We start from the raw sequence: 113,404 nt of genomic DNA on the forward strand, positions 1-113,404 counted from the left end.
GTTCGGCCGCGATCCCGGGGCCTTCATCGATCACATCGACGATTCGCTCGCTTCCGACCGAGATGGTGATCGTGCCGCGCCGGCCGCCATGCTGAATGGCGTTCTGCACCAAATTGACGAGCGCCCGCTCGAGCCCCGCAGCGTCTCCGATGACGTCAACCTGCTCGGCCTCGGTATCGAAGGCGAGCGCGTAGCCGGCGTTGATGGCGAGCGGCGCAAGATCGCTGGCGACGCGCCGGCCGATCGCGACGAGGTCCAGCCTGACGAAGGCGTTGGGAGCGCGTTCCAACCGCTGCAGGTCGAGCAACTGCTCGGCCATCACGGCGAGCCGGGCGATATCCTCAAGCAGCCGGCCGCGCTGGGCCGAGCCCGGCAACGTCTCCAGCCGTGTCTGCAGGATCGCGATCGGCGTCCGCAGCTCGTGAGCAGCGTCGGCGAGGAAGCGTTTTCGCCGGGAATGCCCCTCGTCCAGCCGTCGCAGGGCACGATTGACCGCATCGACGAGCGGCGTGACTTCAGTCGGCGTCAGCACCGTCGGCAGGCGAGTGCCTTGGCGGTCGATGTCGATCCGCTCCGCCTCCGCAGCAACGGTTCCAAGCCCGTTCAGTGCCCGACTGACCACCATGGGCGTTGCGATCAGGGTCGCCAGGGCCATGACGACTAGCGTGGGCAACACGAAGCTCGCGAAGACGACGAGAATACTCTGGATCAGCCAGCGGAGCGGCGCCTCGCCTCCTGGACCGGTCACGACCTGGATGTCGCCCGCTGCGCTCCCGACCCAGCGCATCTGAGCGTTCGCGCGCGGCGGGTCCCCCAGGTTCCAACCCAGGCGGGCATTGCCGATGTCATCCAGCGCATCGCCGATGTGCGCGAAATGAGACGGCGGAGATCCCTCGACGAGCTGGCGCCCCTGCCGGTCTCGCACGATGTACCAGAGGTCGGGCACCTCGGCGCGCAGCTTGATCAGTTCCGGTGTCTCGCGGATCGCCAGGCTGCCAGTGGCGTCGCGCAACACTGCGTCCTTCAGTGCGTCGATCGTAATGTCTTCGGATTCGAAGTTGAGGAGATGGCCGCCGAGATAGAGCGCGGCGATGATCGACAGGACCAGCAGGGAGAGCAGCGCAGCTTGCAGCGCGAGCAGCCGGCGCACCAGCCGCCACTTCAGCGAATGGGCACGCGGTGCCTGGAAGGTCATGCCGCCTGCTTCAGCAGATAGCCGATACCCCTGATTCCGTGAATTTCGAGCTCCGCCCCGGCATGGCTCAGCCTCCGGCGCAGGCGAGAGACATGCATGTCGAGCGCGTTCGACTGGATTTCGTCGTCGAAGCCGTAGACTGCTTCTTCCAATGTCGTGCGCTGGACGGCGCGGCCATGACGGCGCAGCAGGCTCTCCAGCACCAGCAGCTCTCGCCGCGGCAGATCGAGGACCTGCCCATCCACGCTTGCGCTGCGATTGCGCCAGTCGAATTCGAAACGGCCGATGCGCAGGAGGTCCGGCGCCAGCTCCGCCGATCGGCGCAGCACGGCGCGCAGCCGCGCGAGGAGCTCATCGATCACGAAAGGCTTGGCAAGGTAGTCGTCGGCGCCCGTATCGAGCCCCTCGACCCGCTCTTCGATGTCGCCACGGGCGGTCAGCACGATGACGGGAACGAGCAGCTTCCGGGCGCGTATGCGGGGAAGCAGATCGAGCCCGTCACCATCCGGCAGATTGCGATCGAGCAGCACCGCGCCATGAACGCCGGCCGCGATCGCTTCCTCGCCTTCGGCCAGCGTGGTGACATGGTCGACGACCATGTCGCGTTGCCCGAGCGCCGTGCGCAATGCGCTGGCCATCTCCGGTTCGTCTTCGACCAGAAGAATGCGCATGCCGGGTACTCAGTGGCCGCGCATGAGCGAGGTACCCACGTTCGGCCCGCGGGCGGTGGAAGGCGCTGACGGCTGCAGCATGACGGGGGCTTTGGGCGGGGTTGGGCTTTGGCCGATATCGCCCCCCATGCTTGCCGCAACATTGCCGGGCAAGGTGTCTCCGGACCGCTTGCGAACCGGCGATCCCTAGTAGACGTCGGCCTGGTAGCGCCCCGCCTTCCGCAAAGAGGCGACATAGGAGATGGCTTCCTCGCTGGAACGAGCGCCATGTTCGGCGACGACATCGACCAGAGCGCGCTCGACATCCTTGGCCATCCGCTTGGCATCGCCGCAGACGTAGAAATGTGCGCCTTGTTCGAGCCAGGCCCAGAGCTCGCTGCCGCGCTCGCGCATGCGGTCCTGCACATAGACTTTCTCGCCATCGCGGGACCAGGCCAGCGTCAGATTGGTGAGGAAGCCCGAATCCTTCATCGCCTGCAGCTCGTCTTCGTAGAAGAAATCGCAAGCGCGGCGCTGGTGGCCGAAGAACAGCCAGTTCCGGCCCGGCGCCTTCGTCGCCAGCCGGTCGTGCAGGAAGGCGCGGAAGGGTGCGACGCCCGTGCCCGGGCCGCACATGATCACTGGCGTTGCCGGATCGGCCGGCAGGCCGAAGCCATGGGCGCGCTGGACATAGACCGGCACCTTGTCGCCGGGCTGGACCCGTTCGCCGAGGAAGGTCGAGGCGACGCCCCAGCGCGGCCGGGTGCCGACCTTGTAACGGACAGTATCGACGGTCAGCGTGATGCGGCCGGGCGTGGCGTTGTGCGACGAGGAGATCGAGTAGAGCCGCGGTTGGAGCGGATCGAGCGCCTCGACGAAGGCCTCGGCCGAGAGCCGCGCCTGCGAGAACTTGTGCAGCGTTCCGAGTACGTCGAGCCGGTCGAGGTCTCCATCGGGGTCTTCACCGGCGGCAAGGCGTCTGGCCTTGGCGCGGGCTTCGCCCCCCGTGACGTAGGAGATGAGCTGAAACAATGCGTCAGGCGCCGGGCCGAGCGCGCAATCGGCCACGAGCTTGTCCCGCAGGGACTTGCCGCCGATCTCTGCATCCGGTCGCGCGCCCAGCAGCGCGATCACGGCATCGACGAGGCGCGGGTCGTTCTGTGCGACGATGCCGAAGGCGTCGCCGACGACATAGTCGAGGCCGGATTCGGAGAGGTCGAATTCGACGTGCCAGGTCTCCTTTTCGGAGCCCTGGCCATTGAGCTTGCGGCGCGAGAGAAAGGTCGCGAGCGCGGGGTTCTCACGGCAGCGCCCCTTTGGCCCCGGTTCCGCAGCCGGAGCGGTCTCGGTGGGAGTGCCCGCGGCGGAAGCGCCGGGCTCCTCCATCAGGGTCTTGATCTGGCGCAGCGTCTCCTTGCCGCCGGGCGCGCAGAGATTGAGCCGCCCCTCCGCTCGTGAGGCGATGGCGGCGGAATAGGTTTCGCAGACATAGCCGCATTGCCCGCAATCCTGCTGCGCCATGGCGGCGTAGAGCCGGCGGGGCAGGGGCTTGCCTTCGGCCAGCTGCATGCGCTCGGCCATCTCCAGCGACGGATCGTGCCAGGGCGCCCCGTCCTCGGCCTCGGCCATGACGGCGGCGTTCTCGGCCGGCGAGAGTGCGGTTACGCCGGCATTGTCGAGCGAGAGCAGCCCGGCGAAGAAGCCGTTCAGCCAGGAGCGCTGCTCCTGGCTGAACCGCGATGCGTCTGCCAGCTGCGCAGGATCGCCTCGACCAGGGCCGGTGCGTCCTCCGCCTTCACATTGGTCCGGAATTCGCGGCCGATGCCGCCTTCGACGCCGAAGCCGCCGCCGACAAAGACGTGGTAGCCGGGAACGGTGTCGCCATCGTCATTGATCGGGACCTTGGCGCCGATCAGCCCGAGATCGCCGATATAGTGCTGGGCGCAGGAGTTGTGACAGCCGGTCAGGTGGATGTTGACCGGTGTGTCGAGCGTGATGCGCGGCTCGCAATGGGCGGCGATGGCAAGCGCGTCCTCCTTGGTATGGGCGCCGGCGAATTTGCAGCCGGTCGCGCCGGTGCAGGCGATCAGCCCCGCGCGCAGGATCGAGGTCTCGGCGGAGAGGCCGACGGCCTGCAGATTGGCCAGCACGTCCTCGATCTTCGCGTCGGGCACGCCGGAGATCAGCAGGTTCTGCCAGACGGTGAGGCGGATATCGCCGTCGCCGCAGCTCTGGGCGATCGAGGCGATGACGCGCATCTGCTGGGCCGTGAGCTTGCCGACCGGCAGCGCCACGCCGATCCAGTTCAGGCCGGGCTGTGCTTGGCCGTGGACGCCGATATGGGCGAGCCGGTCATAGACCGGGCGCGGCTTGACGAAGGCGTTGTCGAGCCGGATCAGCCCGCGGCCGAGCTTCTCCTCGACGGCGGCGAGGAACTTGTCGAAACCCCAGGCGTCGAGCACGTATTTGAGCCGCGACCTGTTGCGGTCGGTGCGGTCCCCGTTGGCGATGAAGACGCGCACGATCGCATCGGCGACCGCAATCGCGTCGGACGGGGTGACGATCACGCCGGTGTCGCGGGCAAGGTCCCTATGGCCGGTGATGCCGCCGAGTGCGAGGCGATACCAGATCCCGGGCTCAACCGGCTGCCCCTCGAAGGTGGCGCCTTCCGCGACCTCGATAGCCTGGAAGCCGATGTCGTTGGTGTCCTCGAGCGTCGCGACGGAGCCGGCGCCGTCGAAGGCGACGTTGAACTTGCGCGGTAGCCCGTAGAGCGAGCGGTCGTTCAGGATGTGATGATGCCAGGCGCGGGCATGCGGGCGGGTGTCGATGAGTTCGAGCGGATCGATACCGGCGGTCGCCGATCCCGTGACGTTGCGGATGTTGTCGGCGCCCGAGCCCTTCGCGGTGAGGCCGAGATCGGCGAGGCCTTCGAGCAGAAGGGGCGCATGCTCGGCGGCGATCTCGCGTATCTGGAGATTGGCCCGGGTGGTGACGTGGCTGTAGCCGCCGCCGAAGCTCTCGGCGATGTCGGCGACACCCGCGAACTGCCAGGCCCTGAGGATGCCGTTTGGAATGCGCAGCCGGCACATATAGCTGTTCTGCGCGGGCGCCACGTAGAACAGGCCGTGATAGCGCCAGCGGAAATTGTCCTCCGGCTTGGGATAGATGCCGGCCTGGGCCTGTTCCTTGAAGCGGGCATAGGCGTCGAAGGGGTGCTCGGCGGCTTTCCACTTCTCCTGATCGACGAGCTTGCCGCCGGCGGCAACCGTCCGCGCCTGCGCCTCGGCATGCTCCTTGTCGGGCCCGGACGGTGCGGCCTTGGCCGCGCCCGGCGCACCGCCGAGCGGACCAAGGCCGCGCGCGGTGCGAGCCGACTGCATGCCGCTCACGAAGCCTTCGAGGTAGCGCTTCTGATCAGGGGTGAAATCGTCGCTCATGATACTTTTCTTCCTCAGCCTCATCCTGAGGAGCGCCGCAGGCGCGTCTCGAAGGATGCTCCAGCGCCCTCTGGACCATCCTTCGAGACGGTCGCTTGCACGGCCTCCTCAGGATGAGGGCTAGGGGCGGTGTTCGGGTCACGCCGCCTCGACGAAGCGATGGCGCTCGTAGAGGAACTTCAGCACCGCCTCGCGCGCGGCGATGTAGGTGCGGTCGGAGACCAGTTCGAGCCGCTTGCGCGGGCGCGCGAAGCACACGTCCAGCACCTCGCCGATGCGGGCAGAGGGGCCGTTGGTCAGCATCACGATCCGGTCGGAGAGCAGCACGGCCTCGTCGACGTCGTGGGTGATCATGATCATGGTGTTGCCGAGCGCGGCGTGGATCTGCATCACCGAGTCCTGCAGATGCGCGCGGGTCAACGCGTCGAGCGCGCCGAACGGTTCGTCGAGCAGCAGGATCTTCGGCTCCATCGCGAGGCCGCGGGCGATGCCGACCCGCTGCTTCATGCCGCCGGAGATCTCGCCGGGGCGCTTGTCCCTGGCATGGGCTATCTGGACGAGGTCGAGATTGTGCATGATCCAGCCATGCCGCTCGGCCTTGCTCTTTCTGCCGCCGAAGATCTTGTTCACGGCGAGCGCGACGTTGTCGTAGACGGTGAGCCAGGGCAGCAGCGAGTGGTTCTGGAAGACCACGGCGCGGTCCGGGCCGGGCGCGTTGACCTCCCTGCCTTCCAACAGGATGCCGCCGGTCGTCGCAGGCGTCAGCCCTGCGATGATGTTGAGCAGGGTCGACTTGCCGCAGCCGGAATGACCGATGATCGAGACGAACTCGCCCTTGTCGATGACGAGGCTGACGTCCTTGAGCACTTCCGTGGTGGCGGCGCCGCGCTGGAAGCGTTTGTCGACGTGGTCGATCTTCAGATAGCTCATCGTTCCGCCCTCAGTTGGTCGCGGTGCCGCGGGTGACGACATGGCCGACGAAAGCGACGAGGCGGTCGAGCAGGAAGCCGACCACGCCGATATAGACCAGCGCCACGATGATGTCGGAGAGGCGCGAGGAGTTCCACGCATCCCAGATGAAGAAGCCGATGCCGACGCCGCCGGTCAGCATCTCCGCCGCGACGATGGCGAGCCAGGACAGGCCGACGCCGATCCTCAGGCCCGTGAAGATGTAGGGCGCGGCCGAGGGCACCATGATCTTGTAGAAGAACTCGATCTGGTTCAGCCGCAGCACCTTGGCGACGTTGCGGTAGTCCTGCGGGATGTTGCGGATGCCGACGGCCGTGTTGATGATGACCGGCCAGATCGCCGTGATGAAGATCACGAAGATCGCCGAGGGCTGGCTGTCTCGGAAGGCGGCGAGCGACAGCGGCAGCCAGGCGAGCGGCGGCACCGTGCGCAGCACCTGGAAGACCGGGTCTAGCCCGCGCATCGCCCAGATGGATTGGCCGACGAGCGCACCGAGCAGCACGCCGACGACGGCTGCCAGGCTGAAGCCGATGGCGACGCGCTGCAGCGAGACGAGGATGCGCCAGCCCAGCCCGATATCCTGCGAGCCCGTCCAGTAGAACGGCTCGACGATCAGGTCCTTCGCCTCGTCCCAGATCCTGGTCGGTGGCGGCAAGGAGGATTGAGGTCCGGAAGCCGCGATCTGCCAGAACAGCAGGATCAGCGCGACCGTGATCAGCGGCGGCAGCAGGTTGATGAGGACGCTTTTCGCGATGGGAGCGAGCTTTCCCACGAAGGGCTTCGCACGCCCGGCCGGCAAGGGCAGGACTGCGGACGGCTTGCCCGAGAGCGGGACGACCGTCGCGCCCGCGATCGTGCCTTTCAAGACAGGCTGACCCATGTTCCAGTCTCTCCTCTGACCGAGCTCATCCGTCGCATTCGTCATGCCGCCTCGCTCGCGCGTGCCTGCGCGCCGATGCGGCGGATTTCGGGAAGGCAGGAGCCGCAATTGGTCCCGGCCTTGAGCTGAAGGCCGATCGCTTCGGCCGTCGTCGCGCCGGCCTCGAAGGCGGCGCGGATGGCGTTCAGCCCGACGCCGAAGCAGGCGCAGACGGTCGGTCCGGGATCGGCGCCGCCCGGGTTCCGTCCCGAGAGCAGGGCAAGTCGGCTTTCCACGGTCGCTGCCGGATCGGCGAAGAGGGCCTTGACCGTGTCCCAGAGCGGCGCGCGGCCCGCAGGAGCGAGGAAGAGGGCGGCCTGGAGCCGGCCTTCCCGGAGCACGGCACAACGATAGCTGCCGCCGTCGCGGTCGATCAGCTCGGTCAGCTCTCCCGCGCCGAAACGCTCGCGCATCAGAGCAGTCAGGTCATCGACGGACGCGTCGGTGGCGAAGAGCCGGCCCTCGCCGCCCTGCACAGCAAGACGCGCCCACCAGCTCTGCTCCGGCAGGGCGAAGGGCTCGCGCGACAGGACGAAGCCTTCGAAACGATAAGCGACCGGCGCGATCGAAACCGGCGTCGCCTTCATCTCGGGCTGGCCGGAAAAGGGATCGCAGAGCGGCTGCGTCAGGGCGCCGATGCGCGCGTCGGAAGCGGTCTCGCCGGACCAGTGGATGGGCGCAAAGAGCGATCCCTCGGCCACGCCTTCGTCGGCCGCGACCCTGAGCGCCGCGCCGCCATGGGCGTTGACCAGACGGGCAAAGCCGCCCGCGACCAGCCGGAAGCGCGAAATGTCGACCGGATTCACGTAAATCGAAGGCTCGGCGACATGCGCGCTGAGCCGCGGGCTGAGGCCGGTGCGGGTCATGGTGTGCCAGTGGTCGCGCACGCGGCCCGTGTTGAGCAGCAGCGGGAAGGCCTCGCTCGTGACCGAGGCCAGCTTCGGCGTGGCGAGCCGGCGCATCTGTGCGCGGCGCGCGGGACCGAAGAAGTTTCCATCGCCGAAGAGCCGCGCGGTGCCATGCGGCCGGGATGCCGGCACGGGCCATTGCACCGGCCGAAGCCCGTCATAGCCGGCGCGGTCGAGGCCGGCATGGGCGCCGATGTCGAAATCGCGCGTGCCGTCGTTCTCGAAGGCCGAAAGGGCCGCATGTTCGGCATAGATCGCGTGCGGGCCGGCATAGGCGAAGGCCTCGCCGAAGCCGAGACGCTTCGCGACCTCGCAGACGATCCCCCAGTCCGGCTTCACCTCGCCCGGCAGGGGCAGGAAGGCGCGCTGGCGCGAAATCCGCCGCTCGGAATTGGTGACCGTGCCATCCTTCTCGCCCCAGGTGGCAGCCGGCAGGATGTAGTGCGGCCCGGCCGCGAGCGTGTCGTTCGAGAGCACGTTCTCGGAGACGATGAAGAGGTCGAGTCCGGCGAGCGCGGCGCTGACCTTGTCGGCCTCCGGGAGGGAGACGGCCGGGTTCGTCGCCATCACCCACATCGCACGGATGCGGCGCTCAGTGACCGCATCCAGCATCTGGACGGCCTTCAGACCCTCCCGCCGGGCCATGTTCGGCGCCTGCCAGAAGCGGCGTACGCGGTCGACCTCTTCCACACCATAGCCCATATGGGCGGCGAGCATGTTGGCGAGCCCGCCGACCTCGCGTCCGCCCATGGCGTTGGGCTGGCCGGTGAGCGAGAAGGGGCCGCAGCCGGGCCGTCCGATCCGGCCAGTGGCGAGATGGCAATTCAGGATTGCGGCGACCTTGTCGGTTCCCTGTGCCGACTGATTGACGCCCTGGCTCCAGGCCGTGACGACATGCGGCGTGCTGGCCCAGAGTTCATAGAACGCGACGATCTGTTCCTCTGGCAGGCCGGTCGCGGCGGAAACCGAGGTCACGTCGGGCGCGATCTCGCACGCATTGGCGAGCGTTTCGTCGAAGCCTGCGACATGGCGCGCGACATAGCTGCGGTCGACGAGGCCGCGATTGGCCAGATGGACGAGCAGGCCCACGAAGAGCGCGGCGTCGGAGCCGGGCTTCAGCGTCAGCACCATATCGGCGTCTTCCGCCGTGGCGGTGACGCGGGGATCGAGGACGACGAGGCGCGCACCGCGCTCGTGCCAGTTGTCCTGCATCCGCCGGAACAGGATCGGGTGGCACCAGGCCGTGTTGGAGCCGACGAGGACGATCAGGTCGGCGCTGTCGAAATCCTCATAGGCGCCGGGCACCGTATCCGAGCCGAAGGTCCGGCGCTGCGCAGCGACCGTCGAGGACATGCACAGGCGCGAATTGGTGTCGACATTGGGCGAGCCGATGAAGCCTTTGGCCAGCTTGTTGGCGACGTAGTAATCCTCGGTCAGGAGCTGGCCGGACAGGTAGAAGGCGATCGCCTCGGGCCCGTGCTCCGCCGCGATGGTCCGCAGACCGTTGGCGACGGCATCAAGCGCCTCGTCCCAGCCGATCCTGTCATAGCTTCCGGCGGCATTGCGCTTCAGCGGGTGCAGCACCCTGCTGCCCAGTCCCAGCGTTTCGCCGAGCGCAGAGCCCTTGGAGCAGAGCCGCCCGCGATTGGCCGGATGGTCCGCATCGCCCGCGATGGCGGCGCCTCCCAGCCCGTCCGGCGTTGCCAGAACGCCGCAGCCGACCCCGCAATAGGGGCAGGTCGTGCGCGTCGCAGTCGGGGCGAGGGGGGCGTCATGGCGCATCAGGCGGCTTCCCCGATGCAATAGCTCTCGCCAAAAGGCAGGTCGGCGCGGATCGCGCTGATGTCCTGGCCCGAGCGGATCAGCCCGAGATAGAACAGGGCGCCCTGCGTATCGCCGACGAGAACACAGCCGGCGAGGCGGCCGTCACGCAGCACGAACTTGCGGTAGATGCCGGCAGCGGGATCGCGCAGCACGACCGTCTCGGCACCGTCGCCGGCCTCGAACTCGCCAGCCGAGAAGACGCCGACGCCGGAGACCTTGAGATTGGTCGCGAGCAGCGAGCCCCGATAGGCGGCTTCGCGGCCGGCAAGCAGCGCGGCCAGCACGCGCGCCTGTTCATAGGCCGGCTCGACCAGCCCATAAGCGAGGCCGCGATGCTCCGCGCATTCGCCGATGGCGAAAATCGCGGGATCGTCGGTTGCGAGGCCGTCATCGACGAGGATGCCGCGCCCCACGCCGAGGCCGGCTGCTCGCGCGAGCCCGACATTCGGGCGCACGCCGATGGCGATGACCGCGAGATCGGCGGGAATCTCGGTGCCGTCCGTCAGCTCGACGGCCTCGACATGTCCCTTGCCGCGGAAGCCCCTGGTTTCGGCGCAAAGGCGCACATCGATCCCACGCGTGGCCATGGCGGCGGCAAGCAGGGCTGCACCCTCATGGTCGAGCTGGCGTTCCATCAGGCGGTCGACGAGATGCAGCAGCGTCACTTCGGCGCCGGCCCGGGCAAGGCCATAAGCGGCCTCGAGCCCGAGCAGCCCGCCGCCGATCACGACGATGCGGGCGCCGCGCTCGGCATAGGCCCGCATCGTGCCGACATCGGCGGTGTCGCGGAAGGTCGCCACGCCGGCAAGATCGCTGCCGGGAAAGGGCGGCCGCAGCGGCGCCGAGCCGGTTGCGAGCACGAGCTTGCCATAGGGCAGCGTCGGGCCTCCGCTGAGCGTCACCGTCCGCGCCGAGCGGTCGATGCTCTCGACGGAGCGGCCGTAGAAGGTCGAGATGCCGCGCGCGCGCCACCATGCGGCGGGCTTGAGCTCGATCTCGCCTTCGCTGATCTCGCCCGCGAGCAGCGGCGAGAGCAGCACGCGGTTATAGGCGAGCCGCGGCTCCTCTCCGATCACCGCCACGGAATAGCGCCCGAGCGCGCGCTGGCAGAGTTCGTCAGCCAGCCGCGTCGCGGCCATGCCGTTGCCGACGATGATCAGGGGCTCGGCCATGGCGTCAGGCCACCCGCTTGATCTTCAGTGACTTGAGATAGTCCATCGGCGCCGAGGGGTCGAACTTCATGCCGTCGAAGAAGGTCTCGACACCGCGGGAATCGGCCGTCGGGGCGCCGGCGACGCCGAGCGTCCTGGCAGCCTCGCGCCAGAGATCGGCGCGGTTGGTCTTGTCGACCAGCGCCTTGATGTCGATGGTCGGCTCGAACTTGCCCCAGCGGATGTTCTCGGTGACGAACCAGGTGTCGAGGCTCTTCCAGGGATAGGAGGTCGAGCCCCCTTCGCCCCAGAACTTCATGTAGAGATTGGTGCCCTTCGCCTCGCGGCCGTTGCCGTAGTTGATGTCGCCGAGCAGGCGCTTGTTGATGTCGCCGGTGGGGACGTTGAACCACTGCCGCCGGCCGACGATCTCGGCGAGTTCCTGGCGGTTCTCCATCTTGTCCGCCCACATCTGGGCCTCCATGACCGCCATCAGGATGGCCTGCGTCGCCCGCGGATTGGCGTCGACGAAATCGGCGCGCATGCCGAGGATCTTCTCGGGGTGGCGGAACCAGAGCTCGCCGGTGGTCAGCGCGGTGTAGCCGATGTTCTGGTTGACGAGCTGCTCGTTCCAGGGCTCGCCGACGCAGAAGCAGTCCATCGTGCCGACCTTCATGTTCGCCACCATCTGCGGAGGCGGCACGGTGATGACCTTGATGTCGGTGTCGGGGTCGATGCCGCCGGCGGCGAGCCAGTAGCGGATCCAGAGGTCGTGGGTGCCGCCCGGGAAGGTCATGGCGGCGGTCAGTTCCTTGCCCGCTGCCTTCTTGCGCTCGAAGGCCTGCTTCAGAGGCGAGGCGTCTTTCTGGACATTGAGATCCCTGTACTCGTTCGAGACCGAGATCGCCTGTCCGTCCTCGTTGAGGTTGAGCAGCGTGTACATCGGCAGCGGCTGTCCGTTCTGCATGACCTTGCCGGTCGAATAGAGATGCGTCTTCGGCCGCAGGATGTGGCCGCCGTCGATGCCGTTGGCCTTGAAGCCGAGCGCCATGTTGTCGCGCGTGGCGCCCCAGGAGGCCTGCTTGGCGATGTCCATGTCGGGCAGGCCGTGCTTGGCGAAGAGGCCCTTCTCCTTGGCGATGATCAGCGGCGAGGCGTCGGTGAGCGCGATGTAGCCGAGGCGCGTGCCCTTGACTTCGGGGCCGGCGCCTTGAGCGAAGGCGCCGGAGGGCAGGGCGGCCTTCGCTGCCGCGAGCAGTGCGGCCGTGCCGGACAGTCGCAGGACGTCACGGCGGCTTGCGCCGGCCTCCAGGGATGCGGCCGTCCTGATCGGTGTCTTGGAGCTGTGGGTCATCGATGGCCTCTCGATTGCCGGAAAGTCGTTCGCCTTGAGCCAGCCCCGAACGCGAAAAACGCCGCGCGAAAGACGCCTTGTCAGGCGCATTCGACAGCGGCGTTGCTGTGTCTTCCGGATCGGGGATGGCGCGGGCAGCGTTGGCCGCGTCGCATCAGACTCTACAAGGATCGTGCCAACCGCTCGGCGGCGCTGCGATCCTTGAATTGCAATAACTTGCGAACTCGCGAGCTGGCGGGCGATGGGCTCAATCGCTTTGCAGCGCCGCACAAGAGAGGCGCATTGGCCTAATGTTTAGGCATAATGGGATGGTTGGCGAAAATGCCCTCGAAATAGGCCGGCAGGAAAACGCCCCGGGCAATGTCGCGCATCTGCGGCGTCGCGACGATCTGGCCGGCCTGTTCCATTCCGGCCAGAACCCAGCCGGCATCGTCCGGATCGGGGCGCAGCGCCTCCCGGTCGAACCGGATGAAGCGCTCGATATGCCTCGGCGGGCGGTCGGCGCCCTGAATCAGCTCTCCGTGCAGGATGCGCTCGATAAGTGGCGCCGGGAGCGCCAGCCGGTCTGCGGCCGAGAGATGATGCGCCATGCGCGCGAAGTTCTCGGGGCGGCAGGCCCATGCGCTGGCATTGAGGATCGCGGCGCCGAGTTTCGAGACGGCCGCCGGGCGCCTCTGCACGTCATCGGCGCGCCAGGCAAGGACCTTGTCGTGACAATTGCGCCGCAGGTCGACGCTGGCATGTACCATCGCGCCGACGCCGGCCGCTACGGCGGCCGAATTCCAGGGCGCGCCAGCGCAGAAACCGTCGATCCGCCCGCTGGCGAGCGCCTCGACGGTCTGCGGAGGCGGCACCACCTCGAAGCGTACGTCCTCGCCGAGCTTGAGCCCGCCCTTCTCCAGCCATTCGCAGAGCAGATAGATGTGCATCGAGAAGCCGAATACGGCGGCGAAGGTGAGCGCCGGCAGGCCGGAGGCCTTGCGGTGCGCGACCATGGCGGCAAGCGCGCGGGCCGAGACGGCCGTATCGGCCACGTCACCCTCGGCCAGGCGCGACAGCTCCTCGAAGCGCCGAAGCGAAAGGGTAATCGCGGCGCCGTCGCGATTAAGCGCCAGCGGCGCTGCCATCGGGGCCTTGACCCCGCCGATGCCCAGCGTCGCGGCGATGGCGGCCGGGCCGAGCATATGGGCGGCGTCGAACAGGCGCACATTCAGCTTGTCGCGCAGGTTCGACCACGACACCTCGCGAACCAGCTCGAGATCGAGCCCTTCGGCTTCGGCGAAACCCTCGTCCTTCGCCAGCACGACCAGCGCGCAATCGACCAGCGGCATGAAGCCGACCCGCAGGTGCAGCGTCGTCATTTCAGCATCTCCGCAGCGGTGATGAGGGAGCGGGCGATGTCGACGAGCTTGCGCTTCTCGTTCATCGCGGTGCGGCGCATCAGCGCGTAGGCTTCGTCTTCGGAGAGGCCCTTCAAGCGCATGACGATGCGCTTGGCCTGGTCGACCGTCTTGCGGTCCTCAATCTGGGAACGGGCCTCGTCCAGCTCCTCGCGCAGCTTGCGGAACGCATTGAAGCGGCTGATGCAGGTCTGCAGGATCGGCTGCATCCGCTCCTTCTTCAGCCCGTCGACGATGTAGGCGGAGACGCCGGCCTCCACCGCTGCCTCGATCGAGGCCGAATCTGACTGGTCGACGAACATGGTGATCGGCCGGCGGATATGCCGGCTGACGAGGAACATGTCGGCCAGCGCGTCGCGGCTGGGGTCCTCGAGGTCGATCACCACGACATCGGGATCATGGGCCTCGATGGCGGCGATCAGCCCGGTCGTCGCGGACACGCGGATCAACTGCCGGTAGCCCGCTTCCCGCAGGCCTTCCTCGATGATCGCGGCCCTGACCTGGTTCGCGTCGACGATGAGGATTCGCAGATTTGGCGCCATGCCTTTCAGCCGTTCCTTTGGGACGGTTCGCGGTGTGCCAATCAGGAATCGTGCCACCATGGCCAGCGCGGCCGTCCGAACGTTCGGCGACAAGGCGATTCAACGGGCCGAGGCCTGCGGCTCTTGCCGCGGGCTTCGTCCGTGCAGGCCGTGGACTGACGCGATGCGAGCCTGTAGCGAAAGCTTCCCCGATAACGATGTCGCTGCATGGGCAGGTCCGGCAATGTCAGCGTTCGGGCACCCGATGGAGATCGCACCATGCCCAAGCTCTGCAAGTTCACCTCGCCGAAGGACGGCGAGTCCGTCTACGTCAATCCCGATCAGGTCAGCGTGGTCTACACCTTCAAGGGCGAGCCGCCGGATACGATCATCGCCTTCCGCAAGGATTTTCTGCTCGGTGTGAAGGAGAGCCTCGACGAGGTGGTGAGCACGCTCGAAAGGGCCGCCACAGAACCGACCAGCGGCGCCTGACGCGGAAGGCCGCGGCGGAGGAGGCGCGCCAGCGTTGGATTTTCGCCCGGCGCGCCCCATATCCTCTTGGCAGGGAGGTGTCAGGATGGCCAGCGGTTGGGCTCCCGACGGAGCCGTTCAGGATCAGATCGACGATTCCATCAATGATGCGGTCCGGCTGGCGCGGTCACGGCTGCCGGCGGGGCCGGGCGAGATTGATTGCCAGGAATGCGGCGAGGAAATCCCCGAGGCGCGCCGTCGCGCCATGCCGGGCGCGCGTCTGTGCGTGCACTGCCAGTCGGGCCATGATCGGCCGGCGGCGTCCTCCGCCTATAACCGGCGCGGCAGCAAGGACAGCCAGCTGAGGTAGGGGGCCGCGCTGCTGAACACGCCGATCCGGAGTGCCGCAGGCGCCGGGATGTTCAGCGCGCAGGGGTCTTTGGTTCTCGCCCCGCTCCAGGCTCATAGGCCGCGCGATCGATGCCGTGCCTTGCGAGCTTGTCGTAGAAGGTCTTGCGCGGGATGCGCAGCTTCTCCAGCGCGGCGCGGACATCGCCGTGCGCTTCTTCCAACGTCTCCCTGATCAGCGTCGCTTCGACCGCGTTGAGCCGTTCGGGCAGGCTCAGCAGCTCGGCGTCCTCCGCCTTTCGGACCGGCAGCAGGTTCTCCGGCAGCCCGAGTGCGACACGCTCTGCGAAATGGACGAGTTCCCTTACATTGCCCGGCCAGTCGCTATCGACGAGGTGCCGTTCGACGGCGCGGTCGAGGGGCGGCACCTCCCGGCGGTACTTTTCCGCAGCCCGCGACAGGAAGCGCGAAAACAGCAGCGGGATATCGCGGCGGCGCTCGCGCAGCGGCGGGATGTGCAGCGTCACCACATTGAGGCGGTAATAGAGATCCTCGCGAAAATCGCGCCGCCGCACGGAGTCGCCCAGGTCGGCCTTGGTCGCGGCCACGACCCGGAGGTCGACGCGGCGCAGGTCGTTCGAGCCGAGCGGCGCGATCTCACGCATTTCGAGGACGCGCAGCAGCTTGACCTGCGCGGCAAGCGGCATGCTCTCGAGTTCGTCGAGGAAGAGCGTGCCGCCGCTCGAATGCTCGATACGGCCGATCCGGCGCTTCTGCGCACCGGTGAAGGCCCCGGGCTCGTAACCGAAGAGCTCGCTCTCGATGACGCTGTCCGGCAGAGCGCCGCAATTCAGCGCGACGAAGGGCTTGTCGCGCCGCCGCCCGAGGCGATGCAGCAGGTTCGCGACGACCTCCTTGCCCGTTCCCGTCTCACCCTGAACCATCACGTCGACATCGACATCGGCGAGTTCGCGGATGGTCTGGCGCAGGCGCATGATCGCGGGTGTCTCGCCGATCAGGGTGGTTTCCTCCTCGCCGCGCGTCGCCAATGCCCGCAGGCGGCGATTCTCGAGGACGAGCGCGCGCTTCTCGGCGGCTCGATGCAAGGTCTCGACGAGGCGCTCACCGGAATAGGGCTTGGCGATGAAGTCGTAGGCGCCTTCGCTCATCGCCCCCACCGCCGTCTCGATATCAGCATGGCCCGAAATCATGATCACCGGAATGTCGGGATCGAGCGCCCGCAGCCGCCGGAACAATTCGATGCCGTCCATGCCGGGCATGCGGATATCGGTGACGACGATGCCGGCATAGTCCGGCCCGATCCGCTGGAGCGCCGCCTGGCCGGAGGGCAATGCCACCGCCGGAAAGCCGGCCAGGCGCAGTGCCTGAACATTCGCGTCGCGCAGATCGAGGTCGTCGTCGACGAAGGCGACCTCGATCGCAGCGATGGAAGCGCCGGAATTGCTCATGCGGCTGCCCTCTCCAGATCGATGATGAAGCTGGCACCTTCGCCCGGCCGGCTTGTCGCGGTCAGCGTGCCCCCGAAGGAAGTGATCATGTCCTGCGAAATGACCAAGCCAAGGCCGAGCCCCTTGGGCTTGGTCGTGCTGAACGGCGTGAAGAGCTGCGCCAGCGCGTCGGCGGACAGGCCCGGACCGCGATCCGTGATCGCGATCGCGACGCGGTCGCCATGCGGCGTGACCGTGATGGCGAGCGCCGGCTCTCCCCCATCGCCGCCGTCGAGCAGGGCCTCGATCGCGTTGCGCAGGAGATTGACCAGAACCTGCTCGAGTTCGATAGGGCGGGCGGTGACGAGGACCGGCTCCGGCGGAGCGGTGACGACGGGCGTCACGCCGGCCTGACGCAACGGCCCTTCAAGCAAGGTCAGGGCGCCTTCGATGACGGTCGCCACCGGGACGGGCACGGGCGGCCCCTTGCCGCGGCGCGCGAAGCCGCGCAGAGCCTCGGTGATCGCCCCGATCCGATCGGTAAGCGAGACGATCCTCGCCAGTGCGCCGTCGGCTTCGAGCGCGTCGGATCGCTTGAGGAAGGCGCGGGCGTTCTCGGCATAGGTGCGCAGCGCCGCGAGCGGCTGATTGACCTCATGGGCGACGCCGGCGGTGACCTGCCCGAGCGTGGCCAGGCGGTTGGCCTTGGCGAGCTCTTCCCGGAGATTGGACAGCCGTTCCTGGGCCAGGGTCCGCTTCGCCATTTCGGCGACGAGCATCTGATTGGCGCCGGCCAGCTCGGCGGTGCGCTCGGCGACGCGGTCCTCGAGCTCGGCCTTCGCGCGCGCGTCTGCGTCGCGCCGGGCGAGATGGTGCTGGCGCCGGCGCAGGGCGAAGGCGGCGAGAGCGGTGCCCGGCATCAGCACGAGCGCGACCAGCGCCTGGGATTGCGAACGGCCCGCGGTGATTGCGGCATCGACAGGCAGAAGCACCTCCAGCGCCCAATCCGTCGTCGGCACGGGCTGGCGTATCTGGACATAGCGGCCGGTGAGCGGGCTCGTCCCCTGGACGAGCTCCCCCTGCTGCACCAGCGGCAGAGAAGTCAGAGGGGCGGCGCCGAACTGGAGCGAGTCCCGGATCGCCGCGGCTGTCGCCTGGTCAAGCGGTGCTTCGACCCGGAAGCGCCAGTCCTCGACCGTCGCGAGCAGCACGACGCCACGTTGGTCGACGACATAGCTCTGGCCGCCCAGCGCCCGCCAATCGGCCTCGACCCGGTCGAATTCGACCTTGACGACGATCACGCCGAGGCTCTGGCCGGCGTCCTCGATCCGCCGGGTGATATAGAGACCGGGCCGCTGGCTGACCGTGCCGAGCGCGAATTGCTCGGCGCCGCCGGAGGCGACGGCACCTCTGAAATAGTCGCGGAAGCTGTAGTCGCTGCCGACGAAGCTCGTCGGCTCGCTCCAGTTGCTGGCTGCGATTGCGACGCCGTCCAGGCCGAGCAGATAGATCACGGCGGTGCGGGCCTCGCGCGCGATGGCTTCCAGCTTGAGGTCGAGTCCGTGGCGRCTGCCGCCCGTCAATGCCAGCCGCACATCGGGGTCGCGGGCCAGGATGACCGGCAGCGCGCGCTGCTTCTCAAGCTCGCCGCGCAGGATCGCGAGCGCCAGCGTTCCGGCATCCCCGGCGCGCGATTGCGTGCCGGCGATGGCCCGGCTGCGGCCGAATTCTCCGGCGGCGAAGAGCGAGGCGATGGCAATCGCCGCGACGACCAGCCCGAAGACCAGCCAGCGCAGCTTGGCCCTGCCTTTCCGCGGATCGAGCAAGGGATGGCTCATGTTCTGTCGTCGTGCGGATTTCCGCACAAATCAAGAGGGTTGTGTGCGGCCTATCGCCAGATGACATCGATCGAAGCCGCTCTGCGTCTTTCTAGCTCGTTGTTTTATAACGTTTTTGTTGACGCTTCGTGGTTGGCACGCCGATTGCGCGAGGGGCGTAGCGGTTTCGAACAAGAGCAAGAACACCGCCGACCCAAGGAGCACATCATGGCGACCACGCTCGACCTCGCGTCCGCTCAGCCGGCGCGCCCGAAGAAGTTCTACCAGCACCTCTATGTCCAGGTCCTGTTCGCCATCGCGGCGGGCATCCTGCTCGGCCATTTCTGGCCCGAGCAGGGCGCGGCCATGAAGCCGCTCGGCGACGCCTTCATCAAGCTGGTGAAGATGATCATCGCGCCGGTGATCTTCCTGACGGTCTCGACGGGGATCGCGGGCATGACCGACATGCAGAAGGTCGGCCGCGTCGCCGGCAAGGCGATGATCTATTTTCTCGTCTTCTCGACCCTGGCGCTGATCGTCGGCCTCATCGTCGGCAACGTCATCCAGCCCGGCACCGGGCTGCACATCAACCCGGCCAGCCTCGATGCCAAGGCCGTGCAGAGCTATGCGGCCAAGGCGCATGATTCCAGCGTCGTCGGCTTCCTGCAGAACATCATTCCGGACACGATCGTCGGCGCCTTCGCCTCCGGCGACATCCTGCAGGTGCTGTTCTTCTCGGTGCTGTTCGGCCTTTCGCTCTCGATGGTGGGCGAGCGCGGCAAGCCGGTGCTCGACTTCCTGCAGGCGCTCTCGGCCCCGATCTTCAAGCTGGTGGCGATCCTGATGAAGGCCGCCCCGCTCGGCGCCTTCGGCGCGATGGCATTCACCATCGGCCGCTACGGCATCGGCTCGGTCGCCAACCTCGCGATGCTGATCCTGACCTTCTACCTGACGGCGGGTATTTTCGTGCTGGTCGTGCTCGGTGCCGTTGCCCGCTACAACGGCTTCTCGATCTTCGCCCTCATCCGCTACATCAAGGAGGAGATCCTCCTCGTCATCGGCACCAGCTCTTCGGAGGCGGCGTTGCCGAGCCTGATGGAGAAGATGGAGGCTGCCGGCTGCAAGCGCTCCGTCGTCGGGCTGGTGATCCCGACCGGCTATTCCTTCAATCTCGACGGCACCAACATCTACATGACGCTGGCGGCGCTGTTCATCGGGCAGGCCATGGACATCCACCTGCCGCTCGGCGACCAGATCCTGCTGCTGCTCGTCGCCATGCTGAGCTCGAAGGGCGCGGCCGGCATCACGGGGGCGGGCTTCATCACGCTGGCTGCAACGCTCTCGGTCGTTCCCGCCGTCCCGGTCGCCGGCATGGCGCTGATCCTGGGCATCGACCGCTTCATGTCGGAATGCCGCGCGGTGACCAACTTCATCGGCAATGCGGTGGCGACGATCGTGGTGGCGCGCTGGGAAGGCGAGCTCGATCAGGACCAGTTGCAGGCCGCGCTGAGCGGTCATTCCCCGCTGGTGGTCGACGGCGAGGTTCTGTCGGTCCCGGCCGAGTAAGCCAAGCTGCCAGGCTCGGAACACCGATCTTGCGCGGTGCTCCGGGCCGCCATCACGCCTGCATTCGCAGAGACATCGGATATGCCGGCCCGCCCCGTTTGAATGCCGGCGAGGGCATCTGAACGGCTAGTATCTGTTGCGCTGGGTCACGTCGCGGATCGCAGTCAGCCCAGACAGCGCGTCGGGTGACTTGTTCGCCTTGTAGAGGGCCTGGAAGACCTGGCTCGCGTCGTCATAGCGGCCGAGATTGAAATAGGACCAGCCGCGCATCAGCATCAGGTCGGTCGTCTCGGGAGCGTAGCGTGCCCGTGCGGATAGCGTGACGAGTGCGCCGTTGTAATCCTTGGCATCGTATTGCGCGAAGAAGCGCTCGGACATGAGCAGGGCCGAAAGCTCGTTGCGCCGCGCGGGAGGCAGAGCCGCACTGCCGGCCGCGACGCTGGCTTCCGTCGTCAGGCCCTGCTGGATCTTGGCATAGGCCAGGCCGGCAGAAGCATCCGACACGACCTGGGCGTTGCCGGTGCGCCGCGCCGCTTCGAAGGCTTCCGCTGCCGCGACCGGGCGCTTGAGATTGAGAAGGCACCAGCCGCGCTGCAGGGCCGCAGCGCCGGATGAGCCGGCGCCGCAGCTGCCGCCGCTCGGGCGGGCGGTGCTCGACCGGGGCGGTGCCGCGGCGACTATCGCGTCGTCACGTTCCACGGGACGAGAGCGCAGCGCGGCTATCGCGGGCCGAGGCGCGCGCTCCAGCGGTTCCAAGGCAGGTTCCACCCGCGTGCTCTGGCGCGTCTCGGCAATGAGAGGCTGATCGACACGGGCTTGGGTCGGGGACTGCGGCCGCCTGCGCGCTGGGTTGAGAATATCGGCGATCCGCTGGGAACGGCCGCCCCATTCGGACATCAACGCGCGCAGCCCAGCTTGGTCGCGCAGACGCTGGCGCACGAGTGCCAGCCCATAGGCTGCCGGCTCATAGCCGCGGTCCCAGGACAGCGCAGTCTCGAACCAGGTGGCGGCCGGCGCAGTTTGCCCTGAGTTGTAGGCGTACCAGCCGAGGGCCCCGGCACCGGGGGCGTACCGATCCGTGCCCACCGTCTTGGCGATGCGCTCGATCACGGCACGGTCGAGGCGCGGCGGCGGCTCCTGGGTGAGCAGCGCCGTGATCACGTCGAGATAGGCCTTGCGATTGGCGGCGCCAGCTTCCAGCCACTGCGCGCCGAGCGTTTCGGCCTCCTGATATTTCCGCGTCGCGCCGAGTGCGAGCACCGCACCTTCCGCCGCCTTCGCCCCGCCCTTGCGCGCGAGCGCGGTCTGGAACCAGGTCACGGCCTTTGCCGGGTCGTTATGGTGGAGAGCGTAGAAGCCGAGAAGGATGGGGTCGTCGGCCGTCGTGGCCGCGTTGGCGAGGGCTTCGATGCGCCGGAGATCCTCGGGCGTGGCTGTCTGCGCCGGATCGTCGGCAGCCTTGCCGATGCGACGCCGTGCGAGCTCGTCGCGAATGCTGGCAAACTCGGTCTGCCGCTCCTGCGCCAGCAGCGGCTCGACCAGATTTTCGGGCAAAGTCGCGAGCGCCTTCTGCATCGTGCCGACCCGCTCGGCCGGGTTGGTGCAGTTGGTCAGCACATAGGCGAAGGCGTCACGCGCACGATCCGGCTTGCCAGTCTGGACGAAAGCCTCGGCGACGCGCCAGAGCGCATCGACATTGGCGCAGGTCAGCATGGCCGGCGTCTCGGTGCCCAGGCGGATGACCTGCTCCCATTGCCGGGCGTTCGAGGCGTTGACGAGGCGCTGGCGCGCCTCGGCCGTGTCGAGCTGCGCCACGAGATCGGCAGGTGCGCGCCAGTTCGGATCGGCGCTGCCGCGCTGGGCGATCGCGGCGCGCGCCTCGCCGTACTTGCCCTCGGCGAAGAGCTTCCACATCCGCTCGAGCTCAGGGTCGCCGACCTGCCCCTGCGAGGTCAGATCGGTCGGCGGCTTCCACTCGGGGTAGAGCGCCCGCAGCCGCGCGAGTTCGGCTTCGAAGCGGCGAACGTCCCCTTGCGCCGCGAAATAGCGCAGCGCGGTTTCATCGACCTTCTGCGGAGGCTGCTGCGTTTGGGGCTGAGCCACTGACGGGGGCGTCCCGGGGCGCGCGGGCGCGTTCGTGGCCTGCGCCAATTCGAGCGCCGCCTCGTTGCCCGGCGTGGCCTGCTGCGCCTCGCCCTGAGCCTGCGCCGACCGGATCACGGGTTGCGATCCCGGCCATTTGGCGTCCTGACCACCGTAGCGGCCAAGGGCATAGAAGGCGGCGCTCGAGGCCGCGGCGACGATAAGGACCGATCTCACATGCATTGCGGATACCTCTCGCTCAGCATCGAGAGGGACAGAAGATGGAGCGTCGACGGGTAGTACAGCGTTGGCTGGAAGGCCTTCAGCTCCGCCGGAATCGGCGTTTTATCGAGCGCGCAGGCCATCGCTGCGGCCAGGATGCGATAACCCGCATCGGGCAGAGGCTCGACGGGCTTGCCGCTGCGGACGTCGACGACCGCCGTGCCGCTGGCCCAGGCCTGGCGGAAGGGCTCAAGCCGCGCCTTCTCGCCAAGCCCGGCGCGCAGCAGATAGAGGGGGATGCGGAGCGCATTGTAGCCGAACTGGGCCGGGAAGCCTTCGGCCGGCCTCGGCTCGGCCTTGATCGACAGCCATTCCGGCGCAAGCATCTTCCGCTTCGCCAGCTCGTCGAGCAGCTTGAGCCCGCTGGCCTGGACATGCGTCCAGACCGGGTCGCCGGTCAGCTGGGTCATGACGGGGAAGGCTTCGAACACCCAGTAGGACGGGTTGATCACCGGGCCGTCGGCTCGTTCCTTCTCGGAGAAGCCGACCGCGGCCGGCATCAGCCAGACCTCGCTTCCGCGCTTCAGCAGCGCGACCTTCGCAAGGGAGCGAGCGATCTGGCGGGCGGCGGCCGTATAGGCCGGCATGTTCCAGCGGCTGCCGGCGCAGGCGAGGGCGTGGGCGATCAGGAGATCGCCGTCGCTGGCGTTGTTAATGTCGGTGACGCGGGGGCTCGCCTTGGGATCCCAGCGCCAGGCCGCGAGCCCGTCGTCGCGGATGAGCAGTTCCGTGCGCGTGAAGGCGAAGATGCTCGCGAAGGTGCTGCGGTCACCTGCCAGGCAGGCCAGCAGGAGCCCGTAGCCCTGGCTCTCGCTATGGCTGATCCCGCCATTCGCGTCGTCGACGACGCGGCCCTCGGCGGTGACGAATTTCTGCCGGTACAGCGCCCAGGCATCGGCGGGCACGGCCGCTTGCGCATTCGGAAGGAAGCCGAGGAGAGCAGCAGCCAGCATGGCGAGAACGCGGATCATGATCGACGCCCCAACCGCCGGAGCATCAGCGAGGTTCCGATGCCGAGGCCGATGCAGGCCGTGAGCAGCGCCAATGCATAGACGCCGATATTGCTCGACATCCAGTTGGCGAAGACCAGGCGCATGTTCGTGAGGCTGAAAGGCCGCGTCATCACGAAGGAGGTGCTGTCGGCAGAGATGATGTGCGCCTCCTGGGCGCCTCGGAAAGCGGTGATCTTGCCGGCCATGCCCGCCCAGTTCCCGGGCGAGACGACCCTGTCCACCGTGCTTTCCAGCGCCTCTTCACGGCGGGCGATAAACGCGGTCCAGACCTGCCTCGTCTCCGGATCGGCCACCTGCGCGGCAATCAGATCGGTACCTTCGGCGGGCTCGTACAGTGTCGGTGCGCGGGAGGGCGCGCGCAGCTGTGCGAAGGACAGATCGAAGGTTCGCTGGAGCCATTGGTCGATGGCGATGAAATAGCGGGCAAGAGGGCCGCCCAGCGAGCCGCGCCAGCGGTCGCGGACGGCCTCCGTTGTCGGAGCCGCACCGCCCGAGGCTTCGGGCGTCGCCTGCCGGCCTTGCAACCGGTTGATCACGGCGTCGAAGACAGCGGCGCCCTCCGCGTCCGGTGTCACCACCACGGCGTCCGAGCGCAGCGGCCAGGTCGCGCGGACATTGTCGGCGATCCCGACACGCGGGAGCAGCCCGGCCGGCATTTGGCCGGCGGCGCCGACGATGAGCACCGGCCGGTCCCCGACTGCAGCAGGCCCCGACAGCACATCGACGGTTAGCGGCCTGCTGGCCCGCTGGGCGATGCGCGCCAGCAGCGTCGTCGCGGCGCTGAGGTTGGTGGCGTCCTGCCGGCCCATGATCAGGGCGACCTGCGATGCGACCGAATAGGGAAAGCCGGTGCCGGCAGCCGCCGCGAGATTGGGGCTGACGCCGATCTTCGCGAAGTTCGGGACGGCCAGCACGGTGGTGTCGAACAGCGCGAAGCGGCTTTTGCCGGGCAACGTCGCGCCAGGCCCGCAGCTCAGGTCCGATTTGGCCACGGTGACGGCCTCGAACCAGATCTCGTTGACGCCGGGCCGGAAGTGCCGAAGCGGCACGGTGATGGGGAATTGCTGGAAGAGACCGCCCGTCACCGCATTGAGCTGCAGGGTCGCCGCGACGTTGCCGTTGACGAAGATCTCAATATGGCTGTCGCCCGGAAGGACCTCGTCCGAATAGGCGCCGTCCAGATAGAGCGTCGCCTCGCCATAGGCGTTGGCGTAGAAATCGCCGGGCATCGCGACGACGGCGCGCACCCGCATGCGCCGGCCGGACGATTCCTGCGTGGAGATGCCGAGCTCGGAGAACCGTACCACCTGACGGTCCGCAATGAAGGGCGCATCCGGCACGTGCCAGCTCGCCGTATCCATGATCTTGCGATTGATGTTGGCCGGCCTGGAGACGGGTGCGGTCAGAAGCTTGCCGACGATCGTGTCGATGTCCGACCAGTTCTCGCCGGTCACGAGCAGCATGTCGGCACTCTTCTTCGGGCTCGGTACGAAGCCGAGGAAACTGCGGCCGCCGGCTTCGGCCGGCAGTGCGCCGAGCAAGGCGCGCACCTCCTCGTTCGTGCCGAGCGCGACGGTCAACGTGCCCGGCCGCGCGCGGTCGGGCAGACGCTCGGACACCTTCACCGCGACCTGGCCATATCGTCCGCGCAGGGCGAGCGCCTGGGCCACGGCGAAAATGCTGTTCGCGGCAATGGCGCTCGCTGCGCCGGGAGCGACGATAACGATCGTGGTCTGGCCGCCCTCGTCGGCGCCCACCGCCGGCAGATCGTCGAGGCTGCGCAGCCGGAACTGCTGCGCGCCCGGTCCCTTGAACGTCAGCCTGGTGCCCGCGCCGTCGATGCGGGTCCACAGCTCATAGGTCGAGGCCACCGTGCAATCCGTCCGATGGCGCTGCAGAGCCTCGAAGCCGATCGTATTCCGGCCCGGCCTGAGCAGGCCTTTGCGAACCGCGACCGAGGTCTGCTTCAGGCGATCGGACGAGGCGATCGGCATCTCGATCACCCGTTCGCCATTGAGGCGGACCGCCAGCCGGGAAACCTCCGGCATCACGACCAGCGCATTCTGGAAAGCGATGTCGAGATTGGGATCGGCAGCTGCTTCGTCCTGCGTCAGGTAGAAGGCCCAATTGCGGGCATCGCTCTCGCCTTCGAGCATGACGCGCGGGGCCGGCAGCAGCGGCTTGAAGGCGAAGGCCGGAACCTGCGATGGCGCCACCGGCTCCCGCGCCGGAGGCGGGGCAGGGTTGGCCGCGGGCGGCGGTTCTGCCAGCTGCGGGCTCGGCGGCGCGATCATGAAGGGGGCCGGGCCGGGCGCAGTCGCTGGCGCCTCCTGTGCCGAAAGCCGCGGGAGGAGGCCCTGCGCCAGTGTGGCAATCGCGACTGTGAGGAGGGTGAGCGGGAGCCGTCTCATTCCGCCGCCCCGGTGCGCGTGGACGACCGTGAAAACCGGTAGAGGCCGAAGAAGTAGGACAGGCCGCGGCTCGTCTGAAAGGCCGCCATCCGCAGGAAGCGGATCGTGCCGTAGATCACCCCCATGTTCTGCCGCCGCGACTTCTGGAACTGGCTCCAGTTCTCGGCGTCGGAGAAAGCGAGATCGGCGATGATGCGGCTGTGCAGCGGCTCGCTCGGCTTGTAGCTGCAGCCGAGCAGAAGCCCCTTGTCGTCGGGGGCTACGCGCATGATCCGCAGGGGCAGGGACCCGCGCGGCATGTCGATGGTCGTTTCGAACGACACCTGCCCCACGCTGCCGATCGGCACCTTGTCGAAGTCCCTGGACAGCACCCGGATGGCGATGCCGTCGACGGATACGTTCTCCGTCACGACCGGGGCGGTGCGTCCGTCGATCGTGATCTCACCCCGCCGCTTCACCGCGAAGCGTCGTGCGGCGCGCCCTTCCGGCCGCTCCGAGACGACGCCGAGCGCGCAGCCCGCCATCAGCAGGTTGAGGACGTTCCACAACCCCACGACCAGGGTCGTGTCGGCATTGTAGGGTTCGGCGATCATCCGCCAGTAGGTCGCGATGACGCCGAGGAACAGCACGGCGAAGATGATGAAGAACGGCTTGCCGAGCTCCGAGACGCGCCGCTGCTCCAGGGATTCGTTCTTGGCCGTCACCTTGAAGGTCGGCTTGGTCGGCCTGAGCAGCACCGAGATCACGGCCGGCAGCAGATAGACCGACTGGATGAATTCGTAGAGCTCGGAGATCCATGGCCAGCGATAGCGGCCATAGAGATAGTTTTGCATCATCAGGTTCACTGCCATGTAGCTGAGCACATAGGCGATGAACTCGGCGCCCGAGGCAGTGAAGATCTCCAGGCCGAAGAACAGGTAGAACAACGGCGCGATCAGGAAGGTCAGCCGCGCGAAGGGGAAGAGCCAGAACAAGGCGGAGGACGAATAGCAGAGGCGCTGCGGCAGGGAGAGGCCGCGCTTGAACATCGGGCGGTGGAACAGAAGGATCTGCATCATGCCCTGGGCCCAGCGCGAGCGCTGGCCGATAAAGCTCGTGAACGTCGCCGGCTGCAGCCCTGCGATCAGCGGCTTGTCGACATAGACGCTGTGCCAGCCGGTGGCGTGCAGCGTGATCGCCGTTTCGGCGTCCTCCGTGATGCTCCTTCCCGAGAAGCCGTTCGTCGTCTGCAGGGCCGTGCGCCGTAAGACCGCGGCCGAACCGCAGAAGAAGGAGGCGTCCCACTTGTCGAGGCCGCGCTGGATGATGCCGTAGAACATCTCGTTCTCGGACGGCATCGTCTTGAACGTCTTGAGGTTGCGCTCCAGCGGATCGGGATTGATGAAGAAGTGCGGGGTCTGGACCAGGAACAGCTTCGGGTCCTGGCCGAAATAGCCGACTGTCTCGGTCAGGAAGCTGCGCGCCGGGGCGTGGTCCGCGTCGAAGACGACGATCAGTTCGCCCTCGGAATGGGCGATGCCGTTGTTGAGGTTGCCGGCCTTGGCGCTGATGTTGCGCTCGCGCGTCAGATAGGAGACGCCAAGCCCGTCGCAGAGCTTCTGCAGCGTCGCACGGCGCTCCTGGGCGGCGCTGGCCGCGACGAAATTGTCGGCGTTGCACTTCTCGTCGGTGCCGCCGTCGTCGAGCAGGTACACTTTCAGGCGGCCGGCCGGATAGTCCATCGCCAGCGCCGCCGAGAGGGTGGTCGCCAGCAGTTCCGCATCTTCATTGTAGGAGGGCACGAAGACATCGACCGTCGGCGCGTTCTCCGGGTCGATCGGCGGGGTCTTGCGCCGCGGCAGCGGCATGGCCACGACGAAGAGGCTGAGGAAGAGCATGCCGATGTTGTAGAGCTCGGCGAGATAGACGATCAGGCCCGGGATGAAGTCCTCGAGCTGGTTGACCGGCGGCAGCGTGCTCGTCGTGCGCCAGTAGATATAGCGCAGCACGATCGCGGTCCCCAGGCCCAGCGCGATCAGCCGCCAGACGCCGTAGGGGCGCAGGAATTTGAGGATGATCATCGCGCTCACCACGATCGCGCCGGCGATCAGATGCGCCTGCAAACTGATCGGCAGCGTGATGAGCGCGACGACCACGATCGCCGTGATGGCCCAGAAGATGACGTAGCACGCTGTTCGCATCGGGCGTTCGGCAATCCGGGTTGGGCTCAGGGCGCAGGAGGCGGTGGGACGGTCGGATATCCTTCGAGAGGCTTGTCCGGGATCGGCTCGGGGGCTTCCTGCACCCGGCGCTCGTTTCGCGGCGCCCGCACCGGGCGCGGCCGGGCGGCGGGCGCCTGCTCGAAGGCGTCGAGAGCCGAGGCCTGCGGCACCGGGTAGATCGGCGCTCCGGCCTTGCCGAGTTCCGGCGCAGGCGACGGCGCATCGACGATCGGGCCCCAGCCCGAACGCCGCAGCGAGGCGTTGATCGAATAGCTGTAGGCGAGGCGCAGCAGCCCCGCTTCCGTGGCGGCGGGGTCGCAGACCCTGATGCGGACCGAAATCACCCCCGATCTCGGCATGAAGAGGCTGTCGCCGCTCGCGATCCGCTGCCAGGCGTAGAGGCAGCCTTCGCCGCCCACCCCGCGCCCGAATGCATAGCCGAAGGGGCCGTATTTGTTCTGGACGAAGACGGCTGCGGGCGCCATGGCGATTCCCGGCAGGCGCTCTTCCATCTCCTGGGCGATGGAAAAATCGTCGATGCCCGGTTCCCGCAGCAGGTTGCCCTCGACGCCAAGCCTGTCGGGGAGATCGGTGAGCGTGAAGAAGGCGGCGTGGATGGCATTCTCGCCTGGCGTGCGGCCGCGCGTCGCCAGCGAAATGACCTGTGAGATGGCATTGTCGTAGTTGCGTTGGGTGATCCCGGTCACGGGAAGGCTGCCGGGTGGGGGTAATACCAGCGCCCGGCCGACATCGACCGTGATGGACCGCGACGCGATCAGCAGCTCCGAATCGGAGAGTTTCTGCTCGCCGCAGCCCGCGATCGCTATCGTCAGCCCCGCCGCCGCGAGGGACATCGCTACACACTTGAGGGGCGCACGACGTGGCGCGTGGTGCGCGGGCGAAAGCGGCCTCGCAACACTCATCGGCGTGCCCGTCGATGTCTGCTCGGCATCGTCATGGTCGAGACCATTGGTTAACACAGTTAACGCGCGGTTAACTGTGGCCGCACGGCTGCAAGCCGGCGATCAGCCTGGAACCCCCCTCTGCAATACAGATGATTCGCGGGCCCATTCCAACTGTGGATCGCTTTCGATGGCGGCGGTTGAAAGAACGCTCGCGAGTCGACTGATGAACACAGATCGGCTCGCCGCCGGCGAAGATGATTCGGGGTAGCTCGCCTTCCTCTTTCCGACGCAGGGGAAAGCCGTGCCCGGCGTTGCGCTGCTGCGGCCGAATCAACACGAAAACACCTGTGGAGAACAGAGATGTCCGGCTAAGCGAATCCTGGAAGCGGCGGGATATCGCCACCACATCCTGCCACAGGCCCGAACGGGCTTGCGCCGCCACTCCGGTCGCGGCAACAATGGCTGATGATCAGGATATCGATAGCTGCAAGCGTGGTCGCCATCCTCGTGGCGGGCTGCGTGTCATCCCAGCCCCGTGGGGTTCCGGCTGCTTCGGCTGGCTCTGCCAAGCGGATCGTCCGCGACAGCGCACAGCTCATCCTTCCGGATGGCACGCGGGTGAACCCGGACTCGAGCGGCGGCTTCGAGCTGCCCAATGGCGACTACGTCAAACGCGATCCCGGCGGTGCGCTCATTCTGCCGACTGGCGCGCGCTGCCTGCCGGATCAGGGCGGCTATCTCTGCCCCTGATCGCGACAGCCTCTTTCCGGGCCGATCAGCCGGCCCGGTCGTGCAAGGAGGCATTGGCTGATCTCGACGGGCAGCCGCGCCGTCTCAGGTGGTCTGCCGCCGCGAGGTCTTTTCGGCCGAAGCTTGCCGCCTTGACGGCGTGTCGGCGGCCTGTTGGCCTGCCGGCCACGAAACCCCGTCATCCTCGAGCACGTGGTTGTGGCTGCGATAGGCCCATATCTCCTTGGCCGCGTCCCAGTGCTCGCGGTCGCGACCTTCCGGCTGGCCGTCCCTGATCCACAAGTCGTAGGCGATCTTCCGGATTTCGTGCTGGGATTTCTCGTCCTGCTGCATGTCTCGCCTCCATGATGGCTCCCCGATGCGCATTGGGGAATCCTGGCTTCGGAGCGGGCAACGGCTCAGCCGTGCAGGGGATCAACGACGCTCAGTACGCGCTGTTCCCTTGCTGGGTCGAAAGATCTCGCGGGAAGCGGCACTCAGGCCTTCGCGGCAGCAAGCGTCGGCTCGCCGGGTGTGTTCGCCTCCGGTTTTGCCGGGCGGCGCGCATAGCGCTGCGCCAGCACGGCGCAGGCGAATAGCTGAGCCTGGTGGAACAACATCAGCGGTAGCACGATCAGGCCGAGCGCCTGGCCGGGGAAAAGAATGTTCGCCATGGGGATGCCGCTCGCCATGCTCTTCTTCGAGCCGCAGAAGACGATGGCGATCTCGTCCTCCTTGGAGAAACCGAGACGGCGGCTGGCGAAGGTCGTGATCGTCAGCACGGCGGCGAGCAGGACGATGTCGATGATGATGACGAGGCCGAGGTCGGCGAGCGTGACCTGGGACCAGATGCCGGCGACCATGCCCTCGCTGAAGGCGGCGTAGACGACGAGCAGGATCGAGCCGCGGTCGACGATGGAGATCGGCGCCTTGTGGCGCTGCAGGAACGGCCCGACCCAGCGGCGCAGCAACTGGCCGACAATGAAGGGCAGGAGGATCTGCAGCGCGATGCTCTCGACTGCCTTCGTGCTGAAGCCGCTGCCATGCGAGTCGAGCAGCGCGACGACGAGCAGCGGGGTCAGCACGATGCCGAAGAGGTTGGAGACCGAGGCGCTGCACAGCGCCGCCGCGACATTCCCGCGTGCGATCGAGGTGAAGGCAATCGACGACTGCACGGTCGAGGGCAGGATGCAGACGAAGATCAGCCCCGCGACTAGCTCCGAGGGCAACCAGCCGCCGAAGACGCGCGTCAGCAGGAGGCCGAGAAGCGGGAAAAGCACATAGGTGCTGGCGAAGACCAGCGATTGCAGGCGCCAGTGCAGCAGGCCTTCCCAAACCGCCAGCGGCGACAGCCGCGCGCCGTAGAGGAAGAACAGCAAGGCGACCGCCACCGAAACGGCGTCATTGGCGACTTCCGCGCCGACGCCGCGTGCCGGCAGCACGGCAGCGACCGCGACCGTCGCCATGAGCGCGATGAGATAGGGGTCGATGCCGAAGCGGGCGAGCGTGCGGCGGATCATCTGCGGTCCTTCCGATGCGATGCCATCTTGTAATCCCTTTCGGGCTCATTTTGATCCGGACTGGACATGATATCGCTCATCATGGATCGTGATTGGCATGGAACTGGACAAGAAGCCGCTCGATCCCGTCCTCCTGCAGAGCTTCCTCAAGGTCTGCGAGACGCTGAGCTTCACCGAAGCCGCGCGCCAGCTCGGCCTGCGCCAATCGTCGGTCAGCCAGCACGTCGCGCGGCTGGAGAAGCGTGTCGGGCGACGCTTGCTGGAGCGCGACACGCATGAGGTGCGCCCGACACCGGACGGCGACGCCATCCTGCCCTTCGCGCGGGAGGCGCTCGACGCTGGTCGTCGGATCGAGCGCTATCTCGAGGGTTCGACCCTGCGTGGGCGGCTCAGGCTCGGGGTCTCGGAGGATTTCGCCTACACGGCGCTGCCGGACATCCTGGCCGAGTTCGCGATGCAGCATCACGCGGTCGACCTGGAACTGACGGTYGGGCTCAGCGGCCTGCTCTACGAGCAGTATGATGCCGGCGATCTCGACCTGATCTTCGCCAAGCGCCGCAAGGGGGACGAGCGCGGCGAGGTCGCCTGGCAGGAGCGGCTTGTCTGGGTCGGGCGCCCGGGAGCGCGGCTGGCGGAACAGCGGGAGGTGCCGCTCGTGCTCTATCCGCCGCCGAGCATCACGCGCGTCCATGCGATCGAGACGCTGGAGCAGGCGGGACGACCCTGGCGCGTCGCCTGCACCAGCGGCAGCCTTGCCGGATTGCGTGCCGCGACGGTGGCGGGGCTTGGTATCACCGCCCATTCGGCCCGGTTGATTCCGTCCGGCCTCGCCGAGGTCGAGCCGCGCGAGGCGCTGCCCAAGCTAGGGACGATCGAGTTCGTCGTCATCGGCGGGCAGTCGCATCAGGAGGCGGCACGGGCGCTCTCTGCCAGCATCCTGTCCGGCACGAGCCGCCTGCTGCCGGAGATTCCGGCGCGGCGCGGGCGGAAGGCCTAGGGCAGCTTTTGATCTGGCTGAGCCGTCGGTCCGTCATTGCGAAGAGCGTCAGCGACGAAGCAATCCAGGGGGACGTGGGGCCCTGCCGCCCTGGATTGCTTCGCTTGGCTCGCAATGACGGGGGCTCCCGTCCAAAAATCAGCGTGATCAGTCTCGCGCCAGCGCCACCACCGGGTCGAGGCTCGCGGCGTTGCGGGCCGGCAGGAAGCCGAAGGTCAGGCCGATCAGCGTCGAGCAGGCAATGGCGGCTGCGAAAGCCTCGCCCGAATAGATGAAGCTGACCTGCGAGCCAGAAGCCTCGAAGGCGAAGCCGATGGCGAGCGCCATCCCGATGCCGAGCGCGCCGCCGATGAAGCAGACGAGCGAGGCCTCGATCAGGAATTGCTGTAGAATGTCGCTGCGACGGGCGCCGACCGCCATGCGCAGGCCGATCTCGCTGGTGCGCTCGATCACCGAGACCAGCATGATGTTCATCACGCCGATGCCACCGACGAGAAGCGAGATCACCGCGATCGAGGAGATCATCAGCGTCATCGTCGCGGTGGCGCTGGTGATGGTGTTACGGATCTCGTCCTGGTTCAGGATGAAGAAGTCCTTGGCCCGATGGCGATGGGTCAGCAGCTCGGTCACGGCTTCCTGCGCCGCGGCCATCGGCGTCTCGTCGTCGACGCGCAGCGTGATGCTGCGCAGCGAGAGATCGCCGAGGAAGCGGCCCTGCACGGTGGTATAGGGCAGGAAGACCTGCGGGTTCTGGCTGCCGCCGAAGCCGCCCTGCTGCTGGCGGATCACGCCGACGATGCGGCAGGGCACCGAACCGACCAGGATCACCGTGCCGATCGGGTTCGCCTGCCCCTGCGGGAAGAGCACGCCCAGCGCGTTCTCGTCGATCACGACGTCCTGCGCCAGCGTGCGGACATCGGAGGCGTCGAAGAACGAGCCGCGTGTCAGCACGCTGCCGCGCACGTCGAAATAGCGCTCGCTGACGCCGTTGACCTGCGCCGTCGCCTCGACATTGCCGAAGCGGATCGTCGCGCTCGTCGTCACCGTCGGCGTCACGCTCGCCGCATAGGGCTGGCCGGCCAGGACCTGCGCGTCGAGCACGGTCAGCGTCTTCACCCGGCCCGAGCGCAGATCGCCGAAGCCGGTGCCGGGAAAGATCTCGAGCGTGTTGGTGCCGAGGCCGGAGATGTTCTGCAGCACGTTGCGCTTGGCGCCCTCGCCGAGCGCAACGACGCTGACCACGGCGGCGATGCCGATGACGATGCCGAGCATGGTCAAGGTGGTGCGCAGCTTGTGGGCGGCCATGGCGCGGACCGCCATGCCGAACGCCTCCCTCAGCCGGCCGGAGGCGGCGCGCAGCCGTCCTGCCGGCGGCGGAACGGGTGAGGGCGGGGGCACCTTTTCCGAGCGCGGCGCGGTGCGCCGGTCGGCGACAATCCTGCCATCGCTGAGCTCGATGATGCGATGGGCGCGGTTCGCGACATTCATGTCGTGGGTGACCAGAATGACGGTGTGGCCTTCGCGGTTGAGCTCCTCGATCAGCGCGAGCATTTCCTCGCCGCTCTTGCGGTCGAGCGCGCCGGTCGGCTCGTCGGCGAGGAGGACGCGGGCGCCGTTCATCAGGGCGCGTGCGACGGAGACGCGCTGCTGCTGACCGCCGGAAAGCTCGGACGGCCGGTGCGTCTTGCGGCTGCCGAGGCCGAGCCGGTCCAGCAGCATCGTGGCGCGGCTCTCGCGCGGTGCCGGCGGAATGCCGGCATAGATCGCGGGGACCTCGACATTGGCGAGCGCCGTCAGCTCGGAGAGCAGGTGATAGCGCTGAAAGACGAAGCCGAAATATTCGCGCCGGAGCCGGGCGAGTTCGTCCGGGTCCAGGTCGCGCGTCGGGCGGCCGTCGATCTCGTAGCTGCCGCCGGTCGGCCGGTCGAGGCAGCCGATGATGTTCATCAGGGTCGACTTGCCGGAACCGGACTGGCCGACGATCGCGACCATCTCGCCGGCCTCGATCACGAGATCGGCCCCGTCGAGCGCGGCAACGGTCGCCTCGCCCGTGCCGAAATCGCGTCGGACACCCGCCAGACGGATGAGCGGCACGCCCACGGTCAGAAACCGAACGGAGAGCGGGACCGGCGCGTCGGTCGGGTCGCGTCCGCGCCGCCGCCGCTGCGGGTGGTGACGACGCGCTCGCCTGCCTTCAGGCCCGAGGTGATCTCGGCGACGATCTTGTTGTCGAGACCGACCGTGACCTTGCGCTGCTCCACCTTGCCGTCGTCGCCGAGCACCTCGACGGAGGCATTGGGGCCGCGGCGGCGGATCGCGGTCGAGGGCACGGTGACGACGTTCTGGGCGCGGCCGACGATCACCGTGACCTGCGCGGTCATCGAGGTCAGCAGGCGGCCGTCGGGATTCGGCACCTCGAACCAGGCGTTGTAGTAGACCGCGCTGGTGCTGGAGGCCGAGGAGCTGCTGCTCGTGGTGGCCGAGCTGGTCATGTTCTGCGTCTTCAGCGTGTCGGGTGCGGGCTCGACGAAGGAGATCTTGCCGGGGAAACGTTGTTCGGGCGCGCCGAGCACGCTGAAATAGACCTCCTGCCCGGTCTTCACCCGGAGCACGTCCGCTTCCGAGATCTTGGCCTTGACCGTCATGGTCGAGACGTCGCCGAGCACGACGATGGTCGGGGCCGACTGGACGGCATTCACCGTCTGGCCTTCCTGCGCGACCACGGCGAGTACGGTGCCGGCGCTGGGCGCGGTGATGCGGGTGTAGCCGAGAGTGGCGCGGGCGGTCTCGACCTTGACCTGGCTCGACATGATCTGGGCATCGAGTGCCTCGATCTGCGCCTGCGTGGTCGAGACGGTCATCTGCGCATTCTCGTAGGCGTCGCGCGATACGGCGTTCTGGCCGACCATCTGCTTCTGGCGGGCGAGGACGGCCTCGGCATAGGCGAGGCTGGCGAGGCGCTCGGCGCGCTGGGCCTTGAGCGCCGCGAGATCGGCTTCGGCCGAACGCAGCGCATTCTGCTGGGTGATGCTGTCGATCTCGGCGATGAGATCGCCCGCTTTCACGTTGTCGCCGAGCCTGGCCTTGAGCGAAATCACGCGGCCGGTGGTCTGCGCGCCGACGCTGACCTGCCGGACCGGCTCGAGCGCGCCGGAGGCGAGCACGGCTTCCTCGACATTGCCGATCGTCGCTTCGACGCTCGGCAAGCTGACGGTCTCCGCCGGCGCAGGTTGCCGCGCCTGCCAGAGATAGTAGCCGCCGACAGCCGCGACGATCAGCGTGGGGAGAAGGAGGCGGCGCAGCCTCATGGTTGCGGCTCCTCTATGGGAACGAGGCGCAGGCGCGGCCCGGTCTCGCCGTCGATCACCGCCGGCGCCGAGACCTCGACGGGCCTGAGCCAGCCGCCGCCGAGCGCCTTGTTGAGAGCGATGAACTGTGTCGCGAGCGTGACCCGGCTCTGAATCAGCGCCTCCTCGGCGCCGAACTGCGTGCGCTGCGCCTCGAGCACGTCGAGGAAGCTCGCATTGCCGGAGGTGTAGAGCGCGCGCGAGAGCTGCGCGGCCTGGGTCGAGGCCTGCGCGGCTTCCGAGAGACTTCCGAGCCTGATCCGCTCCTGCCGCAAGCCCACCAGGCTGTCCTCGACGTCCTGCAGCGCGGTCAGCACCGTCAGCCTGAACGCCGCGTCATTTCTGTCACGCTGGGCTCTGGCCGCATCGACGGCCGCCGCCAGCTCGCCGCCGTTGAAGATCGGCACGCTGAGGCTGGGCCCGATCGACCAGCCGATCGCGCTGTTCTTGGCAAGGTCGCCGAGCTTGAGCGCTGCGGTCGAGATGGTGCCGGTCAGCGAGACCGAGGGATAGCGGTTGGCCTCCGCCTGGCCGATCCGCGCCGTCGCCTGGGCGAGCAGGCGCTCGGCCGAGCGAACGTCGGGGCGGCGGCGCAGGACGTCGGCGGGGATGCCGGTGCGCGGCGGGGCGGGTGTCGCGGGGACTGCGGCTGCGCGCGCAAAATAGGGCGCTGTCGCTGCCGGCGGGCGGCCAATTAACACGGCGAGACGATGTTGGTTCTGGGCGAGCGCGGTTTCGAGCAAGGGGATCTGCGATTCCGTGCTTGCGGCCTGCGCGGTGGCGCGGGCGGTGTCGATGGCAGAGATATCGCCGGCGCGGAAGCGGGTGCGGGTCAGCGCCTCCGTCTCGCGCTGCGTCCTTGCCGTGCTGCGGGCCAGCGCGATGCGCGCCTGCAGGCCGCGTGCCTCGACATAGGTCGACGCGACATCGCCGATCAGCGTCAGCATCGCTGCGTCGAGATCGTCGAAGGCTGCGTCCGTGCCATAGGTCGCGGCCTCGACGGCGCGGCTCTGCGCGCCGAAGAGGTCGATCTCCCAGGAGGCATCGAAGCCGGCGCGGAAGCCGTTGCGCGTTACGCCGGCCACACGCGAGCGCGTGGCCGAGGCGTTGCCGTCGACTTGCGGAAAGAGCGCGCCGACCGCCTGCTCGCGCGTGGCGCGGGCTTCGCGGATGCGGGCCTTGGCCTGGGCAACGTCGAGATTGCCGGCAATGGCCTGCTCGACCAGCGCATTTAGCGTCGGATCGCGCAGGGTGCGCCACCATTCGCTCGGCTTCGCCGCCTTCGGCCCGCCATTCGCCGCGCTCCAGCGTTGTGGCAGCTCGAGTGCGGGCGGCGTGTAGTCCGGCCCCACGGCACAGGCACCGAGAGCCAGCGCCAGTATCAACGGTGCAGCGGAGCGAATCATTGCGGCCAGAATGACGGGAAAACCCGAGGCCGCCACCCATTCACCCCGCCCATGCGCAATATTTCGTCCCTATGGCAATCCTGCCCACAGGGTTGCCGTTTGGGCCGCCCGCAGCATCGCGGCTAGATGACGATGCGGTGCGACAATGTCTTGACCGTCATGTAGTGGGCCAACCCCTCGGCGCCGCCCTCGCGGCCATAGCCGCTGTCCTTGACGCCGCCGAAGGGCACCTCGGCGACGGAGGCCTCCAGTGTGTTGATCGAGACATTGCCGGCCTCGATGCCGTCCGCGAGCTGGTCGGCCCGCGCCGCTGAGTGCGTGAAGCCGTAGGCAGCGAGGCCGAAGGGCAGGGAATTGGCCTTCTCGATGGCTTCCTCGACCGTGCGGACGGGGTTGATGATCGCCATCGGACCGAAGGGTTCCTCGCGCATGGCGCGGGCGTCGTCCGGCAATTCGGTGAGGACGGTGGGCGGGAAGAAATAGCCGCGATTGCCGAGGCGCTCTCCGCCCGTCAGCACGCGCCCGCCACGGGCCCGCGCATCGGCGGCCAATGCTTCCAGCGCCTCGATGCGGCGATGATTGGCGACGGGGCCCATCTCGGTCCCCGCGTCGAGGCCGTTGCCGACCGCCACGGCCTTGGCCTTTTCGACGAAAGCCTTGGTGAAGCGCTCGTAGATGTCCTGCTGCACGAAGAAGCGGGTCGGCGAGGTGCAGACCTGTCCGGCGTTGCGGACCTTGCGGGTGGCGGAGAGATGAGCTGCGGCGACGGGATCGACATCGTCGCAGACGATGACCGGGGCGTGGCCGCCGAGTTCCATCAGGACCGGCGTCATATGCCGCGCCGCCAGCTCGGACAGGTGCTTTCCGACGGCCGTCGAGCCGGTGAAGGCGACGAGGCGCGTCTGTGCCTGCGGGATGAGATAGCTCGAGATTTTGGCGGGCACGCCGAAGACGAGATTGAACACGCCGGGGGGGACGCCGGCATCATGCAGGGCACGCGCGATATGGAGGGCGCCGGCGGGGGTTTCCTCGGCGGCCTTGATGATGATCGAGCAGCCGGCCGCGAGCGCGCCCGCGATCTTGCGGCAGGGCTGGCTCATCGGGAAGTTCCAGGGCGAGAAGGCCGCGACCGTCCCGACCGGCTGGTGGATCACGACATATCGGATGCCGGGTTCGCTGGGCACGACGCGGCCATAGGCGCGCTGGCCCTCCGCCGCGTCCCACTCGAAGAACTCGCAGCCTCTGACCACTTCGAGCCGCGCCTGCGCCAGCGGCTTGCCGTGCTCCAGCGTGATCGAATGGGCGATCTCCTCGACGCGCTCGCGCATCAGCGCTGCGGCCTTGAGCATGATCTCGCCGCGGATGCGCGGGGCCATGCGGCTCCAGACCTTGAAGCCCTCGGCGGCGGCGGCAAGCGCATCGTCGAGATCGGCCTGCGAGGCGAGCGGCACCGCGCCGATGACGCTTTCGTCGGCCGGGTTGAGCACGGGCTGCTCCTCCGCCGTCTTCCGCCAGGCGCCGCCGATATAGAGCTTGAGATCGGGATAGGTCGTCATGGAAGCCTCGGCTGGCGATGCGTTCAGCGGTCTCTGCGCGGCGGTTCCGCCGGCTTCAGAAGGACCATAGGTGGCGGGTCATTCTGTGATCCAGTCGGCTAAATCAGATAAATTCAGATCGATCTGATTATGAATGGTGCGCGCTTGCTAGCGAGCGTCATTCTCGGGCGAAGCGCAGCGCAGACCCGAGAATCTCATGACGAGAAGCCGCTGGTTTCCGAGATGCCCGGGTCAAGCCCGGGCATGACGTGTAGGGGGTCGTTCAGCGCACCAGCGTCCGCACACGGTTCTCGATCAACCTCACAAGCCCGAGCGCCGTCATCTCCGAGGATTTCGGGTTCGTGGCGAGCGGGCGGTTCTCGATGGCGATGTCGAGCTTGCCGAAGGCGCCGCGCGCGCTGAGCTGGTGGCCGTTGCCGCCGGCTGCGGGGTCGGCGACGAGCTCGACGCGGGTGCGGTCGAGCCCGATGCCGGCGAGCGCCGAGATCACCGCGACATTGGCGTTCTGCGGGAAGCGTGAGGCGGCCTCGCGAGCCGTACCGGAGAAGAACGTGGTCGCCTCGGCCAGTGTATCGAGCGCTGTGAGACTCTCGGCGGCAGTCCCACGCCAGGCGGACGGCGGCTTGACGATGCGATGGACGACCTCGTCGAGCGGCAGGAGCGAGGCGGCGGCGATGCCGTCGATGCCGGCGAGCGCGCCGGGCGGGATCAGGATCTGGCTGCCATGGCTTTCAGCCGCGGCGACGAGCCGGTCGAGCAGGGCGGTGTCGCAGAAGGCGCTGGTCGAGGCGACCGCGAAGGCCGGCGCGTGTCCGAGCGCCGCCTCGCCCCAGATGCCGACCGCCTCGCGCCCGGCGGCTTCGACGACGAGATCGAGGTCGAGCCCGGCCAGTTCATCGGGTGCCGTGATCAGCGTCGCGCCGGCCGGGATGTCGCTGGCTGCAATGGCGTTGCGGACGCCGATGGCGACGATGGCGATATCGGCGCTGGCCCGTTCCGAGAGCAGTTCCGCGACACGGCGGTTGATGGCGCCCCAGCCGATCAGGGCGAGGCGCAGCGGCCTGGCGGGATGCTTGGTCATGAGCCTTCAGCCGTTCGCAAGGCGAGATCGAGCAGGGCGCCCCCGTTCAGCCCTTCCAGCATGCTGAAATGATGGCCGGGGCAGATCAGCGGAGCCGGCGCCTGCCATGTCGCAGCGAGCGCGGTGGATTGCGCCTTGAAGGCGTCGCTCTCGCCTTCGCCGACCGCGAAAGCGAGCCGTGTCGATTGCGGTCGGGGCTGGACAATCGGGCTGAGCCGGGTCGCACGTGCCGCATCGTCGAGGCCGAGCAGGCGACCGAGCGGCAGGTGGCCGAGCGGCTTCAGGTCGTAGAGGCCGGAGAGCAGCAGTGCCGAGGCGATGGGCGGTGCGTCCTGGGCGAGGAGCGCCATCGCCGCCAGGTGCCCGCCGGCGGAATGGCCGGAGATGTGCAGGCTGCTGGCATCGAGGCCGAGCGCATCTGCTTCATCGACGAGAAAGTTCAGCGCGGCCACGCTCTGGGCGATGCTCGCTTCCAGCGGGTTATCCGGTGCCAGCCCGTAATTCGGCATGGCGACGGCATAGCCGGCGTCAAGCAGCCCTTGCGCGAACTGGGCGTGCTGGACCTTGTCGGAAGCCTGCCAGTAGCCGCCATGGATGAAGACGAAGATCGGCGCGCGTCCGGCGCCTGCCGGGCGGTAGAGGTCGAGCGTCTCGAAGCGGCCGGGACCATAGGCGAGATCGAAGCCAGCATGGCGGGCGCGGAAGGCCTCGCCGTCGCGGCTCCATTGGCGGAACAGCGCCTTCATGTCGGCCTGCAGGCGCGGGCTGTATTGCCCGCCGAGATCGCGCAAGCTGTAGCCCTCGACGAGCGCGTCGGGCAGCGGCTGCGCGGCGGCATGCCGGGCGCGGATGGTCAGCCCGGCTTCTGCCTTCCGCTGCAGGCGGATCGGCGGGCGAAAGCCAGCGAAGACCTCGCGATATGCCAATTCGATGGTGTGGCGGGACAGGTGGAAGGCTTCCGGCTGGTCCGTCTCCCACATCATCTCTTTGAGATGATGTGGGCCGCAACCGGCCGCGACGAGCCCGGCGAGGATATCGCTCAGCGCATCGCGCAGGGCCTCGACCGGGTCGGTCTCCGCGCTGTGCGCGACGATCTCGTGAAGGTCGTTTTCGGAACTCATTCAAAAATCCCCTGAGCCCTCATCCTGAGGAGCCATTCTCTTGGGAATGGCGTCTCGAAGGATGGTCCAGGAGCCTGCGGCGACATCTGGAGCATCCTTCGAGACGCCGCTGCGCGGCTCCTCAGGATGAGGGCTGCCTGCTTCGAACCGGCGTCAGACGCCGACATAGCGATGCACCAGTTCCGCATTGGCCGCGAGGTCGGTGCTCGTGCCCGACCAGACCGTGCGGCCCTTCTCGATGATGTAATGCCGGTCGGCGATGCGCTTGAGCACATTGATGTTCTTGTCGATCAGCAGGATCGACTGGCCCTGCGCCTTCAGGGCCTCGATGCAGCCCCAGATCTCGGCGCGGATCACGGGCGCGAGGCCTTCCGTCGCTTCGTCGAGGATCAGGAGCTTCGGGTTGGTCATCAGCGCGCGTCCGACCGCGAGCATCTGCTGCTCGCCGCCCGAGAGCGTGCGGGCCGATTGGCCGGCGCGCTCCTGCAATCGGGGGAACAGGGCATAGACCCGCTCCAGCGTCCAGGGCGAGGAGCGCTTCAGCCGGTTCGAGGCGGTAGCGACGAGGTTCTCGCGCACGCTCAGCGTTGGGAAGACCTGCCGGCCCTCCGGCACGAGGCCGATGCCGCAGCGGGCGATTTTCTCCGGCGCGATGCCTTGCACGGCCCGCCCCTCGAAGCGGATGTCGCCGCCCTTCGGCGCGAGCAGCCCCATGATCGAGCGGATCGTCGTGGTCTTGCCCATGCCGTTGCGGCCGAGCAGCGTCACGACCTCGCCCTCGGCGATATCGAGCGCGACATCGAACAGCACCTGGCTCCGGCCATAGGCCGATTGCAGGTTGCGCACGCTCAGCATCAGGCGTCTCCCTCGCCGAGATAGGCGGTGCGCACCTCCGGATTGTCGCGGATCTCATCTGCCGTGCCGGTGGCGATGACGCGGCCATAGACGAGCACGGAGATGCGGTCGGCCAGCGCGAAGACGGCATCCATGTCGTGCTCGACCAGCAGCATGGTGACGCGGCCCTTCAAGGCGGAGAGCATCGCGACCATCTGTTCGCTCTCTGCATGGCCTAGTCCCGCCATCGGCTCGTCGAGCAGCAGAAGGCGCGGCTCGCAGGCGAGCGCGATCGCGAATTCCAATTGCTTCTGCTCGCCATGGGAGATATCGGCGACCTTGACCTCGGCGCGGTGGCTCAGGCCTGCGGTCGCGAGGTACTGCCGCGCGCGGCTGCGCAGGGTTTCGTCGCGCCTGGCATTGCCGAAGAAGCGAAAGCTGTGGCCCTCATGCGCCTGCACGGCGAGCGCGACATTGTCGAGCATCGTGAAATCCGGCAGCAGCTGGTTGATCTGGAAGGTGCGGGCGAGGCCGCGCTCGACGCGCTGCGGCGTCGACAGGGCGCCGATCTCGTCGCCGGACAGCCTGATCGCGCCCTCGTCATGTGTCAGTTCGCCGAAGAGCTGGGTCAACAGCGTGGTCTTGCCGGCGCCGTTGGGGCCGATCAGCGCATGGATCTCGCCGTCGCGGACATCGAGATCGACGCCGTCGGTCGCAATGAGCCCCCCGAAGCGCTTGCGCAGGCCGCGAACGGAAAGGAGCGGTTGCGTCGTGGCGAGTTCGGTCATGTCGCGCTCCTGCCGAGGCCGAGGCGTGAGAGCAGCCCGTTGAGGCCGCCCTGCGTGAAAAGCACGACGAGGAGCAGGATCGGCCCGAGCACAAGCTGCCAATGCTCGGTCCAGCCGGTCAGTACCGTCTCGAGGATGACGAGCGCGGCGGCGCCCAAGAGCGGGCCGAGCAAGGTGCCGACGCCGCCGAGGATGACCATGATCATCAGCTCGCCCGACTTGGTCCAGTGCAGCATGTCCGGGCTGACGAAGCGCAGGTAGTTCGCCATCAGCGCGCCCGCGAGCCCGGCGCCCATGCCGGAGATGACGAAGGCGGCCAGCTTGTAGCGATAGGGCGCGATGCCGATCGCCGCCATGCGCCGCTCGTTCTGGCGGATGCCGGCCAGCACCATGCCGAAGCGCGAGCCGACGATGCGCCAGAGCACGAGGAAGACCAGCGCGGCGATGGCCAAACAGATGAAATAGAAGGTGACGTCGTCGCGGGTGTTGAGGTCGAACAGCGCGTTGCGGCGGCGGATCGTCATGCCGTCATCGCCGCCATAGGCCTTGAGCGAGACGAAGAGGAAGAACAGCATCTGCGCGAAGGCGAGCGTGATCATGATGAACTGCACGCCGGCCGTGCGCAGCGAGAGCGCGCCGATGATGCAGGCGAAGAGGCCGGCGGCGAGGATCGCGGCCGGCAGTGTGATCAGGAGCTGGTCCGTGCCGGGGATGAAGCCGAGGAACAGGGCGTTGTCGGCGAAGGCCCGGTAGAGGATGCCGACCGCATAGCCGCCGATGCCGAAGAACGCGGCGTGGCCGAACGAGACCATCCCGCCGAAGCCGAGCGCGAGGTTCAGGCTGGCGGCGGCGATGGCGTAGATCAGGACGCGTGTCGCCAAGGGCACCAGAGCGGGCTGGCCGATCGCCTTGACGAGGAAGGGCAGAGCGATCAGCGCGACGGCGAGCGCCAGCAGGGCGATGGTGCGGCCCAGCGCGGGCGTCGCGGCATCGGTGCGGATGATGGCGTTCTCAGACATGGGCGGGGAACAGTCCCTTGGGCCGCACCAGCAGCACGATCGCCATCAACAGGTAGATGCCCATCGAGGCGAGGCCGGCGCCGAGCGCATCGGCCTCGGACCCCGTCATGACATGGCGCAGCAGGCCGGGCGCAAAGGCGCGCAGCGAGGTGTCGACGAGGCCGACGATCAGGGCGCCGAAGAAGGCGCCGCGGATCGAGCCGACGCCGCCGATCACCACCACGACGAAGGTCATGATCAGGATCTGCTCGCCCATGCCGACCTGCACGGCGAGGATCGGCCCTGCCATCAGGCCGGCAAGGCCGGCGAGCAGGGCGCCGAGACCGAAGACGGCGGTGTAGAGCAGGCGGATATCGACGCCGAGCGCGCGGACCATCTCGCGATGGGTGGCGCCGGCGCGCACGAGCATGCCGATGCGCGTGCGGTTGATCAGGAGGTAGAGGCCGAGCGCGACGAGCAGGCCGACCGCGATGATGGCGAGGCGGTAGACGGGATAGGTCAGGCCGGGCAGCAGCTGCACCGAGCCGTTCAGCGCTGATGGTACCGAGACGAAGAGCGGCTGGCGCCCGAACAGGATCGTCACGCTCTGGTTGAAGATCAGAATCAGCGCGAAGGTCGCCAGCACCTGGTCGAGATGGTCCCGCGCATAGAGCCTTCGCAGCACCACCACCTCCATCACCATGCCCACGATAGCGGCGGCGGCGAGCCCCGCGATCACCGCGAGCAGGAAGGAGCCGGTCTGCGCGGCCGCGAAGGCGGCGGCATAGGCGCCGACCATGTAGAGCGAGCCATGGGCGAGATTGATTACGCCCATGATGCCGAAGATCAGCGTCAGCCCTGCCGCGAGCAGGAACAGCATCACGCCGAACTGCAGGCCATTGAGCAATTGTTCGAGAACGAGCGTCATTGTGACTGAAGCCGGAATCCTCTGGGGCGGATCGAAACGCTGCCATCACTTCGGAGCTTCGCGTCGGCGAAGAACCAGAAGCCCATGACGGCCGGCGTCATTCCAGTTTCGTCATGCTCGCCCTTGTGGCGAGCATCCACGTCTTGAACACCGGTCTCGATGACGGAAGACGTGGATGGTCGGGACAAGCCCGACCATGACGGGAGCGTAGCGCGCTTAACTGCGAACGGATGCAAGCCGGCTTAGAGCTTGCAGTCCTTGGCGTAGACGTCGCTGTGGTTGCTCAGCACCTTGCCGGTCGTCTTCAACACCGGCGTGCCGTCGGCGGCCTTCTCGACCTTGAGCGAGTACCAATCCTGCACCGGGTGCTGGTTCGGGCCGAACTTGAACGACCCACGCACCGACTGGAAATCCGCCTTGGCGAGCGCCTTGCGCAGCGCGGGCACATCGGCCTTGCCGCCGGTCGCCTTCAGGGCGGAGGCGATGGCGAGCGCGGTGTCGTAACCCTGGCTGGCGTAGTAGGTCGGCACCCGGTTGTAGGCCTTGGTCCAGGCCTCCACGAACTTCTTGTTGGCGGCGTTGTCGAAGTCCGTGTTCCAGTGCGCGGTGACGCTGAGGCCGAGCGCGGCGTCGCCGACGGCCTTCAACGTGGTGGCGTCGAGCGAGGGCTCGGCGAGCACCATCGGCACCTTTCCGAGCAGGCCGGCCTGCTGGTACTGGCGCAGGAAGGCGATGCCGAGGCCGCCCGGATGGAACTGGAAGACGACGTCGGGATTGGCGGAGCGGATCTGCGCCATCTCGGGGGCGAAGTCGGTCTGGTCGAGGCGGGTATAGACCTCGCCGACGACATCGCCCTTGAACAGGCGCTTGAAGCCGGTGAGCGCGTCCTTGCCGGCCTGGTAGTTCGGGGCGAGGATGAAGGCCTTCTTGTAGCCGAGATTGGTGGCGTATTGCCCGGCGCTCTCGTGCAGGCTGTCGTTCTGCCAGGCGACGACGAAGTAGTTCTCGTTGCACTCCTTGCCGGCGAAGTTGGACGGCGCGGCGTTGGGGCTGACATAGAGCGCGCCGGAATCGACGATATCCGGCACGGTGGCGCCGGCGACGTTCGAGAAGACGATGCCGGTCATGATCTTGATGCCGTCGGTCTTCAGCATCTTCTCGGCGATCTGCTTGCCCTGGCCGGGCTTGAGCGCGTCATCCTCGACGACGAGCTCGACCGGCACGCCGCCGAGCTTGCCGCCCTCCATGTCGATGGCGAGCTTGAAGGCGTCGCGGATGTCCTGGCCGAGATAGCCGCCGGGACCCGAAAGCGTGGTGATCATGCCGATCTTGACCGGCTGCTGGGCAAGTGCGGTGGACGCCGCCAGCGTGGCAGCGATGCCGAAGAGCAATCCGCGCAGTTTCATCATGGACTCCAGTCGTTCCGTTCTGCCTCTGAGATGGTTCGACGCGGCGTTTCTGCGCCGCCGCGCTTTATGCGTGTTCTCGTGCACCATCACCGCGCCCCAGTCGGGGCGCAAGGCGCTGCCGCCCGTTATCCAAGCACGGACTCCTCTGGGAGAGGGAGCCCGCCTTTCGGTGCGGCACTCTTAGAGCGCGACCCAGCCGGCCGGCGGCTTGCGGCCGGGATGGAGTGCGCCGCAATGCTTGCAGGTGCGCGCCTTCTCGTCGGAGAAGAAGGCTTCGTAGAGCGGCGGCAGGTCCTTCACGAGGTCCTTCACCTTGAGTTCGATGCGGTGCACGAGGCCCTGGCACTCGAAGCAGTACCATTCGAAGCCGTCGACCTGGTCGGGGCTACGGGCCGGCTCAACCACAAGACCGATCGAGCCTTCCTGCGGGCGCTGCGGCGAGTGGCGCACATGCGGCGGCAGCAGGAAGACGTCGCCCTCGCGGATCGTCACGTCGTAGTGCTTCCCGTTATCGACCAGCTTCAGCATCATGTCGCCCTTGAGCTGGTAGAAGAACTCTTCCACCGGGTCGTCATGGTAGTCAGCGCGCTGGTTTGGGCCGCCGACGACCATCACGGTCATCTGGCCGTCGTCGAACACCTTCTTGTTGCCGACCGGCGGCTTGAGCAGGTGCTCATGCTCTTCGATCCATTTCTTGAAGTTGAAGGCCTTGAGCCGTCCTTCGGTCGCCATGGTTCCCACTCCCGTCCTCGTTCGTGATGTCTATCAGCCAGCCTTCGCGAGTTGGGCCTTGCCCAGGCCGCAACTCTCGAAGGCGGCGCGCGTCGCGGCCTTCTCGGCCTCGGTCAGCTCCAGCATCGGTGGCCTGACGCGCCCGCCGACCTGGCCGAGCAGTTCCTGCCAGTACTTCTGGTGGGCGTGCGGCTTCTCGGCCGGCCGCGTGCCGCGCAGCGCCTCGCGCACCGGGTTCAGGCTGTCGCGGATCGCGCGGGCCTTCTCGGCCTCGCCGCGGAAGGCGAGGTCGGTGTAGTCGCGCATGCGCCGGTCGTTCGCCGTCTGGATCAGGTAGGGCGGAGAGGAACAGAGATAGAGCTGCCAGCCGAGCTCGAGGATGTTGTCGAGCCATTCCTCCTCGGACGCCGTGCTGACCAGGATGCGGTCGCCGGCGAGCCGCGTGAGCTCTGCATACATCGGCCGCGGCACGCTGTACTTGATCGCGACGACGTTCTCGATGTCGGCGAGCCGGTTGCAGAGCCGCGGGCTCATCAGATAGCCCGAATCCGGGTGGCTCCAGAGTGCGATGCCGATATCGACCTTCTCGGCGATGGTCCGGTAGTACTCGTAGACCGTCTCGTCCTGCGCCTTGAAGAAGTGCAGGATTGGGGCGTGGACGACGATGTAATCGGCGCCGACCTTCTGGGCATGCTTCGCCAGATCGATGACGACATCCATGTTCTGGTCGGAGCAGGACATGATCGTCTGGCCGCGCCCCGCACTGGCCTCGACCGCCAGCTCGAAGCTGCGCTTGCGCTCCTCGATCGACATCGAGAAGAACTCGCCCTGCTTGCCGGCGATGAACAGCCCGTCGATTTTGAGATCGTCGAGCCAGTGGCGGATGTTCTGGCGGAAGCTGTCCTCATCGATCGCGAGCGTGTCGGTGAAGGGGGTGAGCGCGGCCGCCCAGATGCCCTTCATATGGGCGCGGGCATAGGCCTTGGCGTCCTTCTTGGCGTATTTCATGAAGCCTAACCCTCGCATTCCCGCACGGTCCGGCAGCTGGTCTGCGATAGCGAGGACTGGCCTTGACCGCCGATCCGCTCTGCCGCCTTCCACATCCCTGCCAGGCGTCGCCCCGCATCCGTGGGGCGATGAGGAATGATGGCATGACGGGCGGGGTATACGGCAACTCGTAACATTCGTATGAATTCGGAAGCTGTCCTTATAAATCGGAAAACCCATGGCGATCACGCTGCGCCAGATCCAGGCCTTCCTCGCAGTGACCGAGCAGGGCACCTTCACCAAGGCGGCCGAGCGGCTGCACATGGCACAGCCGGCGCTCTCGCAATTGGTGCGAGAGCTGGAGCGCGAGCTCGGCATCCGGGTGCTCGACCGGACGACGCGGCGCGTCGAACTGACCGAGGGCGGGCGCGAGTTCCACGGCGCGGCGCTGAAGGTCGTGCAGGACCTCGACACGGCGGTGCAGAACGCCAACGGGCTGGCGGAGCGCCGTCGCGGGCGCATCGTGGTGGCGGTGCCACCGCTGCTTGCGACCGTGATCATGCCTCCGACCATCGCGGCGCTGCGCGAGAAGCATCCCGGCCTCCAGGTCGCGATCATCGATGCGCGCAACGACCTCGTCGTCGAAGCCGTCCGCTTCGGCCGGGCCGATTGCGGGGTCGGCACCTTCTCGGCGCTGGAGGACAATATCGAGCGCACGCCGCTCGCCCGGGACAGCCTGATGCTGTTCTGCGGGCGCGACAGCCGATTCGCCGGACAGGAGAGCGTGCTCTGGCGCGACCTGGCCGAGGAGCAACTGATCACGCTCACGCGCGACAGCGGTATCCGCCTGCTGGTCGAGGTCGGCTACGAGAGTGCCGAGATCACGCTGCGGCCGGCCTATGAGGTGGCGCAGATCACCACCGCCCTGGCGCTGGTCGAGGCCGGGCTCGGCATTGCGGTGCTGCCGACCTATGCGCGGGCCGTCGCGCCGGCGGGCGTGGTTGCTCGCCCTCTGGCGGAACCTTCGATCGCACGCGACATCGTCATGATCCGGCCGAGCGGGCGTTCGGTCTCGCCGGCGCTCGCGGCCTTTGAGACGCTGCTGCGACGCTTCGTGCGCCAGCTTGCGCCGAGCGAGGCGGATTGAGCGCCACCCGCTGCAAGCGGCGAAAAGCAAAAAGGCCGCCCGGTGAGGCGGCCTTTCGTCCCTGTATCACAAGGGCATCAAATGGTGGGCGCGACAGGGATCGAACCTGTGACCCCTACGATGTCAACGTAGTGCTCTCCCGCTGAGCTACGCGCCCGTCGCCGCCAGAAGCGGCTTCCGGTAGCGTGTCCGGGCCGTGTTGGCCGCGATCACGCTGCGAGGTGAGGGGGCTATAGCGGCTCGCCTCGCAGCTTGCAAGGCGTTTGCCGCATAAATTCTCAAGCCGCCAACAGCTTCTCAACTTCGTTGACGAGCTCGCGCAGATGGAAGGGCTTGGAGAGCACCTTCGCATCCTTCGGCGTCTGCGAATCGGGGTTGAGCGCGACGGCGGCGAAGCCGGTGATGAACATCACCTTGATGTCGGGATCGAGCTCGGTGGCGCGGCGCGCCAGCTCGATTCCGTCCATCTCCGGCATGACGATGTCGGTCAAAAGCAGCTCGAACGGCTCCTCGCGGAGTCGATTATAGGCCGACAGGCCGTTGTCGAAGGAAGCGACGTCGTAGCCCGCATTCTGCAGGGCTTTGACCAGGAAGCGACGCATGTCGTTGTCGTCTTCCGCGAGCAGTATCTTCGTCATGGGCCTGTTGTGTCCGTCCCTGAGGCCTGTGTTTCGATGCGTCTGGCGCCGGTGCCACCGCCGGGCCTGGAACGGCTGGGTACTCACCCGTCCACGCAGTTGGAACCATGCGCTTCTATAAGGCAGTATCATGGTAAACAACGGGTGAATCCCATCGTGGATTTCCACGGTTTCACAACGTCGCTTCAACCGGCCGGGTTTGTGTGCTTCAGTTACAGGGCATGAGCGCGTTCTCCGCCCCGTTTCCGCCAGGTCCCGACGATGTCGTCGCCGAGATCGAGCGGCCCTTCAGCCTGTATCAGCCGGCTCTTCAGGTCGTGCCGGTCGTGGTCGATGTGCCGCATGCGGGAAGGCGCTATCCGCGTGGCTTCGTCGATGCGGCGCGGCTGCCTCTGCGCAGCCTGAGGCGCTCGGAGGATGCTTTCGTCGACCGCCTGTTCGGACAGAGCGTCGCGCTGGGCGCGCCGCTGCTGGTGGCGGAGTTTCCCCGCGCCTATCTCGACGTGAACCGCGAGCCTTATGAGCTCGATCCGCGCATGTTCGAGGGCCGGGTGCCGCCCTTCGCCAATACCCGCTCGATGCGGGTCGCAGGCGGGCTCGGCACCATTCCCCGAATCGTCGGCGACGCGCAGGAGATCTATTTCGGGCGAATCCCGATCTCGGAGGGGCTCGCCCGGATCGACGGCCTCTATCGGCCCTACCATGCCGGCTTGCGCGGGCTCGTCCAGCGTACCCAAGGGGTGTTCGGCACCTGCATCCTGGTCGACGCGCATTCGATGCCGTCCGCAGGGCTCGACCGGGACGGGCTGTCGAAGTCCGATATCATCCTGGGCGATCGCTTCGGCACCAGCGCTGGCGGCTACATCACTGACATTGCCGAGCAGGCCTTCACCCGGCTCGGCTTCAGCGTCACCCGCAACCGGCCTTATGCCGGTGGATTCATCACCGAGCACTACGGTGCGCCAGCCTCCGGGGTCCACGCCCTGCAGATCGAGGTCAACCGGGCGCTCTACATGAACGAGGCCACGCTGGAGCCGCATGCGGGCTTTGTCGCGATCGAGCAGGCGATCGCCAGCGCGATGGCGGATTGCTTCGCGCGCTGGAGCGGTTGGCTCGACGATTGGCGCGAGGCGGCCGAATAGGCGGTAAAGCCGGAGGTGGCCGCGCCGAGACAGCGACGCCGGACAAGAAAAAAGGGCCGCACACTGATGTGGCGGCCCAAGTCTAGGGAGGAAACGCCCAAGGAGGGCAACGAAGGTTTGAGGTCATCTCCCCTTCGCAGTGCACAATATGAGAGTGCGCTGCAAAACGCAAGCGAAATTACGCAACTCGCAGGGGTCATGCGCATTGCGCATGACGGGGGCGGTTTTTGCCGGTGTTTTTGCGATTCTTGTCACCTATGCGAGTTTGTGGCCCGGTGCCTTACGAGATTGATGCTGCGGAGCAGCAAAGGGGAGAGCTTTCATGAGCGCAGTCGATTTCGGCGCTTTCGTCGCGGATCTGGCCACCCAGTCGGGGCGGGCGATCCTGCCGTTCTTCCGGGCGCATCATCAGACCGAGGACAAGTCGCAGGGCGGCGTGTTCGATCCGGTGACCGAGGCCGACCGCGCGGGCGAATCGGTGATGCGCAACATGATCAAGGGGCAGTTTCCGGCCCATGGCGTGCTCGGCGAGGAATTCGGCAGCGAAAACACCGAGGCCGACTATGTCTGGGTCCTCGATCCGATCGACGGCACGCGCGCCTTCATCTCCGGCATCCCGGTCTGGGGCACGCTGATCGGCCTGACGCGCAAGGGCGTGCCGGTCTACGGCATGATGCACCAGCCCTTCTCCGGCGAGCGCTATTCCGGCGACGGGCGCGAGGCGCGCTATGAGGGGCCGGGCGGGCCGCGGAAGCTGCGTACGCGGCCGGTCACCGATCTCGCCGCCGCGACGCTGATGACGACTTCCCCGGGGCTGTTCGAGGGCGAGGAGTCAAAGGCTTTCGGCCGCGTCGAGAAGCAGGTTCGGCTCTCGCGCTATGGCTGCGACTGCTACGCCTATTGCATGCTGGCGGCCGGCCATGTCGATCTCGTCATCGAGAGCGGCCTCAAGCCCTATGACATCGTCGCGTTGATCCCGATCATCGAGGGAGCCGGCGGTATCGTGACTTCATGGGACGGCGGCAGCGCTGCCGGCGGGGGGCGAATCCTCGCTGCCGGCAACAAGGCGCTGCATGAGGCTGCTCTCGCGCGACTCGCCGGCTGAGGCGGACGCGGCCTGACCCTCGCCGGGAATGAAGGCATCGAAGGCGGCCCAGAACTGGGCGCGGATCGCGTCGTTCTCCATCAGGATCTCGTGTCGCGCCGTCGTTAGCACCAGCGCGGAGCCGGTCTTGAGACGTGCGGCGAAGCGTTCGATCGCCGGCGTCGAGACCACCGGGTCCTGTCCGGCGGCGATGATCAGTGTCGGCACCTTCACCTCCAGCGCGGCGGACGGGGCGCCGAGGCGTGCCATCAGGCGAAAGGCCGTCCTGACCCAGGCGATGGTCGGGTCGCCGATGCTGAGATGGCGAGCCTCGGAAGAGAGCGCGCTGTTGCGGGCGTAGCGGACGGCGTCGCTCGTCAGCCGGTTGCCTTCGAAGGGTTTCGTCGCGATGGCCGTGTCGCCGCCGCCCGGGACGAAGGCGCGGCCGAAGCCGAGCCAATAGAGCAGGCTGGCCAGGCGGCTGGCCCTGGCCGGGTGCGCGATCATGGTGAGGCCGAGCATCGGGGCAAGCGCCACCATGCGCGACACCGGCAGGGCGTCATGGCGGGCGGCGTCGAGGCAGAGTGCCGCGCCCATCGAATGAGCGAGGACGAAATAGGGCGGCGGAAACTTCGCCTGCATTTCCGCCATCACAAGGGCGAGATCGGCTTCGTAATGCTTGAGGCGGCCGACATGGCCCTTGCGCTCGCGCCGGACGAAGCGCTGCGAGCCGCCCTGGCCGCGCCAGTCGAAGGTCAGCACATGGAAGCCGCGTCGGCGCAGTTCGGCGGCGGTTTCGCTGTAGCGCTCGATGAATTCGGCGCGGCCTTGCACGAGCACGACGGTGCCGCGCGCCGGCTTCACCGTCGGGCGCCAGCTCGCGAAGCGCAGGGAGGCGCCGTCGCGCGTCGCTGCGTGCCAGACCTTGCCATGGCCCGGCACGGGATAGCCGGGATGGGCAAAAAGAACGGCCTCGGCCATCGGCTCACTCCGGATCGCGACCGCATGCCCCCGCCGGTCGCCGAACTGCTTTCGGGCTTCGTTTATGCCCGTTGGCGGGGGCTCTTGAAAAGCGCGAAAGCCATCCCAGATCATGGATGCGCAGGCCGGAACCGGGTGCGCAAACCGAAACAGGCCCGTGCTCAGGCGAGGCGGGCTGACCAAACTGTCGCTTCTTCGGAGGACATATCATGCGTCAATTCGATCTTTCCCCGCTCTATCGCTCGACCGTCGGCTTCGACCGCCTCTTCTCTCTCCTCGATCAGGCGACGAGCAACGACGCCGCGCCGGGCTATCCCCCCTACAATATCGAGCGAACCGCCGAGAACGGCTACCGCATCACGATTGCGGTTGCGGGTTTCGGCGAGGCTGACCTCTCCATCGAGGCCAAGGAAAATGCCTTGACCGTCAAGGGCGAGAAGCAGATTGCCGGCAGCGCCGAGAAGCGCGAAGTCCTGCATCAGGGCATCGCCGCCCGCGCCTTCGAGCGCCGCTTCCAGCTCGCCGACTATGTGCAGGTGACCGGAGCCAGCCTCGAGAACGGCCTGCTCCATATCGATCTCGTGCGCGAGATTCCCGAGGCCAAGAAGCCGCGCCAGATTCCGATTGCCGCCGCTTCTGCCAAGGTTCTCGAAGCCAAGATCGAGACCGCCAAGGCGGCGTAACGCGAAAGGCCCTACGGGCTGACGAGAAAGGCTCCCGGAAACGGGAGCCTTTTTTGTTGGTGCGCTGAGCAAGGCGACAACGACACGTCGTCATTTCCCGGCGGAGCGAAGCGCAGACCCGGAAACCATCGTAGAACTTCGGCGCCCTCCAATGGATTCCGGACCGGCGCCGCTATGGCGGCTTGTCCGGAATGACGCCCCCTCGGGGGAGCTATCCTCAGTTCATCGGGGCGACCGGAGCGATCGGCGTCTCCGGCTTGGGCGTGGACGGCGATGGATCAATCTGCTGCACGGGCGGGATCAACGGCGTTTGGTTTGCGGGCGCTGCGGTCGACAGCGGCGGCTTGCGTTCCGCCGCGTCCGTCCCGCGCACATCGCCCGGGTTGACGAGCTTGGGCTTGTCGGCGCCGGTCTCCGGGTTGGTCGCGCCCGGTGAAGGCTCTGCCGGCTTCGCCGGCTGCGGCGGAGTGATGGTCGCAGGCGCGCTGGCCTCGGCGGGCGCTCTCTCCGCGGGCTTCGCAGGCTCCGGCGCAGGCGGTGCGGCGGGCGAGGGGGGCGAGGCCGTGGCAGGAGCGCTGGCCTCGACCGGAGCGGCCTCGGCGGGCTTGGCAGGTTCGGGTGCGGCCGGCGCCGCCGGTGATGGGGGAACGGACGTCGCGGGCGCGCTGGCTTCTGCCGGCGGCTGCAGCTCGGCCGGCCGTTCGGGGGGCTGGGGCACGAGGCGCGGGCGCGGTGCCTGCCCCTGATGCGGGTCGATGCGAGCGACATCCGGCGCGGGCACGCCCTGTCCGCGCAGCGGGATGCGGCGGATCAGATCGCCGGCATAAGCATCGAGGATCAGGCGCAGGCGCTGGCCGCCAGCCGTGACGCCATCGACGATATAGGTGTCGTCGCGGCGGATCGAGCGGTCGATCCTGACGAGGCCGTAGTCGCGGGCCGCTATGCGGTTGACCGCATAAGGCGAGACCGGCGCCGGTGTGCGCGGGACCAACGCCGGCGGGCGGGGTGCGTAACGGTAGTCATAGCGATAGCCGTAGCCATAGGCGGGATACGGGGCGTACCCGTCGTCATAATAGTAATACTGGGCTCCGGCGGTTCCCGCCGTGCCGGCCAGGGCGCTGGCCACGACCAGGCCCATCAGCGCGATGCGCCCCGGTGCGGTCGAACGATTTGCCATGCCACCTTCCTTAACGACTGCTTTCGTGGCGGGCAGTCTTGTTAGGGAATGCGGCAGGCATGGGGCTGGAAACGGGGCTGAAATGCGCCTCTTCAGCCTGCGATGGAGGCGATCAGGCGCTCGACATGCTCCGGCTCGGTCGCAAAGGACATGACGAAGCGGCCGACGATCTCGCCGTCCCGAAGCGGCGCTTCCGGCGGCAGCGAGCGGGCCGACCAGTCATAATAGCCGACGTCGGCCGCCTTCAGCCGCTCCTGGACGGCGGGCGGCAGCACGATGAAGACCTCGTTCGCCTGGCAGGGCCAGGCCAGGCGCGCCTCGCTGCCTTGCGCGACCGAATCCGCCAGGCGCCTGGCTCGGGCGTTGGCATGGCGGGCGAGGTCGAGCCAATGATCGTCGGCGAGGAGCCCCTCGAACTGGGCGCCAAGGAAACGGCCCTTCGACAGGGTCTGGCCGGCGCGCTTGCGGCGCCACTTCATCTCCTCGGCATGGCCGGGATCGAAGAAGATCACGGCCTCGGCCGCGAGCGCGCCATTCTTGGTGCCACCGAAGGAGAGCACGTCAACGCCGGCCTTCCAGGTGACCTCCGCGGGCGTGCAGCCGAGCGTGACCAGCGCATTGGCGAAGCGCGCGCCGTCCATATGCAGCTTGAGGCCGCGCGGGGTGACGGCGTCCTTCAGCGCCCGCACTTCGTCAGGCGTATAGACGGTGCCGCATTCGGTGGCCTGGGTGATCGACAGCGCCTGGGCCTGGACCTGATGGAAATCGCCGTCGCGCAGATGCGAGAGCGCCTTCGCCACGGTCTGCGGCTGCAGCTTGGCGCCGGTGCCGGGCAGGTCGACCAGCTTTGCGCCATTGCTGAAGAATTCCGGGGCACCACACTCGTCCTCGACGATATGGGCTTCCTCATGGGTGAGGACGGCGCCCCAGGGCCGCACGATGCTGGCCAGCGCCAGCGCATTCGCCGCCGTGCCCGTGAGGACAAGGAAGACCGAGACCTCGCGCTCGAAGATCGCGGCGAAGCGCTCCTCGACGCGGCGCGTCCACTCGTCCTTGCCATAGGGAGAGGCGTTGCCCTCATTGGCGGCGGCGAGCGCGGCCATGACGCGAGGGCTGGCGGCGGCGGTGTTGTCGCTGAAGAAATGCATGACCGAGGGTTAGGCGGATGGCGGTCTGCTGCCAAGCGGGCGCCGGGAAAGGGGGGCCTGCGCGGCGCGCCGGGCTGAAACCTCGCTGCATGCCCAAAAACAAGAAGCGTGCTGCCGGAGTTAGGCTTTCGTCTCGGAAATGTCTGGCGTGGATTCAATTTTGCAATAAAATTTCGCCGCGGTGCAAAATCGACGCTTGTGCGCAGATTGGAATTCTGGCAAGTTCATCTCAATAGGACAGTGTTGCTGTCCCATTTTTCACCGCGCCGACCGAAAGCCGATGCAGGCTGGAGGTCGCGCCGTCGCATGGAGCGGAGCATGACGAGGGGCCGGGCTAAACACGCCAAAGCCAACCGTACGTGCACCGCCCGTAAAACGACGGGCTGAAGACAGGCGCGAGCGGGCGAGAGAACGCCCGGGGCGCCTGCGGAGGACGCGGGCGCGGTGGAAACAAAGCGCAAGCAAGCCTCTGACAAGACGACGGCCGAGCCGCCTTGGCCCCACCTTGCTGCTGACGCAACGTCGGCACTGAGGGCCGGAGCGGCGAGGATTGTGGACTGACGGGTCTACCTGCCGGCGGCGCGCCAGCGGGTTCTGGGAAGCGGGGTTTGACGATGAGCGTGACCAGCAAGTCGAGCGGCGCAGAGGGCTTCGAGCGTTTTCCGGCCGTGCGCGACCCGGCGATGCCGACGCATCAGGGCCTGTACCATCCCCGCAACGAGAAAGACTCCTGCGGCGTCGGTTTCATCGCCGACATGAAGAACCGCAAGAGCCACGCCATCGTCCAGCAGGGCCTGCAGATCCTGCACAATCTCGATCATCGCGGCGCCGTCGGCGCCGATCCGAAGCTCGGCGACGGCTGCGGCATCCTCGTCCAGATCCCGCATCGCTTCTTCAAGGAAGAGACGGGCAAGCTCGGCATCGAGCTGCCCGAGCCCGGCTTCTATGCCATCGGCCAGTTCTTCATGCCGCGCGACCCGGCGATCCGCGCGCTCTGCGAGGAGATCATCTCCCAGACCGTCGAGGAGGAAGGGCTGAACTTCCTCGGCTGGCGCGACGTGCCGGTCGACAATGCCGATCTCGGCAAGGCGGTGCTGGAAACCGAGCCGGTGCATCGCCAGCTCTTCGTCGGCCGCCCCGACGACATCACTAGCGAGGACGAGTTCGAGCGGCAGGTCTACGTTCTCAGAAAGTCGGTCTCGAACAAGGTCTACAAGCACCAGGAGCGCAAGACGGCGGAATACTACCCCGTCTCGATGTCCTGCCGCACCATCGTCTACAAGGGCATGGTGCTGGTGAACCAGCTCGGCTCCTACTTCAAGGATTTGCAGGACGAGCGCTTCGACAGCGCGATCGCCCTCGTCCACCAGCGCTTCGCGACCAACACCTTCCCGTCCTGGCGCCTCGCGCACCCCTACCGGATGGTCGCCCATAACGGCGAGATCAACACGCTGCGCGGCAACGTCAACTGGATGGCGGCCCGGCAGGCGAGCGTCGATTCCGACCTGTTCGGCTCGGACATCTCGAAGCTCTGGCCGATCTCCTATGAAGGCCAGTCCGACACTGCCTGCTTCGACAACGCGCTCGAATTCCTGGTTCAGGGCGGCTACTCGCTCGCCCACGCCATGATGATGCTGGTGCCCGAGGCGTGGAACGGCAACCCGCTGATGAACGAGGAGCGGCGCGCCTTCTACGAGTACCATGCCGCGCTGATGGAGCCCTGGGACGGGCCCGCGGCGATCGCCTTCACCGACGGGCGCCAGATCGGCGCGACGCTGGACCGCAACGGCCTCAGGCCCGCGCGCTATCTCGTCACCGATGACGGGCTCGTCGTGCTCGCTTCCGAGTTCGGCGTGCTGCCGATCCCGGAGGAGAAGATCGTCGAGAAGTGGCGCCTGCAGCCGGGCAAGATGCTGCTGATCGACCTGGAGCAGGGCCGCATCATCGGCGACGACGAGATCAAGACCTCCTTGTGCCTCGCCAACCCCTACAAGGACTGGCTGAAGCGCACCCAGATCGTGCTGGAGGACCTGCCCCCGGTCGAGGCACGTGCGTCGCGCACGGACGTGCCGCTGCTCGATCGCCAGCAGTCGTTCGGCTACACCACGGAAGATGTCCGGCTGCTGATGGCGCCGATGGCGGTGACCGGACAGGAAGCCGTCGGCTCGATGGGCACGGACACGCCGATCTCGGCGCTCTCGCTCAAGTCGAAGCTGCTCTACACCTATTTCAAGCAGAACTTCGCGCAGGTCACGAACCCGCCGATCGATCCGATCCGCGAGGAGCTGGTGATGAGCCTGCTGTCCTTCATCGGGCCGCGTCCGAACATCCTCGATCTCGAGGGCACCTCGCGGCGCAAGCGGCTGGAGGTGCGCACCCCGATCCTGACCAATGACGATCTAGAGAAGATCCGCTGCATCGGTCATTACGAGGACCGCTTCGACACCAAGACCATCGACTTCACCTACCCGGCGCGCGAGGGCGCGGCCGGTATGGAAGGCGCGCTGGCGCGGCTCTGCGAGCGCGCGGAGGCTGCGGTCCATGGCGGCTACAACATCATCATCCTGTCCGACCGGCAGGTCGGACCGGACCGCATCCCGATCCCGGCGCTGCTGGCCACGGCGGCGGTGCACCATCACCTGATCCGCAAGGGCCTGCGGACCTCGGTCGGCCTCGTCGTCGAATCCGGCGAGCCGCGCGAGATCCATCACTTCTGCTGCCTCGCCGGCTACGGCGCCGAGGCGATCAACCCCTATCTCGCCTTCGACACCCTGCTCGACCAGCATGCGCAGGGCGCCTTCCCCGAGGAGGTCGACGCCGACGAGGTGGTGAAGCGCTATATCAAGTCGGTCGGCAAGGGCGTGCTGAAGGTGATGTCCAAGATGGGCATCTCGACCTACCAATCCTATTGCGGCGCGCAGATCTTCGATGCCGTCGGCCTGAAGAGCGCCTTCGTCGACAAGTTCTTCTTCGGCACCGGCACGGCGATCGAGGGCGTCGGCCTGGAGGAGATCGCCGAGGAGAGCCTGCGCCGCCACCGCGACGCCTTCGGCGACTCCCCGCTCTATCGGAACAGCCTCGATATCGGCGGCGAGTACATGTACCGCGTCCGCGGCGAGGACCATGTCTGGAAGCCGGATGTCGTCGCCTCGCTGCAGCATGCGGTGCGCCTCAATGCGCGCGAGCGCTACGAGGATTTCGCCAGGCAGGTGAATGACGACGCGCAGCGGCTCAGCACCATCCGCGGCCTGTTCAAGGTCAAGATGGCCAGTGACGACGGGCGGGCGCCCGTGCCGCTGGAGAGCGTCGAGTCGGCTGCCGATATCGTCAAGCGCTTCGCCACCGGGGCGATGTCGTTCGGCTCGATCTCGCGCGAGGCCCACGAGACGCTCGCCATCGCGATGAACCAGATCGGCGGCAAGTCGAACACCGGCGAGGGCGGCGAGGAGTCGATCCGCTTCAAGCCGATGCCGGACGGTCGCTCCAAGCGCTCTGCGATCAAGCAGATCGCGTCCGGCCGCTTCGGCGTCACCACCGAATATCTCGTCAATTCCGACGTCATGCAGATCAAGGTCGCGCAGGGCGCCAAGCCCGGCGAGGGCGGTCAGCTCCCCGGCCACAAGGTCGATGCCAAGATCGCGCGGACCCGGCATTCGACGCCGGGTGTCGGCCTGATCTCGCCGCCGCCGCACCATGACATCTATTCGATCGAGGATCTGGCGCAGCTGATCTTCGACCTGAAGAACGTCAACCCGGCGGCCGATGTCTCGGTGAAGCTCGTCTCCGAGATCGGCGTCGGCACGGTCGCGGCTGGCGTCGCCAAGTCGCGCGCCGACCACATCACCATCTCCGGCTTCGAGGGCGGCACGGGCGCAAGCCCCCTGACCTCGCTGAAGCATGCCGGCTCGCCCTGGGAGATCGGCCTTGCCGAGACGCAGCAGACGCTGGTGCTGAACCAGTTGCGCGGCCGCGTGGCCCTGCAGGTCGATGGTGGCCTGCGCACCGGCCGCGACGTCATCATCGGCGCGCTGCTCGGGGCCGACGAGTTCGGCTTCTCGACCGCGCCGCTGATCGCCGCCGGCTGCATCATGATGCGCAAGTGCCACCTCAACACCTGCCCGGTCGGCGTCGCGACGCAGGACCCGGTGCTGCGCAAGCGCTTCAAGGGCCTGCCCGAGCATGTGGTGAACTACTTCTTCTTCGTGGCTGAGGATGTCCGCCAGATCATGGCGGAGATGGGCTTCACCAAGATCGAGGAGATCGTCGGCCGCGCGGACCTGCTCGACAAGCGGGAGGCGATCGAGCACTGGAAGGCGAAGGGCCTCGACTTCACCAAGCTGTTCCACAAGGTCGATCTGCCGGAGGTGGCGATCCGCCATGTCGAGCTGCAGAAGCACCCGATCGACACAGTGCTGGACCGCAGGCTCATCAAGGCGGCGGAAGGCGCGATCGAGACCGGCGCCCCGGTCGTGATCGAGGAGCGCATCTGCAACGTCGATCGCTCCACCGGTGCGATGCTCTCGGGCTCCGTCGCGAAGAGGTACGGCCATGCCGGCCTGCCGGACGACACCATCACCGTGAAGCTCAAGGGCACCTCGGGTCAGAGCTTCGCGGCCTTCCTCGCGGCGGGCGTCACCGTCGAGCTCACCGGCCAGGCCAACGACTATGTCGGCAAGGGCCTGTCGGGCGGGAAGATCATCGTGAAGCCGGATCCCGCCGCAAAGGCGGTGCCGGAGCGCTCGATCATCGTCGGCAACACCGTGCTGTACGGCGCGATCGCGGGCGAGGCCTATTTCCGCGGCGTGGCGGGCGAGCGCTTCGCGGTGCGCAACTCCGGCGCCATCGCGGTGGTGGAAGGCACGGGCGACCATGGCTGCGAGTACATGACCGGCGGCGTCGTCGCGGTCATCGGCCAGACCGGGCGCAACTTCGCCGCGGGCATGTCGGGCGGCATCGCCTATGTGCTGGACGAGGACGGCACCTTCAAGTCGCGCTGCAACCTCTCGATGGTCGATCTCGAGCCGGTCGAGGAGGAAGAGGAGCTGATGGAGCGGCTGCACCATCACGGCGGCGATCTCGAGCACAAGGGTCGCATCGACATGACCAACATGTCCGGCCATGACGAGGAGCGCCTGATGCAGATGCTGACGAACCACGCCAACTACACCGGCTCGGAGCGCGCTCGCACGATCCTCGACAACTGGGCGGATTACCGCACCAGGTTCGTCAAGGTGATGCCGGTCGAATACCGCCGCGCGCTGCGCGAGATGGAACAGGCCCGCACCTTGCAGGCCGCGGAATAAGCGAAACGCGCCACCCGCCGGGGCCCGAACGGCCCCGGTCACGCGATCAGACAGGCACGCGCGCGGGGACGACCCGGGCACACGGCGAGAGAAACGGCATGGGCAAGGTCACAGGCTTTCTCGAATTCGACCGGCAGGAGCAGAAATATCAGCTCGCCGGCGACCGCATCCGGCATTTCCGCGAGTTCACGCTCCCGCTGGAGGAGCGCGACATCAAGAAGCAGGCGGCGCGCTGCATGGATTGCGGCATCCCCTTCTGCCATGGGCCGACGGGCTGCCCGGTGCACAACCAGATTCCGGACTGGAACGAGCTCGTCTATTCCGGCGCCTGGGAGGATGCGCTGCGCAACCTCCACTCCACCAATAACTTCCCGGAGTTCACCGGCCGCATCTGCCCTGCGCCTTGCGAGGAAGCCTGCACGCTCAACCTCGAGAACATGCCGGTGACGATCAAGACGATCGAGCAGGCGATCGCCGACAAGGGCTGGCAGGAAGGCTGGATCGCGCCGGAAATTCCGGCCAAGCGCACCGGCAAGCGCATCGCCATCGTCGGCTCCGGTCCGGCCGGAATGGCCGCGGCGCAGCAGCTCGCCCGCGTCGGCCATGACGTCCATGTCTATGAGCGCGAGGCCAAGGCCGGCGGCCTGCTGCGCTACGGCATCCCCGACTTCAAGATGGAGAAGGGGCATATCGATCGCCGCGTGAAGCAGATGGAAGCGGAGGGCGTCACCTTCCACTACAACGCCAATGTCGGCGTGACCCTGCCCTTCGCCACGCTCGTCGCCGAGCATGATGCGGTGCTGATGACGGGCGGTGCGGAAGCGCCGCGCGATCCCGGCCTGCCGGACACCAATCTGGCGGGCGTGCATTACGCGATGCCGTACCTCACCCAGCAGAACAAGCGGGTCGGCGGCGAGGACGTATCGAACGAGGCGCCGATCCTGGCCGCGGGCAAGCATGTCGTGGTGGTCGGCGGCGGCGATACGGCCTCGGACTGCGTCGGCACCGCCTTCCGGCAAGGCGCGCTCTCGGTGACGCAGCTCGACATCCGGCCGATGGCGCCGGAGATCGAGGACAAGCTCACCGTCTGGCCGTACTGGCCGACGAAGTTCCGCACCTCCTCGTCGCAGGCCGAGGGCGCCGAGCGCGAGTTCCAGGCGGCGACGCTCGGACTGGAAGGCCGCAAAGGCCGGCTGACCGGCGTGAGATGCGCGCGCGTCGACGAGAAGCGCAAGCCGATCCCCGGCACCGAATTCGTGCTGCAGGCCGATCTCTGCTTCCTTGCCATCGGCTTTGCCGGTTCGCTGATCGAGGGCATGATCGCGCAGTCGGGCGCGGCGGTGGACAAGCGCGCCAACGTCGTCGCCAATGACCGCGACTACAAGACCAGCACCGACAAGGTCTTTGTCGCCGGAGACATGCGCCGCGGCCAGTCGCTCGTGGTCTGGGCGATCCGCGAGGGGCGACAGGCGGCGCACGCCATCGACAAGGAGCTGATGGGCGCGACGATCCTGCCGGTGTGAGGTCGCCGCCGTCCCGGCGCGATCTCGGTTCAATCTCTTCCCAGCAGCCCGGATCGGCCGATGTGCCGGTCCGGGCGCGCTGCGTTTTACAAGTGATCATAAGGCGGCGCAGTGATACCCGATCAGCCGCAGATGCGGCCGCTCGGAGCACCGAATTGTTGCGAATTCATCGATGAGAGCGATATCTGCCTAGGAAATCGGCAGGATTTGTCGTTGCCCGGAATAAATACTTGACCTGAGCGCCGCGGTGGAGTGCAAGCGCGCTTGTGTCCTTCCCCTGTCGCTTGGTCAGATGACGCCGGTTATTTTCACAACGGTCGGCCTCCCCAAAGCGAAGCAGCTGGATGCTTGGCGCGGTTGGTTCGACGCGGTCTTCGATGTCGAGGTCGACGATCCTCAGGCCGGCTTTTCCGCGACCAGCGAGATCTGGAATTTCGGTGGTTTCGGCCTGAGCCGCGTGCAGGCGCCGAAATTGCGCGCGTCCCGCACGGCCGACCTCGTCCGGCGCAACCCCATCGACCACTGGAACATCACGATCGGCCACAAGCGGACGTTCGGAGAGGCGGGGCGGCAGCGCTCGATCGACGTGCCCGCCGATACGCCCTTCGTGGCATCGCTGGGGCGCGAGCTCGTCAGTTTCCGCGAGGCCGACGACCGGCTGCAGCTCTATCTGCCGCGCGACACCTTTCCTGAAGTGACCGCCATCCTGGAAGGGGCGGAGGGCCGGCCGCTCAGCGACGCGATGGGCAAGCTTCTGGCCGAGTTCATTGTCCTGCTGGCGCGTAACGTTTCAAGCTTCTCCGAGGCGGATTTGCCCGGCCTGCAGACCGCCGTGCGCGGCATGCTGCTCGCCTGCATCGCGCCATCGTCGGATCACAATTCCCTCGGTGCCGCGCCGGTCGCGGTGACCCGCAAGGAGATCGTCCGGCGCATCGTCGACCGCAACCTGCAGAGCAACGCTCTCGGGCCGGATCTCCTTTGCCGGGAGGCGGGCATGTCCCGCTCCCAGCTCTATCGCCTGCTCGAAAGCGAGGGGGGCGTGAGGAACTACATCCAGCGGCGACGCCTGAAGCAGTCCTTCGCGGAGCTGTCGAACGGCGCCAATTTCGGCTCGATTGCAGCCATCGCCGAGGGGCTGGGTTTTCCCGATCCGTCGAGCTTCAGCCGCTCCTTCAAGAAGGAGTTCGGCCTGACGCCGAAGGACGTGATGCATGCGACGCTGTCGGGGATTCCCGCGAACGCCGCCTATGGGACCCCGCCCGATGCCGAACTGAACCTGCGCGACCTTCTGGCGCAGATCGCGCGAGGTTAGAGTCGATCCCATCAGGTTGAACCGACCGGATGGGCCAATCCATCTCCCGCTTTTGGAAGGAGCCCGTTCCGGACGGGCGAAGGGCAGGGCTTCAGCCGCGTCCTCGCTGCCGGTCGAGGGCCCCCTGCAGTTGCTCGACGCGGATGGCCAGCGCTTCCTTGGTCAGATTGATCCCTTCCGGCGCCCCGTCGATCGACAAAAGGATACCTCGCTCGGCCATGTCGAGCTGCTCCTGTGCGAGTTCCAGGTGCTTCATCAAGGTTTGCGTAACGCGGTCCTTGGCCGCCTGGTCCGTATCCATAGCGCCCTCGCATTTTTGCTCGCGATCGAGCGACGATCGCATAGCCGAGACGACGAGCCAAGCCGAAGCCGGGAGCCTCACATTTCGGCCTCACGCCATGGCCTTGCTCACCGGCGGGATTTTCCACGTCCCATTGATGATCGAGGGGCTCTTTTCGTTGGGCCAGTACATTCTCAGCATCAGAATGAAATCGCCTTTCGGAGCCGGCAGCCAATTGGATTCCCTGTCTTTCCCGGGGGATTCATTCTGGATGTAGAGATCGGTCGAGCCGTCCGGATTGGACTTCAGATTTTGCCGGGCGCTGATCGAATAGCGATTGATCGGATTGTCGACGAAGAAATAGTCGGCGTCATACATCGTCAGGGACCAGAACCCGTTGACGGGCGGCAACTGACCCTTCGGGAAGCGCATGACATATTTGTTCGCGCCACTGTACTTCCGCCCCTCGGAATCTTTCAGCGAGGTCGGGTAAATTGCGTCTTGAGGCCGGTTGGCGCCGAGCCCGATCGCCGTGACCAGCGCCCGCATCAGGTAGTCCGTGCCATAGATCCCGGTCTTCGTCGTGAAGCCCCAGCCTTTCTCGTCCCGGACCTCCTTGTTGGTCTTGAACTGGATCATGATCCGGTCGAAGGCGACCTCGGGAACGCGCTTGAGGAAATCGGCCTTGAGCTTGCTCGCATCGAAATCCTGCCCGGGAACGATCCCGATCCGCGCGAATTTCGCGATCTGCAGGGCATCCGCAGCGGCCGGCGGATTGTCCTTCATCAGCTTGCTCAGCAGCGTGAAATAAGACACCGCGTCCATGCGGTTTACCTGCTCGCGGACCGCCATTTTCATATCGACCGAGGGATCGACGGTCCCGGGCGGCGGCGTATAGGGCTTGCCATAGGAACTCAGCGGGACGAGCTTGAAGGCGTCTTGGAGCTTATGAACCTCGGCATAGTCCTCCGGAGTGCCCGTGCAATAGATGCGCCCCAGCAACCAGACGATGCTCGTTTGAGATTTGTACTCCTTGACCCCTGACGGAAGGGTCCCTTTCCATCCGGGGCCCGTAATCGCATAGGTCTGCGCGCCGGTTCCCGTCGTGCGCTTGCCCGGGACCTGGAAGACGTTCGTCCAGCCGTCGAGCATCGGCATGAGAAAATAGCGGCCGTTCATGTCCGGGATGCTCAGGACCCATGGCTCCTTGCCGACATCGAAGAACGCCGTGGTGTAGAGTGTGTCTGCGTTGGGCGCCGTGACATCCCTGAAGGAAGCGTTCGGATATTCGCGCAACCTGATGATCGTGCCCATCGGCGCGCGCGTTCCCACCGGCGCCGCGACATTGGTGACGATCTTGCGGGTCATCTCCATGGTGACCAGCGGATAGCCGTAGATATAGGCGTCGGTGGCGAGCCAGAAATCCTCCATGCCTTCGCCGATTCCGAGAAACTTGTCGAACTCGGCCCGGCTCGGCGAGGCAAGCGAGGATCCGGCCAACAGGCTGACACCACCGAGAGCCAGATTTCGACGGGTAATAGGTTCCGGCATCTTTAGCCTCCCTCGATGTAAGTGCGTTTCAGACGTCGATCGAACATTCGATTGAAGTTGAGCGCGGATGGGGACCCCGTGACAGGCTCGCCGTCGATCGCACCCGAATGTCGATCTGCGGGATTTCCGGAGTGATCATCTGCCGAGCACTGGGGCACCCCGATGCGATGCTGCAGAGAGATGCCTGCGACGAACGAGAATTGCCGATCAGGCGGCCCGCGGGGAGTAGGTTACGGTAGGATGCGTGCCCCCTTTTGCCAGGCGGAGAGGCGCGGCGGGGGCTACGTGTCCGGGCAGCAATCGGTCGTAGACGCAGCGGTTCCGTCGGCGCCGCACCGGGCGCTCCGCGAGATGACCGGCGCCGCGAGTGCTACGGTCATGCCGTGGACGCACTGTTCATCCGGGCCGACGCCGCTATGGTGGCGGCCATGGAATCGAAACAGAGGGGGAAGCTGGCGCTGAGCCAGGGCTTCCATTTCCGCACCCGAGGACCTGTTTCCGCCCCGCGCTTCACCTCGCGGGGCTGACCGGGAGCGCATCGCCGTCTCATCGTCAGCCCTTTTCGGCGCGCTCGTTCGCGCCTGCCTGACTTCATGAGATTCCGATGTCCCTGATCGCCATCAAAGACCTTTCGCTCGTCCGCAACGCGCCGCTTTTCGCCGGGCTCAACCTCTCCATCGCCAAGGGCGATCGCCTCGGTCTCGTCGCCGCCAATGGCCGCGGCAAATCCTCGCTCCTGCGCATCCTCGCCGATCAGGACGAGGCCACGGGCGGGACGCTGACCCGAGCCCGCGGGCTCGTCAGTGCCTTCGCGCCGCAAGATCCGCCCGAGCGCCTCCTGCCGATGAGCTTCTACGAGGCGGTACGCGACGCGCTCGACGCCGAGGCCGCCGAAACCGAGAGCTGGCGGGTCGACGTGCTGCTGGATGACCTCATGGTTGACGAGGGGCTGCGCGGCCGTGCCGTCCACAGCCTGTCGGGCGGCTGGCAGCGGACGATGCTGCTGGCCCGGGCTGCGGTCGTCGAACCGGATCTGCTGCTGCTGGACGAGCCGACCAACCATCTCGACCTCGAACGGATCGGCTTGCTGCAACGCTTCCTTGCCGCCCTGCCGCGCGATTGCGCCGTTGTCGCCGCGAGCCATGACCGCGCCTTCCTCGACGATGCCAGCACGCGCACCCTGTTCCTGCGTCCGGCGGAAAGCGCCGATTTCGCCTTGCCCTATTCGCGGGCACTGCAGGCGCTGGAGGAGCGCGATGCGGCGCGCGGCCGGCAGTTCGAAAATGACATGCGCAAGGTCCGGGCGCTCAGGCAGCAGGCGGCCAAGCTCAAGAACATCGGCATCAACTCCGGCTCCGATCTGCTGGTGGTCAAGACCAAGCAATTGTCCGAGCGAGCCGACAGGCTGGAGGAGAGTGCGCGGCCGGCCCATAAGGAGCGCTCGGCCGGGGCGATCCGGCTCGTCAACAGCGGCACCCATGCCAAGGCGCTGGTCGCGATCAAGGATACGGCGATCGCCGTGCCGGACGGGCGGCCGCTCTTCCGCACCGGACAGCTCTGGATCGAGAACGGAGACCGGATCGCGCTGCTCGGTGCGAACGGCAGCGGCAAGACGCGCTTCGTCACGCGGCTGCGGGCGGCGTTCGACGGGTCCGATGCGGATATCCGCGCCGCTGCGAGCCTCAAGGCCGGCTTCTCCGACCAGGCGCTCTCGCAGCTCGATGCTTGGCCGACGCCCTGGGCGGCCGTCAAGGGCGCGAGCGATGTCGGCGACCAGCTGGCGCGCACGCTGCTCGCGGGTGCCGGCATCGCCAGCGAGGCGCAGGGTGCGCCGCTCGCCCGGCTGTCGGGAGGGCAGAGGGCACGGCTCGCCATGCTGCTGCTGCGCCTTGCCCAGCCGAATTTCTACCTGCTGGACGAGCCGACCAACCATCTCGACATCGAAGGTCAGGATATGCTGGAGCGCGAGCTCACCGAGCATGGCGCGGCCTGCCTGCTGGTCAGCCATGACCGCGCCTTCGTCCGCGCCGTGGCGACTCGGGTCTGGGTCATCACGGGCAAGAAGCTGGTCGAGGTCGATGATCCCGATCCCGTGTTCGACCGGCTGATGGCGGGCTGAGCTCAGCGCGGCCAGCGATAATCATCGAGCCGGCCGGGGACGGGATCGGGCGCGATGCCCTGGCCGAAGACGCGCTCGAGCTGCAGCTCAGCGTCGCCACGCCCGCGTGCCTCGGTGATCGAGGCCAGCAGTGGCTGCCCGGATATCGGGGTCTGCCCGGTCAGCGGCTGGATAGGCCCTGCCAGCGGGCGCGCCTGCAGGGCCGGGGGCAGGCCGATCGTCGGCACGCCGGCGACCATCTGATCGATCAGGCGCTCGACGCCGCCGGGTTGCAGCTCGGGGGTGGAGGGTGCGCCGGTCTCGGGCGAGACGGGCAGGGCGATCACGCTGTTCTGCGGCGCCGCCTCGATGATGCGGCGGATGACGAGATCGACGAAATGGGCGGCCTTGCGGGCGCCCGCAGCGGTGAAATGGATGCCGTCGCCGAGGCGCAGCCGTGTCGGCTGGCCGGACACGTCCGGACCTGTCGCGGTGTAGCGGTTCTCGGCATCGACGAAGCCGCCCCACAGATCGACATATTGCCCGCCGGCCTTCTCGACGCGCTGGCGGTAGAGTTCGTTGAACGAGACGAAATCGGCCGAGAGCCGGCCGTTCTGCACCGGTGGTGCACCGACCCAGATCAGCGGGATGCGACGGGCTGCGAAGGCGTTTGCGATGAGGTCGACGCGGTCGCGATAGAGTTCGAGCCAGCGCGGACTTAAGGGATCGAGAACGGCCTCGCCCTCGCGGATGGGCTGCCGGTCGTTGAGCCCGACCAGCATGACGCCGAGGGTGATCTTCTGGTCGCCGGCCAGGATCCCGTCGACCGCCTTCGGCCAGTCGTAGAAGTCGGTCCGGACGAGGCCCGAATCCGGCTTGGACTTGTGGATCACCTCGACGTCGGGGCGGTCGTTGAGGGCCTCGTCGAGGCCGTTGGCGAGGAGATTTGCGAGCGAATCGCCGATCACCACGATGTGGCTGCTGACATCGACCTTGGGAATGACCGGATCGTCCCGGACGACGACGGGGGCCTCGCGGCGGCGGATGACGGGGGCGACACGCTGGCGTGGCTGCGGCGCCGCACGCTGCGGAGCAGCCGGCAATTGCCAGAAGAGCTGAAAGAGGTTGCGCTGTTGCTGCTGGGCAAGGGAAACCGGCCCGCCCGTAACGAGGAGCAGGCAGGCGGCAGTCAGAACCAGGGCGAACGAACGCCGACGCATCTGCCTATCCGATCCAGCGGCGCCTATGCCGGGCACTATAGGACGGAGCGGCCCGAAAGTCAGCGCTTGCCACGCATCCGCGCCAGCAGGGCCGGTGTCGGATAGCCGTCCGGGATCTCGCCGGCGCTGATCTGGTACTGGCGCACGGCCTCCCGCGTGCCGGTGCCGATGCGGCCGTCGGCATCGTGGTTGTAGAAGCCGAGCGCCTTCAGCCGGTGCTGCAGGTCCTTGGTGCCGGCCATGTCGAGCCGGGCGGCCTTGACCGGCCAGTCGGCCTGGATCGCAGGGCGACCCATGATGCGGTCGCCGAGATGGCCGACAGCGAGCGCATAGGCGTCCGAGGAATTGTACTTCTTGATGACGTCGAAATTGGCGGTGAGCAGCATCACCGGGCCGCTGTGCCCGGCCGGGTAGAACAGCCGGCCTTCGCCGGAAGAGGGCAAGCGACCGCCGTCGACGCGGCGCAGGCCGGCCGAGGCGAAGGCGGAGAAGCTCGCCTTGTTGAGGCGATGGTCGAAGCCATCAGGCAGCGTCACTTCCATGCCCCAGGGCAGGCCCGGCACCCAGCCATAGCCCTTGAGGTAATTGGCGGTGGAGGCGATGGCGTCGCTCGACGAGTTCCAGATGTCGGCATGGCCGTTGCCGGTCCAGTCGACCGCATATTTCATGTAGCTCGACGGCATGAACTGGGTGTGACCCATGGCGCCCGCCCAGGAGCCGCGCAGCTCGCTGCGCTCGGCATAGCCCTTCTCGATCAGCTCCAGCGCGGTGAGCAACTCGTCGCGGAAGAAGTCGCCGCGATAGCGGATCGAGGCGAGGGTGGCGAGCGAGCGGATGACGTCCTTGCTGCCCTTGAAGGAGCCGTAATTGGTCTCCATGCCCCAGACGCCGAGGACGACCTCCTTGGGCACGCCGTAGCGGGCTTCGACTTGCGCGAGAACGGTCGCGTTCTCGGCGGCGGCGTCGCGACCGCGCTGGATGCGGGCGCCGCCGACGGCATTCTCCAGATAGCTCCAGATCGGAGCGCTGAACTCGGCCTGCTTCTTGGTCAGGGCGATGATGGAGGCATCCGGCGTCACGTCGCGGAAGGCGAGGTCGAAGGTCGCGCGCGAGATGCCGCGCGCTTGAGCCTGCGGCCAGAGCCGCTGCAGGAAGATGTCGAGGGAGGCGCTGGCCGGCGTCGCCTGCGCATTGCGGGCATGGGCGCCGGAGACGTTGATCGACCCGGTCGTTTGCGCCAGCGCAGGCGCCAGGCTGATCAAGGCCGAAGCTGCGATGACGGACAGGCGCATGGACACTCCCTGCGGATGCTGGATGGAAACACCATCACAGCGCCTGAACAAGATTAATCGTAGGTTAAGCGGAGCGTCACCGGAGCGCCAGCGCGGCAATTTGACAAGCCCGGGCTATTGGCCGATTCTGGCGGGATGTATAGCGCCTCCCCTTTCCGCCGCGGTCTGCACCGCTCGGGCAACGTCATCGCGGGCTTCTAGCCCCGAGTCTGTCGCGCTTGGCGCCTCCGGCTCGGGGGGCGCTTCCTCTGCATCCGTTCACCTGCGAGTTCGACCTGCGATGCCGCGCGGCTTTGTGTCCGCCGGCAGGCGCTCGCCTTTTCGACGAAAGATCCAATCCTATGACCGCCAAGCGTCCCGCCATCACCGTTACGGCAGCGGACCATGCCATGCTGAGCCGCATCGCGGCCGGCGCCGCCAACACCATGCCGGAGCTCGCCGCCGAGCTGAGCCACGAGCTCGACCGCGCCCGCATCCTGCCGGAGGGACGGGTTTCGGCCGATCATGCCCGGATCGGCAGCGTGATCGTCTATCGTGACGAGAGCACCAAGCGGGAAAGCACCATCACGCTGGTCTGGCCTGAGCATGCCGATATCGAGAAGAATCGCATCTCGGTGATGACGCCGATCGGCGTCGCGCTGATCGGCATGGCCGCCGAGCGCTCGATCGACTGGACGACGCGCTCGGGCGATGTGAAGCGCCTGACCGTGCTCGAAGTGCGCGAGCCGGCCGAGGAAGACCCCGCCTGAGGGCACCGGATTGGAGGCTGTCCGGAATCCGGCAGCCCTCGTCCTGAGGAGCGCTTCGCGGAAGCGCGTCTCGAAGGATGTTGCAGATGTCCCTGGAGCCTCTTGGAGCACCCTCCGGGACGCCATTCCCGAGGGAATGGCTCCTCGGGATGAGGGCTCGGGCGTACTAGAGAAGGGGCGTTCAGGTCGAGGCGTTCCGCGTCCTGAGCTTCTCCTCCCAGGCCAGCGCCTGGCCGACGATCTCCTCGAGGTTGTCATGCTTCGGCCGCCAGCCGAGTTCGGCCTGGATGCGGTCGGCGCGGGCGACCAGCGAGGCGGGGTCCCCGGCGCGGCGATCCGCGAGGGTCACGGGGAAATCGATCCCTGAGACCTTCTTCACGACTTCGACGACCTCCTTCACCGAATAGCCCCGGCCGTAGCCGCAGTTCAGGGTCAGGCTTTCCCTGCCGGCACGCAGATGGTCGAGCGCGGCAAGATGGGCGCGGGCGAGATCGGTGACGTGGATGTAGTCGCGCACGCAGGTGCCGTCCGGCGTCGCATAGTCGGTGCCGAAGACGGTGAGGCCATCGCGCTGGCCGAGCGCGGCCTGGCTGGCGACCTTGATGAGATGCGTCGCATTCGGCGAGGACTGGCCGGAGCGGAGCTTCGGATCGGCGCCCGCGACGTTGAAGTAGCGCAGCGCGACGTAGGAGAAGCCGTGCGCCTTCGCCGCATCCTGCAGCATCCACTCGCTCATCAGCTTGGAGCGGCCATAGGGGTTGATCGGGTTGAGCGCGATCTCCTCCGGCACCGGCGAGACCGGGGGCTCGCCATAGACCGCAGCCGTGGAGGAGAAGATGACGTGCTTGACGCCGCCGCGGACGGCGCTCTCGATCAATGCTCGGGTTTTCACAGTATTATTGAAATAATAACCAAGCGGATCGCTGACCGATTCAGGGACGACGATGCGCGCCGCGAAATGCGCCAGCGCCGTCACGCCATGCTCGGCGATCAGTTTCTCGACCAGCTCCTGATCGCCGATATCGCCTTGAACGAAGGTCGCTTCCGGCGGAACGGCCCACCAAAAGCCGGTGGACAGGTTGTCGAGCACGACCACTCGCTCGCCGCGATCCAGAAGTTCGAGGACCATGTGGCTGCCAATGTAGCCAGCGCCGCCGGAAACCAATATCGCCATTGCGTCTCTTGCCTCATCTTTGTCATGACCCGGCACTATCGAAAAACCGTTGACGGGTTCTCAAGGCCTGTCAGCTATAAGCACAGATGGCTGCCAACAATGACAGTTGTGCGGCTGTTCCGATCACTGCCCTGGCTTTGGCAAAGGCCGCCGTGCCCAATGGATTTTTCATGACGAAACGCATCCGCAAGGCCGTTCTTCCCGTCGCCGGTCTCGGCACCCGTTTCCTGCCCGCCACCAAGGCGATTCCCAAGGAGATGCTCACCATCGTCGACCGTCCGGTCGTGCAGCATGTGGTGGACGAGGCGCGGGCGGCCGGCATCGAGCACTTCATCTTCGTCACCGGCCGCAACAAGGCAGTGATCGAGGACCATTTCGACATGGCCTATGAGCTCGACGACACGCTGGCCAAGCGCAACAAGGTCAAGGAGCTGGAGGCGCTGAAGCACGACCTGCCGGCTGCCGGCGCCACCAGCTTCACCCGTCAGCAGGCGCCGCTCGGCCTCGGCCATGCCGTCTGGTGCGCCCGCGAGATCGTCGGCGACGAGCCTTTCGCGCTGCTGCTACCGGACATGCTGCATTACAGCCAGGGAAAGGGCTGCCTTGCCGAGATGATCGATGCCTATGAGCAGTATGGCGGCAACCACATCGCCGTTGCGCCGGTGCCGGATGACCAGACGCATCAATATGGCATCGTCGGCGTCGAGGATGCCAAGGCCAAGGTCTCGAAGATCACCGGCATGGTCGAGAAGCCGGCCAAAGGCACGGCGCCGTCGAACCTGCACATCTCCGGCCGCTACATCCTGCAGCCGACGATCTTAAACCTGCTCGCCAACCAGGAAAAGGGGGCGGGCGGCGAGATCCAGCTCACCGATTCGATGATCGCGCTGTCCCGGCAGGAGCCGTTCTACGCCGTGCGCTTCGACGGCGAGATCTACGACGCCGGCTCCAAAATCGGTTTCCTCGCGGCGAACGTGGCTTATGCGCTCGATCGCGGCGACCTCGGCCCGCAGCTGCGCGCCGAGATCGCGAAGCTGCTCGATCGCTGAGCGCGCTCTGTCCGGTGATCCCGGCCCTCGTCCTGAGGAGCCATTCCGGTTAGGAATGGCTCCTCGAAGGGCGATCCAGGTGGCTCAGGTGACAACTGGAGCGTCCTTCGAGACGCAGCCTTAAGGCTGCTCCTCAGGATGAGGGCTTGTATCCTTGCTGACGGTGCAAAGTTGAGTGACGACAGCCTCGTCTTCGACCGCACGCTCGGCCGTTCGCGGCTGAGACGCGCGCTTGCGAAGGACTATCCGGATTTCCTGCTGCAACGCGCGGCGGGCGATCTGCAGGAGCGGCTCGGGGCCGTGCTGCGGGAATTCGCGGTCGCGGCCGATCTCGGCACGCCGCTGCCGGTCGTCGCCCCCGTCCTTGCCGGCAAGGCGGGGCGGTTGCTGCGCATGGCGGAGGCCGAGGGGGCGCCGGCCGACCTCGTCGGCGACCTCGAAAGCCTGCCCTTCGCTGCCGGCTCGCTCAACCTCGCGGTCTCGCTGCTGGCGCTGCAGGGCGTCAATGACCTGCCCGGCGCGCTCATCCAGATCAAGCGAGCCCTCGGGCCGGACGGGCTGTTCATGGGCTGCCTGCTCGGCGGGCGGACGCTGCAAGAACTCAGGCAGGCGCTGCTCGAAGCCGAGAGCGAGACCATGGGGGGAGTCAGCCCGCGCGTGGCGCCCTTCGCCGATCTGCGCGATCTCGGAGGTCTCTTGCAGCGGGCCGGTTTCGCGCTGCCCGTCATCGACAGCGAGATCGTCACGGTGCGCTATCGCGACGCTTTCGGGCTCTTCCGCGATCTGCGCGCGATGGGCTGGGCCAATAGCCTGATCGCCCGGCGCAAGACGCCGCTGCGGCGCGAGACGCTGCTGCGCGCCGCGGCGCTTTATGCCGAGCGTTTCGCCGATGCCGACGGCCGTCTGCCGGCGACCTTCGAATTCGTCTGGCTCTCCGGCTGGGCGCCGCATGAGAGCCAGCAGAAGCCACTGCGGCCGGGCTCGGCCAAGGCGAGGCTGGCCGATGCGCTCGGCGTGCCGGAGATCAAGGCCGGCGAGAAACCGGGAGGCGAATGACCGTGGGCGTGCCGGTGCCGTCATGGTCGGGCTTGTCCCGGCCTTCCACGTCTTCCCGCGGTGACAGCCGTGTTCAAGACGTGGATGCTGGCCACAAGGGCGAGCGTGACGGTGGAGAGGCTTCCAGGACATGAGTGAGCGCCAGCCGCGTCTCTCGCGCTCAGATTTCCGCGTTTTCCGCGCCATCCCAACACGCTGGCACGACAATGACGCCTATGGCCACGTCAACAATGTCGTCTACTACGGCTGGTTCGACACCGCGGTGAACGCCTGGCTGATCGAAGGCGGCTTCCTCGACCTCGGCGGCAGCGAGACCGTGGGCCTCGTGGCCGAGACCGCCTGCACCTATTTCGAGAGCGTCGCCTTTCCGGAGACGGTGGAGGCGGGGATCGCCGTCGAACGGCTCGGCAACAGCTCGGTCACCTATCGGATCGGCATCTTCCGGCAGGGCGGGGCAGAGGCGGCGGCGCAGGGGCGCTTCACCCATGTCTATGTGCAGCGCGCCGGCCAGAAGCCGGTGCCGATTCCGGCGCCTCTCAGGGCCGCGCTGACCGCGATCCAGAGCTGAAAGCCGCGCCTGCGGCCGGAATGCGTTGTCTCGCGGGCGCAGGCAGGTTATGCCCCTGCCAAATCCCCTCGCCGGACCGCCAGGAACCCTGAGCCCGTGATTCCGAACGACACCAAGATCACCCCGCAGCTCGTCGCCGAGCACGGCCTGAAGCCTGACGAGTATCAGCGCTTCCTGCATCTGATCGGCCGTGAGCCGACGATCACCGAGCTCGGCATCGTCTCGGCGATGTGGAACGAGCACTGCTCCTACAAGTCCTCGAAGATCCATCTGAAGACGCTGCCGACCAAGGCGCCCTGGGTGATCCAGGGGCCGGGCGAGAATGCCGGCGTCATCGATATCGGCGACGGCCTCGCCATCGTGTTCAAGATGGAGAGCCACAACCACCCGTCCTTCATCGAGCCCTATCAGGGCGCGACGACGGGCGTCGGCGGCATCCTGCGCGACGTCTTTACGATGGGCGCCCGGCCGATCGCGGTGCTGGACGCGCTGCGCTTCGGCGATCCGGACCATCCCAAGACCCATCATCTCGTCTCGGGCGTCGTCGCCGGCATCGGCGGCTACGGCAACTCCTTCGGCGTGCCGAATGTCGGCGGCGCCACCGGCTTCCACACGCGCTATGACGGCAACATCCTCGTCAACGCCATGGCGGTCGGCATCGCCAAGGCCGACGAGATCTTCTACGCCAAGGCCAGCGGCGTCGGTAAGGCGATCGTCTATCTCGGTTCCAAGACCGGCCGTGACGGCATCCACGGCGCGACGATGGCCTCGGCCGAATTCGACGACAAGTCGGAGGAGAAGCGCCCGACCGTGCAGGTTGGCGACCCCTTCGCGGAGAAGCTCCTGCTCGAAGCCTGCCTCGAGATCATGGCCGCCGGCCATGTCGACGCGATCCAGGACATGGGCGCGGCGGGCCTGACCTGCTCGGCCGTCGAGATGGGCGCCAAGGGCGATCTCGGCGTCGAGCTCGACCTCGACAAGGTGCCGTGCCGCGAGGAGGGCATGAGCGCCTATGAGATGATGCTGTCGGAGAGCCAGGAGCGCATGCTCATGGTGATCAAGCCGGGCCACGAGGACGCCGCCGAGGCGATCTTCAAGAAGTGGGGGCTCGACTTCGCCGTCATCGGCCACACCACCGACACGCTGCGCTTCGTCATCAAGCATCAGGGCGAGGTCATGGCGGACCTGCCGATCAAGGAGCTCGGCGACGAGGCCCCCGAATACGACCGGCCCTGGATCGAGACCGCGCCGCAGCAGCGCATCGCGGCGGAGAGCGTGACGCCGCCCTGCGGCAATGTCGAGGCGCTGAAGAAGCTGATCGGCTCGCCGGACCTCTCCTCCAAGCGCTGGATCTGGGAACAGTACGACACGCTGATCCTCGGCAATTCGGTGGTGACGCCGGGCGGGGATGCCGGCCTGATCCGCATCGAGGACGGGCCCAAGGGCCTCGCCATGACCGCCGACGTCACCCCGCGCTATTGCGAGGCCGACCCGTTCGAAGGCGGCAAGCAGGCTGTGGCGGAAGCCTGGCGCAATCTCACCGCCGTCGGCGCGACCCCGCTCGCGATCACCGACAACCTCAATTTCGGCAATCCCGAGAAGCCGGAAGTGATGGGCCAGCTCGTTGGCTGCATCCGCGGCATCGGCGAGGCCTGCAAGGGGCTCGATTTCCCGGTCGTCTCCGGCAACGTCTCGCTCTACAACGAGACCAACGGCGTCTCGATCCTGCCGACCCCGACCATCGGCGGCGTCGGCGTCATGGCTGATGTCACCAAGCACGCGACTGTCGCCTTCAAGGCCGAGAGCGAGGCGATCATCCTGATCGGCGAGACCGCTGGCTGGCTCGGCCAGAGCGCTTATCTCGCGACCGTTTGCGGCCGCGAGGAGGGCGCCCCGCCGCCGGTCGATCTCGCGATCGAGCGCCGCAATGGCGATTTCGTGCGCGGGCTGATCGCTGGTGGCAAGGTCTCGACCTGTCATGATCTCTCGGATGGCGGGCTTGCCGTGGCGCTCGCCGAGATGGCGATGGCCAAGGGCATCGGTGCCACCATCGAGACGCTGCCGGCCGGCCCGGCCCATGCCGCGCTCTTCGGCGAGGATCAGGCGCGCTATGTCCTGACAGTTCCCGCTGCCGAGGCGGATGCCGTGATCGCGGCGGCGAAGGCTGCCGGCGTGCCGGCGCTCGCCATCGGCAAGACGGGGGGCGCCTCGCTTGCCCTGCCGGGCGAGCCGGCGATGGCGATCGCCGATCTCCGCAAGATCCATGAAGACTGGCTGCCGTCCTACATGGCCGGCAAGGCGGCCTGAGGAGTTCGACCCATGGCAATGGATGCCCACGAGATCGAGCGCATGATCAAGGCGGCGCTGCCGGATGCGGCGATCGAGATCAAGGATCTGGCGGGGGACGGCGACCACTATGCCGCGACCGTCACCTCGGCCGCCTTCAAGGGCAAGACCCGGGTGCAACAGCACCAGATGGTCTATGCCGCGCTCCAGGGGAATATGGGCGGCGTGCTGCACGCCCTTGCGCTGACGACGGCCGTTCCCCAAGATTAGAACGAAACCATCCGGCGGGCCTTGAACCCGCTTCAGGAGACAGATGATGTCCGACGTCAACGCCCGCATCGAAGCGGAAGTGAAGAACAACGACGTGGTGCTCTTCATGAAGGGCACGCCGCAATTCCCGATGTGCGGCTTCTCCGGCCAGGTCGTGCAGATCCTCAGCTATGTCGGCGTGCCCTTCAAGGGCGTCAACGTGCTCGAGGACGCGGAAATCCGCGAGGGCATCAAGGCCTATTCGAACTGGCCGACGATTCCGCAGCTCTACGTCAAGGGCGAGTTCGTCGGCGGCTGCGACATCACCCGCGAGATGTTCCAGGCAGGCGAATTGCAGCAGCTCTTCGAGGAAAAGGGCATCGCGGTGAAGCAGGCGAGCTGAGGCTCGCCCAACCCGTCAAAGCCTGCGATCGGACGGCCTTTTCAGGCCGCGGCGCATTGCGGATGCGGCTTGCGGATTCGCTCGGCAGACGCCGGGTGTTTCTCCAGCATCCGCTCCGGCCTGATCGGCCGGCGCACCAACTCGCCGCCGCAGTTCGGGCAGGCGCCGGCGAAGCGCGTCTCGGCGCAGTCGCTGCAGAAGGTGCATTCGAAGGTGCAGATCAGGGCGTCGCGCGACTGCGGCGGCAGATCGCGGTCGCAGCATTCGCAGTTCGGGCGCAATTGCAGCATGGCGTCGTCTCCTTCCGATGGGCCGGAAGAATGACCGCAAACCGGGCTGAGACCAGCGATTTCGCGTGATCCGACCGATCAACGGCGCGGATCGGTCTGAGGCGGGCCGTCATTCTCGGGCGAAGCGAAGCGCAGACCCGAGAATCTCTTGCCGAAGAAAGCTCTGGTTTCCGAGATGCCCGGGTCAAGCCCGAGCATGACGGCCAGTCACGTCTACGCAGGTCCGGCCTTCTGCCGGGTGGGGAATTTTACCCCGCTGCTCACTTCACCAGCAGCCAGTCCTCGATCACCAGCGCATCGAGCCCGCTGGTATAGAACATCAGGATCGCATCCTCCGCCGTGTGCAGGATCGGCTTGCCCATGATGTTGAAGGAGGTGTTGAGGATCACCGGCACGCCCGTCAGATCGTGGAAGGCCGAGATCAACGCGTGGTAGCGCGGATTGCGCTCTGCCGTGACACTCTGCAGGCGACCGGTCGCATCCTCATGGACGACGGCCGGCACGCGGTGGCGCACCGCTTCCTTCCAGACGAGCGTGCGCTCCATATAGGGCGCGTCCTGATAGTTCTCGAACCAGTCGGCGGCGTGCTCGGCGAGGATCGAGGGCGCGAAGGGCCGGAAGGCCTCGCGGTACTTCACCTTGGCGTTGAGGATGTCCTTGGCGTCGGCCGGGCGCGGATCGGCGATGATCGAGCGGTTGCCGAGGGCGCGCGGGCCGAATTCGGCACGGCCCTGCACCCAGCCGATCAGCTTGCCCTCGGTGAGGAGCTTGGCCGTAACGGGCGCGACCTCGTCGGGCGCGAGCTTGCGCAGCCGCTTCTCCCATAGCTGCATGCGCTCGAAGGGTTCGGTCGAGACGTGTGAGCCGAGATAGGGCGTGAGCGGCCCCTTGGGTGCGCGCCAGTCCGGGTTCGCCTCGGCATGGGCCAGCCATGCCGCGCCGATGGCGTTGCCGTCATCGGCCGGGGCGGAGGGCACGAACACCGTGCTGAAGCCGTGGCGTCCGGCGATCTTGCCGTTGAAGGAGGAGTTGAGTGCGCAGCCGCCGGCCATGACGAGGTTTTCGCTCGGAACGAGCGCGGCGGCCTCGGCGAGCAGCGCCTCCATCATCTCGGCGAAGACGTCCTGCCCGCAGCGGGCGAGGTCGGCCCAGCCCTGGTCGAGCGCATCGGCCGGGCGTCGGGCGAGGATCTCGGCGGCGACGGCCTGCACGACATCGGCCTTGGCGAAGGAGAGCTTGTCGCCGTCGATCTGATAGAGCTTGCGCAGCAGCGCCATCAGCTCCGGATCGCTCCTGCCATAGGGGGCGAGCCCCATGATCTTCCATTCTTCGCCCTTGGCCTGGTCGAAGCCGGCGAGGTCGGTGACGAGGCCGAAATAGAAGCCGATCGATTCACGCCCGCGATGGCGCTTGACCTCACGAAGCCGGCCGTTCTCCAAGGCGAAGATGGCGGAGGCGCCGGTCTCGCCCATGCCGTCGACGACGAGGCAGGCGGCGTTGTCGAAGGGCGATGACCAGCAGGCATAGGCCGCATGGCTGAGATGGTGGCCGTAGCGCTTGAGGCCGGTGACGTTGGCCTTGCCATGAGCGCGGTCGAGCCCGAGCAGCACGCCCATGCCGGCGCGTTGTTGCGCCGAATGCAGCGAGGCGATCAGGGCGCGCTCGGTGCGCTCGGGCACCAGCGAGCGGTTGAGCTCGGGCGAGAGCTTGAGCAGCGCGTCGACGGTGAAGGAGCCGGCGCGCGCCATCTGGTCGAGGAAGCCGGTGAAGTCCTCGCCCCAGCTGGTGGCGATGGTGACCTCGGCGTCCTTCGGAATGTAGCGCTTCAGCAGCCCTTCCATGCGCGGCGCCGAATCCGGCTCGCAGTTCGGCGCGCGCTTGTATTGCAGATAGCGCTCGGTCGCCTCGGCGAAGAGCACCTCGCCGCCGGGGCCGATGATCGCGATGGCAGGATCGTGGAAGGTGGTCGCGAGGCCGATCGTATAGCTCATGGGGCAGCCAATAGCCTCCCGCGCATGCGACGCCAATCGCTCAAATGCGCGGGTGGTGGGTGAAAGGGCTTTACTGGGCCGCGAATGCGACGCTGGAAGCGGTCTGCTCGACCGCCGGCTGCAGCTTCGGCATCTCGGCTTCATCCGCCATGACGATGAGGCGGACGAAGCGGCCGCCCGAGCCGATGGCGAGATATTGCGCGAAGCTTTTGTCGCTGCCGTTGGGGTGCTTGAAGGAGCCCGAGATCAAGACGCCGTCCTGGCCGGCGAAGGGGACGCGCTTGCGTTCCTTGATGTCGGCCGTCTGCATGTCGCGCGTGCTCCTCAGCATCGTCTCGGAGAGCTTCTCCTCCTGGCCGGGCTTGATGGGGGCCGACATCTGGTAGGCGACGATCATCAGCGGCTGCGTGCCCGACGGATCGACGTTGCGTTCGCCAGCGGTCATCAGCACGCCGGCGCCGCCGATGGTGTCGATGACGCGGAAGGGGGCTGCGGCCTTGAAGGCGAAGGGCAGGGCTGCGAGCTTCTCGTCGAGCGTCGCTTCCTTGCCGAGCGAGACCGAGGCGATGAGTGCCTTGACCTCGGCCGGCTGCATCTTGGCGGCTGGCGGCGCCTGCACGGTCATCATCACCGTCTTAGGCCCTCTGAACAGGGCGATCCATTTGTCGAGCTTGGTGCCGCCGGCCTCCTGCGTGCCGCTCAGCAGCGGCACCTTCTCGCCGCCTGTTCCGTCGACCTGCTCGACCTTGGTGATGTTGACCTTCTGCCGGGCGAAATTGGTTCTGGCGCTCTCGCTGTCGTTGAACAGCGTCGCGAGCTGCGGGTAGGCCTCCGCGGGCATCTCGACGATCAGGACGCTGGCCTTCGTCTTCTGGTTGGAGAGACCGGCGAAGCCGGTTGCCGGTTCGAAGCCCTTCGGCGGCACCAGCGAGACGCTGGTGCCGGGAATGGGTTTGCGCTCCTGCGCAACGGCCGATCCCGCGGCAAGGCTCAGCGCCACCGCGAGCATGATCGCTCCCACCCGGTGAAAACCCTGCTTCCGCTTGCGCAGGAGTGTCATGCTCGATCCTTTCGGCCGCTGCCGCTTGCCATTCAGCAGAACGCCGCAATGCGACGAGAGTTCGTCAACACGCCGCCATTGCCGCGACGTTGCGCTCAGGGCTTGCCGATCGCGGCCTTCATCAGCGCCTTCGAAACGGCGCTCGCCCAGTCGGCCGGGCCCTGGATGATGCCGAGCTCGCAGCCGGATTTGTCGACGATGATGCTGACCGGCATGCCCTCGACCTTGTGGGCGGCGCGCAGCGCCTGGAAGGTCGCGGCCTGCGGATCGCCGTAGAAGGGCAGGGTGGTGACCTTGTTCTCGGCGAGCCAGGTCTTCGGCTTGTCGAGGTTGCGCGTGTCGATGTTGATGGCGACGACGGCGAAATCGGGCCCGCCCATCTCCTTCTGGAGCGTGTCGAGAGCCGGCATCTCCTTCAGGCAGGGCGCGCACCAGGTCGCCCAGAGGTTGACCAGCAGCGTCTTGCCCTTCAGCGCCGCGAGCGTCATCGGCTGGCCGTCCGGCCCGGTGAAGGCGAGTTCCGGCGCTGGCTGCGGGCGGGGGCGCAGCTCTACGGCCGCGACCTCACCCTTCACCAGCGGCTTCATACGCTCGGCTGTGGTGCGCGCTGCGCTGCATGATCCGTTGCCGGCATCGCCCGTGACGGAGTAGAAGGCGGCGCCGCCGCCGAGGGCGAGGAGGGCCAGAGCCCCGGTTGCGGCCAGAATTTTCGTTCGAGACCTCATCGCGCCCTAGAAGCAGGAAAGACCGTCGTGAGCAATCGCATGTGGGGTGGGCGTTTCGCCACAGGTCCCGGCGCCATCATGGAGGAGATCAACGCCTCCATCGATTTCGACAAGAAGCTCTGGCGCCAGGATATCCGCGGTTCGCTCGCCCATGCGGCCATGCTGGCCGAGACCGGCATCCTGACGAAGGAGGATGTCGCGACGATCACGGCCGGCCTCAAGCAGGTCGAAGGCGAGATCGAGAGCGGCGCCTTCACGTTTTCGCGTGCGCTCGAAGACGTCCACATGAACGTCGAGTCCAATCTCAAGGACAAGATCGGCGCCGCTGCCGGCCGGCTGCACACCGCCCGCTCGCGCAACGACCAGGTCGCGACCGACATGCGGCTGTGGGTGCGCGACACGCTTGAAGAGATCGACGGCCAGATGGCCGATCTGCAGCAGGCGCTTGCCGAGAAGGCCGACACCTATGCCGGCGCGGTGATGCCGGGCTTCACCCATCTCCAGTCGGCGCAGCCGGTCACCTTCGGCCATCATCTCCTCGCCTATGTCGAGATGCTGGGCCGCGATCGCGGCCGCGTCCGCGACGCCCGCGCGCGCCTCAACGAATGCCCGCTCGGTGCGGCCGCTCTCGCCGGCACCTCCTTCCCGATCGACCGGCACATGACGGCGAAGGCGCTCGGCTTCGACCGCCCGACCGCGAATTCGCTCGACTCGGTCTCGGACCGCGATTTCGTGCTGGAGACGCTGTCGGCCGCCTCGATCTGCGCCATGCACCTCTCGCGGCTGGCCGAGGAAATCGTGCTCTGGGCGACGCCGCAATTCGGCTTCGTCAAGCTCTCGGACGCCTTCTCGACGGGGTCCTCGATCATGCCGCAGAAGCGCAATCCCGATGCGGCCGAGCTGGTGCGCGGCAAGGCCGGTCGCGTCTTCGGTGCGCTGCAGGCGCTGCTGACCATGATGAAGGGCCTGCCGCTCAGCTATTCCAAGGACATGCAGGAGGACAAGGAAGGCACTTTCGACGCCCTCCAGACACTCTCGCTCTGCCTCGCCGCGATGGCCGGCATGGTCCGCGACATGCAGCCCGACCTCAAGGCGATGAAGAAGGCGGCGGGTTTCGGCTACGCCACCGCCACCGATCTCGCCGACTGGCTGGTGCGCGTACTGAAGATGCCGTTCCGCGACGCGCATCATGTCACCGGCCGGCTCGTCGGAATCGCTTCCGAGAAGAAGGTCGGGCTGGAGAAGCTCTCGCTCGCCGAGATGCAGGCGGTGGAGCCGAAGATCACCGAGGCCGTCTTCGCCGTGCTCGGCGTCGACCAGTCGGTGAAGAGCCGCGTCAGCTATGGCGGCACGGCGCCCGCCAATGTCCGCAAGCAGGCGCGGCGCTGGCTGAAGCAGCTCGCGAAGTAGTGCGTCATGCTCGGGCTTGACCCGAGCATCTCTTGCACGAGATTCTCGGGTCGGCGCTGCGCTTGCCCGAGAATGACGCTTCCGGAAGCCTCGCGCTCCGCCGCATCCTCCGCTACTGTCCCGCCACGCTTCGTTCCGAGGGTTCGCTTTCGTGCTTGATTCCCGCCTGAAATTCGGCCGCGCCCTGCTGGTCGTCGGCCTGCTGGCCGTTGCACTTGCCGCCTGCGGGCGAAAGGGGCCGCTCGAGGCGCCGCCGAATGCGACGGGCGCGATCGATCTGCCCGACGACCAGATCGGCGCACAGGAGAGCGACGTCTCCTCCTATGGTTCGGCCTCGGTGCTGGCAAAGCCGGTCAAGGCCAACAAGGCTGTCGTCATTCCGAACAAGCCGTTCATCCTCGATCCGCTGATGTGACCATCATTGTTGCTGCCGCGCCGGTTTCGCGCGTCATGCTCGGGCTTGACCCGAGCATCTCCTGAAAGAGATTCTCGGGTCTACGCTTCGCTTCGCCCGAGAATGACGGCGGGGTCCACGCGTTTATCATTTGCGAGCTTTAACCCCATGCATCATTTCGCCTACCGCGACGGCTCGCTTCATGCCGAGGGCGTCGATCTCAAGCGCATCGCAGACGAGGTGGGCACGCCGGTCTATGTCTATTCCACCGCGACGATCGAGCGGCACTACAAGCTCTTCGCCGAGGCGATGAAGAAGACCGCCGGCAAGACCCATGTCTTCTACGCCATGAAAGCGAACGGCAATCTCGGCGTGCTGAAGACGCTGGGCGCGCTCGGCGCCGGCATCGACACGGTCTCCGAGGGCGAGGTGCGCAAGGCGCTGGCCGCCGGCATCGCGCCGGAGAAGATCGTGTTCTCGGGCGTCGGCAAGAGCGAGCAGGAGCTGCGTTTCGCGGTCGAGGCTGGGCTCTACCAGATCAATATCGAGAGCGAGAGTGAGCTCGACCTGCTGTCCAAGGTCGCGGCCTCGCTCGGCAAGCGGCAGGAGGCGGTGTTCCGGGTCAATCCCGATATCGGCGCCGGCGGCCACGCCAAGATCACGACCGGTTCCTCCGAGAACAAGTTCGGCGTCTCCTTCGAGGAGGTCGGCCGGCTCTATGCGCGGGCGGCGAACATGCCGGGTGTGCGGATCATGGGCCTCGCGGTCCATATAGGCAGCCAGATCCGCGAGATCGACGCCTTCGAGGCGGCCTATTCCAAGATGGTCGCGTTGGTCGGCTCGCTGAAGGGCGAGGGGCACCGCGTCGACCGGCTCGACCTCGGCGGCGGGCTCGGTATTCCCTATGATATCCCGAAGACCTTCGACTACGGGCCGGGGCTGATCGATGCCTATGCCGAGATGGTCGGCAAGGTGACGAAGGGGCTCGATGTCGAGCTCGGCTTCGAGCCGGGCCGCCTCATCGTCGGCAATGCCGGCGTGCTGCTGACGCGGGTGCTGCATCTCAATCCGCGGCCGACCAAGCAGTTCCTCGTCGTCGATGCGGCGATGAACGACCTCGTCAGGCCGGCGATGTACGAGGCCTATCACGAGATCTGGCCGGTGACGGAGCCGGTGATCGGCGGGCCCGAGGTTGCCTATGACGTCGTCGGGCCGATCTGCGAATCGGGCGACACCTTCACTGCCGGCCGGGTGCTGCCGCAGCTGCGGCCGAACGATCTCATGGCCTTCATGACGGCCGGTGCCTACGGCGCTTCGATGTCCTCGACCTACAATCAGCGCCTGCTGGTTGCCGAGGTCATGGTCAAGGGCGACGACTATGCCGTGACGCGGCCGCGCCAGAGCTATGAGGACCTGATCGGCACGGACCGGCTGCCGGGCTGGTTCGGCTGATCCACCGAGCCATTCTCGGGCGAAGCGAAGCGCAGACCCGAGAATCCTGTCGAAGCAATGCCCGGGTCGAGCCCGGGCATGACGGCACGCGCTCCGTTCACGAAACGTCGAGCGCGGTGCAAAGGCCAGTTCGGGCACTGGCAATGCCACATTCCCGTGTTAGCCTGACAAAGACAGGCAAGTTCGGACAGGAATGGGGGCCGCCCGGAGCGATGGCATGAGCGAGGCAGAGCGCCGCAAGGCGCCCGATACGATCGACGGCATCCGGCAGCGGCTTCGCCGTCTCGCACTCGCCTCGCGGGTTTCGCTTGGCTGGGAGCGGCTGTGGCCACGGCTGTGGCTGACGCTCGGGATCCTTCTCGCCTTCCTCGCCGTATCCTGGTTCGGGCTATGGACGCATCTGCCCTGGTACGGGCGGATCGCCGGCGTGCTGGTCTTCGCGGGCGCGCTGATCGGCAGCTTCTGGCATGTCGCGCGGCTCGTCCTGCCGACACATCGCGATGCGCTCGCCCGGCTCGACCGCTCCTTCGCCGGTGGGCATCGCCCGGCCTCGGCGCTGGAAGACAACCTCGCCGTCGGCTCGGCCGACCCCGTGTCGCAGGCCCTGTGGAAGCTGCATGTCGAGCGGCAGAGCCGGCAGGTCGCCGCCCTCAAGGTCGCGCCGCCGCAGCCGCGCATGGCCGGGCACGACAAGCTGGCGCTGCGCGCCGTGCCGCTGCTCGCCGCCATCACGGCCTTCTTCGTGGCCGGACCCGAGGCGACGCAGCGCCTCTCCGCCGCCTTCGACTGGAAGGGCCCGCCCGGGAGTGCGCCCTCGACGCGCATCGATGCCTGGATCGACCCGCCGGCCTATACCCGCCTGCCGCCGATCCTGATCGATTTCAACAAGCTCGCCAGTCCCAATCTCAGCGCCCCCGAGAAGTCGGTCATCGTCGTGCGCATCGCCGGCAAGACCAATATGGACGTTGCCACGACCGGGCGGCTCGAGCTCCTCAAGCCGGAGGCGAAGGAGGGGGAGGGCAAGGATGCCCAGCCCAAGGATTCGCAGGCGAAGGATGCGACCCCGGCGAAGCCGACGCAGCCCGCCGGCTCGCAGCAGGCGGTGCTGGAGAAGCGCTTCACGCTTGCCGGCAACGGCACGTTGAAGCTCACCGGCAGCGGCGCGCCAAGCGCGACGCTCCATATCACCGCCATCGCCGACCAGCCGCCGACCATCGCCTTCACCGACCCGCCGAAGCCGGTGACGGGGGCTCAGTCGGGCGGGCTCGGCATCACCTACAAGGCGAGGGACGACTATGGCATCGCCTCGATCGAGGCGACGGTCTCGCGCCCCGATCCTGCGGTGGGCGGGCGCTCGCTGGTCGAGCCGCCGAAGCAGAACCTCGCCGTGCCGCCTCCCTCCGCGGCTGAGGAGGAGATGAAGAGCACGGTCGATTTCTCGGCCCATCCCTGGGCCGGCGCGAAGGTCCGCATGGTGCTGATCGCCAAGGACGAGGCCGGCCAGGAGGGGCGGACCGAGCCGATCGAGGTCGTGCTGCCGCAGCGCACCTTCACCAAGCCGCTCGCCAAGGCGCTGGTCGAGCAGCGGCGCAAGCTTGTCATGAATGTCGATGACCGCTCCAAGGTGCAGCTCGCCATGGACGCGCTGATGATCGAGCCCGATCTCTTCATGAAGGAGACCGGCGTCTATCTCGGCATGCGCATGCTGAGCGAGCGGCTGCGCCGGTCCGGCAGCGACGATGAATTGCGCGAGGTTTCCGAGCTGATGTGGGCGATGGCGCTGCAGCTCGAGGACGGCGACATGTCCGATGCCGAGCGGGCGCTCCGGCAGGCGCAGGAGAATCTGCAGCAGGCGCTGGAGCGTGGCGCTTCCGAGGAGGAGATCAAGAAGCTCACCGACGAGATGCGCCGGGCCATGGATAATTTCATGCGCCAGCTCGCCGAACAGATGATGCGCCAGCAGCAACAGAACGGCGATCAGAACCAGGCGCAGCTCCCGGAGAACTTCCGCACGGTGACGCCGCGCGACCTGCAGAACATGCTCGACCGTATCGAGGAATTGTCGAAGCGCGGCGACATGGCCGAGGCGCAGCGCCTGATGGAGCAGCTCAACCAGATGCTCAACAATCTGCAGATGGCGCGCCCTGGCCAGCGCGATCCGCGCCAGAACCAGATGAACCAGGCGCTCGGCGATCTCGACCGGATGACGCGCGACCAGCAGAACCTGCGCGACGAAACCTATCAGAACGAGCAGCGCCGGCAGGGTCAGGGCCAGACCCAGCGCGGCCAGCGCCCGGGCCAGCAGCAGGCGCGGCCCGGTCAGCGGGGCCAGCAAGGGCAACAAGGCCAGCAGGGACAACGGGGCCAGCGCGGCCAGCAGCCCGGTCAGCAGCCGGGCGAGCAGGGGGAGGATGGTGAAGGCGGCGAGGGTATGCAAGGCCAGAACGGCCAGGGTCAGGGCCTCTCCCAGCGCCAGCAGGCCCTGCGCGAGCGGCTGCAGGATCTGCAGCGACGGATGCGCGGCATGGGCGCGCCGCAGAATGGCGAGCTCGGCGAGGCCGAGGATGCGATGCGCGATGCGGAGCAGCAGCTCGGCCAGGGCCAGGGTGAAGGCGCGCTCGATGCGCAGGGCCGTGCCCTCGATGCGCTGCGCCGGGGCGGCCAGAACCTCGCCCAGCAGATGCAGGGCCAGCCCGGCGAGGGCGAAGGCGAGGGCAACGCCTATGGCGAGCCTGACGGGCGCCCTGCCGGCCGGCCCTCGGCGCAGCAGCGCGGCAGCGAGGACCCGCTCGGCCGGCCGCAGCGCCAGCGCGACTGGGCCGATGGCCGGGTCAAGGTTCCCGGTGCCGATGAGAGCGCGACCCAGCGTGCACGGCGCATTCTCGAAGAGCTGCGCAAGCGCCTCGGCGATCCGCTGCGCCCGGCCGAGGAGCTGGATTATCTGGAGCGGCTGCTCAGGCGGAATTGAGCGATTTTTGCAGCCGTCATGCTCGGGCTTGACCCGAGCATCTCGGAAACCGGTGCCTTCTCGTCATCAGATTCTCGGGTCAAGCCCGAGAATGACGCTCTCGCTCTAGGCTTTCCGGCCGCCGCCGCTCGCCACCAGCGCGCCGACGACGATGAGGGCGCAGGAGGCCCCGAGCAGCCAGCTCGCCGGGGCATAGCCGAAGAGCACGAGGATCAGTGTCGAGAGCACCGGCGCGGCATAGGAGGCGACGCCGAGCAGCGCGACGTCGCCCTGCTTCATGCCGATATCCCAGACGACGAAGGCGAGCCCGATCGAGCCCAGCCCGAGGCCGAGCACGCCGGCCCATTCCACCGCCGTCAGCGACCAGAGCGTGGTCTCCAGCATGAAATGGAGTGCCAGCGCGGGCACGGCGCAGCCCAGCATGGTGACGCACAGACTCTCCGAGGGCACGTCGGCGAAGCGGCGCGAGGCCACCGAATAGCTCGCCCAGACGAAGGCGCCGAGTGCCGCCAGCACATGGCCGAGCGCGATCCCGCCGCCGGTTCCGAGCCCGCCGGAGACCAGAAGCCCGGTTGCGACGAGGCCAATCAGCGCGCCGATCAGGTGGCGAGGCTTGAGGCCGCCGCCCGGCAGCAGCGCCGCGAAGAGCACGATCAGGAGCGGCCAGAGATAGTGGATCAGGTTCGCCTCGGCCGGCGGGGCGCTCTTCACTGCCGCATAGTAGAGCGCGGTGTCGCCGAACGGGCCGTAGAGGCCGAGCGCGAAGGAGGCCGGCGTTGGCCTGATGCGCGAGAGGCCGCCGCGCAGCGCCGTGATCGCGAGGATCAGCACGCCGCCGATGGCGAAGGTCATCGCCACGAGCTGGAAGGGCGGAACGCGCCCCGACATCGCGGTGAAGAGCGCAAGCGTCGACCACAGCAGGATCGCGCAGAAGCCGATGAGGGTGGCGGTGCGGGAGGTCATGGAGGCTCTGCGGGCGTCGGAATTCTGCGGCGATAGCAGGTTTTGCCGGGCTTGCCGATGGGTGGGTGCCGGGCGCGGTGAAGTAAGCGCCGGACAACGCCGGGAACGCTCCCCTTGCTGTCGATGTTTCGGAGTTTCGGGTGGATGCTGCGCCGCAGCACAGCTCGGGCGCCATGGGCGCCATGCTTCCGGCGCCGTGCCGGGGCGTTGACCGCGCCGGCAAGGAGGATCATGGCTCGAAAATGACCTCGATCCCGCTGCAATCCGTCGCCCGTCGTCCGTTGATGCCGGTTCTGGCCGCGCTGAGCGTCGCACATCTGCTGAACGACCTCGTCCAGTCGATGATCCCGGCGCTCTACCCGCTGATCAAGGACGCCTATCAGCTCGATTTCGTGCAGATCGGCCTGATCACGCTCGCCTTCCAGGTCACGTCCTCGCTGCTGCAGCCGCTCCTCGGCTATGTCACCGACCGCAGGCCCTGGCCCTATGCGATGGTCGCCGGCATGTGCGCGACGCTGTCGGGGCTGCTGCTGCTCTCCTTCGCTCACAGCTACGGCGTCGTGCTGATCGGCGCGGCGATGATCGGCCTGGGCTCGGCCGTATTCCATCCCGAGGCGACCCGCATGGCGCGCCACGCGGCCGCCGGCCGGCAGGGGCTGGCGCAGGGCGTCTTCCAGGTTGGCGGCCATATCGGCTACGCTATCGGCCCGCTGCTGGCGGCGATGATCGTGGTGCCGCGGGGGCAGGAGAGCCTGTCCTGGTTCTCGGGCGTCGTGCTGGTGGCGATGCTGGTGATGGGCTGGCTCGGCTCGCGCTATTCGGCGATGCGGCGCGAGCAGAAGTCGTCCCCGGTGCATGCCGAGGAGATTGCGGATCACGGCCTGCCGCATGGCCGCGTGCTGCTGGCGATGGCCGTCCTTGTTCTGCTGCTGATCTCGAAGAACGGCTACACTGCCGCCTTCACCTCCTACTACACCTTCTACCTGATCGAGCGCTTCGGCATCACGCTGCAGGTCTCGCAGATCATGCTGTTCCTCTATCTCGTCGTCGGCGCGGCGGGCGTCATCCTCGGCGGCATGATCGGCGACCGTATCGGCCGCGACCGGGTGATCTGGCTGTCGATCCTGGGCTCGCTGCCCTTCGCGCTGGTGCTGCCCTATGCCGACCTGTTTTGGACCGGCGTGCTCAGCGTCATCATCAGCTTCGTCATGGCGAGCGCCTTCTCGGCGATCCTGATCTACGCGATCGACCTCGTGCCGCACCGCGTCGGCCTCGTCGGCGGGCTGTTCTACGGCCTGTCGTTCGGGCTCGGCGGCATCGCCGCGGCCGGGATCGGCGCACTCGCCGACCAGATCGGCATCATCCAGGTCTTCAAGATCTGCGCCTGGCTGCCGGCCGTGGGCCTGCTGACCTTCCTGCTGCCCAAGGGCAAGCGCCACGCCTGAGCGGTCACCGCGCCACCCTGCTTTCCCCAAGGCCGCCGGCAGTCACCGGCGGCCTTGACGCATTGAGCCCACATTCCCTCGCTAGCGCTGACGGCTGTCCGGCCGATGCGACGGCCGCTGCGGAGAGGTTGGCCGATGCTGCTTCAGATCGGAACACTGATCGCCGCGACGAGCCTGGTGCAGCTCGCGAACGGCTTCTTCAACACCTTCCTGTCGCTGCGCGTGACGCTCGAGGATTTCGGCGCGACCGCGACCGGCATCGTGCTCAGCGCCTATTTCGTCGGCTTCACCATCGGCGCCGTGACCAGCGGCGGGGTAATCCAGCGTGTCGGCCATATCCGCGCCTATGCGGCCTTCGCCGGGATCGTGGTCGTCGCGACCGCACTGATGCCGCTCTGGACCTCGGTGCTGGTCTGGGCGGCCAGCCGGATGGTGATCGGCCTCGGCTGCGTGGGGCTCTTCGTGACCACGGAAAGCTGGCTCAACGCGAAGGCTCTGCCGGACCAGCGCGGGCGGGTCTTCTCGACCTATATGGTCGGCACCTTCCTGGCGCTGGCCATCGGCCAGCTCGCCATCGTCGGCCTCTCGATCGACTCTGCCGGGGCGTTCCAGGTCGTCATCGCCCTCTTCGCGCTGGCGCTGGTCATGGTCAGCACCATGCGGGCGGAGGCGCCGGGCCTCGCCTCGGAAGCGACGCTGCGCTATGGCGAGCTCTCACGGCAGGCGCCGATTTCCGTCATCGGCTGCATCGTCAGCGGCATCATCACCAGCTCGTTCTATGCGCTGGTGCCGGCCTGGATGCTGAGCAACGGCATCCCGCAGCAGACCATCGCGCTGTTCATGCTGGTCGCGGTGCTCGGCGGGCTGGCGCTGCAGGTGCCGGTCGGCCGGCTTTCGGATCGCCACGACCGCCGCCTCGTGCTGGCGGGGCTTGCCGTCGGCTACGCAGGGGCCGTCGTGCTGCTGCTGGCGATGCCGCGCTCCCTCGTCACGGTGCTTCCGGTCGCGGCGCTGCTCGGCGGCTTCATGTCGACGCTCTATCCGGTCTGCGTCGCCCATGCGCTGGACCGGATGCCGGCCGACCGCGTGGTGGCGGTGAGCGGGCGGCTGATCCTGGTCAGCGGCTTCGGCTCGGCGCTCGGGCCGCTGGTCGGGGCCGGCATCATGGCGCGCTTCGATATCAACGGGTTGCTCTATTTCATGGCAGCGTGCGCATTGGTGCTGGCAGCGATCGCAGGCCTGCGCATCCGCATGCGGGAGGCGCCCGACAAGGTCGGGCGGCCCTTCGAGGTCATCGACCCGCTCAATCCGCCGATCGCGCAGGAGCCGGAGGCGACCGAGATCGACGGAACGCCCCGCCCGGCCATGGCCTGAGCAGAGGAAGGCAGCCCGCCGTCCGTTGCCGGACGGCGGCGCAAGCTTCAGGCCATGTACTGGCCGCCATTGGCCGAGACGGTGGAGCCGGTGATGAAGCCGGCATCGTCGCTGGCCAGGAACACGACCGCCCGCGCGATCTCCTCGGGCTCGCCGAGGCGCCCGACCGGGATATGCGGCAGGATCGACTTCTCGATCACGGCCGGGTCGATCGCCTTGACCATCTCGGTCGCGATGTAGCCGGGGCAGATCGCGTTCACCGTGATGCCGGCCCGTGCGCCCTCCTGCGCCAGCGCCTTGACGAAGCCGATGTCGCCGGCCTTGGCGGCGGAGTAGTTGACCTGGCCCATCTGGCCCTTCTGGCCGTTGATCGACGAGATGCAGATGACGCGGCCGAACTTGCGGGCGCGCATGCCCTCCCAGACCGGGCGGGTCATGTTGAAGAGCGAGTTGAGGTTGGTGTTGATGACGGCGTCCCACTGATCCTTGGTCATCTTGTGGAACATGCCGTCGCGCGTAATGCCGGCATTGTTGACGAGCACGTCGACCGGGCCGAGCTCGGCCTCGACCTTGGCGATGCCGGCGACGCAGGAATCATAGTCCGAGACGTCCCATTTATAGGTCTTGATGCCGGTCTCGGCGGTGAACTTGGTCGCCGCCTCATCATTGCCGGCATAGCTCGCCGCCACATGGTAGCCGGCCGCCTTCAGGCCTTTCGAGATCGCAGCGCCGATGCCGCGCGAGCCCCCCGTAACCAGCGCCACTTTCGTCATAGCCATTCTCCCTCTTTGTGAAACCCTGCGCGGCTTGCTGCCGTCATTGTTCGGACAGTTTCAGCGTGGGCGCGTAGGGCACGTCCACGTCCTTGATGATGGCCTGACCACAGACGACACGGCCCTGGACCGCGTCGAAGGTCAGGGCAGGCTGGCCGTAAAGCGACCAGCCGAGGCTCAGCGCTTCGCTGACCCGATGACAGAACGAGGCGTCATCGGGGCCGGTGAGATAGCGATAGAGCGTCGTGCGCTTCGCCATCGCCGGGCGCTCTCCTCAGCGCTCCACGGCCATGGCGACGCCCATGCCGCCGCCGATGCAGAGCGTGGCGAGGCCCTTCTTGGCGTCGCGCCTGGCCATCTCGTGCAGCAGCGTCACCAGCACGCGCGCGCCGGAGGCGCCGATCGGATGACCGATCGCGATGGCGCCGCCATTGACGTTGACGATGTCCGGGTTCCAGCCGAGGTCCTTGTTGACCGCCAGGGCCTGCGCCGCGAAGGCCTCGTTGGCCTCGACGAGATCGAGGTCGCCGACCTTCCAGCCGGCCTTCTCCAGCGCCTTGCGCGTCGAGGGGATCGGGCCGGTGCCCATGATCGCGGGGTCGACGCCGGCGGTCGCCCAGGAGGCGATGCGCGCAAGCGGGGTGAGGCCGCGGCGGGCCGCTTCCTTGGCGGTCATGATGACGAGCGCGGCGGCGCCGTCATTGATGCCGGAGGCGTTGCCGGCGGTCACCGTGCCGTCCTTGGAGAAGGCGGGCTTCAGCTTGGCCATGGCCTCGAGCGTGGCGCCGTGGCGCGGATACTCGTCACTGTCGACGATGATGTCGCCCTTGCGCGTCGAGATGGTGAACGGGACGATCTCGTCCTTGAACCTGCCGGCCTTCTGCGCGGCCTCGGCCTTGTTCTGCGAGCCGACGGCGAAGCGGTCCTGCTCCTCGCGGCTGATCTGGTACTTGGTCGCGACGTTCTCGGCGGTCGTGCCCATGTGGTAGCCGTGGAAGGCGTCCCAGAGCCCGTCCTTGATCATGGTGTCGACGAACTTGGTGTCGCCCATCTTGGTGCCGTTGCGCAGGTGGGAGGCGTGCGGGGCAAGCGACATCGATTCCATGCCGCCCGCGACGATGATGTCCGCGTCACCGTTGGCGATCTGCTGGAGACCGATGGCGACGGTGCGCAGGCCCGAGCCGCAGAGCTGGTTGAGGCCCCAGGCGGTCTTTTCCTGCGGGATGCCGGCGGCCATCGCGGCCTGCCGCGCCGGGTTCTGGCCCTGGCCGGCGGCGAGCACCTGGCCCAGCACGACCTCGTCGACCTCGCCGCCCTCGACCTTGGCGCGCCTCAGCGCCTCCTTGATCGCGGCGGCGCCGAGCTCATGGGCGGGCGTGTTGGCGAAAGCGCCGTTGAAAGCGCCGACGGCGGTACGGGCCGCGCCGACGATCACGATATCCGAATCTGCCATGAGAGGGTCCTCACTTGTTGTTGCTGCTGCACCGCTCTCGCCGGTGCACCATTCCCCACCACCTTCGAAGCCTGCTGCGACGCCGTCAAGACGGGCGAAGGGCGAATCCGAAACAGAGGGCCGATGTGCCGCGGTGTGGGCAAGGGAGAAAGCGGCGGCCGGCGCCTCACTTCCGACAGATTTTTGCGGCGGGCGCTCAAAGAGCTTGCGGTGCAGCACCGACAGGCTATCGTCGGGTCAGGGAGACCGCTCCGCCGAGCACGCCGGAATCAACCGTGGCCGCGGAACAACGTCAAGTAGGACCGATGGCTAGCGAAAAAGAACCGACCGTAATCAAGAAATACGCCAACCGGCGTCTTTACCACACGGGTACCAGCTCCTACGTCACCTTGGAGGATCTTGCCGGTCTGGTGCGTGCGGGCGAGGATTTCGCCGTCTACGACGCCAAATCCGGGGAGGACATTACGCGATCGGTGCTGGCGCAGATCATCTTCGACGAGGAAGCCAAGGACGGGCAGAACCTGCTGCCGATCGCTTTCCTGCGGCAGCTCATCCGCTTCTATGGCGACAGCATGCAGGCGCTGGTGCCGCGCTACCTCGAATTCTCGATGGAGAATTTCACCCAGGAGCAGAACAAGTACCGCGAGCAGATGGCGAAGGCCTTCGGCGGCACGGCCTTCGGCGGCAATGCGCTCGACGCCATCCAGGCGCAGACGCGCGCTAACATGCAGATTTTCACCGAGGCGTTCCGGCTGTTCAACCCGTTCACCGCCGCGGCCCAGGCCCGCCAGGAGGCCGAAGGCGCCAAGCCGGCGGCCCAGCCCGGGGGGAACGAGATCACCGATCTCAAGCGCGAGCTCAATGAGATGCGCGAGCGCCTCGACAAGCTGTCCCGCACGCGCTGAGCCGATCCTGACGATTTTGAGCCGCGCCCTCGCTGGAGAGGGCGCGGCTTTTTATTGGGTCATGGGGGAATGCGGCGAGTGTCTCGGTTCGATCGGGAGCGGACATTTGCTGCCCGCTCGACGCTTTGAGATAGCCGAACGTCAGCCACCCATCTGCGGCACGTGAAGCGGCTTGGGCACCAGTTTGATATCGTTCTCCGCCAGCGTGATCCGGACCTTGGAAAGGATCGCCTTGCGGATCTGGAATTGACGTCCGGCCCGGGCCTTGTACTTGCCGCGGATCACCAGAGTGCCTTCCTCGAGCGCGGCAATGCCCTGGCTCTTGAACGGCTCCAGGAGATCGGCGTTGAGTTCCGGATCCGCCGCGACCTCCTGCCCGATCTTCTTGAACAGCTTTCGCACGGCTTCGACATCGGTGTCCAAAGCAACCCGGAACAGCATCTTCTCTATGACCCATTCGCGGCTGAAGTTCTGAATCTTCCCGATCTGCCCAAAGGGGATTGTCGCAACCGGACCGCGCGGGTGCCTCAAGGAGACGGATCGCAACGAGATTCGCTCGACGGTGCCCTTGGCTCCCGAAGTCTCGATGTATTCGCCGTGGCGGAAGGCATCATCGACGAGGAAGAACAGACCGGCCACCACATCCTTGACCAGTGTCTGGGAGCCGAGGCCAATCGCCAGGCCGAAGATCGAGAGGCCGGTGATCAGCGGCCAGACATTGATGCCCAGCATGACCAAGACGGTCAGAGCCCCCAGCGTCAGAAGCGCGGCCTTGGTGAGACCCACGAGCAGCGGGCCGACGGTGGTTAGCCGCGTACCGACCACCGCGGTGGCGACCTGCGGATCGCCCGGAGCACGAGGTCTGATGCGCGCGGCCATGATGGCCACCCAGTTCCAGCAGAAGGCAATGACCAGCACGAGCATGAGAATCTCGGCGGCCTTCAGCAAGACAGTGCCCCGCGAAATGCCGACGACATCCAGAATGGGCAGGAGCCAGAGGATCGCCAGTACCGCGAGAATCGACGAGGCGACCACAATGCGGAAAGTGCGCCACAGCGCGCCTGTCAGTTCGCCTCCCTGCGATCGAACCGCCTGCCAGCTTCGTCTTTCGATGGCCACGTCGAGATGAGGCCCGGCGAGAACGAGAAGAAGCGAAAGCAGCAGCAGTCCGCCCCGCGTCGGCCGTCCGATCGTCAAGTCCAGTTGGATGAAGACGAAGGCGAGTATGACAACCGCCACCACGAGCCAGGGCCAGATTGCGGCCAGCTTCCGGCGGAGGGATCCTGCCTTGCTGCCGAAGGACAGGGTCCTCGTCACCAGCCGGCGATGACGAAGATATGCCGTTGCGACCAGAACGGTGAAAGGCAAAGACACCGCGAATGTTGCGAAGAGGTCGCGCAGCGGATCGGCCGCCTGCCATACGCGCAGGCACGCCAGTACGACCAAGCCGCCAGCCGCGATGCCGATCGCGACCGCGAGATCGCGCCGCCAGCGCCAGAAGATCGACCTGCGACCAGTGGTCAACGGCAAGCATATCATCGTCGCCATGGCCGAGATCACGACGCAGTTCAGCAAGGCGCGGCGGAGCACTGAATCGCTGATGAGACTCAGCAGCAGGACCCAGGACGCGAGTATCACCAGCAAGGCGGCCGCGAACCAGGTGATCGCAGACAGAAGCGGCCTGGCCTTGAATTTGCTGATGATCGATCTGGCGACCGCTGCCGTTGCAACAGTGGCAACCAGGCAAATCGCTGCAATGCCGAGAGCCAGCAATGCGGGACCATAACCAGCGGCTTTGAGTCCTTGGATGAAATCGTGCCATGCGCCACCAGAAGAGAACCAGCCTGACAGTCTTGCCGTCAGGCCGTTCTCGATCAGCATGGAGAAACGGTGGAGCATCGCGGTTGCAACCTCGAGCTCGTCAGTCCTTGAATCGGCAGCCATGATCTCAGTCTCGGGTATAAGTGGACGACATTAGTCTGTCCGCGCTCAACGGTTGTTCAGCAAGGAGAATGTTTTGGACGCCATGCACCGGAGGGGCGCCCGTTTCTGCCCGGATGAAGCTGCGGCCTCGGCGGCGTAACCCGAGACTGGGCCTGCTTCCTCGGTCTTCGCTGCACTCAGACATCGCCGGCGACCGAGGCGCTCGGTTCGGACGCGAGGACGGGAGCCGGCGGCACGGCGGGCAGCGGACGACCGGAGGCCCGGGCAAGCAGGTGCAATGATGCCGAAACCAATCCAACAACGAGATAGCGCACTGCTGCCCCTTGGAATTTCCCGCCCACAGCGCCCCCCCCGCGAAGGCGTGTGCCCCGACAGCCTGAGCAACAATCCGAGAGGCGGAGCGATCGAGAAAGCCGTCTCTTCACCCGGCTGATCGGTCTCCGACCAGTGGGCGAACTTCTGCGACCATTGCCAGCATAGGCGACCGCCTGTCTTGCCATTTCGCGACAATCGCGACCGGCTTTTCTCGAATCCCACCGGTTACGAATCCACCGACGGTCGGCCTTTTGAAAAGCGGCAACGACAAACCTGCTGGTGCAGGCTCCTGCATCTGAAACGCGGCTCGTTTGAATGCGTTTCGCCTGGAATTGTCCGTGGATCAGGTGACCGGCGCCGCCCCCGACGTGGCGGCTGCAAGGGCGAACGTCCAAGTGCTCACAAGCGCCCAATCAGTCGCGCCGCTTCAGGTATCAGAAGCGGACATGGCGGCGGTCCAGATCGGGTCGCAAGCGGTCATCGAGCCGCGACGCGCTGGAGCGTGCTCGAACCGGCGGCCGCCTTAGCCCGCCGCGATCTTCCGGCGCGCCTCCTGAACCGGCACATGCAGCTCGGCGCGGCCGACGAGATGTCCCTGCAGATAGGTGACGCCCCAGTCGCGCAGCATGGCGGCCTGCATCTCGTCGTCGACCCACTCCGCCACCGTCTCGACGCCGAGATGGCCGGCGAGATCGATGAGCGTGCGGACATAGAAGCGGTCGTCGGTCGAACGGCGCAGATTCTGGGTGAAGGCCCCGTCGATCTTCAGGATGTCGATCGGGAAGGCGCGCAGATGGCGCAGCGAGGTGTGGCCGGCGCCGAAATCGTCGATCGCGATACGCGCGCCTTGCGCCTTTATGCCCCCGAGCAGCTTCGCGACCCGCATGGGGTTCTCGATCGTCGCGGTCTCCGTGACCTCGACGATGAGGCGTGAGGTCTCGCTGCTGGCGGCGGCCGTGCGGGCCACGAAGGCATCGAACCATTCCGGATCGGTCAGCGAGCGGGGAGAGACGTTGACCGACAGCACCAGAGCGGGGTCGTCGCGCAGCATTTCCATGGCGAGCTCGAGCACGCGATGGTCGAAGAGCCGCACGAGGCCGCGCCGCTCCAGCATGGGGATCAGCTCGGCCGAGGAGAAGTAGAGCCCGGTCTCGCCCTGGCCGACCCGCAGCAGCGCCTCGTGGAAGGCGGGTTCGCGCGAGCCGGCCCTGACCACGGGCTGCAGGGCGAGCTGCACGCGCCTCTCGTTCAAGGCCGCGATGGCCTGCACGTCGAAACCGACCTGATCGGACGCGGCTTCGCGGCGGGGGCGCGGCTTGGCGGTGACGGCGGTGTCGATGGCGCCGGCGCGGGCCGCGGCCAGAGCGCCCTCGGCTGCGGTCAGCAGCGAGCCGGCATGGGTTCCCAGCTCCGGCGCGCTGGCGGCGCCGACGCGCAGACGCACGAGCGCAATGCCGCGCGCGGTCTCGATCGCCGATTGGGCAACGATCTTGATGAAGCGCCGCGCGGCCGATTCGATCTGGTCCTGCGGGCAGCCCACGAGCAGGATGGCGAAGCTGTTGCCGGCATAGCGGACGAGATGGTCCCGACGGCGCGTGACCGAGCGCAGCCGCTCATGCACGGTGCTGATGATCTCGTCGGTCGCCTCATGGCCGAAATCGTCATTGAGGCGCGCGAGCTCGTCGATCGCCGCCACCAGGATCACGACGGGGCGTTCGGCCGGCGGATGCTCCTTGAGCGCCGCGTCGATGCGCTCCAGCAGGGCGGGGCGGTCGCAGAGTTCGTTRCCGAGGCGTTCAAGCTCGTCCGCCCGTGCGGCGCGCTCGAGCCTGAGGATGCCGTGCGCGCGCGCCGGGCGGCCATCGGTCCCGGCGAACCAGCGGCCGGTATCCTCGGCCCACATCTTGCGGCCGGCGAGGTCGACGGCATAGCGGGTCCGATAGATCACGCCGTCGCCTTGGTCACGCTCGCTCGAGCCGAAGATCGCATCGTAGCGGCTCGGACCGCTGCCGGGTTCGACGAGCCCGGCGAAGGCGAGGCCGCGTGCCAGGGTCTGTGCCGGGAGCGGGCCCAGGACCTCGCCGACATTCGGGCCCCAGGTGAGCGTGTCGCTCTGGACATCCCAGCCGTAAACCACTTCGCCGATCGAGGAGAGGATGCTGCGGGGGTCGACCGGGCCGCCGTTCTGGAAGCTGAAGATCGAAGGGGTGGGCATCGCTCGGCCTCAGAGGGATGGCCACGCAGCGCCGTTCTGGTGCTTCGTCGCCCGTCCGGATGGTGGGAAGTGCCTCGAAACGATGCGGCAATTTTGATTAACGCGCCGTTAAGGCTGGCCACCGGATTGCAACCTGCACGCCGTCACATCGAGTTTGTGCCGGAGTGAGACATGGTGGAGGCCGGAGTTTGGCCGGGGCGGGATGCTGCTCCCGTCGAGGCATCTGCGCTGCTGCTGCTGCAGGCGGCGGCGGCCCGGGCCGAGATCGGCCCTTTCGCGCGGAAGGCGATCACCACGCCGCAATCGGCTGCGGGGTGCTACCGGGCGGCGGCGCAGCTTCTGCCGAGGGGCAGGTGGCCGCGGCCTCGCTCGCGCCCCCGGGCCTGACGGAAAGCGCGCAAAGAAAAACCGGCCTCGCGGCCGGTTCGCATTTATCGTCGCTGGAGCGGCATCGCTGCCGCATCCCGCTCAGGCTTCGGTCTTGACCTTGAGGACCTGACGGCCGCGATACATGCCGCTCTTCAGATCGACATGGTGCGGACGGCGCAGCTCGCCCGAGTTCTTGTCCTCGATATAGGTGGGCTGCTTCAGCGCGTCGGCCGACCGGCGCATGCCACGCTTCGACGGCGACGTCTTTCTCTTCGGAACGGCCATTGTACTCTCCATCGTGCCGCCGTTCGAACGCAGGCCATAAGGCCACGCCTCCGCCACGGCGACGGATCAATCTCGTGAGGCGTTGCCCATACACCGTCGTGGCGGCGATGGCTAGAGCGGAATCCGGATTTCTTCGGAATGACGGCGAGATCAGTCGGGAAGCGCGCAATCTCCGAGCGATCCGAGCTGCCCGAGCCGGCGCTGGGTGCGCGCGGCGGCCGATTGCAGTCCCCGGTTCGGCCGCCCCGGATCGCGCAGCAGGGGATTCGGCAGCGCTGCCGCCAGCCGCGCCGCTTCCGCCGGACTGAGTCGCGCGGCGGACTTGCCGAAATAGCGCTGAGCGGCGGCCTCGGCGCCGAACAGGCCGTGGCCCCACTCGGCGACGTTGAGATAGACCTCGATCACGCGCTGCTTGCCCCAGGCGAAGTCGATCGCCAGCGCCAGCGGAATCTCCAGCCCCTTGCGGATATAGGAGCGGCCGGGCCAGAGGAAGACGTTCTTGGCGGTCTGCATGGTCAGCGTCGAGGCGCCGCGGCTGGGGCCGTCCTCGTCGTCCAGCACCGCGTTGAGCTCAATCCAGTCGACGCCGCGATGGCTGCAGAAGCGCTGGTCCTCGGCCGCGATGACGGCGCGGATCAGATTGGGCGAGATCTGCGCCAGCGGCACCCATTCACGCTCGACAGGGCGCAGCGTCAGCCAGCGGGCGAGCATGAGCGTCGAAGGTACGGGCACGACCCGGTAAAGCAGGATTGCCACGGCGAGGAGGAGAAGCAGCCAGCAGGCGAGCCTGACACAGAGGCCGATGAACCTGCCCAGCACGTTGCTTCGCCCTCCTCGTCGGTCGATTGGCCGATCCGTGATGTCCTGCGTCATGGCGGCGCAGCTTGACGATGCCGCCATCGTCCGGCAAGGCCCCCGTCCCGGCAGCGAACGCGAGATCCGCGCATGAGTTCCGTCACCACTCCGGCCAGCCATGGCGATCTCGACCGGCGCCTCGCGCAGAATGCCGAGGCCATCGAGACGCTGCTCGCGGCGCTGCTCGCGTCCGAGCCGGCCCAAGGCGAGATCGCCCGGCCGCAGCGCCTCGTTGCGGCGATGCGTCACGGCGCGCTCGGCGGCGGCAAGCGGCTGCGGCCGTTCCTGACGGTCGAGACGGCACGGCTCCTTGGCGCCGCGCCGGAGCACGGATTGCGGGCGGGCGCGGCCGTCGAGCTGCTGCACTGCTATTCGCTGGTCCATGACGACCTGCCGGCGATGGACGACGACGATCTGCGCCGCGGCCGCCCGACTGTGCACAAGGCCTTCGACGAAGCGACCGCGATCCTCGCAGGGGACGCGCTGCTGACGCTGGCCTTCGAGGTTCTCGCCGACGCGGCGACCCATCCCGACGGCGCCGTGCGAGCCGCGCTGGTGAGCACGCTGGCGCGTGCCTCCGGGCTCGGCGGCATGGTCGGCGGCCAGATGCTCGACCTCGCAGCCGAGGGGCGTTTCGAGGCGCAGCGTGGCTCGCTTTCGGAGGCGGCAATCCGCCAGCTCCAGGCGATGAAGACCGGCGCCTTGCTGGCGGCAAGCGTCGAGATCGGTGCGCGGCTGGGCGGCGCCGATGCCGAGGCGCTCGCCGCGCTCGGTCAATATGGCCGGGCGCTCGGCGCGACTTTTCAGGTCGCCGACGACATCCTCGATGTCGAATCCGACGCCGGCCAGATGGGCAAGGCGACGGCGAAGGACGAGGACAAGGGCAAGGCGACGCTGATCGGCGCGCTCGGCCTCGACGGCGCCAAGCGCGAGCGCGACCGGCTGAGCGAGGCGGCAGTGGCCGCGCTGGCGGGTTTTGGCCCGGAGGCGGATGTGCTCCGCGCGGCCGCGCAATTCGCGGCGCAGCGGAAGAGCTGAACGTCTCCCAGCAATCTGAAGAAAGCGCCGGGATGCTTGCCCTTATGGCGAGCATCCACGTCTCGAACACCGCGCTCGATTCAGGAAGGCATGCATGGTCGGGACAAGCCCGACCATGACGGAAGCGTCCTAGTCACCGATCCCAGAGACAGATCTCCGGCCGGCCCTGAGACCGACGGCGGTTCGTGCTTCGCCTACCGCCAGCGGCCGAAGGCGTCGGCGAGGGTCTGGCTGCCGGAGACGCCCTTCTCGAAGGTGATGATGCCGCGCCGGCCGGAGGTGAACAGCACGGGGATATCGATCCAGCTGCGGTTCAGGATCAGGTCGATGTTGCGCTCGACCTCGACGGGCACGTTCGACAGCGCGGCGACGAAGAGGTTGTCCCCCAGTGCCGAGTTGATGGCCGAGAGCGGCGCGCCGCGCTCGCCTTCCTCGGTCTTGAACTGCGGCACGCCGATTTCCTTGATCGCCTGCGTCGCGGGGTCGCCGCTCGCGGTGAAGCGCAGCCCGATGATGTGCGAGGCGGGGAAGGCGGAATCCGTGTTGCGGCGGATGGTGAAGTCGAGATTGAGCCCGGCATCGGGAATCTCGACGGTCGCGCGCACGATCGTCTCGACCGGGCGGCCCTGGCCGGCGCTCTCGCTGTCGAGGCGCCAGAAGACGCGGCCGGTGACGGCGCGCGGCTGCTGCGGGTTCTCGGGAGACTCGGTGTAGAGGATGGCGCGCTGGGCGACGGCGATCGCGCCGCCCGGCTGCGGCACCGGGACGCCCGGGGAATTGCTCGCGGTATTGCCGCCGGTCCGGCCCTGGGCCGGAGCGCCGGGCTCGCCCACGCGGTCGGCGATCTTGCCGTTGCCCTCGGGCTGCGCCGGCTGTGCCTGCTGGGTCGCTGCCTCGCCGTTCGGGCGGGCCGCGTCCTGCGGCTTTAGCTTGTGGACATAGATGGCGGTGGCCGCGATCGCCGCGACCGCGATCGCGACGACACCGCCGACGACGGCGGAGCGGATATGGCCGGGCTTCACCCGCGATTCGCGCGGCGGCTGAACGCGTGGGCGGGCGACCTGCGGCTGGGCCGGCTCGGGCAGCGGCTCGCCTTCGTCCTCGCCAGTGGCCGCGGGAAGCGGCGCGAATGCCGGCTGCTTCTTGGGCTCGGGCGGGCGCGGCGGCTGCGGGGGAGCCTCGATGGGGCGAATCACCGGACCTTCGGTGACCGGCTGCTCGGCCGGTGCCACCTCGTAATCCGCCTCGATCCGCGCGACCGCCTCGTCGAGCGCCAGGCGCTCGCGCATGATCTCGGCCTCGCTCAGCGGCGGGTCGAGACCACGCAGCTGTGCGACGAGGGCCGTCCGCGCCCGGTCGTAGATGGAGCGGCGCGTCTCGGCAGAGTTGTCGGGCAGCCCGGCGACGGCACGCGCCAGGATCGGGTAGAAATCGGCCATTGGCCTCACTTGTCGCTGATGACGGGCCGCGTCAACCCTCGAAGGGCAAGGTCACCCTTCGAACGGATTGTGGACGAGGATCGTGTCGTCGCGCTCCGGGCTGGTCGAAAGCACGGCGACGGTGGCGCCGATCAGCTCCTCGATGCGGCGGACATATTTGATCGCCTGCGCCGGAAGATCGGCCCAGGAGCGGGCGTTGGCGGTCGAGCCATCCCAGCCTTCGATGGTCTCGTAGATCGGCTCGACGCGGGCCTGGTCGGCCTGGCCGGCCGGCAGGTGTTCGAGGATCTGCCCGTCGAGCTTGTAGCCGACGCAGACCTTGATCTCCTTGAAGCCGTCGAGAATGTCGAGCTTGGTCAGGGCGATGCCGTCGATGCCGGAGGTCTTGACCGTCTGGCGCACCAGGCAAGCGTCGAACCAGCCGCAGCGCCGCTTGCGGCCGGTGACGACGCCGAACTCCTTGCCCTTCTGGCCAATCAGTTCGCCGATCTCGTCGAAGAGCTCGGTCGGGAAGGGGCCTTCGCCGACGCGGGTCGTATAGGCCTTGGCGATGCCGAGCACATAGCCGACGGCGGAGGGGCCGAGACCCGAGCCGGTTGCGGCCTGGCCGGCGACGATGTTCGAGGAGGTGACGAAGGGATAGGTGCCGTGGTCGACGTCGAGCAGCGCGCCCTGAGCGCCTTCGAACAGGATGCGCTTGCCGGCGCGGCGCTGCGCATCGAGCAGTGCCCAGACCGTGTCGGCATAGGGCAGCACCTCGGTGGCGATCGCCTTGAGCTGGGTCAGCAGCTCCTTGGCGTCGACCTCGCCGATGCCCAGCCCGCGGCGCAGCGCGTTGTGATGGGCCAGCAGCCGCTCGATCTTGGCTTCGAGCAGCGCAGGATCCTTGAGGTCGATGACGCGGATGGCGCGGCGGCCGACCTTGTCCTCATAGGCCGGGCCGATGCCGCGCTTGGTCGTGCCGATCTTCATGCCGGCATTCGAGGTCTCGCGGAAATGGTCGAGCTCGCGGTGCAGCGGCAGGATCAGCGTGGCGTTGTCGGCGATGCGAAGGTTATCCGGCGAGATCGCGACGCCCTGGGCGCGCAGCCGGCCGATCTCCTCGACGAGATGCCAGGGATCGACGACGACGCCGTTGCCGATGACCGAGAGCTTGCCCGGACGGACGATGCCGGAGGGCAGCAGCGAGAGCTTGTAGGTGACCCCGTCGATGACGAGGGTATGGCCGGCATTATGGCCGCCCTGGAACCTGACCACGACATCGGCTTGGCTCGACAGCCAGTCGACGATCTTGCCCTTGCCCTCGTCGCCCCACTGGGCGCCGACCACCACAACATTCGCCATGAGCGATGTGTCCCTGCTGTTGTACCGCGTTGCCTGTGCAAGCGGCCCGCGCAAATGCAAAACCCCGGCGCAAGGCCGGGGTTTCGGGGCAGGTCCTTGCAAGCCCTCATGGGCCAATAGGGCGCGCAGGTCAAGTTTTTCGGCATGTGCCCGATGAGGCCCGCCGGGGCGAAATGGTTAGGACCGGTGCCGATCCACCCGGCCTTGCTGCGGGAATACCGTTCTGCGACAAGGCCGCGATGGCTGTTCAGATCCAAGACAGAGGCTGCCCGGCAAAGGCCTGGTCCCTGCCACTCGCCCTCGCCGCGATGCTTGGAGTTTCGCCAGGGCGTTCGCAGGAGATTCCCGACCCGGCTTTCCTGGAGCGCATGGGCGACCACGCGCTGACGATACGGATGCAGGTCGAGTTCGCCGAGGCGGTGACCCGTTCGAAGCCCGGCGTGGTGAAGGCAATGGCGGCCAGAATTCGCGCTGAGGACGGTCCCCATATCGCAGCCTTGAGAGACCGCTTCCTGCGCGATGCCGCCGGTCCTCCCGGCCAGACCATCGCGCTCAGGCTCAATGCTTGTCAGCTTGCCGGGATCGCGCTGCGATCCATGATCGTCGAAACCGGGGCAGGGACCGCCAAGGCCGTCGTCAGGGCAGGCACGATCATGGTCGACGGGACGCTGGCCGACACTGATTTCGAAGACAATTTCCGGCGCTGCCAGATGATCAACAGGGTCGAGCGTCGGCAGCCGCTGATCCAGACGGATTGCCTGCAGACGGGCCGCGATTGCCCGGATGATCCCGATCAGCCGATGATCGACGCGCGGACCGAGCAGGCTGTCGAGCACGCCGGTGGACGGATCAGGGAATCACGAGAGAAGTCTGCACCCGCGAAGAAGGATTGAGGTTGCGGAGCCGGTTTCATTCGCAGGCCAGTCTGCTGCGGCATGGTCGATCTGTAGCATTTGCACGGTCATGCTGCCGCAATCGGGCGTAATAGCTGGGTCGGGCGTCACAGCCCGCAGGAGAGGGGATTTCATCGATCATGACCAAGCTCGACGACTGGCTCGGCCAACACCATGCCGCGTTCACGGCGATCCGCCGCGACATCCACGCCCATCCCGAACTCGGCCTGGAAGAGGTGCGCACCGCCAAGCTCGTCGCCGACAAGCTGCGCGAATGGGGCGTCGAGGTCACGGAGGCGGTCGGCAAGACCGGTGTCGTCGGCGTCATCCGCGGCACCCAGCCGGGCGAACGCGCCATCGGCCTGCGCGCCGACATGGACTGCCTGGCGCTGGAGGAGACCACCAACCTTCCCTATTCCTCGCGCAATCACGGCCGGATGCATGCCTGCGGCCATGACGGGCACACCACGATGCTGCTCGCGGCCGCGCAGTACCTCGCCGAGAACCGGGATTTCGCCGGCACCGTAAACCTGATCTTCCAGCCGGCCGAGGAAGGCCGCGGTGGCGCCAACGCCATGCTGGCGGATGGGCTGTTCGATCGCTTCCCCTGCGATGCGATCTATGGGCTGCACAACACGCCGGGGATGCCGGCCTCCAGCTTCGGCACCACCGTCGGCCCGTTCCTCGCGGCGGCGGATTCATGGAAGGTCACCTTCCATGGTCTCGGCGGCCATGGCGGTTCGCAGCCGCATCGCTCCACCGACATCACCTATGCGCAGGCGCATTTCGTGCTCGGCCTGCAGGGCATCGTCGGCCGAAACGTCGCGCCCCTCGACACGGCCGTGATCAGCGTCGGCTATATCCATGGCGGTGACGTCAACGCCTCGAACGTCATCCCTTCCGAACTCGTCATCGGCGGCACGGCGCGGACCTATTCGCAGGAGGTGCGCGACACCGTCGAGCGGCGCATCGCCGAACTCGCGGCGGCGACGGCGCAGGCCTGGGGCTGCAGGGCCGAAGCCCATTACCATCGCGGCACGAGCCCGCTGGTCAACGAGGCCGAGCAGGTCCGGGTCGCGGTTGCGGCGGCGAGCGCCGCGGTCGGGGCCGAGCATGTCAACGGCCAGCTGCGGCCGGGCACCGGCGGCGAGGACTTCGCCGAGATGATGCTGGTGCGGCCGGGCGCCTTCATGCGCATCGGCAACGGCGTCAATCCCGACGGCTCCTTCGTCGGCCTGCATACGCCGCTCTACGACTTCAACGACGCGATCATTCCGGACGGCGTGCGCTACTGGGTCGGCCTCGTCGACCAGGAGCTCGGCCAGGGCCTGCGGGCGATCGCGGCCGAGTGAACGAAGACAGATAGGGCGTCATTCTCGGGCGAAGCGGAGCGCAGACCCGGGAATCTCTTGAAGGAGATGTTCGGGCCGCGCCCGAGCATGGCGCCCGTCCTATCGCGGAGGCGTGCCATGAAGACCCTGACCATCTCGACCCTGACGATCTGCGGCATCGAGGAGCTGCCGGGCAACAGCGCCCGCGAGGTGACGCATGTGCTCTCGGTGCTCGATCCCGACCGTGCCGAGATCGAGGCATTCGGCGCCTATGGCGAGCACCATCGCGTGACGCTGCGCTTCCATGACATCATCGATCCGCGCCCCGGCCAGATCATGCCGGCGCCGGAGCATGTCGGCGAGGTCCTGCGCTTTGGCGAGGGCCTGCGCGAAACCGCCGCGGGGCGCGTGAAGGGCCATCTGCTGGTGCATTGCCATATGGGGGTCTCGCGCTCGACAGCGGCGATGCTGACCCTGATGGCGCAGGCCGATCCGGCCGAGGGCGAGGATGCGCTGTTCGAAAGGCTGCGCGAAATCCGTCCGCAGGCCTGGCCGAACTCGGTGATGGTCGGTTTCGCCGACGAGCAGCTCGGCCGCGACGGGCGACTGACCGAGGCGCTCCGCCGGCATTATGCCCACCAGCTCAAGATCCAGCCGAAGTACCGGAGCTGGATGGCCGAACTCGGCCGCGGGCGGGAAGTGGAGATGGCGGTCTGAGACAGGACGCCGTCAGGGCGGGGCGCGGTCATGCTCGGGCTTGACCCGAGCATCTCCCGACGGGGAGGCACCAGAGCCTCCTTCTGACGGAGATTCTCGGGTCTGCGCTTCGCTTCGCCCGAGAATGACGTGAAGGCTCGCGCTTCCTCGCTTCACCGACCGGGCAGCGGCTGCTCGTCATAGGAGAGCTCGCGGTCACCAGGCCATTTGAGGCGATAGGCGAGCTTGAGCTCCTTTTCGGCGCCGGGGGCGAGATCGAAGCTCCAGGACGAGACGCCGCGGCGGTCGCCGACCTGCTTCTCGGTTGGCGGCGTGGTCTGGGAGGCAATGGTCTCGACCGCGATGGCGGTGCTCTCCGAGAAGGGGATTCGCCCCAGCACCGTCACCTTCACCGGCCGGGCATGCAGGCTCTTCACGACGGTGCGGAACTCGCGCTGGTCGGTGCGGCTCTGGCCGAGCCAGCCGGGCTCGTTCTCGCGGCGCTTCACCGGGGCGTAGCTGACCTTGATCCGGTCGTCGGCGCCGAAGCCGAGCTCGAGCTTGTCGCCCGGCGCCACGAGCCCGAACTGGCCCATGCCGACATAGGTGCCGTCGCGATGCAGGGCGACGCGGCCGGGCAGGAGCGGGGCCTCCTCCTCATGGACGAAGCCGGCTTCCAGATAGGCTTTCTGCTCCAGCTCGGGCACGGTGCGGGCGGCAAGCGTCGCCTCCGCCTTGCGCTGGGTGAGGACCACGGTCTTCGGCGAGCCGTCCTGCGGAATCGAGGCGCGGCCGGGGACCTGGAAATTCGCCTGATAGGCGCCGGCTTCGATCGTCGCGACCTCGACCTCGGCCGGCCGTGCAGGCGCGGGGGCCGGAGAAATCGCACGCTGCGACTGTGCGGCCAGCGCCTCGGCCTCGGCCTTGGCGCGCGCGGCGGCCATTCCGGCGGGAGCGCGCGAGCGGCTTTCATAGATGGCGGGCGGCTCGAAGAAGGCGACCTGCACGGGGGCGAGATCGGGCGCGCGGGTGCCGCCGGCCGAGCGCGTGGTCGAGAGTGTCAGCGCGACATCGTCCCAGGCCTCGCCGCTACGCTGGCGGATCTCGGCGCGGCGCGTCAGCGCGATCTCCGGCTTCTCGGCCGCGGTGGTCAGCCGTGCCTCATAGCTCGGCGTCCAGTTCGCACCGGTGACGCGATAGCTCACGGTGAATTCGGCCGCGACCGGCTGCGGCGCCTCGACCGCGATGGCGACATCGCGCTTCGGCGCGCCGGGGCGTCCGGTCTGCGGGCGGGCGCCCTCGAGCGCGGCGATCTCGGCCTCGACATCAGAGAGACGGCCACGCACGCCGCGCAGCTCGTCCTGGACCTTGACCAGTGCGGTGCCGATCGCCTCGAACACGGCCGGCCAATCGGCGACGGGCAGAGCCTTGCCATCCGGGCCGAGCTTGTCCGGTCCGGTCTGGGCGAAGCGCTCGACGGTGGCGCGCTTGGCCTCGATCGCGGCGATCTGGCTCTCGAACCTGTCCTTGTCGTCGTGCAGCGCCTTGAGCTTGCCCTCCAGCACCGTATCGAGCACCGGCCTGGCGTCGCCCGGCGTGGTGCGGACATCGACGGCGCCGACCGAGAAGGCGCCGCTGCCCTTGCCTTCGACGCGGAAGGAGGCGGGGTCGATCGTCGCCGGCAGGCCGCGCAATACGAGCTGAGAGGCGCCCTGCAGCAGCTCCGCCTTGCCGAGCCGCGTCACCACGGCACCGTCGGGATAGACCGTGACCCGGTCGATCCGGCTGGCAAGCTCGGTCTCGGCGGCGCTGGCGAAGCCGGGAGCGAGGATCAGGGCAGCGGCAATATAGTTCTTCACGTCATCATCCCCCAGAATCACAGTCACGCGACCGCGATGAACGCTGCCGAATCCGGCGCGCCCAAGGCCGAATTTGGCCGGAATGCGGATAGGAGGCGAGAGCAGAATGAGCGTCCTGCATTCGCATGAGCGTCGGCCGGGCGGCGAACGCCTGAAGACCGCCCGCAGGCGACAGTCTCCCGCCGCAGATTACCAAAGTGTAATTTCGATATATCTTGATTTGAGATATATCGCGATATAGTTTGCATGGGCATGAAGCACACAGACAGAGACGGTCACGACCGTCATCCCGACCCCCTCCGCGATAGGCGCGAGCACCGTCGGGGCCACCATCACCACCACGAACATGGACATGAACATGAACGCCGGGGACGCCGGGGGCGGCACGGCGGCAGGATGTTCGACTATGGCGAGCTTCGCCTGCTCATTCTCGCGATGCTCTCCGAGCAGCCCCGCCACGGATATGACCTGATGCGCGGGATCGAGGAGCGCACGGGCGGCAGCTACACGCCGAGCCCCGGCGTGATCTATCCGACGCTGCAATGGCTCGAAGACATGGGCTATGCCCGCGTCGCGGATGAGAGCGGAAGCCGGAAGAACTTCCTCGTCACCGCGGAAGGGGCTTCGTTCCTCGTCGCCAACCAGGCGGCGCTCGACAGCCTGCTGGCCCGCGTGAGCGCCGCCGGCGCGGCAACTCCGGGGGACGGCATTCCCGAGCGCGTCACGCGCGCCACGGAGAATCTGAAGGTTGCCCTGCGGCTGAGGCTGCGGCGCGGGTCGCTCGATGAAAGCGCGGCCGAAGCGATCGCCGCAGCCCTCGACGCGGCGGCGCTTGCCGTCGAGAGAAGCTGAAGGATCGGCGCGGCCGGCCCGGTCTGGCCCGGTGCTAGTGGCCGGGATGCAGCGCGTCGTTGAGATAGATGCAGGCGAGCACTGTGAAGACATAGGCCTGCAGCACCGCGACCATGAACTCGAAGGCGGTGAGCGCGACGGTCATGAGAAGCGGCAGCGGCGCCAGCAGCGAATAGCCGAAACCGGCCGCGAGCAGCGCCGCGACGAAGCTGCCGAAGACCTTCAGCGCGATATGGCCGCCGAGCAGGTTGGCGAAAAGGCGCAGGCTCAGCGAGATCGGCCGCGACAGGAAGGAGACGATCTCGATCAGCGTGATGAAGGGGAGGAGCCATTTCGGCACGTCCGACGGCACGAACAGCCGCAGGAAACCGAAGCCGTGGCGCAGCACGCCGTAGCCGATGACCGTCGCCATCACCAGCATCGCCAGCGCGAAGGTGACGACGATATGGCTGGTGACGGTGAAGGCGCCGGGGACCATGCCGAACAGGTTGAGCACCAGCACGAACATGAAGAGCGAGAAGATCAGCGGCAGGAAGCGCAGGCCCTCGCGCCCGGTCGCGTCGGTCAGGGTCCTGGCGACGAATTCGTAGAGCATCTCGGCCAGCGACTGGGCGCGGCCGGGGATGAGGGCGCGCGAGCGCGTCGCCCAGATCAGCCCGCCGCCGATCGCCGCGGTGGCGAGCGTCATCATCAGCGCGGCATTGGTGAAGCCGAGATCGAGCCCGCCGACGCGCAGCGGAATAAGGGCCTTGACGATGAACTGGTCGCTGGGATTGGCCAAGGGAGGGCCTCCGCTGCACGGGGTTGCGCGACGGCGCGGAGCATTCCGCGTCGTGGGGCCGTCCCCTATGTGTGCGAAGGCCGCGGGTCGTCCCGAGGCCCGGCCTGCTTAAAAAGCCGGCTGCGCTTTGGCAAGCGCGGCGGTCAGTGCGCCGACAGCTTCATCATGACGAGGCCGGAGACGATCAGCATGGCCGCGGCGATGCGCATCGGCGTCAGCGCCTCGCCGAGCACGGCGACGCCGACGATGAAGGCGCCGACGGCGCCGATGCCGGTCCAGATCGTATAGGCCGTGCCGAGCGGCAGGGTGCGCATCGCCAGCGAGAGCAGGGCGAAGCTGCCGACCATGGTGAGGATGGTGATCGCCGTCGGCACCGGACGGGAAAACCCGTCCGACTGCTTCATGGTGAAAGCCCAGACGACTTCGAGAAGGCCGGCAGAAAACAGGTAGAGCCACGCCATAGCGGTCCCCCATGAGTTGCCGGGTCGTCCCAGCACATTGCCCAGGTTGGGGGAGGTCGTGGCCTCACGGCCACTTACCTAGCCAGCGCTATTCGCGATGGCAAGGTTGCGGACAGCCGACGCGCCGGGCTGCCGAACAGGGGGGCGCAAATTCCTGGCCCTCATCCTGAGGCGCCGCGTCAGCGGCGTCCCGAAGGATGAGAGCTCGCGGGATGTTGGCGCCGAACGTTCAGGCGCGGCTGCGCGTGCTGGCGTGCGGCTTGATGCGGTGCTCGACGAAGTTGCGGAGTTCGGTGACGCGGCGCTCGGCGTCGAGCACCTCGCGGTCGAGCCCATGCGCCCAGGCGAGATCCTGCCGGCCGACAGGCTCCGCGTCGAGCGTGCGGAGGTCGTCGAGCCAGGCTTCCGTCGAGGCCTCGTCCTTGCGGAAGCCCTCCTCGATCAGCAGCGGCACCATGCGCCCGAGGATCGAAGCGACCTGCTTCAGCGGGAATTCCGGATGGTACTGCACGCCCCAGAAGGTGCCGCCATTGTGCTTGATCTCGGCCGCCTGCACCTGGCTGTAGGCGTTGGAGGCGAGGATGGTCGTGCCATGCGCGGGCAGGGCGATGGTGTCGAGATGGATCGCCGGGGCGTCGAAGGAGGACGGCCTGCTGTCGAGCAGCTTGTGGTTCCGGCCCGCCTCGGTCGGCGTGATCCGGCGGGCGAAGCCGACCTCGCGCCCCTTCGGATTGGCGGTGACGGTGCCGCCCGCCGCAACCGAGCCGATCTGGATGCCCCAGCAGGAGCCGAAGCAGGGCGTGCCGCTGGCATAGATTGCCCGCATCAGCTCGACCTGCCGCATCACCGCCGGGTCGGCCTTGTAGATGTGCAGGGCCGAGCCGGTGAGGAAAACGCCGTCATAGGATTCGAGCCCGGCGGCGTCCGGCAGGTTGGCGCCCTCGTCGGCCGGCAGGCAGATGTCGGAGACGATGCCGGGTGCAATCGCGGCGATCTCGGCGGCGTAGGCCTCGCCATAGGCCATGCCATAAGCCGTGCGCAGCCCTTCGCGATGCTCGTGTGTGTTGCCGTCGACGAAGAGCAGGCGGAGCGGGCGGGAGCTGGTCTGGATCATCGGGGAACTTCCGCAGGAATGCGCAGGGCGACGGGCAGGCTTGCGCCCGATCTCATATGAGAGGGGTCTCCTGCAAGGTTATTGCATGAGCCCTTTCTCGTGACAGGGCGGAATCGTGCACCCTTCCCCGACTTGGCTGCAACGCGCCTGGGCCAATGCCTACCTGCTGCTGATCCTGACGACGCTGATGTGGGGCGGCAATGCCGTGGCGAGCCGGCTTGCCGTCGGCAACATCTCGCCGATGGCATTGACGTCGTTCCGCTGGATCGCGGTGTGCCTGATCATGCCCTTCCTGCTGCGCGAGCAGCTCAGGAAACACTGGCCGGTGCTGCGCGCGCGCTGGCGCTACGTCGCGATGCTCGGCGTGCTCGGCTTCACCGCCTTCAACACGCTGATGTATCTTGCTGCCTATTCGACCTCGGCGATCAATATCGGCATTCTGCAGGGCTCGATCCCGGTCTTCGTGCTGATCGGCGCCCTCCTGGCCTATCGCACGCCGATCGGCAGCATGCAGGCGCTCGGCGTGGCGGTGACGCTGCTGGGCGTCGTCGTCACGGCAAGCCGCGGCGACATTCAGGTCCTGATGGGCTTTCGCTTCGCCGCAGGCGACCTGCTGATGATCCTCGCCTGCGCGCTCTACGCCAGCTACACCGTGGCGATCCGCAACCGGCCAGCGATTCCGGGCCTCGTCTTCTTCACGGCGGTGGCTTGCGTCGCCTGCCTTTTCTCCTTGCCGCTGCTCGCCGGCGAGATTGCGCTGGGCAAGTTCTATATCCCGACGGCGAAGGGCTGGGCGATTCTGGCCTTCACCGTGATCGGCCCCTCGATCCTGTCGCAGCTCCTTTTCATGCGCGCCATCGAGATCATCGGGCCCGGCCGGGCCGGCGTCTTCGTCAATCTCGTGCCGGTCTTCGCGCCGATTCTCGCGGTGCTGATCATCGGCGAGCCCTTCGGCCTCTATCACGCCCTGGCGCTTGCCCTCGTGCTCG

At 67.3% G+C, this 113,404-nt stretch carries 94 protein-coding genes and 1 tRNA gene (2 of these 95 only partly in view); 33 read left to right on the forward strand and 62 right to left on the reverse strand.

The window, feature by feature from the left end; genetic code table 11:
* The 11 genes from AB4Z10_RS22240 to AB4Z10_RS22290 all read right to left on the reverse strand — a co-directional run.
* On the reverse strand, positions 1-1,195 hold the 5' portion of the coding sequence (locus tag AB4Z10_RS22240; RefSeq protein WP_441472571.1) for a sensor histidine kinase. Its footprint begins 170 nt before the window's first position; only the first 1,195 of its 1,365 coding nucleotides appear in the window; its start codon is at positions 1,193-1,195; its stop codon lies off the left edge, out of view.
* A complete protein-coding gene (locus AB4Z10_RS22245; protein ID WP_441472572.1) occupies positions 1,192-1,866 on the reverse strand; it encodes a response regulator transcription factor in 675 nt (224 codons plus the stop codon). The genes AB4Z10_RS22240 and AB4Z10_RS22245 overlap by 4 nt, the downstream gene beginning before the upstream one ends.
* Before the next feature lie 186 nt (positions 1,867-2,052).
* Positions 2,053-3,597, reverse strand: coding sequence for a sulfite reductase subunit alpha (locus AB4Z10_RS22250; protein ID WP_441472676.1), 1,545 nt, complete (start codon positions 3,595-3,597; stop codon positions 2,053-2,055).
* Positions 3,552-5,285, reverse strand: coding sequence for a NirA family protein (locus tag AB4Z10_RS22255; RefSeq protein ID WP_441472573.1), 1,734 nt, complete (start codon positions 5,283-5,285; stop codon positions 3,552-3,554). The genes AB4Z10_RS22250 and AB4Z10_RS22255 overlap by 46 nt, the downstream gene beginning before the upstream one ends.
* A 138-nt stretch (positions 5,286-5,423) precedes the next feature.
* A complete protein-coding gene (locus AB4Z10_RS22260; protein ID WP_441472574.1) occupies positions 5,424-6,215 on the reverse strand; it encodes an ABC transporter ATP-binding protein in 792 nt (263 codons plus the stop codon).
* Positions 6,216-6,225: 10 nt separating this feature from the next.
* Positions 6,226-7,134 (reverse strand): nitrate ABC transporter permease, encoded by a 909-nt coding sequence (gene ntrB, locus AB4Z10_RS22265; protein WP_441472575.1) that lies wholly within the window; start codon positions 7,132-7,134, stop codon positions 6,226-6,228.
* Positions 7,135-7,175: 41 nt separating this feature from the next.
* Positions 7,176-9,863 carry a nitrate reductase gene (locus AB4Z10_RS22270; RefSeq protein WP_441472576.1) on the reverse strand — a complete coding sequence of 896 codons (2,688 nt, stop codon included), beginning with the start codon at positions 9,861-9,863 and terminating at the stop codon, positions 7,176-7,178.
* Positions 9,863-11,077 carry an NAD(P)/FAD-dependent oxidoreductase gene (locus AB4Z10_RS22275; RefSeq protein ID WP_441472577.1) on the reverse strand — a complete coding sequence of 405 codons (1,215 nt, stop codon included), beginning with the start codon at positions 11,075-11,077 and terminating at the stop codon, positions 9,863-9,865. Before AB4Z10_RS22275 ends, AB4Z10_RS22270 begins: the two co-directional genes overlap by 1 nt.
* Positions 11,078-11,081: 4 nt before the next feature.
* Positions 11,082-12,410 (reverse strand): CmpA/NrtA family ABC transporter substrate-binding protein, encoded by a 1,329-nt coding sequence (locus tag AB4Z10_RS22280; protein WP_441472578.1) that lies wholly within the window; start codon positions 12,408-12,410, stop codon positions 11,082-11,084.
* A gap of 287 nt (positions 12,411-12,697) precedes the next feature.
* The gene (locus AB4Z10_RS22285) at positions 12,698-13,771 is read right to left on the reverse strand and encodes a CmpA/NrtA family ABC transporter substrate-binding protein (protein WP_441472579.1); all 1,074 of its coding nucleotides are present in this window, start codon (positions 13,769-13,771) and stop codon (positions 12,698-12,700) included.
* Entirely contained in the window at positions 13,768-14,352 is a 585-nt protein-coding gene (locus AB4Z10_RS22290; protein WP_441472580.1) for an ANTAR domain-containing response regulator, read from the reverse strand. The genes AB4Z10_RS22285 and AB4Z10_RS22290 overlap by 4 nt, the downstream gene beginning before the upstream one ends.
* Positions 14,353-14,610: 258 nt before the next feature.
* Between AB4Z10_RS22290 and AB4Z10_RS22295 the strand changes: the two genes are divergently transcribed.
* Together AB4Z10_RS22295 and AB4Z10_RS22300 are read left to right on the forward strand one after the other, a co-directional pair.
* The gene (locus AB4Z10_RS22295) at positions 14,611-14,823 is read left to right on the forward strand and encodes a hypothetical protein (RefSeq protein WP_441472581.1); all 213 of its coding nucleotides are present in this window, start codon (positions 14,611-14,613) and stop codon (positions 14,821-14,823) included.
* Positions 14,824-14,908: 85 nt separating this feature from the next.
* Positions 14,909-15,172 (forward strand): DksA/TraR family C4-type zinc finger protein, encoded by a 264-nt coding sequence (locus AB4Z10_RS22300; protein WP_441472582.1) that lies wholly within the window; start codon positions 14,909-14,911, stop codon positions 15,170-15,172.
* A gap of 52 nt (positions 15,173-15,224) precedes the next feature.
* Here the strand turns inward: AB4Z10_RS22300 and AB4Z10_RS22305 are convergent, their stop codons facing one another.
* Both AB4Z10_RS22305 and AB4Z10_RS22310 read right to left on the reverse strand, forming a co-directional pair.
* On the reverse strand, positions 15,225-16,619 hold the full coding sequence (locus tag AB4Z10_RS22305; protein ID WP_441472583.1) for a sigma-54-dependent transcriptional regulator: 1,395 nt from the start codon (positions 16,617-16,619) through the stop codon (positions 15,225-15,227).
* On the reverse strand, positions 16,616-18,436 hold the full coding sequence (locus AB4Z10_RS22310; RefSeq protein WP_441472584.1) for a sensor histidine kinase: 1,821 nt from the start codon (positions 18,434-18,436) through the stop codon (positions 16,616-16,618). Before AB4Z10_RS22310 ends, AB4Z10_RS22305 begins: the two co-directional genes overlap by 4 nt.
* A 207-nt stretch (positions 18,437-18,643) precedes the next feature.
* On the opposite strand from AB4Z10_RS22310, the gene AB4Z10_RS22315 reads away from it, so the two are divergent.
* Positions 18,644-19,981 (forward strand): dicarboxylate/amino acid:cation symporter, encoded by a 1,338-nt coding sequence (locus tag AB4Z10_RS22315; protein WP_441472585.1) that lies wholly within the window; start codon positions 18,644-18,646, stop codon positions 19,979-19,981.
* Between the two features lie 126 nt (positions 19,982-20,107).
* Here AB4Z10_RS22315 and AB4Z10_RS22320 read toward each other — a convergent pair whose 3' ends face one another.
* From AB4Z10_RS22320 to bcsN, 5 genes are read right to left on the reverse strand one after another with little or no spacing between them, the layout of a single operon-like run.
* Complete coding sequence (locus AB4Z10_RS22320) at positions 20,108-22,306, reverse strand: outer membrane protein assembly factor BamD (RefSeq protein WP_441472586.1); 2,199 nt, start codon at positions 22,304-22,306, stop codon at positions 20,108-20,110.
* Positions 22,297-23,316: a glycosyl hydrolase family 8 gene (locus AB4Z10_RS22325; RefSeq protein WP_441472587.1), complete on the reverse strand. Its 1,020-nt coding sequence runs from the start codon at positions 23,314-23,316 to the stop codon at positions 22,297-22,299. The genes AB4Z10_RS22320 and AB4Z10_RS22325 overlap by 10 nt, the downstream gene beginning before the upstream one ends.
* Entirely contained in the window at positions 23,313-25,769 is a 2,457-nt protein-coding gene (locus AB4Z10_RS22330; RefSeq protein ID WP_441472588.1) for a cellulose biosynthesis cyclic di-GMP-binding regulatory protein BcsB, read from the reverse strand. Before AB4Z10_RS22330 ends, AB4Z10_RS22325 begins: the two co-directional genes overlap by 4 nt.
* Positions 25,766-27,949 carry a UDP-forming cellulose synthase catalytic subunit gene (bcsA, locus tag AB4Z10_RS22335; RefSeq protein ID WP_441472589.1) on the reverse strand — a complete coding sequence of 728 codons (2,184 nt, stop codon included), beginning with the start codon at positions 27,947-27,949 and terminating at the stop codon, positions 25,766-25,768. The genes AB4Z10_RS22330 and bcsA overlap by 4 nt, the downstream gene beginning before the upstream one ends.
* A 26-nt stretch (positions 27,950-27,975) precedes the next feature.
* Positions 27,976-28,824 carry a cellulose biosynthesis protein BcsN gene (bcsN, locus tag AB4Z10_RS22340; RefSeq protein ID WP_441472590.1) on the reverse strand — a complete coding sequence of 283 codons (849 nt, stop codon included), beginning with the start codon at positions 28,822-28,824 and terminating at the stop codon, positions 27,976-27,978.
* Between the two features lie 669 nt (positions 28,825-29,493).
* Here bcsN and AB4Z10_RS22345 point away from each other — a divergent pair.
* Positions 29,494-29,625 carry a hypothetical protein gene (locus AB4Z10_RS22345; RefSeq protein WP_441472591.1) on the forward strand — a complete coding sequence of 44 codons (132 nt, stop codon included), beginning with the start codon at positions 29,494-29,496 and terminating at the stop codon, positions 29,623-29,625.
* Between the two features lie 84 nt (positions 29,626-29,709).
* On the opposite strand, the gene AB4Z10_RS22350 is transcribed toward AB4Z10_RS22345, so the two are convergent.
* Both AB4Z10_RS22350 and AB4Z10_RS22355 read right to left on the reverse strand, forming a co-directional pair.
* A complete protein-coding gene (locus AB4Z10_RS22350; protein ID WP_441472592.1) occupies positions 29,710-29,958 on the reverse strand; it encodes a DUF2934 domain-containing protein in 249 nt (82 codons plus the stop codon).
* Positions 29,959-30,101: 143 nt separating this feature from the next.
* Positions 30,102-31,124, reverse strand: coding sequence for a bile acid:sodium symporter family protein (locus AB4Z10_RS22355; RefSeq protein ID WP_441472593.1), 1,023 nt, complete (start codon positions 31,122-31,124; stop codon positions 30,102-30,104).
* A gap of 97 nt (positions 31,125-31,221) precedes the next feature.
* On the opposite strand from AB4Z10_RS22355, the gene AB4Z10_RS22360 reads away from it, so the two are divergent.
* The gene (locus AB4Z10_RS22360) at positions 31,222-32,121 is read left to right on the forward strand and encodes a LysR family transcriptional regulator (protein ID WP_441472594.1); all 900 of its coding nucleotides are present in this window, start codon (positions 31,222-31,224) and stop codon (positions 32,119-32,121) included.
* Between the two features lie 147 nt (positions 32,122-32,268).
* On the opposite strand, the gene AB4Z10_RS22365 is transcribed toward AB4Z10_RS22360, so the two are convergent.
* From AB4Z10_RS22365 to AB4Z10_RS22425, 13 genes are all read right to left on the reverse strand, one after another.
* A complete protein-coding gene (locus AB4Z10_RS22365; RefSeq protein WP_441472595.1) occupies positions 32,269-34,221 on the reverse strand; it encodes a MacB family efflux pump subunit in 1,953 nt (650 codons plus the stop codon).
* Between the two features lie 2 nt (positions 34,222-34,223).
* Positions 34,224-35,429: an efflux RND transporter periplasmic adaptor subunit gene (locus AB4Z10_RS22370; RefSeq protein ID WP_441472596.1), complete on the reverse strand. Its 1,206-nt coding sequence runs from the start codon at positions 35,427-35,429 to the stop codon at positions 34,224-34,226.
* Entirely contained in the window at positions 35,426-36,910 is a 1,485-nt protein-coding gene (locus AB4Z10_RS22375) for an efflux transporter outer membrane subunit (protein WP_441472597.1), read from the reverse strand. The genes AB4Z10_RS22370 and AB4Z10_RS22375 overlap by 4 nt, the downstream gene beginning before the upstream one ends.
* Positions 36,911-36,996: 86 nt before the next feature.
* Positions 36,997-38,430, reverse strand: a complete 1,434-nt coding sequence (locus AB4Z10_RS22380) for an NAD-dependent succinate-semialdehyde dehydrogenase (protein WP_441472598.1) — start codon at positions 38,428-38,430, stop codon at positions 36,997-36,999.
* Positions 38,431-38,692: 262 nt separating this feature from the next.
* Complete coding sequence (locus tag AB4Z10_RS22385) at positions 38,693-39,511, reverse strand: aspartate dehydrogenase (protein ID WP_441472599.1); 819 nt, start codon at positions 39,509-39,511, stop codon at positions 38,693-38,695.
* Positions 39,508-40,632 carry an alpha/beta hydrolase gene (locus tag AB4Z10_RS22390; protein ID WP_441472600.1) on the reverse strand — a complete coding sequence of 375 codons (1,125 nt, stop codon included), beginning with the start codon at positions 40,630-40,632 and terminating at the stop codon, positions 39,508-39,510. The genes AB4Z10_RS22385 and AB4Z10_RS22390 overlap by 4 nt, the downstream gene beginning before the upstream one ends.
* A 153-nt stretch (positions 40,633-40,785) precedes the next feature.
* The gene (locus tag AB4Z10_RS22395; RefSeq protein WP_441472601.1) at positions 40,786-41,487 is read right to left on the reverse strand and encodes an ABC transporter ATP-binding protein; all 702 of its coding nucleotides are present in this window, start codon (positions 41,485-41,487) and stop codon (positions 40,786-40,788) included.
* A complete protein-coding gene (locus AB4Z10_RS22400; RefSeq protein WP_441472602.1) occupies positions 41,487-42,254 on the reverse strand; it encodes an ABC transporter ATP-binding protein in 768 nt (255 codons plus the stop codon). Before AB4Z10_RS22400 ends, AB4Z10_RS22395 begins: the two co-directional genes overlap by 1 nt.
* Positions 42,251-43,273 carry a branched-chain amino acid ABC transporter permease gene (locus AB4Z10_RS22405; RefSeq protein ID WP_441472603.1) on the reverse strand — a complete coding sequence of 341 codons (1,023 nt, stop codon included), beginning with the start codon at positions 43,271-43,273 and terminating at the stop codon, positions 42,251-42,253. Before AB4Z10_RS22405 ends, AB4Z10_RS22400 begins: the two co-directional genes overlap by 4 nt.
* Positions 43,266-44,180, reverse strand: coding sequence for a branched-chain amino acid ABC transporter permease (locus tag AB4Z10_RS22410; protein WP_441472604.1), 915 nt, complete (start codon positions 44,178-44,180; stop codon positions 43,266-43,268). The genes AB4Z10_RS22405 and AB4Z10_RS22410 overlap by 8 nt, the downstream gene beginning before the upstream one ends.
* A gap of 242 nt (positions 44,181-44,422) precedes the next feature.
* Positions 44,423-45,586, reverse strand: a complete 1,164-nt coding sequence (locus AB4Z10_RS22415) for an ABC transporter substrate-binding protein (protein WP_441472605.1) — start codon at positions 45,584-45,586, stop codon at positions 44,423-44,425.
* Positions 45,587-45,769: 183 nt separating this feature from the next.
* A complete protein-coding gene (locus AB4Z10_RS22420) occupies positions 45,770-46,321 on the reverse strand; it encodes a 3-hydroxyanthranilate 3,4-dioxygenase (RefSeq protein ID WP_441472606.1) in 552 nt (183 codons plus the stop codon).
* 33 nt (positions 46,322-46,354) lie between these two features.
* Entirely contained in the window at positions 46,355-47,329 is a 975-nt protein-coding gene (locus AB4Z10_RS22425) for a dihydrodipicolinate synthase family protein (protein WP_441472607.1), read from the reverse strand.
* A gap of 217 nt (positions 47,330-47,546) precedes the next feature.
* On the opposite strand from AB4Z10_RS22425, the gene AB4Z10_RS22430 reads away from it, so the two are divergent.
* A complete protein-coding gene (locus AB4Z10_RS22430) occupies positions 47,547-48,455 on the forward strand; it encodes a LysR family transcriptional regulator (RefSeq protein ID WP_441472608.1) in 909 nt (302 codons plus the stop codon).
* An 82-nt stretch (positions 48,456-48,537) separates the two neighbouring features.
* Here the strand turns inward: AB4Z10_RS22430 and AB4Z10_RS22435 are convergent.
* A tRNA-Val gene (locus AB4Z10_RS22435) sits at positions 48,538-48,612 on the reverse strand.
* Between the two features lie 121 nt (positions 48,613-48,733).
* Positions 48,734-49,093, reverse strand: a complete 360-nt coding sequence (gene cpdR / locus AB4Z10_RS22440) for a cell cycle two-component system response regulator CpdR (RefSeq protein WP_038363805.1) — start codon at positions 49,091-49,093, stop codon at positions 48,734-48,736.
* 221 nt (positions 49,094-49,314) lie between these two features.
* Between cpdR and AB4Z10_RS22445 the strand changes: the two genes are divergently transcribed.
* Positions 49,315-50,235, forward strand: coding sequence for an N-formylglutamate amidohydrolase (locus AB4Z10_RS22445; RefSeq protein WP_441472609.1), 921 nt, complete (start codon positions 49,315-49,317; stop codon positions 50,233-50,235).
* 322 nt (positions 50,236-50,557) lie between these two features.
* Positions 50,558-51,340 (forward strand): histidinol-phosphatase, encoded by a 783-nt coding sequence (gene hisN / locus AB4Z10_RS22450; RefSeq protein ID WP_441472610.1) that lies wholly within the window; start codon positions 50,558-50,560, stop codon positions 51,338-51,340.
* Here the strand turns inward: hisN and AB4Z10_RS22455 are convergent.
* Positions 51,245-52,300 (reverse strand): alpha/beta hydrolase, encoded by a 1,056-nt coding sequence (locus AB4Z10_RS22455; RefSeq protein WP_441472611.1) that lies wholly within the window; start codon positions 52,298-52,300, stop codon positions 51,245-51,247. The genes hisN and AB4Z10_RS22455 overlap by 96 nt on opposite strands.
* A 209-nt stretch (positions 52,301-52,509) precedes the next feature.
* Between AB4Z10_RS22455 and AB4Z10_RS22460 the strand changes: the two genes are divergently transcribed.
* Positions 52,510-52,983, forward strand: a complete 474-nt coding sequence (locus tag AB4Z10_RS22460; RefSeq protein WP_441472612.1) for an Hsp20 family protein — start codon at positions 52,510-52,512, stop codon at positions 52,981-52,983.
* 217 nt (positions 52,984-53,200) lie between these two features.
* Here AB4Z10_RS22460 and AB4Z10_RS22465 read toward each other — a convergent pair whose 3' ends face one another.
* Together AB4Z10_RS22465 and AB4Z10_RS22470 are read right to left on the reverse strand one after the other, a co-directional pair.
* Positions 53,201-54,160, reverse strand: a complete 960-nt coding sequence (locus tag AB4Z10_RS22465; RefSeq protein ID WP_441472613.1) for a hypothetical protein — start codon at positions 54,158-54,160, stop codon at positions 53,201-53,203.
* 92 nt (positions 54,161-54,252) lie between these two features.
* The gene (locus AB4Z10_RS22470; protein WP_441472614.1) at positions 54,253-55,308 is read right to left on the reverse strand and encodes a threonine aldolase family protein; all 1,056 of its coding nucleotides are present in this window, start codon (positions 55,306-55,308) and stop codon (positions 54,253-54,255) included.
* Between the two features lie 614 nt (positions 55,309-55,922).
* On the opposite strand from AB4Z10_RS22470, the gene gltB reads away from it, so the two are divergent.
* From gltB to AB4Z10_RS22485, 3 genes are all read left to right on the forward strand, one after another.
* Entirely contained in the window at positions 55,923-60,611 is a 4,689-nt protein-coding gene (gene gltB, locus AB4Z10_RS22475; protein ID WP_441472615.1) for a glutamate synthase large subunit, read from the forward strand.
* A 98-nt stretch (positions 60,612-60,709) separates the two neighbouring features.
* A complete protein-coding gene (locus AB4Z10_RS22480; RefSeq protein ID WP_441472616.1) occupies positions 60,710-62,134 on the forward strand; it encodes a glutamate synthase subunit beta in 1,425 nt (474 codons plus the stop codon).
* Between the two features lie 292 nt (positions 62,135-62,426).
* Positions 62,427-63,446, forward strand: coding sequence for a helix-turn-helix domain-containing protein (locus tag AB4Z10_RS22485; RefSeq protein ID WP_441472617.1), 1,020 nt, complete (start codon positions 62,427-62,429; stop codon positions 63,444-63,446).
* Between the two features lie 91 nt (positions 63,447-63,537).
* Here AB4Z10_RS22485 and AB4Z10_RS22490 read toward each other — a convergent pair whose 3' ends face one another.
* Positions 63,538-63,747, reverse strand: a complete 210-nt coding sequence (locus AB4Z10_RS22490; protein WP_441472618.1) for a hypothetical protein — start codon at positions 63,745-63,747, stop codon at positions 63,538-63,540.
* A gap of 90 nt (positions 63,748-63,837) precedes the next feature.
* Positions 63,838-65,277: a DUF1254 domain-containing protein gene (locus AB4Z10_RS22495; RefSeq protein ID WP_441472619.1), complete on the reverse strand. Its 1,440-nt coding sequence runs from the start codon at positions 65,275-65,277 to the stop codon at positions 63,838-63,840.
* Between the two features lie 604 nt (positions 65,278-65,881).
* Here AB4Z10_RS22495 and AB4Z10_RS22500 point away from each other — a divergent pair.
* Positions 65,882-67,396 (forward strand): ATP-binding cassette domain-containing protein, encoded by a 1,515-nt coding sequence (locus tag AB4Z10_RS22500; protein WP_441472620.1) that lies wholly within the window; start codon positions 65,882-65,884, stop codon positions 67,394-67,396.
* 2 nt (positions 67,397-67,398) lie between these two features.
* Here the strand turns inward: AB4Z10_RS22500 and AB4Z10_RS22505 are convergent, their stop codons facing one another.
* Together AB4Z10_RS22505 and AB4Z10_RS22510 are read right to left on the reverse strand one after the other, a co-directional pair.
* On the reverse strand, positions 67,399-68,595 hold the full coding sequence (locus AB4Z10_RS22505) for an SGNH/GDSL hydrolase family protein (protein ID WP_441472621.1): 1,197 nt from the start codon (positions 68,593-68,595) through the stop codon (positions 67,399-67,401).
* A 59-nt stretch (positions 68,596-68,654) separates the two neighbouring features.
* Positions 68,655-69,887 (reverse strand): lytic murein transglycosylase, encoded by a 1,233-nt coding sequence (locus AB4Z10_RS22510; RefSeq protein ID WP_441472622.1) that lies wholly within the window; start codon positions 69,885-69,887, stop codon positions 68,655-68,657.
* Between the two features lie 341 nt (positions 69,888-70,228).
* Here AB4Z10_RS22510 and rnk point away from each other — a divergent pair, with 341 nt between their 5' ends.
* Positions 70,229-70,636, forward strand: coding sequence for a nucleoside diphosphate kinase regulator (rnk, locus tag AB4Z10_RS22515; RefSeq protein ID WP_441472623.1), 408 nt, complete (start codon positions 70,229-70,231; stop codon positions 70,634-70,636).
* 181 nt (positions 70,637-70,817) lie between these two features.
* Here rnk and galE read toward each other — a convergent pair whose 3' ends face one another.
* Positions 70,818-71,810, reverse strand: a complete 993-nt coding sequence (gene galE / locus AB4Z10_RS22520; RefSeq protein WP_441472624.1) for a UDP-glucose 4-epimerase GalE — start codon at positions 71,808-71,810, stop codon at positions 70,818-70,820.
* Between the two features lie 170 nt (positions 71,811-71,980).
* On the opposite strand from galE, the gene galU reads away from it, so the two are divergent.
* The 6 genes from galU (at position 71,981) to grxD (ending at position 77,421) form a co-directional block, all read left to right on the forward strand.
* Positions 71,981-72,859, forward strand: coding sequence for a UTP--glucose-1-phosphate uridylyltransferase GalU (gene galU, locus AB4Z10_RS22525; protein WP_441472625.1), 879 nt, complete (start codon positions 71,981-71,983; stop codon positions 72,857-72,859).
* Between the two features lie 171 nt (positions 72,860-73,030).
* Positions 73,031-73,915, forward strand: coding sequence for a methyltransferase domain-containing protein (locus AB4Z10_RS22530; protein WP_441472626.1), 885 nt, complete (start codon positions 73,031-73,033; stop codon positions 73,913-73,915).
* A 130-nt stretch (positions 73,916-74,045) separates the two neighbouring features.
* Entirely contained in the window at positions 74,046-74,483 is a 438-nt protein-coding gene (locus AB4Z10_RS22535) for an acyl-CoA thioesterase (protein ID WP_441472627.1), read from the forward strand.
* 96 nt (positions 74,484-74,579) lie between these two features.
* Positions 74,580-76,790, forward strand: a complete 2,211-nt coding sequence (gene purL, locus AB4Z10_RS22540) for a phosphoribosylformylglycinamidine synthase subunit PurL (RefSeq protein WP_441472628.1) — start codon at positions 74,580-74,582, stop codon at positions 76,788-76,790.
* Positions 76,791-76,802: 12 nt separating this feature from the next.
* On the forward strand, positions 76,803-77,039 hold the full coding sequence (locus AB4Z10_RS22545; RefSeq protein WP_441472629.1) for a BolA/IbaG family iron-sulfur metabolism protein: 237 nt from the start codon (positions 76,803-76,805) through the stop codon (positions 77,037-77,039).
* Between the two features lie 46 nt (positions 77,040-77,085).
* Entirely contained in the window at positions 77,086-77,421 is a 336-nt protein-coding gene (gene grxD / locus AB4Z10_RS22550) for a Grx4 family monothiol glutaredoxin (protein ID WP_441472630.1), read from the forward strand.
* 41 nt (positions 77,422-77,462) lie between these two features.
* Here grxD and AB4Z10_RS22555 read toward each other — a convergent pair whose 3' ends face one another.
* From AB4Z10_RS22555 to tlpA, 4 genes are all read right to left on the reverse strand, one after another.
* Positions 77,463-77,711, reverse strand: a complete 249-nt coding sequence (locus AB4Z10_RS22555) for a DUF1272 domain-containing protein (RefSeq protein WP_441472631.1) — start codon at positions 77,709-77,711, stop codon at positions 77,463-77,465.
* Between the two features lie 260 nt (positions 77,712-77,971).
* Entirely contained in the window at positions 77,972-79,702 is a 1,731-nt protein-coding gene (locus tag AB4Z10_RS22560) for a carbamoyltransferase family protein (protein WP_441472632.1), read from the reverse strand.
* Positions 79,703-79,772: 70 nt separating this feature from the next.
* Entirely contained in the window at positions 79,773-80,762 is a 990-nt protein-coding gene (locus AB4Z10_RS22565) for a hypothetical protein (protein ID WP_441472633.1), read from the reverse strand.
* A gap of 95 nt (positions 80,763-80,857) precedes the next feature.
* Positions 80,858-81,487: a thiol:disulfide interchange protein TlpA gene (tlpA, locus tag AB4Z10_RS22570; protein ID WP_441472634.1), complete on the reverse strand. Its 630-nt coding sequence runs from the start codon at positions 81,485-81,487 to the stop codon at positions 80,858-80,860.
* 27 nt (positions 81,488-81,514) lie between these two features.
* Here tlpA and argH point away from each other — a divergent pair, with 27 nt between their 5' ends.
* The 4 genes from argH to AB4Z10_RS22590 all read left to right on the forward strand — a co-directional run bounded on the left by argH (position 81,515) and on the right by AB4Z10_RS22590 (position 87,711).
* The gene (gene argH / locus AB4Z10_RS22575) at positions 81,515-82,897 is read left to right on the forward strand and encodes an argininosuccinate lyase (RefSeq protein WP_441472635.1); all 1,383 of its coding nucleotides are present in this window, start codon (positions 81,515-81,517) and stop codon (positions 82,895-82,897) included.
* A gap of 151 nt (positions 82,898-83,048) precedes the next feature.
* Positions 83,049-83,312: an LPS translocon maturation chaperone LptM gene (gene lptM / locus AB4Z10_RS22580; RefSeq protein ID WP_441472636.1), complete on the forward strand. Its 264-nt coding sequence runs from the start codon at positions 83,049-83,051 to the stop codon at positions 83,310-83,312.
* A gap of 147 nt (positions 83,313-83,459) precedes the next feature.
* Entirely contained in the window at positions 83,460-84,743 is a 1,284-nt protein-coding gene (gene lysA / locus AB4Z10_RS22585) for a diaminopimelate decarboxylase (RefSeq protein ID WP_441472637.1), read from the forward strand.
* 217 nt (positions 84,744-84,960) lie between these two features.
* Positions 84,961-87,711, forward strand: coding sequence for a TIGR02302 family protein (locus AB4Z10_RS22590; RefSeq protein ID WP_441472638.1), 2,751 nt, complete (start codon positions 84,961-84,963; stop codon positions 87,709-87,711).
* A gap of 105 nt (positions 87,712-87,816) precedes the next feature.
* Here the strand turns inward: AB4Z10_RS22590 and yddG are convergent, their stop codons facing one another.
* Positions 87,817-88,674 (reverse strand): aromatic amino acid exporter YddG, encoded by an 858-nt coding sequence (gene yddG, locus AB4Z10_RS22595; RefSeq protein ID WP_441472639.1) that lies wholly within the window; start codon positions 88,672-88,674, stop codon positions 87,817-87,819.
* A gap of 242 nt (positions 88,675-88,916) precedes the next feature.
* Between yddG and AB4Z10_RS22600 the strand changes: the two genes are divergently transcribed.
* A complete protein-coding gene (locus tag AB4Z10_RS22600) occupies positions 88,917-90,119 on the forward strand; it encodes an MFS transporter (protein ID WP_441472677.1) in 1,203 nt (400 codons plus the stop codon).
* 135 nt (positions 90,120-90,254) lie between these two features.
* Complete coding sequence (locus AB4Z10_RS22605) at positions 90,255-91,493, forward strand: MFS transporter (RefSeq protein WP_441472640.1); 1,239 nt, start codon at positions 90,255-90,257, stop codon at positions 91,491-91,493.
* 47 nt (positions 91,494-91,540) lie between these two features.
* Here the strand turns inward: AB4Z10_RS22605 and phbB are convergent, their stop codons facing one another.
* The 3 genes from phbB to AB4Z10_RS22620 are packed head-to-tail and all read right to left on the reverse strand — an operon-like array spanning position 91,541 to position 93,719.
* Positions 91,541-92,266, reverse strand: coding sequence for an acetoacetyl-CoA reductase (gene phbB, locus AB4Z10_RS22610; RefSeq protein ID WP_441472678.1), 726 nt, complete (start codon positions 92,264-92,266; stop codon positions 91,541-91,543).
* 43 nt (positions 92,267-92,309) lie between these two features.
* The gene (locus AB4Z10_RS22615) at positions 92,310-92,525 is read right to left on the reverse strand and encodes a DUF1737 domain-containing protein (protein ID WP_441472641.1); all 216 of its coding nucleotides are present in this window, start codon (positions 92,523-92,525) and stop codon (positions 92,310-92,312) included.
* A gap of 15 nt (positions 92,526-92,540) precedes the next feature.
* Complete coding sequence (locus AB4Z10_RS22620; RefSeq protein ID WP_441472642.1) at positions 92,541-93,719, reverse strand: acetyl-CoA C-acetyltransferase; 1,179 nt, start codon at positions 93,717-93,719, stop codon at positions 92,541-92,543.
* Positions 93,720-94,024: 305 nt separating this feature from the next.
* Here AB4Z10_RS22620 and phaR point away from each other — a divergent pair, with 305 nt between their 5' ends.
* On the forward strand, positions 94,025-94,624 hold the full coding sequence (gene phaR, locus AB4Z10_RS22625; protein WP_441472643.1) for a polyhydroxyalkanoate synthesis repressor PhaR: 600 nt from the start codon (positions 94,025-94,027) through the stop codon (positions 94,622-94,624).
* Between the two features lie 141 nt (positions 94,625-94,765).
* On the opposite strand, the gene AB4Z10_RS22630 is transcribed toward phaR, so the two are convergent.
* The 4 genes from AB4Z10_RS22630 to mtgA form a co-directional block, all read right to left on the reverse strand.
* The gene (locus tag AB4Z10_RS22630; protein ID WP_441472644.1) at positions 94,766-96,568 is read right to left on the reverse strand and encodes a mechanosensitive ion channel family protein; all 1,803 of its coding nucleotides are present in this window, start codon (positions 96,566-96,568) and stop codon (positions 94,766-94,768) included.
* Positions 96,569-97,406: 838 nt separating this feature from the next.
* On the reverse strand, positions 97,407-99,098 hold the full coding sequence (locus AB4Z10_RS22635) for an EAL domain-containing protein (protein ID WP_441472645.1): 1,692 nt from the start codon (positions 99,096-99,098) through the stop codon (positions 97,407-97,409).
* Positions 99,099-99,566: 468 nt separating this feature from the next.
* Positions 99,567-99,752 (reverse strand): 50S ribosomal protein L32, encoded by a 186-nt coding sequence (gene rpmF, locus AB4Z10_RS22640; protein ID WP_054143317.1) that lies wholly within the window; start codon positions 99,750-99,752, stop codon positions 99,567-99,569.
* A gap of 150 nt (positions 99,753-99,902) precedes the next feature.
* Entirely contained in the window at positions 99,903-100,571 is a 669-nt protein-coding gene (gene mtgA, locus AB4Z10_RS22645; protein WP_441472646.1) for a monofunctional biosynthetic peptidoglycan transglycosylase, read from the reverse strand.
* Positions 100,572-100,697: 126 nt separating this feature from the next.
* Between mtgA and AB4Z10_RS22650 the strand changes: the two genes are divergently transcribed.
* Positions 100,698-101,645, forward strand: coding sequence for a polyprenyl synthetase family protein (locus AB4Z10_RS22650; protein WP_441472647.1), 948 nt, complete (start codon positions 100,698-100,700; stop codon positions 101,643-101,645).
* A 194-nt stretch (positions 101,646-101,839) separates the two neighbouring features.
* Here the strand turns inward: AB4Z10_RS22650 and AB4Z10_RS22655 are convergent, their stop codons facing one another.
* Together AB4Z10_RS22655 and AB4Z10_RS22660 are read right to left on the reverse strand one after the other, a co-directional pair.
* Entirely contained in the window at positions 101,840-103,084 is a 1,245-nt protein-coding gene (locus AB4Z10_RS22655; RefSeq protein ID WP_441472648.1) for a histidine kinase, read from the reverse strand.
* A 51-nt stretch (positions 103,085-103,135) separates the two neighbouring features.
* The gene (locus AB4Z10_RS22660; protein ID WP_441472649.1) at positions 103,136-104,428 is read right to left on the reverse strand and encodes an adenylosuccinate synthase; all 1,293 of its coding nucleotides are present in this window, start codon (positions 104,426-104,428) and stop codon (positions 103,136-103,138) included.
* A 239-nt stretch (positions 104,429-104,667) separates the two neighbouring features.
* Here AB4Z10_RS22660 and AB4Z10_RS22665 point away from each other — a divergent pair, with 239 nt between their 5' ends.
* The 3 genes from AB4Z10_RS22665 (at position 104,668) to AB4Z10_RS22675 (ending at position 107,369) form a co-directional block, all read left to right on the forward strand.
* Positions 104,668-105,321, forward strand: a complete 654-nt coding sequence (locus AB4Z10_RS22665) for a hypothetical protein (protein ID WP_441472650.1) — start codon at positions 104,668-104,670, stop codon at positions 105,319-105,321.
* Between the two features lie 140 nt (positions 105,322-105,461).
* Complete coding sequence (locus AB4Z10_RS22670; RefSeq protein WP_441472651.1) at positions 105,462-106,673, forward strand: amidohydrolase; 1,212 nt, start codon at positions 105,462-105,464, stop codon at positions 106,671-106,673.
* A gap of 117 nt (positions 106,674-106,790) precedes the next feature.
* Positions 106,791-107,369 carry a tyrosine phosphatase family protein gene (locus AB4Z10_RS22675; RefSeq protein ID WP_441472652.1) on the forward strand — a complete coding sequence of 193 codons (579 nt, stop codon included), beginning with the start codon at positions 106,791-106,793 and terminating at the stop codon, positions 107,367-107,369.
* Positions 107,370-107,521: 152 nt separating this feature from the next.
* On the opposite strand, the gene AB4Z10_RS22680 is transcribed toward AB4Z10_RS22675, so the two are convergent.
* Together AB4Z10_RS22680 and AB4Z10_RS22685 are read right to left on the reverse strand one after the other, a co-directional pair.
* The gene (locus AB4Z10_RS22680; RefSeq protein ID WP_441472653.1) at positions 107,522-109,207 is read right to left on the reverse strand and encodes a mucoidy inhibitor MuiA family protein; all 1,686 of its coding nucleotides are present in this window, start codon (positions 109,205-109,207) and stop codon (positions 107,522-107,524) included.
* Between the two features lie 189 nt (positions 109,208-109,396).
* On the reverse strand, positions 109,397-109,666 hold the full coding sequence (locus tag AB4Z10_RS22685; RefSeq protein ID WP_441472654.1) for a hypothetical protein: 270 nt from the start codon (positions 109,664-109,666) through the stop codon (positions 109,397-109,399).
* Between the two features lie 12 nt (positions 109,667-109,678).
* On the opposite strand from AB4Z10_RS22685, the gene AB4Z10_RS22690 reads away from it, so the two are divergent.
* Positions 109,679-110,059, forward strand: coding sequence for a PadR family transcriptional regulator (locus AB4Z10_RS22690; protein WP_441472655.1), 381 nt, complete (start codon positions 109,679-109,681; stop codon positions 110,057-110,059).
* 34 nt (positions 110,060-110,093) lie between these two features.
* Here the strand turns inward: AB4Z10_RS22690 and AB4Z10_RS22695 are convergent, their stop codons facing one another.
* The 3 genes from AB4Z10_RS22695 to AB4Z10_RS22705 form a co-directional block, all read right to left on the reverse strand.
* Complete coding sequence (locus AB4Z10_RS22695; RefSeq protein ID WP_441472656.1) at positions 110,094-110,840, reverse strand: F0F1 ATP synthase subunit A; 747 nt, start codon at positions 110,838-110,840, stop codon at positions 110,094-110,096.
* Positions 110,841-110,983: 143 nt separating this feature from the next.
* Positions 110,984-111,301 (reverse strand): DMT family transporter, encoded by a 318-nt coding sequence (locus AB4Z10_RS22700; RefSeq protein ID WP_441472657.1) that lies wholly within the window; start codon positions 111,299-111,301, stop codon positions 110,984-110,986.
* Between the two features lie 229 nt (positions 111,302-111,530).
* A complete protein-coding gene (locus AB4Z10_RS22705; RefSeq protein ID WP_441472658.1) occupies positions 111,531-112,415 on the reverse strand; it encodes a type 1 glutamine amidotransferase in 885 nt (294 codons plus the stop codon).
* Between the two features lie 115 nt (positions 112,416-112,530).
* Here AB4Z10_RS22705 and AB4Z10_RS22710 point away from each other — a divergent pair, with 115 nt between their 5' ends.
* On the forward strand, positions 112,531-113,404 hold the 5' portion of the coding sequence (locus tag AB4Z10_RS22710) for a DMT family transporter (protein ID WP_441472659.1). Its footprint extends 35 nt past the window's final position; only the first 874 of its 909 coding nucleotides appear in the window; it begins with the start codon at positions 112,531-112,533; the stop codon falls past the right edge of the window.

This window comes from Allobosea sp. RAF48 (assembly GCF_052114025.1).
Lineage (GTDB): Bacteria > Pseudomonadota > Alphaproteobacteria > Rhizobiales > Beijerinckiaceae > Allobosea.

Excerpts from the sequence above, each read along its gene's own strand:
- AB4Z10_RS22670 (WP_441472651.1), top strand. The coding sequence starts at position 105,462 with ATGACCAAGCTCGACGACTGGCTCGGCCAACACCATGCCGCGTTCACG.
- phbB (WP_441472678.1), bottom strand. The coding sequence starts at position 92,266 with ATGACGAAAGTGGCGCTGGTTACGGGGGGCTCGCGCGGCATCGGCGCT.
- AB4Z10_RS22655 (WP_441472648.1), bottom strand. The coding sequence starts at position 103,084 with ATGGCCGATTTCTACCCGATCCTGGCGCGTGCCGTCGCCGGGCTGCCC.
- AB4Z10_RS22380 (WP_441472598.1), bottom strand. The coding sequence starts at position 38,430 with ATGACGACCTATCCCGATCTCAAGCTCTATATCGGCGGCGCCTGGCGG.
- AB4Z10_RS22455 (WP_441472611.1), bottom strand. The coding sequence starts at position 52,300 with ATGGCCGAGGCCGTTCTTTTTGCCCATCCCGGCTATCCCGTGCCGGGC.
- AB4Z10_RS22495 (WP_441472619.1), bottom strand. The coding sequence starts at position 65,277 with ATGCCGGAACCTATTACCCGTCGAAATCTGGCTCTCGGTGGTGTCAGC.
- AB4Z10_RS22315 (WP_441472585.1), top strand. The coding sequence starts at position 18,644 with ATGGCGACCACGCTCGACCTCGCGTCCGCTCAGCCGGCGCGCCCGAAG.
- AB4Z10_RS22410 (WP_441472604.1), bottom strand. The coding sequence starts at position 44,180 with ATGACGCTCGTTCTCGAACAATTGCTCAATGGCCTGCAGTTCGGCGTG.
- AB4Z10_RS22470 (WP_441472614.1), bottom strand. The coding sequence starts at position 55,308 with ATGCATTTCTTCAGCGACAACACCGCCGCCGCCAGCCCTCGCGTCATG.
- AB4Z10_RS22545 (WP_441472629.1), top strand. The coding sequence starts at position 76,803 with ATGGCAATGGATGCCCACGAGATCGAGCGCATGATCAAGGCGGCGCTG.
- AB4Z10_RS22415 (WP_441472605.1), bottom strand. The coding sequence starts at position 45,586 with ATGAAACTGCGCGGATTGCTCTTCGGCATCGCTGCCACGCTGGCGGCG.
- AB4Z10_RS22555 (WP_441472631.1), bottom strand. The coding sequence starts at position 77,711 with ATGCTGCAATTGCGCCCGAACTGCGAATGCTGCGACCGCGATCTGCCG.
- galE (WP_441472624.1), bottom strand. The coding sequence starts at position 71,810 with ATGGCGATATTGGTTTCCGGCGGCGCTGGCTACATTGGCAGCCACATG.
- AB4Z10_RS22665 (WP_441472650.1), top strand. The coding sequence starts at position 104,668 with ATGGCTGTTCAGATCCAAGACAGAGGCTGCCCGGCAAAGGCCTGGTCC.
- AB4Z10_RS22490 (WP_441472618.1), bottom strand. The coding sequence starts at position 63,747 with ATGGATACGGACCAGGCGGCCAAGGACCGCGTTACGCAAACCTTGATG.
- AB4Z10_RS22370 (WP_441472596.1), bottom strand. The coding sequence starts at position 35,429 with ATGAGGCTGCGCCGCCTCCTTCTCCCCACGCTGATCGTCGCGGCTGTC.
- AB4Z10_RS22330 (WP_441472588.1), bottom strand. The coding sequence starts at position 25,769 with ATGAGACGGCTCCCGCTCACCCTCCTCACAGTCGCGATTGCCACACTG.
- AB4Z10_RS22320 (WP_441472586.1), bottom strand. The coding sequence starts at position 22,306 with ATGCATGTGAGATCGGTCCTTATCGTCGCCGCGGCCTCGAGCGCCGCC.
- AB4Z10_RS22675 (WP_441472652.1), top strand. The coding sequence starts at position 106,791 with ATGAAGACCCTGACCATCTCGACCCTGACGATCTGCGGCATCGAGGAG.
- AB4Z10_RS22535 (WP_441472627.1), top strand. The coding sequence starts at position 74,046 with ATGAGTGAGCGCCAGCCGCGTCTCTCGCGCTCAGATTTCCGCGTTTTC.
- AB4Z10_RS22660 (WP_441472649.1), bottom strand. The coding sequence starts at position 104,428 with ATGGCGAATGTTGTGGTGGTCGGCGCCCAGTGGGGCGACGAGGGCAAG.
- AB4Z10_RS22270 (WP_441472576.1), bottom strand. The coding sequence starts at position 9,863 with ATGCGCCATGACGCCCCCCTCGCCCCGACTGCGACGCGCACGACCTGC.
- AB4Z10_RS22430 (WP_441472608.1), top strand. The coding sequence starts at position 47,547 with ATGGCGATCACGCTGCGCCAGATCCAGGCCTTCCTCGCAGTGACCGAG.
- grxD (WP_441472630.1), top strand. The coding sequence starts at position 77,086 with ATGTCCGACGTCAACGCCCGCATCGAAGCGGAAGTGAAGAACAACGAC.
- phaR (WP_441472643.1), top strand. The coding sequence starts at position 94,025 with ATGGCTAGCGAAAAAGAACCGACCGTAATCAAGAAATACGCCAACCGG.
- gltB (WP_441472615.1), top strand. The coding sequence starts at position 55,923 with ATGAGCGTGACCAGCAAGTCGAGCGGCGCAGAGGGCTTCGAGCGTTTT.
- AB4Z10_RS22650 (WP_441472647.1), top strand. The coding sequence starts at position 100,698 with ATGAGTTCCGTCACCACTCCGGCCAGCCATGGCGATCTCGACCGGCGC.
- ntrB (WP_441472575.1), bottom strand. The coding sequence starts at position 7,134 with ATGGGTCAGCCTGTCTTGAAAGGCACGATCGCGGGCGCGACGGTCGTC.
- AB4Z10_RS22510 (WP_441472622.1), bottom strand. The coding sequence starts at position 69,887 with ATGCGCCTGTCCGTCATCGCAGCTTCGGCCTTGATCAGCCTGGCGCCT.
- yddG (WP_441472639.1), bottom strand. The coding sequence starts at position 88,674 with ATGACCTCCCGCACCGCCACCCTCATCGGCTTCTGCGCGATCCTGCTG.
- AB4Z10_RS22350 (WP_441472592.1), bottom strand. The coding sequence starts at position 29,958 with ATGCAGCAGGACGAGAAATCCCAGCACGAAATCCGGAAGATCGCCTAC.
- AB4Z10_RS22445 (WP_441472609.1), top strand. The coding sequence starts at position 49,315 with ATGAGCGCGTTCTCCGCCCCGTTTCCGCCAGGTCCCGACGATGTCGTC.
- cpdR (WP_038363805.1), bottom strand. The coding sequence starts at position 49,093 with ATGACGAAGATACTGCTCGCGGAAGACGACAACGACATGCGTCGCTTC.
- AB4Z10_RS22705 (WP_441472658.1), bottom strand. The coding sequence starts at position 112,415 with ATGATCCAGACCAGCTCCCGCCCGCTCCGCCTGCTCTTCGTCGACGGC.
- tlpA (WP_441472634.1), bottom strand. The coding sequence starts at position 81,487 with ATGAGGTCTCGAACGAAAATTCTGGCCGCAACCGGGGCTCTGGCCCTC.
- AB4Z10_RS22425 (WP_441472607.1), bottom strand. The coding sequence starts at position 47,329 with ATGAAATACGCCAAGAAGGACGCCAAGGCCTATGCCCGCGCCCATATG.
- AB4Z10_RS22560 (WP_441472632.1), bottom strand. The coding sequence starts at position 79,702 with ATGAGCTATACGATCGGCCTCGCGACCACCTTCCACGATCCTGCCATC.
- AB4Z10_RS22480 (WP_441472616.1), top strand. The coding sequence starts at position 60,710 with ATGGGCAAGGTCACAGGCTTTCTCGAATTCGACCGGCAGGAGCAGAAA.
- AB4Z10_RS22465 (WP_441472613.1), bottom strand. The coding sequence starts at position 54,160 with ATGGCAAATCGTTCGACCGCACCGGGGCGCATCGCGCTGATGGGCCTG.
- AB4Z10_RS22605 (WP_441472640.1), top strand. The coding sequence starts at position 90,255 with ATGCTGCTTCAGATCGGAACACTGATCGCCGCGACGAGCCTGGTGCAG.
- lysA (WP_441472637.1), top strand. The coding sequence starts at position 83,460 with ATGCATCATTTCGCCTACCGCGACGGCTCGCTTCATGCCGAGGGCGTC.
- AB4Z10_RS22355 (WP_441472593.1), bottom strand. The coding sequence starts at position 31,124 with ATGATCCGCCGCACGCTCGCCCGCTTCGGCATCGACCCCTATCTCATC.
- AB4Z10_RS22325 (WP_441472587.1), bottom strand. The coding sequence starts at position 23,316 with ATGATCCGCGTTCTCGCCATGCTGGCTGCTGCTCTCCTCGGCTTCCTT.
- AB4Z10_RS22290 (WP_441472580.1), bottom strand. The coding sequence starts at position 14,352 with ATGGCGCCAAATCTGCGAATCCTCATCGTCGACGCGAACCAGGTCAGG.
- AB4Z10_RS22690 (WP_441472655.1), top strand. The coding sequence starts at position 109,679 with ATGCGCGGGATCGAGGAGCGCACGGGCGGCAGCTACACGCCGAGCCCC.
- AB4Z10_RS22255 (WP_441472573.1), bottom strand. The coding sequence starts at position 5,285 with ATGAGCGACGATTTCACCCCTGATCAGAAGCGCTACCTCGAAGGCTTC.
- bcsA (WP_441472589.1), bottom strand. The coding sequence starts at position 27,949 with ATGCGAACAGCGTGCTACGTCATCTTCTGGGCCATCACGGCGATCGTG.
- AB4Z10_RS22395 (WP_441472601.1), bottom strand. The coding sequence starts at position 41,487 with ATGCTGAGCGTGCGCAACCTGCAATCGGCCTATGGCCGGAGCCAGGTG.
- AB4Z10_RS22405 (WP_441472603.1), bottom strand. The coding sequence starts at position 43,273 with ATGTCTGAGAACGCCATCATCCGCACCGATGCCGCGACGCCCGCGCTG.
- AB4Z10_RS22630 (WP_441472644.1), bottom strand. The coding sequence starts at position 96,568 with ATGGCTGCCGATTCAAGGACTGACGAGCTCGAGGTTGCAACCGCGATG.
- AB4Z10_RS22275 (WP_441472577.1), bottom strand. The coding sequence starts at position 11,077 with ATGGCCGAGCCCCTGATCATCGTCGGCAACGGCATGGCCGCGACGCGG.
- AB4Z10_RS22400 (WP_441472602.1), bottom strand. The coding sequence starts at position 42,254 with ATGACCGAACTCGCCACGACGCAACCGCTCCTTTCCGTTCGCGGCCTG.
- AB4Z10_RS22600 (WP_441472677.1), top strand. The coding sequence starts at position 88,917 with ATGACCTCGATCCCGCTGCAATCCGTCGCCCGTCGTCCGTTGATGCCG.
- AB4Z10_RS22505 (WP_441472621.1), bottom strand. The coding sequence starts at position 68,595 with ATGCGTCGGCGTTCGTTCGCCCTGGTTCTGACTGCCGCCTGCCTGCTC.
- AB4Z10_RS22615 (WP_441472641.1), bottom strand. The coding sequence starts at position 92,525 with ATGGCGAAGCGCACGACGCTCTATCGCTATCTCACCGGCCCCGATGAC.
- AB4Z10_RS22565 (WP_441472633.1), bottom strand. The coding sequence starts at position 80,762 with ATGACACTCCTGCGCAAGCGGAAGCAGGGTTTTCACCGGGTGGGAGCG.
- AB4Z10_RS22260 (WP_441472574.1), bottom strand. The coding sequence starts at position 6,215 with ATGAGCTATCTGAAGATCGACCACGTCGACAAACGCTTCCAGCGCGGC.
- AB4Z10_RS22590 (WP_441472638.1), top strand. The coding sequence starts at position 84,961 with ATGAGCGAGGCAGAGCGCCGCAAGGCGCCCGATACGATCGACGGCATC.
- AB4Z10_RS22285 (WP_441472579.1), bottom strand. The coding sequence starts at position 13,771 with ATGACGACGCTGCACCTGCGGGTCGGCTTCATGCCGCTGGTCGATTGC.
- galU (WP_441472625.1), top strand. The coding sequence starts at position 71,981 with ATGACGAAACGCATCCGCAAGGCCGTTCTTCCCGTCGCCGGTCTCGGC.
- hisN (WP_441472610.1), top strand. The coding sequence starts at position 50,558 with ATGAGCGCAGTCGATTTCGGCGCTTTCGTCGCGGATCTGGCCACCCAG.
- AB4Z10_RS22700 (WP_441472657.1), bottom strand. The coding sequence starts at position 111,301 with ATGGCGTGGCTCTACCTGTTTTCTGCCGGCCTTCTCGAAGTCGTCTGG.
- rnk (WP_441472623.1), top strand. The coding sequence starts at position 70,229 with ATGACCGCCAAGCGTCCCGCCATCACCGTTACGGCAGCGGACCATGCC.
- AB4Z10_RS22390 (WP_441472600.1), bottom strand. The coding sequence starts at position 40,632 with ATGAGTTCCGAAAACGACCTTCACGAGATCGTCGCGCACAGCGCGGAG.
- AB4Z10_RS22300 (WP_441472582.1), top strand. The coding sequence starts at position 14,909 with ATGGCCAGCGGTTGGGCTCCCGACGGAGCCGTTCAGGATCAGATCGAC.
- AB4Z10_RS22385 (WP_441472599.1), bottom strand. The coding sequence starts at position 39,511 with ATGACCAAGCATCCCGCCAGGCCGCTGCGCCTCGCCCTGATCGGCTGG.
- AB4Z10_RS22460 (WP_441472612.1), top strand. The coding sequence starts at position 52,510 with ATGCGTCAATTCGATCTTTCCCCGCTCTATCGCTCGACCGTCGGCTTC.
- AB4Z10_RS22305 (WP_441472583.1), bottom strand. The coding sequence starts at position 16,619 with ATGAGCAATTCCGGCGCTTCCATCGCTGCGATCGAGGTCGCCTTCGTC.
- AB4Z10_RS22295 (WP_441472581.1), top strand. The coding sequence starts at position 14,611 with ATGCCCAAGCTCTGCAAGTTCACCTCGCCGAAGGACGGCGAGTCCGTC.
- AB4Z10_RS22245 (WP_441472572.1), bottom strand. The coding sequence starts at position 1,866 with ATGCGCATTCTTCTGGTCGAAGACGAACCGGAGATGGCCAGCGCATTG.
- AB4Z10_RS22280 (WP_441472578.1), bottom strand. The coding sequence starts at position 12,410 with ATGACCCACAGCTCCAAGACACCGATCAGGACGGCCGCATCCCTGGAG.
- AB4Z10_RS22485 (WP_441472617.1), top strand. The coding sequence starts at position 62,427 with ATGACGCCGGTTATTTTCACAACGGTCGGCCTCCCCAAAGCGAAGCAG.
- AB4Z10_RS22500 (WP_441472620.1), top strand. The coding sequence starts at position 65,882 with ATGTCCCTGATCGCCATCAAAGACCTTTCGCTCGTCCGCAACGCGCCG.
- rpmF (WP_054143317.1), bottom strand. The coding sequence starts at position 99,752 with ATGGCCGTTCCGAAGAGAAAGACGTCGCCGTCGAAGCGTGGCATGCGC.
- AB4Z10_RS22620 (WP_441472642.1), bottom strand. The coding sequence starts at position 93,719 with ATGGCAGATTCGGATATCGTGATCGTCGGCGCGGCCCGTACCGCCGTC.
- AB4Z10_RS22420 (WP_441472606.1), bottom strand. The coding sequence starts at position 46,321 with ATGGCGACCGAAGGACGGCTCAAGGCCTTCAACTTCAAGAAATGGATC.
- bcsN (WP_441472590.1), bottom strand. The coding sequence starts at position 28,824 with ATGTCCCTCGCGGCGGCGGGGCTGACGATAGCGATCGCGGGCTGCGGC.